Below are 115343 nucleotides of genomic sequence, written 5' to 3'. Positions count from 1 at the left end.
CAAACCGGTGAGTATGGCGACCTGTTTGAAATGGGCGTCCTGGATCCAGCGAAAGTAACCCGTACTGCACTGCAGTCCGCTGGTTCTGTTGCTGGCCTGATGATCACCACTGAGTGCATGATCGCAGAAGACCCTGAAGAGAAAGACTCTGCACCTGATATGGGTGGCATGGGCGGAATGGGTGGTATGGGCGGCATGATGTAATGCACCCCTGAGCCCTTCGCTCTATCGACGGCTAGCATTTAGCTGTCAACAAGAACCCCGCCTTGTGCGGGGTTCTTGCGTTTTGAGGCGCCTACAGGCGCGAGGTTGTCGATAGCGTTTTGTCAGCCATTTCCAGGGCCGAACGTGCTACTATCTGGGCGATTTTTTTAAGCTACATTTTCACTACTGGGCACCAGCGCATGTTGCAGCATATCCGTATCGTACTCGTTCAGACCTTCCATCCCGGCAATATCGGCGCTGCCGCGCGAGCCATGAAAACCATGGGCCTGACCGAGCTGGTGCTGGTTAATCCGCGCCTATTCCCCGATGAAGAAGCGAATCGGCTAGCGGCGGGTGCCACTGATGTCCTGGAGAGTGCGCGGGTGGTTACCTCGCTGGAGGAAGCCGTCAACGACTGCGTGCAGGTCGTGGGTGCCAGTGCACGCTTGCGCAGCCTGCCCCTTCCCCACTTTGACGAACCTGATGAGATGGCAACAGACGTCATCCAGAACGCTCAAACGGCGCCGGTGGCACTGGTGTTTGGGCGTGAACGTTCGGGGCTGACTAACGATGAGATTCGCTGCTGCACGCATCAGGTCAGCATTCCTGCCAACCCTGATTACGGTATTCTGAATCTATCCCAGGCAGTACAGATACTCGCTTATGAAGTACATCGCGCCTGGCGTAAAGGTGATGGGAGCGGTTTTACTTATCAGCGCCCGCTGGAGGCAACGCCACCCAGCCGCGAACAGTTCTTACACTTTCAAGCGCATCTGGGCCGCTTAATGCAGGAAAGTGGCTTTTTAACCCAGCCACATGCCCGCACTGAAGAGCAGCTTCAAGCCCTATTCGCTCGCGCTCAGCCCAGCCGCAAAGAGCTTTCGCTTCTGCGTGGGCTATTAAGCGCGTTTGAAAGTCATCTGCCTAAATAGTGATAGAGTTAAAGCGACTAAAAAGGGACAACCAAGTTGTCCCTTTTTAGTTTGAAGATAAGGCTTTTAGAGCATCATTGCCGCTAGCCAGCCAAAGCCGACTAACGGAATGTTGTAGTGCAGAAACGTTGGCACCACGCTGTCCCACATATGATCGTGCTGACGGTCAACGTTAAGGCCTGAAGTGGGGCCCAGGGTAGAGTCAGAGGCAGGCGAGCCTGCATCACCCAACGCCGCTGCCGTACCCACCAGCACCACCGTGGCCATGGGAGAGAAGCCAAACTGTACCGCCAAGGGCACAAAGATGGCAGCAATAATGGGAATGGTTGAGAACGACGAGCCGATACCCAGGGTAATGAATAGCCCTACCAACAGCATCACCAGCGCCGCTAGCCCACGGTTATCGCCAAAGAGTGAAAAAGCTCCTGACACCAGGGCATCAATCTCTCCCGTGGTTTTCATGACCTCGGCAAAGCCCGCTGCGGAGATCATGATAAAACCAATCAGCGCCATCATGCGCATACCGCTGGTAAATAGATCGTCAGCTTCGCGCCACTTAAAGATGCCCCCCATTGAAAGCAGGCCAATCCCTACCAAGCCCCCCAGTATCATTGAGCCACTGTAAAGCTGGAGGCCGAGCGCTGCGACGATTGCCACCCCCGACATCACAAGCCCCAGCCTATGCGGTTTGGCGGGCGTATGGCCTTCGGTAACGTTGGCGTTAGCGATATCTTCGGCTTGATACTCACGCGGGCGGCGGTAACTCCAAAATAGCGCAACGATTAGCCCCAGTGCCATCCCCCCTACCGGTACTGCCATGGCCAGCGGCACCATGCCACGGGTGATCTCTAAACCCAGCGGTTCCCCAGCGCTATTTAAGTTGGCCAAAAGAATATCGTTTAGAAAGATAGCCCCAAACCCTACCGGCAGCAGCATATAAGGGGCCGTTAAACCAAAGGTGAGCGCACAGGCCACCGCGCGTCGATCCAACTTTAAGCGGTTCATCACGGTTAATAGCGGCGGAATCAGCACCGGTATAAAGGCAATATGTACCGGGATAGCGTTCTGAGAAGAAATAGCCACCAACAACACAGCCGTTAGCAACAGCATTTTGACCCGCGTCTGCTGCGCAACGGTTGCCTCTTTTTTACCCAGCAGCGTAATCAAACGATTAGCCAGCATATCCGGTAGCCCAGAGCGAGAGATCGCCACAGCGAAGGCCCCCAAAGTGGCGTAGGCCAGCGCCACCTGGGCCCCGCCGCCCACGCCTGTATTAAAGGCTTCCAGAGTTTGTTCTAGTGACAACCCGCCCACTAAACCGCCGACTAAAGCGCCCACCACTAACGCAAATACCACCGAGACACGCGCCAGCGATAGCGCCACCATCACCAGCACCGCAAGAATTACTGCATTCATGAAAATCCTTAGAGCTATTGAGAGGTCATTAACGGCGAAGGGGGCGGATTTTAGCAGATTAATAGCATAAAACTAATACTGCCTTACTTACCTATTCCTAGCTTCTAAAAGCGCACAACGCATGCGATAGTGAGCTAACTGTTAGCCTGCCAACAAAGAGAACATCATGGCCTTCGTTCTTCGCCACTCACTGCTGCTGATTATATTGGGAAGCTTGGTTATTTCCACGGCCATGGGCTTACGCCATGGTTTCGGGCTCTTTATGGAGCCCCTCAGCAGCGAGCTCGGCTGGGGGCGTGGTGTATTTGCTTTTGCACTAGCCTTACAAAACCTGGTTTGGGGCTTATCGCAACCCTTTACCGGGGCGCTCGCGGATCGCTTCGGTGCGGCCAGGATTATCGTTGTTGGCGGCTTGCTGTATGCCTTGGGGCTGCTGTTTATGAGCCTCTCTACGTCAGAACTAGGCATGACGGTCAGCGCCGGGCTGTTGATTGGCCTTGGCCTCTCCGGTACCACATTCTCGGTTATTTTAGGTGCTGTGGGGCGCGCAGTGGCGCCTGAAAAACGCAGTATGGCCATGGGGATCGTTAGCGCAGCGGGCTCGTTTGGGCAATTTGCCATGCTGCCTGGCACTCTGGGTTTGCTCGAGTGGCTCGGCTGGGCCGCAGCGCTGATGGCGATGGCAGCTATCGCGACCATCATTCTGCCCCTGGGGGCAATGCTGCGCGACAAGCCCTCCGCCAAAACGGCATCCGATTTAAGCCTCAAAGATGCGCTCAACGAAGCAGCAGGCCAAAAAGGCTTCTGGCTACTCTGTTTAGGCTTTTTTGTCTGTGGCTTTCAGGTGGTGTTCATTGCCGTGCACCTCCCCGGCTACTTATTCGATAACGGCCTGGCGGTAAAGGTGGGTACGACGGTACTGGCCTTAGTGGGACTGTTTAATATTGTTGGCACTTATACCGCGGGTTGGATGGGCGGCATCTGGTCAAAACCCAAGCTGCTAACCTGGCTCTATTTGATTCGCGGCGTAGTGATTACGGCGTTTGTTTATTTGCCGTTAAGCCCAACCAGCGCTTCCCTATTTGGTATCGTCATGGGGCTTCTATGGCTCTCTACCGTACCATTAACCAACGGCATTGTGGCTTCCGTGTTTGGTGTTCGTCACCTCTCCATGCTGGGCGGCATCGTATTTCTGTTTCACCAGTTAGGCTCTTTTATGGGTGTATGGCTGGGTGGCTATTTTTATGACCTTACTGGCAACTACAATACGGTCTGGCAAATTGCTATTGTGCTCTCGGTCGTCGCTGCTGCACTGCATTGGTTTATCAATGAAAAGCCGCTCGAGCGCTCGCAGTCAACAACGGTGATCCCATGACACGCAATAATTTACTCAAGGCCATGGTGGCAACTCTGCTGTTTAGCTGTTTAATACTCGCATGGTGGGGCTGGCAGCATATGGATGCTGCCTTGCTACTGATGGGAACCCGGTTATGCTAACGAGCAAAGGTTGACTACTTGCTAAGATGACTATTCCTTACCCTGAGCATGTCACCGTGGTGGTAACCACTTTTATTACCGTGGTCATTGCGGTGCTGCTTCACTATGAAGCCCTGTGGCTTATCTCGCACCAAATAGAAAAATCTCGAAGACCACATCGGCAACGCATCCTGGCGATGGCGTTTGGAGTATTGATGACCCACGTTGTCGAAATTTGGCTATTTGGCATCACTGGCTGGTGGCTTACCGAGCAATTAAGCATTGGTGCTTTACATGGGTACGACAGCTTCAACATTTTTGATTATATCTTCTTCTCTGCGGTGACCTATACCACCGTGGGCTATGGCGATATATATGCCATTGGGCCGGTACGTTTTCTGTACGGCACGCTGGCTTTAACAGGCTTTGTATTGATCACTTGGTCAGCATCATTCACTTTTATAGAAATGCAAAAGCACTGGCGAGTTGGAAGATAATCAGCTTCGTTACGCGCTCTAGGGATCCGGCATGTTTGAAGTGGTTATTCTATCGGTAGCGTTTATCTTTGGTATCGCAGCACGACAGCTAAGTTTACCGCCACTCGTGGGGTTCTTATCAGCAGGGTTTGCACTCAATGCCTTTGGGCCCAGTATTGGCTTCCCAAGTGATGCGGGCCCAATGCTTGAACACCTTGCCCATCTAGGGGTTCTGCTACTGCTGTTCACCATTGGTCTTAAACTCAATATCCGCAGCCTGGCAGAGCCCGTTGTGCTAGGAAGTTCCTTTATACACTTGGCAATTACCTGCCTGTTGTTTACATCTGGTTTTGTCATTTTTCTATCGCTGCCCCTGGACAAAGCAATTCTGCTGGCCACTGCGCTGTCTTTTTCAAGCACGGTATTAGCGGCCAAAGTCCTTGAAAGCAAACGCGAATTACGCGCCCTACATGGCCGAATTGCGATTGGCATTCTGATTATTCAAGACCTTGTGGCTTTAGCCGTTCTCAGCATCTACAGCGGCAACTCCCCTAGCCCCTGGGCCGTGCTGGTTTTTTTGGTACCGCTATTAAGGCCGGTACTTTATTGGCTTATGAACGCGGCGCAGCACGATGAATTACTGGTGCTACTAGGCGCCGTATTAGCTATTGCCGTTGGCGGCATGGGCTTTGAAGCAGTGGGTTTAAGCTCAGAAGTAGGAGCCCTGGTCATGGGCCTGCTGCTGGCCAAACACCCCCGTGCGCAAGAATTATCCAAGGCGCTCTGGGGGCTGAAAGAAGTATTGTTAATCAGCTTCTTTCTGCAGATAGGCATGGCTGGCTTACCTGATCAAGACGCACTGCTATTTGCGGTTATCCTAGCAGTTCTGCTTCCGCTTAAAGGGATCCTGTTTTTTGCACTACTCATTGCCTTCCGAATCAGGGCACGCAACGCCTTTTTGGGAGGCTTAAGCTTGACGGCTTACAGTGAGTTTGGCCTGATCGTCGCTGCGAGCATTTTGCAAGAGTGGCTTGTTCCTTTGGCAATTACCGTTGCCTTGTCGTTTGTCATCGCCGCACCGCTGAATCGCATTGCCCATCAGCTTTTTGATCGCTGGGAGAAACACCTGCTCTGTTTTGAGCGGCACGCCCGACATCCTGACGAACAGCCTGTGGATTTAGGCAACGCCACCATCTTAGTGCTAGGCATGGGGCGAACCGGTAACGCCGCCTACGACTTTTTTACCGATAAAGGTTTGTCTGCCGTGGGCATCGATTCAGATCCCAATAAAATAAATACCCAACGGCATGTTTTTTATGGTGATATTGAAGATGTGGGATTTTGGCATCACCTGCATATTGCGCAAATAACCGCAGTAACGCTGGCCACCCCAGAACTTGAGAGCAAGCTTATTGCCACCCGCGAACTGCGTAAAGCGGGCTTCACTGGCCACATTATTGCGGGCATCCACTTCCAAGATGAAGCCGAACCGCTGCATACCGCTGGAGTAGATCAAACGTATTTGCTGATGACCGGTGCTGGCATCGGTATTGCCGAGAAAACCTGGGAATGCCTGCAGTCGCCGCCGTTGTAAACGCTTAAGTAAATGGTGCTAACTAATTTGACGATGGCACCAAAAACGCATCAGCCCCCTGCTTGGGCGAGAAAAGCAGCGCCATAAAGAACCAGCAGGTAGCGACGAGCACGATCGCACCGCCCGAGGCAACGCCCAACACCACCGAAAGCCATAGCCCGATGACCGCCGAGCTATCCTACACCCACGGAAATCAGCATTATGGTTTTAAAACGGTCGGTGAGCAGGTGTGCCGTTGCTCCTAGGGTGATCAGCATCGCCACCACTAAAATGATACCCACCGTTACCAAACCCGCCACGATGGTAGGGAAGGAGAAGTCGCATTCTCTTGCGCTTCGGCACTGGGCGCTTCGGTACAGGCTAGTGCAGCGCTCAGCCATAGCGGTAGGCTCAAGGCCATACCCAGATTGCGCTTACTCATTATCTCTCCTTTTTTGTACATGACCGATAAGTATATTGCAGCTCAACAAGAAAGCATTGTGCAAATAGTTTAGCCTAGGCTAACAATATTGCACAAAAATACGTTACTATCCCAGCGACTATCCAATGATTGTTCCCACTGCTTCCGATATAATTTACCAATGACTGATTCTAATCCGAACGCCTCATTGACTGCCCCAAGCATTCCTGGAGATGCCCTGCCCCCTGTGGAGCAGCATGCCCAGCAGTATGCAACGGTGCGAAATGCCCACGAAACCGAACTGATTGAAGACTACGTTGAGCTAATTGGCGACCTGCTGGCCCACCGCGGCGAAGCGCGCGCGGCGGACATTGCCAGCCGTATGGCGGTCAGCCAGGCGACGGTTTCAAAAATGATTCGGCGTTTAAATGAGCTGGAGTTGGTTACTAGCAAGCCATATCGCTCGCTGTTTCTAACCGAAGCGGGTCAAAAAATGGCGGAAACGTCACGCGCTCGCCACGATATCGTGCTGCACTTTTTACGCGCCCTTGGGGTGAGAGATGCGACTGCGCGTATTGACGCAGAAGGCATGGAGCACCATGTGAGCGACGAAACCCTCGCCATTATGCAGCGCTTTACCGAGCAGCAGCAAAACAGCTAACCCCACTACTCCTCATCAGTGGGAAAACGCAATTGATTCACCTGGGTGATGGCGCCGTTCCAAATCATTTCCAAATAAGTGGTTTGGATAATGTCAGCAACGCCGCTTGGTGTCATCAGCGCCCAGTAGTTACTAGTTTAATAAAAAGTATCTGCAAACACAGTTTTTTACTCTTATTGATCAACCTTCTGTTACCTTGACGGGCATCCCCAACCGCCCGATGCCCGGCAATTTCAAAGCGGGTCGCATAACATCGATACCAAAGCTCAAGCCCAGGAGGTTAAGTTCAATGCCCTCCTCAAGCGCCAACATAATGCCAACCACCCCACCCAAAGACAGCTGGTAACCGCTGCCACTGGGCGCAGCAGCAAAAACGCCATTGAAAATATAATCCTTACCAATAGCAGTTACCGGGAGCGTCACCTCAAAGCCTGGCACTTCGCGTATAACCCAGGCAATAAAGCTATTGCTGTTCGGGCCAGGCCACACTCGATAAAGCTCAGCTTGTGGGTAGTCAGCGGCGGCGGCCTCTATCTGCGGTATTATCTGTGCAGCCGCCTCGCCGCGATAGTCAGCCAACAGTGTAGGAGGACTGCCAAACCAGGCTCGATCAGGCGTGTCGATTGAAGACACCACCGTGGGACGCCGCCAGCTCAACACCTGATGCAGTCGGTAACTATCGGCGTTTTCAGTCTTGGTCGCAATCCAGATATGCTCGCCAAACGCTCCGCGCCAGTTATAAGCCCGGGCTGAATATACCTGAACGACGGCTTCAGCATTCACCGCTGGATCAGGCGCTATGCCAGCAGATGACCGATCCAGCGACGACCAATGCCCATCGGTCGCCACCTGATTACTCGCCAATAGCCAAACAGGCCCCGCTAACAGCAACGCTAACAGCAACGCTAACAGCAACGCTAACAGCAACGCTAACAGCGCCACTAGACTATGAAGCCAACGCAGTAGCATTTTCATCGCATTATCCGTAATTGGAGATTATCTGTTTATTACCGCATAGCTCAATGGGTGCAAGTATAGATTCCAACGACGCCATGTGCTCTATAGAGTATGATCAACAGTACAGTAAGCTACTTTTCAGGCACCACTTGAAAAATTAAAGAAAAATTTATACCAAAAAAACCCTCCAATATTTATGGAGGGTTTATATTTTATGAACCTTATACAGAGTCAACAACATTTCATTTTATTGATCAAGACCTCTCGGGCTTTGCAATACCTATTAGCAAGGCTAACTTATAAGTAGTTGAGTAAATCTTAAAGTAATAACACAACAAATATGCCAAAAACTTTCTAGAAAATGAGAGTCCTTTTCTACCAAAAATATTTAACTGTCTTCGTGGAGGAAAATAGCCTTTAAGAAGAATTAAAAAAAAGGTATTTTTAGAAGCATTATTTTTATTGCATACTTCCCCACCGATCACCCTTTTGCGTTTTTTTAGCATAGCTTTCATATCGGCACGAGCAGGATGATTTACAATAACGTCTGGAGCATACTCAATAGATATACCTTTATCTTTTGCTCGCCAGCCCCACTCATTATCGCCTCCTGACATTAATGTATCGTTAAAAAGCCCAACCGTCTCAAAGTGTTTCGCCAATGTAATCATATTGGCAGTTGCTGCTCCTCCAGTCTGAGCATATTTTTCCTGATCAAAGGCAAAAGCTTTCTCATAAATTTCGACTAGGGTGAGCTTATCAGACTTAAAAAAAAGCTCTATTTTTCCTGCTATTCGCTCTACACCTTTATCAAAATGGTTAACAGCAGCTTCCAACCAGTAAGGATCCGGAATACAATCAGAATCAGTAAAAGCAATAATTTCACCTTTCGCCAATTTTAAAGCTGCATTTCTTGCAGCATATGATCCCGGCTTTCCCTCTTTAATGATACAGAAATTGTGAGGCAAAGAGAAATCAACAGGTGGTGTATCTTCTGGTGCATTATTTACAATAATAACTTCAAAATCATCCTGGGGAAATGTTTGGTTTTTCAAAGCATTAACACACAGCTTCAATCGAGCCCAATCATGATAAGTAGGCACAATTACTGAAGCTCTTGGGCTGCGAACCTTCGTAACCCCACCTGCATCCTCTATCGCACTTTTACATTTCACCGCTTTTTCAAATTCATAAATGGACATTTAGTTGCTCTCCCCGTAATTATTAAAAACCTGAAAAATTGACGTCTGATGCTCAAGCGAAGCTTTCAGGCTTGGGGTGATATATTCCAGATAATTTCGAGTCAGGTGGTGGGTATCAGACCACATCAATCTTTCATCAAAATATGCCGGACATAATCCCTCAACACAAATTAATTCGGTAAAGTCTATTGAGATAAACAGAGGTATTTCACCTACATACGCATCTGCAGGATTAACAGATAGCAACACCTCTTCAATGGGTCGAGCACATAGGCTTGCCTCATGACGGTTCTTCCAAACGCAATAGCTTGGATCACTTTCAAACCAAGGGTTATCTCTTATACCCATTACAAAAATACCTAAAGCAGATATTTCCTTCCATTTTTCCACATGTCCAGAAGGAACAAACTCAACAGGATTCCCTACTACTAATCTATTCTCACGGGGACGATTCGACCTCGTCGAGTTTGTTATAACAAGATCAGGGGACAGGTCACTTAAATAATCAACGATATTTTCATTCCATAACTTACAAGTATCATTACCTTCCACAATTTCATAGCCAAGGGAACAAGAATTCTTTATGATACTTACCACTTTAAATCCATATTCATTCCCTAGACTCGAGAAAAAAGGTTCCCACTGACCTATATGCGACCCGCCTACGAGTGCGACTACATTTCCTGAAGAGGTATCTCCAAAATCACAAGATGAAATTTTGGACTCTGTAATGACCGTAGCACAACCATTATCTCTGTCCATGGTCTCGCCTAAGTCATTAGAAATGGCGGTAACATACCAATAGTTCAAATTGGAAGCATCGTCTTGTATAGAAATCTCATCGCCCTCGAATGCAGATCTTTTAAAATCAACTTTTACATCATGCAGATTTTCAATATAGTATTTAGCACCCAACCCAAGCGTAACCGAAGGAATGAAAAATGAAAAACCTGCAATATAGGAGATCCAAACCCTAGACTTGGGTATTTTCCTAAAAGGCTTTTCAATCAACCAGGTCGTAATAATAGCCAGCAAAACTCCTAATACAACAATGGTCATACCTTTTACAACGCCTAAGTTTGTTGTTTCATAATAGTGCTGAAAAAAAACCAATATCGGCCAGTGCCAAAGGTAAATGGTAAAAGACATGGCACCCAACATGACAAGATATCGATTTGACAATAACCTATTCACCAGTGTACGTTTTTCAGATTCGTTTCCTGAAATGATGATAAAAGCAGCTGAAACAACAGGAAATAGCGCGACATATCCAGGGAAATTCCAGTCGCTAGGAAATGCTATACCGATGCTAAAGAGAATAAAAATACCTAGAAAAGAGATGATTGATGCCGTTTTTTTATTCAACTTAACATAAGGGATAAATATAGCAACCAAGGCGCCGGCTAGAAACTCCCAGACTCTTCCCAAAGGATTAAAATAGGCTGTGTTAGGAGTAAAATGCGTAGAGACCAACGAGTAAAAAAAAGAAATAAAAAAAACTATAGAAACTCCCAACATTAAAGGTATCAATGATTTCATTTTGTTTGAAATATACAATAGTGGCCCAATAAGCAAAGGGAGAAAGGCATAGAATTGCACTTGAATTGATAGTGCCCAATACTGTTGAAAAGGGCTTGCTGGGTCTCCAATTTGTAAGTAATCAACCTCTCTTCTTATTAGCAATAAGTTTTCTAAATGCCCTGCGCTAAAAATAAATTCATGTATTGTAGCCACCCAGTAAACAGGTGGTACGAAAAAATAACTGAGAATGAAAGTCGTTAAGAGTACAACATAAGCGGATGGAGCCACCCGTTTAATAATTCCTCCCCAAAAATGAAAGGGCTTTATATTACCATCCCTTGCATACTGACGAAGCAACATTCCGGTCATTAGAAAACCAGATACAACGAAAAATACATCGACACCTCCAGATACCTTCTGAAACCAGATATGGAAAACAAGCACCAGCATCGCGCCGATGGCACGAACTCCTTGAATATCCTTACGATACTTGTTATCGAGAGTATAAACATCAAACGTTTTGTTCACTTCTATCCTCCTTAATAAATAGCAAAAACATTCAATACATCTACCCACAGATACCCTTGAGGGCCTCCAGAGGAGAGTTTAAAGTCTGCGTAAAGGAGTTTCGGCAAAAATAGATAATTTTCTTACTCATCAACGGGTATTTTCTAGAAAAACCAACCTCGAGTTAAATCAATTAGCTCCTAAGTAATCATTCATTAGTATTTTGATAAAACCATCTATGTGTTTCGTATTCGCTTGCTCACCATCTTCAGCATTAACCGTTAATACTGGTACTCCTCTTTTCTCAAATTCCCCGATCATTTTATTTCTTTTTTTTTGAGCTTTTCTACAATATTCAGCAATTTCATATTCATGTTTATTTTTATAATATGGCAACAGGTTACCAGTCTTCCTATAACGCTTAAGAATGCGCTCCGCTATAATTTCTGGCCGAGCGGTCATATGCACAATAACCCTTTTTTCCATCAGCTTACTAAATAAAGTCTTATCTTTTCCCCAATTATCACTAATTTCATATTTGAAGTGGTGAAAAAGGCCTTCGTCTATTAGCAAGACAGTCGGGATTTTTTTATCTTCAACATATTTATCTATTGCTCTTGGAGTAATAGCGCACTGGGAATACTTAAACCTTGATTTTTCATTCTCTAAACTTATTAACTTGTAATCTAAAATTCTTTTATAAGCACTATCGATGTTCGTATTACGTTGTAGTCTGGCAATCCACAATCTTGCACGAATAAAATCTTTAATTAACCTCTTTTCTTCCATATAATCTATCAGAGTACTCTTCCCCCCCCCTGGACACCCTACAACTTCTATAAAAAGTGATTTATTTGCGTTCTCTATCTGATAATCAAAGACACCTTTCACAAAAAAATGTGCCTCATACTCAAAAGTACGCAGTCGACCTAACCAGTTTTTTGCGATGAATTCTAATTGTGTCATGGCTAATCACCTAATAAGGAAGATGTTGCATAGATTTATTATTATTCGCTGAGATATGCTGACGTCAGACAGGGTAGTTAGTGTTAGCGACACAACAGTTCCCGCGAATCATCTGAGAATTGCGCCGTTATTTAGATAGTCAACTTTACTTTATCACTTTAATTTCGAAAAAAATCTCTGCGATAAAAAAGAAGATACGGTTTTTAACCACTTAGCACACGATCCCGTAATCTACAGTAATATGGCTGAGGTATTATTAGAGTCGCCAAGGTCATCCACTGGCGGGGCCGCATACTCAATAGTATTAATGAGCATATATCTTTCTTAACCGACCTTCCAACTATCTTTTTTTCAACCGCCCATGACAATATTTTACGATTAATGGCGGCATTTAGATAATGTTTTTCAAGCCACGTTAGGCCAACTTCACATTCACTCTTTAAGTCTAAGCAAGGATGAATTTGAATCATATTATTTTTGTCGCTTACCACGCCACTATTATGAAGCAACCACATGCTCGTAACGATGGGATCATAGTGAACCATTTTAAGACTGCATATAACTTTTAACCAAAAATAAACATCCCCAGCACGTCGGTATCGATCAACAGGAAAACCACCAAGGGCCATGAATGTATTTTTATGTATGCAAGCGCCGTTCATGTGAATGAAATCAGAACGTGAGAACGCTGCTAAAGCTTCCTGTCGACTCATGACTCCATTTTTTAAAGGTTCACTTCTCGGAATTACTATATTTCCTTCCATCTTCCGAAATGCATTTACAAAAAGATTAACAGATGGGTTTACGGAAATAGCATTAGCAAACCTTGAAAGGTGGTCATACACAAGCAGGTCGTCTGCATCAAAAAAAACCAACCATTCAGCTGTTGCCTGCTGTGCTCCATAATTGCGTGCTGCGTAGCCGCCTGGGCCAGGCTTATCTCGCTGGAACAGTCGCAGCTTACCCTTGCGTTCCTCTTGTAATAAAATCTGGAGAGACCCATCTGTAGAGGCATCATCAACGACAATGATTTCAAAATTCTTAAAGGTCTGATTATAAAGACACGAGAGAGAGTCCAACAAAGTTGAAGCCTTGTTATGAACAGGCACTATGACAGAAAACTTATACATAAACTCACCTCGTCTTAAGCTATTAGCCAACTTTATCCAAAAAACTATAAACTTTCACATTTATAAATTCTCAATGGAAGACATTGACTTTTAACCGGTGAATCAATGTATTCAATTTCAGGTGAAAACAAAAAACCTTCAACCAACCCAGCTGTTACAATACCAGCTTTTTTTAACTGTCTTCTTCGTAATAATTTTAATATCATATATAAATCTAAACACATAATTTTTACTACGACATGAGCTGGACGATATTTTTTTGTGACAAATATTCTATTTCTTATTAAGTGTTTATAATACTTAAGACGCACCTCACTATTTTCAGAAATAATATTTAGCACTCCTTTCTCCTGCCGTAAATGTATCACTTTGCTGGCACCCACAACAAACCCGGGAACATCTTCCGTTATTCTTAATGTATATTCAGTATCCTCGCCCCATATGAACATATCGGAAATAGGCAAACCATACCTGTCAATGGTACCGCGGGGAACAAGAATAGATACAAAAGTTGCTCGATCAACGGAGACAACACCATATTGAGCAAATTTTGGCCAATCTTTATATCCAATATGATTAATTTTTTTGTTGATAGAAGGTGAATTAGTTACATAACCATTTTCTGTAAAAGCAGTAGAGATCAGGTAGGCTCTGTCAATACCATTTTTATCCAAGGTATTATCTGCTTCAATCAATCTTTGCAAGGCAAACGGCTCCGGAATGACATCATCGTCCATCATCCAGATATAATCGGCTCCTTCCTTATATGCGAGACGAAACCCAGCATTGAATCCACCTGCTGCACCTACATTCTGCGACAGCAAATACACTTTTAGATTCGAATAGTCCAATTTACTTAGCATTTCTTGTGTATTATCATCGCTAGCATTATCGACCACAATCACCTGGTCACAAATGCATGTTTGTGAATAAATGGCAGCTAAACATAGCTGTAGCAAATCCTGCCGATTGTAGGTGAGTATCACCGCGATCACCTTGCTCATAGTGTCCCCTGCATAATCATGCCCTTGAAAACTCAATACAGCGTTTAATTATTAGCTAACATATACATGCGATTAATACGGCAGCACCTGACCTTAGTTACCATTTTAATATAATAAACATTTTTGTTTGGTATAAAGAGAAGCCTGGAATTCCGTGCATTCGTAAAATGCAAATGGAGAACATACACACTTTATGTCGCTAATTATTTAGGATTATGCTATTCCAGGTGCGATCCCTAAAGCATATCAAAGATGAGCATCATTATAATTTCCAAAGGCTCACCCTTTTCAAGCGGCGCCGGATGCTTCTTGGAATGTTATTATAAAAAAATTTAACAAAAGCAATTGGAAAATAGTAGAAAGGAGCTTTAAGCTGTCGTAATTTTTTTAGACTAATTTTCAATGAATTAAATGTATAACTCAATCGATTTCCGACTTCAAAGCTCTGTCCTTCATGAAGTCGTTTAACTGTTAGCGGTAAATCCACTTGGTAAAATATAAAACCTTTTCTCAGAGCGCGTACCCACAGGTCTATATCGACCTGTCTAAACAATGCTTCATCGTACCCTCCAACCTCATCAAAAAATCGTCGAGAGAACAATATAGAGCTATGATTTATTGGATTGTTAACATAAAAACTATCACACCCCATTGGTGTGACTGAGAATCCTCTACTAATAACTAACTCCCCTTCCCCTTCTCCATAAACGATCTGGCTAGCTGTTACGACAAGCTCCACATTTGGAAATAGGCTTATAGTAGCGACCTGCTGCGCCAATTTTTCGGGTAGCCATTGGTCGTCTGCGTCGATATTGGCCAGCCACGGATAACGAGTATGGTTGACAGCAAGGTTAAGCGCCCGCGCACGACCAACACCTTGCGTATCCACTAACTGAACCTGGACAGGGGCCATGTGACGTAACTTCTTGAGCACTTCCCAGGTATCATCGTCTGACCCATCGTTGACCACAACAACTTCTTTAGGTAGATAGGTTTGAGAAAAAACGGAAGAAAGACTTGATTCCAGGTATTTGGATCCATTTTTCACAGTCATAATGACAGAAATATCAATCTGATTCATTAGGCCACCTCCATGGCATCAGACAAGCTGATGATGAGAATTTTTTCTATTAATAATAATTAGCATAAATAGACAGTAAAAACTCACTAGCATATTAACTAAAGAACTAACAATTTATTTAGCCAGAAAATAATTTATATCTCTTTTCTATCGGCGAAATTTCATATTGACTACTTTCCATATCAATAATTTTATTTTATTCTTGGCAAAACGAGCCCCAAGCTTATCTTCAGGGTTATATATACGGCTATCACTAAAACAGAAAACAGGCTTACCTGCTTCTCGACAAATTAGTTTTGCTTGATAAGAATTAAACTCGACAAACAAGTCCGCCGTGGATGCAACAAAAGTCTCAACCTTGAATTTCACCTGCGAATCAATAGTCATGACATTATTATTATTTTTCTTCATAACGAGATTACGATACGAAACCCCGTTATCCATCAGTAAAGCTTCTACCTTATGTCGGTTTGACTCACTCTGAGACGTAACGATTGTATCGATATCTCTTGAAGGAAGGTAACGAAAGCGTATAGTACCTGTATCATCACAAAGTTCGTTTTCTGACATCATCCCCTCAAGACAAATACAAGACCTACTCATTACATTATGATGAAATATATTCCATTCAAAAGCTCTTGGATGGGGAAGAAATTCAAGAATAATATCTACATCACTTCTGATTGGCTTGCCTGAGTAAATAGCCAGTGTCGATGCACGTGCTGCTAACCAATCGGGAAGCGCGTTAATTTCGTTTCTTATTGAATTTCCGGTCATTATACTGTCGTCTACAATAAGAACTTTTTGTGCCTCCCAGGGAGAGTTCAAATCTTTTCTCACGCATCGCGTAAGCCCTTTTTTCAATGGATAATTATTAACCCAGGATGAAATATCCGTACAATTTATATTTAGTGCAAGTGCAATCATGTAGGCGGGAACCATACCACTTCTTGGTACCCCTACGACTAAGTCCCAGTCACCAGAAAATTTTTCAAAATTCTTTGTAATATCCCTGCCGAGATCACCATATGACTTGAACTGAATCTGCATTAAGTTTTCTCCGACAACTCGCTCAATATTTTCAGCAACAGCTATCTACCACCCATTTAGCTGATACAGATAGATATATGGTGACCACCAATCGAAATACCTATTGCATCAGAGATGCCGCAGCTATTAAATTAGATAAAATCAGGAAATTAGTATCGAGGCTGTTAGTACTTTTGCAGGGTATAATGTAGATAACACGCAGTACTACGCTACAATTTTATTTAGCAGTAATAGTATCAAATGGTTTTTGCACCCTATTACGAAGCTCTGGTTTTCCTATACCCATTGCTTCAAGCATAACGGCATTGACTTTATGCACATCGTATTTATCTTTAGCAATCTCGTGGGAGCGCTGTCCCATGGTTTTAACTAAAGCTGGTCTGTCAATAAAGTGTTGCATGGCTTTAACAAGCGCATCGACATTTTTTACAGGTATCAAGTAGCCGTTATCGCCATTAGTGACGGTTTCTCGACATCCAGGTGCATCGGTAGTGATGACCGCTCGCCCCATAGACATGGCTTCCAGAATTGAGCGCGGCGTGCCTTCTCGGTAATAACTAGGCAGTACAAAAACGCTACTCTCGGCAAGTGCCGGGCGCACATCATTCAGCCAACCCAAGTGTTCAAGCGATCCCTCCCCCACCCAAGTATCCAGCTCTTGTTGCGAAATCGTATCGGGGTTGCTGTCGATATCACCAGCCAGTTGAAATACTACCTCAGGGCGCTGCTGCTTGATTCGCCTAGCTGCCTCAGCGTACTGGCGGACACCTTTGTCTGCCAACAAGCGAGCAACCAATAAAAAACGTGGCGGCCCATCAGGTAAAGGGGCTGCAGCAAAATGCGCCATATCGACCCCTGACCCATTGAGTACTTGGGAAGGTACGCGATCGCGTAGTATTCCCAAATCACGAAATAAGCTTTCATCATCGGGGTTCTGGAAAAACACCTTATCCACCTTATTCAAAGCTGCCGAATACAGCCTACGCACCAGATGGAAAACCAGAGCGCGCTTACCGCGTGCCTCTCCGGCAAAGGCATATCCCAGGCCAGTGATCAATGCATAACGTTGAGGAACCTTCGCCAGCCAAGCCGCCAACATCCCATACACCACCGGCTTGATGGTATATGCCAGAACGACATCGGGTCGTATATTACGCATCAACAAGTAAAGTGCTTTTAGCGTCAAAAAATCATACCACGGGTTAAGGCCTGTTCGTTGCATGGGGATATCGTGAACAAATACTCCCCAAGCCTCTAACTGGCGGCATGTCCTTGGATCATCATGTAACCCTGGTGATGCCGCATGTACTTCTAATCCTGCACTAATCAGGCTTTGTACGAGCGGCCCTCGAAAATTGACTAAGGAATAGCTAGAGCCCGACACTAGCAAAAAGCGACGTTTTGGTTTATTAAGCTTAGAGTTCATGCTGCCTCCTCAACGAACACCAGATAGTAAAAAAATTACCAGCTAAAAACATATAAATTCTAAAATATAAACGCCTACTTATAATAAAGACCCATGCATAACATAAATGCATCCTTAAAGTAGTGAATATAAACAAAACCATGTAATACATGGAATATTTAATTAGAAGCTAGATATGAAGATTCTAATGGGCTGGGCCTACCTACTGAATAATAAGTAAATCCTTTCGCCCTCATTCGGCGCGGCTCATAAATATTACGCCCATCAAAGATAGTGGGTTCAGTTAATTTCTCTTTAATAAGATCAAAATCAGGTGCACGGAAGTTCTGCCACTCCGTGACGATAATCAAGGCGTCAGTATTCTTTAAAGCTGCTTCTTTGGTTCCACAAAGGATTAAGTGATCATGACTCCCGTAAAGACGCTGAGCTTCTTCCATGGCTTCCGGATCATAAGCCTGCACCTTGGCACCAGCTGCCCAAAGTGCCTCCATTAGTACCCTGCTGGGGGCATCGCGCATATCATCAGTGTTGGGCTTGAATGAAAGCCCCCAAATGGCGAAGGTCTTACCCTTTAATTCAGCATGGAAGTGCTGGCTTATCTTATTGAATAGCGTGTTTTTTTGCTCTTTATTACGCGACTCCACTGCTTTGAGTAATTTGGCGTCAAAATCAATGGTATTCGAGACGTGGATAAGAGCCTGCAGATCTTTAGGAAAGCACGAACCGCCATAGCCCACACCGGGATAAATGAAGTCGTAACCAATGCGTGGATCCGAGCCTATTCCTTTACGCACCGCCTCAATATCGGCACCCAGACGCTCAGCTAGGTTTGCCATTTCGTTCATAAAACTGATTTTGGTAGCCAACATGCAATTAGCTGCATACTTGGTCAGTTCGGCACTTTTTACATCCATCACTATGATCTTGTCGTGATTACGATTGAAGGGGGCGTATAGCTCGCGCATGACTTCAATCGTGGCATCGCACTCTGTGCCGATAATAATACGATCAGGCTTTTGGCAGTCTACGACCGCACTACCTTCTTTTAAAAACTCAGGATTAGACACCACGTCAAACGCGATATCATGGCGTCCGCGCCTTTCCAGCACTTTTTCCACCTCGTCACGCACTTTGTCAGCACTACCTACAGGTACGGTGGATTTGTTAATGATAATTTGGTTCTGCTCCATATGTTCGGCAATGGTGGCAGCCACAGTGAGAACGTACTTGAGATCAGCACTACCGTCTTCGTCCGGTGGAGTTCCCACAGCAATAAACTGTACTTGGCCATGGTTGACTCCCGCGGCCGCATCGGTAGAAAACTCAAGGCGCCCAGCGGCGTAGTTCTCTTTTACTAAAGATTCTAGACCAGGTTCATAAATAGGGATGCTGCCCTGCCTAAGTTGTTCGACCTTATGATCATCTAGATCGATGCAAACAACATGATGGCCAACTTCAGCCAGAATAGTTCCTTGAACCAGGCCTACGTAACCCGTGCCGAAAACTGTAACGTTCATTGGATTTCCTAACTGGAGAGTAAAGTGATGAGAAAAACTAGAGAGAAGTTTTATTTAGGCAAGCTATGAATTTCACTTATGGTGCTGCTCGCCTTATTTGGCGAATAGTAACTTCGATACCATTCGACAAACTTGGCAACGCCATGAAAAACTGATGTGGCGGGCCTATAACCAACCTTTTTTTCTAATTCACCTGAATCCGCATAAGTGTCTGGAACATCGCCAGGCTGCAAAGGCAGTAGATCCTTGATGGCCTTTCTACCTAATGCTTTTTCAATGGCTTCGATATAGATGTTGACCGTCACAGGATCATTATTGCCAATGTTGAAGATACGAAATGGCGCATTGCTGGTAGCAGGGTCAGGGTTATCGCTATTCCACTCAAAAGCAGGAGTGGCTATATCATCACTGGCGCGAATAACGCCCTCAACAATATCATCCACATAGGTGAAGTCGCGGGTATGGCAGCCATAATTGAAAACCTGGATGGGCTCATTGGCCAAAATATTTTTGGTGAATTTAAAAAGCGCCATATCTGGGCGCCCCCAGGGGCCATAGACGGTGAAAAACCTTAGCCCGGTGGTCGGTAATCCAAACAAATGACTATAACTGTGGGCCATCATTTCATTGGCTTTTTTGGTGGCAGCATAAAATTGCAGTGGATGGTTGGCTCCTTCATGCTCGGAAAACGGCATTAAAGTATTAGCGCCATAAACACTACTGGTACTGGCGTACGTCAGGTGCGCAATGCTGGAGTAACGACACGCCTCCAAAACATTAGTAAACCCAATCAAGTTACTTTCCACATAACTAAGTGGGTTTTCCAGCGAATAACGAACCCCTGCTTGGGCAGCTAGATGAATAACTCGGTCAAAGTGGTGTTCATTAAAACACTCGGCCACCGCCTGTTGATCAGCTAGATTAGCGCGAATAGAAAGGTAGTCGTTTCTTGTCTCTTTCGCCGTCTGCTCAAGAATTTTTAGGCGCGCCTCCTTAATGGCAGGGTCATAATAGTCATTGACGCTATCAAAGCCGACGACACTATCACCGCGCTCCAGTAGCCGCTTGGCAGTGTGAAAGCCGATGAATCCGGCATGTCCGGTAACAAGAATCTTCATTTAATAACTCCATGACGTGGGAGGAATAGAGGGCATTGGCAGGAGTAGGGCAAATAACAGCGCTAATCTCAGCTGCGTACAAAGCGCTGAATATGGCGCCAGCTCACTCGCCTCAAGCCATCCAACGTCAAGGGCACCAGAGCCACTGAACGCACCATGGCAAGTAATGGACGCGGAAGCTCACTCAGACATAAGGTTCGCGGCAGGCCGGTATAGGGAAACCAACATTGTCGATAGGAGCTCTGCCGGGCTGAAGGAGGTAAATCGCCGGTAAAAATCGAAGGTACGGCGTACCAGGCATAGTTGCCTTTCAGCGTCTTTATTTCGTCAGAACCGGGCTGTAGAAACTCGAAATCGATAATCTTTAGCCCTTGGCAAGGGTCATAGATAAGGTCATGCGGATTAAGATCGATGCATTCATAGCCAAGACTGCGATAGTGCAAAATAACGGCTCTCACGCGCTCGATGGCCCAGATAGGCAGCAAACCATGATTTGAAAAAGGCGCACGAGGCGATAAAATGCGTTCCATGCAATTGGCATAGCGCTCAAACACTAGATAATGAGTACCGACTTCTAGCAGACGGGATACTTCTGGCAGAGAGGCACCGAGTTCACGCGCCTTTACTTCACGCTCTAGGTAGCGCTCACGCCCAGGCCGAAATGTCTTGCAAATCGCCTCAGTGCCATGAAAATCCACCAGCTCTACTTTGGCTCGGCAAACCTCTTTACTTAGGTCAGCTAATACCGGGTAAGGTGTGCGAAATGCTGCATCGTTGCTTAGGGCTGTTTCACGTATCTTACCGATCTGCTCGGGCACCAAGGTTTTGAGATACTTAAACGCCTGATCCGCATCGCGGGAGCAATGTATCGGACTCTGTTGTTCTGCTTTGCTCTCCTCTGGAGAGAGCGTGGCACTGAAGGTTGCCCTGATGGTAGGTAGTCTTAAATTGGGAGAGTCACTCGACATCCGCTTCACCGGTACTGGATGGACATCCTGTACCACAAGCAGAAAAACTGGCGGCGACCCACTGCTGGCAAAATTTCCTTGCTCTTGTCCATCATCAAGCACCCACTGAGCGAGCGCCTGTTGCTGCCCACTTTCGATTGGCACGCTACACAACACATTAAATCCATAGTGATCAAGCAACTTAAGAAGGGTGTCCAGATACGCCAACTCACACTCTCTAATCAGAAAAACAGTAATCCCGGATAGCCACTCTTGTTGCTCGTCATTAGATTGTTTATTCATCATGACTTGCCTCCTTGTGCTAAAGAGAGCACTTATTTTTAAATAAGCATTGATGACATGCTCAATAATGCTTTTCGCATCACTCAAGCATGAAAAGTGGTGATCAGAGCGAGGGGGAAACGGCTCAGTCGCTATGGCGTAGGCGCCGGAAGTAAACGGGTTGCAGCAAAGTTGGTAAGATTCCGTCGTCTTGTGATAGCCAGCGATTCAATAAGATTCTCAACCTTCTTTGGGTACGGAGCGTAATACAGGGCCTAGTCTGGCGACCGACCTTAAGGCTGTGTTCGTTGCATCAACATGTTGGCGTTGCGTATCTGAGGTCATGGTCTGACGCGCTTTCCATACCAAGTCGGCTATTTCGTCCAAAGGGTTGTAGTCCAGTGGAGCCGACTGCAACAACTGGCGGATACTCAGGTGATCAGTAGCGATAAATGCCTGCTCCAGCTGCTTTAAAAAGGCTTCGAGCCTCGGCCATTCCCAGAAGCGCTCTTTTGAAGTCATGATACGATCATGGCGCGTCTTGCTGACGTCATGACCTATCAACAATTCCTCGTAAAGCTTTTCACCAGGCCGCAAGCCGGAATAGATGATTTCGATATCCCCTTCAGGATGCGCAGCGTCTCTTACCTCCAATCCCGAAAGGCGAATCATATTCATGGCCAGATCATGAATGCGTACCGGCTCGCCCATATCGAGCACGAAAACCTCCCCACCTTCCCCCATGGCGCCAGCCTGGATAACCAGCTGAGCAGCTTCGGGAATTGTCATGAAATAGCGGGTGATATCCGGGTGAGTCACCTTCACGGGGCCGCCCTGCTCAATCTGCTGACGAAACACTGGGACAACGGAGCCACTTGAACCCAGAACATTGCCAAAGCGCACCATGCAGAATCGAGTGTTGGACTGAGAATGTGCGAAGGCCTGACAGATAAGCTCAGTCAAACGCTTGGATGCACCCATGGCATTGGAGGGGCGAACCGCTTTATCAGTGGATACCACCACAAAGGTTTCAACATTGGCCGACATTGCCGCCTTGGCCAGATTCAATGTGCCAAAGACGTTATTACTCACTCCTTGCACGAGATTAAATTCCACCATCGGCACATGCTTGTAAGCAGCAGCGTGGTAGACAGTATGCACCTCGAAACATTCGAACACTGCCTTAAGACTGCCCGAATGCTGCACTGAGATAAGCAATGGTTTTAGCTCGCACCGTGACGCGGTGCTTTCGATATGTTGCTTCAACTCTTGCTCAATGGCGTATAGCGCAAATTCGCAGTTATCGATCAAAAGCAGGCGGACAGGATTCTGATCAAGAATCTGACGACACAGTTCACTGCCTATCGAGCCTCCTGCCCCCGTCACCATGACCGATTTATCGCGGATATTGGCCTCCATCAGTTCGGGGAAGGCAGGCACAGACTCCCTACCCAATAAGTCCTCCAGCGCCACATCGCGAAGTTCACTGATTTTGGCTCTACCGGCAATTACATCGGCGCTACCAGGAATTGTCTTAAGAGGCACGGAAAGGCCCGAAAGCCAGTGCAGTATCTCGCGGCGACGCCAACGTGGGGCGCTGGGGATAGCTAACAAGACCATTGTGGCGCGGTGTTCTTGAACCAGAGCAGCTAATGCTACCGGCTGATGTACCCGCAGCCCTTCTACCATGGCGCCTTCCAATCCCCGCCAGTCATCAACGAAGGCCACCGGCTGGTATTCCTCTCCATTGCGCAGAGCAGCCACCAGCTCGCAACCCGCGGCCCCTGCCCCATAAATCACCACTGGCTTGCGCTGTCGAAGCTGACTGTGGCGATACAACTCTCGCAATAGAAAACGCAGGCTACCGATACCCAACAATAAGAGCAGCGCATAAATGATGATAATAGATAGTCCAATGGGCGAGTTAACCATGTAACTGGCCGGCGCTACTAACAAAGTCGATGCCAGCACAACAACAGCGATAGTGGATACAGTGGCATGGCTCATGTAGCGAATGACGGCGCGATAAAGCCCTAACCAGCGGAAAAGCAAAAGGCTTATCGGAACTAACACGCTGATGGTCATCCACAAGGAAATGCTGCTGAGTGGTTGTAGGCTTTCCAGGTGAATCATTGTGGCAAGTTGCAGGCTACCCACCACAATCAAACCATCAAATACAACAAGTACCCGGCGCTTTATGGAGCGCGGCGCCATTGATAACGACTTTATTAAACTAGCCATAGTTATCTCTATCCGTCCTTGCGGGTTGCCAAGTTACAGCGCTGGCAGCCGCATTATTGAAGTGGGCGATCAAAAACGAGATTTTGACGGGAAGCCGCTATCGAGCCTTCTCGATAGAGATGCCAACAGATCACTAGTAGTACCCAGAATAACGTCGCGCGCAGCCCGTTATGAGTAGTGGAATAAATCAATGGCCCTGCTACTCCAGCCCAGATGTAAAGGGGAGCTCGGCGCAATACGGTGGCTATTATCGATAGGAAAAGCACTAGGCCTGGCAAGCCATAAGCAAACAACATGTTAATAAAGGAGGAGTGGATTTCGGCCCCATCATATGGTGCAAAACGCTGCCGTTCGGCTTCTCCTGCCCCCAATATTGCGTAGGCGGGAAAGTTAGTCAGTCGGTCAAACTTGCGTTCTTCATACACACTATCAATTTTGCTTGGTGCTCGATCCATACGCGCTTCCAGGTTGCGCAACACCTGCCCCTCAGTACTAATATTGGCGAGCACAACACCTCCCAATAATAGTGGCACCAGCAGCAACAGGCGCGCAAAGTACTTGACCTGCTTAGCATTTGCTATGGCCCAGCCGATCCCCACCATAGCCCCACCTCCCATAGCGGCCAACGACGACGCCGATAAGATCCCCAACACGCCGCTAGCTAGCCCGGCCAATGCCAAAGGCCTCATTTTAGGGTGAAAATCATCGAGCATTAACAACACCACTACGCCACATAGCGAAAAGTAGGCCAGCTGATTGGGATTATTAAAGCTGCCAGTGGTGCGGTTGATCCCCAAGGCTAATTGCACTAACACATGGCCACCGGCGATCACTAGCGCAATAGAGATGCTATTTCGAATAAGCCCTATGGCACGTTCACCGTAAACGCTTAGGAAACGCAGCAGCCCCATACCGATTAAAAAATTGAACAGGAAAAACTGGGCTGGTCTAAAAAATTCAGTGGTTTCCATCACTAACGTCCAGCTAAGGCATACCATTACTACCCACAACACCATTAATCCCCAGCACATAGCGAAGGGTGAAACTTTCAGGTGTTTGTCTCCTAATGACATCAAAAGCATCACGCCGGCAAAACCGATCAGCACAAAATCAGCCAGCTGTGGCCCACCGCTGGGAAACAAATAAAGGCTGCTTAGCGAAAGCCCCACAAACAGCAATAGCGCACCGATCAGATTCATGGCGATACCTTTTTTCTACTGTGGCTAGAGGTTAGCCATCATCTGGAAGGTATGATTGCGACTGGCCAGGTCATCATAAGTACCTGCATCACTTACTTGCCCGTCCTCAAGCATATAAATTATGTCGCACTCTTTGACCGTGGCCAGGCGGTGGGCAATAAGCACCACCGTCATTTGGCCTGCGAAGCGCTGGATATCTTCCATCACACGACGTTCGGTGATCCCATCCAGAGCACTGGTGGCTTCATCAAAAACTAATACACTGGCTTGCTGATAAAGAGCACGGGCGATACCCAAACGCTGACGCTGTCCCCCTGATATCTGCACTCCGCGCTCCCCGATTCTAGTTTCGAGCCCTTCGGGAAATCGCATGATCAGTTCATCGAGTTGCGCCATGTGTAGGGCTTCTTTGACTCTCTCAACATCAATATTTTCGCGTTCAATGGCAAAGGCGACGTTTTCGAGAATCGTGGCATCGGACAGAAATATCTGTTGCGGCACAAACCCCACACTGGCATGCCAATTCCGCAAGTTCTCCTGCGTTAAAGCCACACCATCAATGAGTATTTGCCCTTGCTGAGGCTCGATCAGACCCAGCAATAGATCCACAGCAGTACTTTTACCACTGCCAGAAGCACCGACTAAGCCGACCATCTTGTTGACCGGAATTGTCAGAGTCAGGCCATTCAGCGCCCGTGCTCGCGCTCCTGGGTAGTCGAAGGCGACCTCATGAATTTTGATTTCTCGCTGAGGAACCCACGGCATTGACTGAGCAGCAGGCTTAGATTCACTGCCTGTTTTCAGTTTTATGGTTTCCTCACTGCTGGCGATCAAATCTTCACGGATTGCATCATAAGCCGCCAGGTTGCCGCGTATTTTAGTAATGGAGGTATAGATTTTCTGAAAGCCAGGCAGCATCTTGAAACCGGCTAGGGCATAAATTGAAAGCGCCGGCAAAATGGCGCCCAGATTGCCTTGGTAGAGGTTAAGCAGGTAAAGAACCAGCAGGATTACCGAACCAAAGGCCACCAGCTCGATAGCATAACGGGGTGCCTCACTCAGTCCTTGTGTTACACCTTGGCCTCGCGCTATGCGGTTGCTGGCCTTTTCAAACCGCGTGGTAAAACTCGCCTGACGATGCAATAAAAGAAGATCTTTGATGCCTCCAAACCCTTCAGTCATCAGCTTGAAGCGTTTCGATTGAGCCTCAGATATACGCCTTCCATTAATGCTGAGAAAGCGCCGCACCGTCTGATAAAGCAGTAGATAAGTGGCGAGGAATATCACTAAGCCGGATATTGCTACAACAGGGTTATAGATAAAGATAGCCAAGCTCATCAAGGTCACCATGACCGCCTTGGCGTTGAGCTCCATCGCTGGATTGATCACCTTTGTCGTAACGCGCTGGACTTCAACGGAGACCTTGCTGATCAGGACACTGGTATTCTGGTTCGAATGAAATAACCAAGGTTGGTACAGATAATAACGATAGAGGCGGCTAGAGAGTTCCGCTCCCACTTGCTCACTGTAGAGCGACAGCCGCCAGGTGGTATACATGGAAATTAGCGCTGCCATTAACAACACTCCAAGTACCATACCGCCCAATAGACTCAAGAAGGACTTGTGGCTTTGCATTCCGCTATAAGTATAAGCCCAGGCTAACCAACCATTGCCCTGGAGTTTGCTCATATCGCCGACCACCGCCATAAAAGGCCCAATGGCGATGACACTGGCAATTTGAGCTAGCGCCATCACAATGATCAGTGCCTGAAGCCCTAACAATCGGCGGCGCTGTTGTTGCGTTAGTAAAGAATAAAATTCGCGCAATTGATTAAGCATATTGGCTCACCGGTAAGCATAGAGGTAGCTGCCATAGTATCCGTGACGGCTGCTGGTCGGCTTCTTAACACCATTTAGAATTCCACCTTTGAGCCTCACACCAGCACTCTCAAGACGACGCTTAGCGGCTTTGATTTCGCCAGGAGGGTTCGTGTCGAACCGCACCACCATTAGACTGGTACCAACCAACTTGCCGACTACCGAGGCATCGGTTACCGCCAGAATCGGGGGCGTATCCACGATTACCAGGTCATAGTGCTGGCTTATCGTGTCTAGAAAGTCGTGAAAACTCTGCTGCATCAAAAGCTCTGATGGATTAGGCGGTACGCTTCCTCTTGCCACATAATCAAGTCCATCAAGCTCACTATGGCGAATGGCCTCCTCCACACTGATACGCCGTGCCAACAACTCTGAAAGTCCCTTTATTCCCTTACCGTGAAAGGCATGGTGCAAATGGCCGCGGCGCATATCAGCATCGATTAACAACACTTTTTGGCCAGCCTGGGCACATACCGCCGCTAAGTTCGCGGCTATGAAGCTCTTACCTACCCCCGGACTAGCACCAGTAATCATCAACCGATTGTTATCGGATTCGAGCATGGCGAAGTAGAGGCTGGTACGAAGCCCACGCAATGCCTCAACGGCAATTTCAGCGGGTTTCTTGACGGCCAGCAAGCCACGAAAAACTTCTTGGGCTTTCTTGGCACGACGCGGACGAATACGCTCGGTAAGCCCTGCCTGTTCACCGGAATTCGGTAAGGTGGCATAGACAGGCAGACCCAATTCTTCAAGCTGCTCGGGGGTTTTGATAGACCGACTAAGCAACATACGAACGATCACTAATAACATTGCCAACAAGGCGCCAAACAGGCCGCTAACAGCGGTTATTAAAGGGATACGTGGAGCAATGGTACCGGGGGACAGCATGGCCGCATCCAAGATACGCACATTGCCTACTGTGCCAGCCTTCACCAAACGCATCTCTTGAAGCTGGTTGAGTAGCTGGACATACACTTGCTGATTGACCTGAGTATCCCGAGTAAGACGCAGCACTTCCTGTTGGGTTTCGGGTAATTCACTCACCAGAGCGTTAAGTCGGTCACGCTCGGCTTCTAGCTGGCCGCGTTGTCTCAGTAACGTTTGGTAGTTAGGGTGTGAAGGACGGTACCTCTCAGCCAGATCCGCTTCCCGCATAGCCAACTCACCAAGCTGGTTTTCCACATCGACTACCCGAGTAAGCAGGTTCTGTGTCTCGAACGTCAGGTCGACAGAGTCACGCTGAGCTCGGTAATCGTTGAGCATGCCTTCGGCATCTGACAATTGGTTGCTAACCTGAGGAATTTGCTCGTTGAGAAAGGCGATCTGTTTTTCTGCTTCTTCTGAATGACGCTGCACGTTTTGAGTCAAAAAAACGCTGGTCAGCGTATCTAGTGTTGGCTGAATCTGGTTTTGATCCGCCCCGTTCAACGTCAGTTCATAGACGCCCGACTCTAACCCACGCGGAATGATTTCAAAGCGATTCTTCAGCTCACTTATTGCACTAAGAGCAGACGTTCTTACTAATGTGAATTCTGCGCCGGGGTGGGCCTCTGCCTGGCTGACAAAAAGACGATACCCCAATTCATCATTCTGTACCGTTTCCCCAACGCTACCAGTAAGCAGCGTTTCTTCTTCCAGCAGCAGCTCGAATTCACCGCCGTCGAGAAGCCGCAACACATGCTCCCCCCCCACGTTCTCCTCGGGAACATCGAAACGAGCGACTCGCAGTGATTCCCCAGCCCACACATAGGGGTTACTCCAAGCATCATCCACAGAGTCTGCTAACCACTGGCGAATGAATTCAGGCGTGAGGCTCTCGAACCACTGCTGATTAACTCCATGATGAACCAGAAAGTCCCCCACCACCGGCAACCTACGCGGCTCAACCTGAATGGCAAGGTCAAGACGGTCAGCGGTTTCACCCAACACCATACGTGACTGCAGAATTTCGAGCTCAGCAGAGGTAGGGTTGCCTTGTTGCGGCTCTCCCAATGACTCCATAAACGCCAAGTTCGATCCTCGGGTCTCTATCTGAACTAAGGCATCGGCCTGATAAATTCTCGGCTGAGAGCTGGCATTAAAGTAGCCCGCCAGCAGAAAAAATCCCGTCACCGACACAATAAACCAGCGATGATCGGACAGCGTGTCTACCAACTTACGCAGATTAAGCTCATCGCTCTCTCGAGGTGCTGGCGACGGCGCTGGTGAAGGGAAATTAGTCATGGAGATGCCTCATCACTCAGAAAATATATTAAAGCTCACCGGCATCAATAGCAGACGTTGCAAAGTCGCCTGGCAAACTAACTGATGGCAACAGCAGGGAGATCACAGAGTTCCAGCGAGCCAGCGGTGCTGACGTCACGTACACCACATCCTGCGGCTCAAGAGGAAAGCGTGTTCCTAGCAATAAGCGAGTGGCATCCTGAATATCCAACTGATAGACGGTGGCAATTTTCTCGCTACCCGGCGGGTTTCCCCTTACTACGAAAATACCCGACGGCTGGGCGCGATTTTCATTCACACCACCTGCCCTTCCCAATGCATCCGTCAACGTGATGCGTTCATTGCCCAGGGCAATGGCACCTGGACGGCTAACCTGTCCCAGAACGACCACGTTTTGATTTTCCATGGTGGGCACGTGAAGTAGATCGCCATCACGCAGTAACCGGTTTTGTGTCATATCCCCTTGACGCATCATGGCGTAAAGCGATATCACCTCTTCACCACCATTGCGGCTTAGGGTGACATTACGCCAATCCGCATTATCACGTGCCCCGCCTACTTCACTAATGGCATCAAGTACCGTCATCGGCACAATACTCAGAGGCAGAGTGCCGGGGTTTTCCACTGCACCACTGATGTACACTTTTTGGGAGTTAAACGCCGCAATGCCTACCTCTACCTGCGGCTCATTGATTACTGCGGACAATCGCCGTGCGATTAACTCGCGCACCTCGTCAAGCGTCATGCCCTCGACTCTCACACGCCCTACGTAGGGATAGAACATCGTGCCATTGGGCCGTATACGGTTCCCGGTTTCCGCAGCGGAGCGCTCGGCACCGGCAGGAATCGTTAATTCTGGATGGTCATAGACGATCACGCTTAAAATGTCCCCAGGCCCTACCCGATATTCGTAGTCTTGCACTTCTTGATTCAATGCTTGAGACGTGGCTTGCGTGGTAGGCTCTTCTGGGACATACAACCTATCTACAAACTCTGGTGTAATGGGTTGTACGTCCACTCGGCCATCAAGCGATTGGTCGAGCTCGCTTTCATCAATATGCCCGCCTGGGGCCATGGCACAGCCACTTAATATCCCCAGCAGCATGATGAACATTAGATAGCGAACCAGCCGCAATGGGTTTTTTCTGGTTTCTACACCTTCTATTTCTTTGAAATTATTCATTTTTTGTTCCCTTTGCTTTGTGTCTTACCACGCTACCGCCCGGGGATTTTAAATGGCATTTCCCAGAGCCTATTTGGAAACTCGCCTTGGCAGTGCAACCTTCGAGCCGCCATAAGACATGAATGCCATTACGGCAGACAAATATAATGTTACATAAAAAAACAAAAAACATACTTTGATTTACTTCATTGCTGAGGATGAGATAGCTAACGCTATTTAGGCGTTTAGAAATGAGGTTTGGCGTCATGGGTGAGAGGAGAGGAGATCATGCCTAGCGGTATTAAACATTTAATGATAATAAAAAATTTATATTTAAAATTAATAAGTTGTAAAAAGTTACAAAAGAAGAAATTTCAAGTTACAATCGCGGAACAATTGTAATATCGCCTTAATTGAGGGGTTTCTTAGTGACAGTGGTCACATAGAAAAAAGCCACCCTTGGAGGGGCGGCCATAAGTTGGTCTTTGAATCCGCTCACGCCTTTTTGGGTTTCCACCGCTCCCTCAGTGCCGTCTTGAGGGGGCTTGGAAAGCTAGATAAAATCTTTCTTTTGCTGGCGCTGAGAAGGCGTTTCGTATAGCTATGCGATCCCTTTTTGGCGGAGATTTTATCAGACGCTGTATAGACTCTATTATCTTCACAGCAATAAACGGCTTTCCCCGATATTTTTGCAATACTTGCAGCCTGCCTGGTAGCACTCTCAATGAAGAAAGTGTAATCCGAGTTCTTATAGAACAGGCCCTTGTGCGTAGAGTGAATCCCCTGGCGTTGGCGCTCCTCTTTCGAAGGCAGATCCAGCATGACCAAGCGCTCATAGTCAATTCCCTGTTGCTTCAGCCACTGCTCTGTCTGGCTACGGTACTTCTCAAGACGGTTGGTTACCAAGCAGCCGATTCGGCCAGCAGGTAGGAAAAGAAGCTCCGCGTTATTCAAAAACGCAATGTACTGCTCTCCATCATCGTTCTGAAGGTCGGTAGGATCGACGCACAGTACACCATCGATATCGACACATGACTGGGAAAGTATGGCAGGAGTGAAAAGGTTCCACTGGAAAGCACAAGGCGATTCTAGCGTGTAAAAATGAAAATCAACATGTTGCTTACCGTCGGGATCAGCATAGATCGCCAAGGTATCTATTATACAAGGACAGTTTTCGGGGATAGCACTCCGTGCTTCCTGCACAGTCTTCCCTGTAATGACGCTATCATCGACGAAAAGAACTTTTTTCGCGTCCCAGGCGGCTCCCGGCGGCTTTTCTTCCTTTCTACGCAAGCGAGTTTTCAGCGGTTGGTTGTCAATAAAGTCTGGGAGCCCAATCATATCGAGATGCAAACCCAACGCAACCATGCTGGCAGGGATGATGCCGCTACGGGGAATACCGACCACCAGGTCGTAATCCTTCCCGTGAACTTTGAACAAGGACGCAGCGATGTCCTCACTTAAATCACCATAGGATTTGTAATTCATTGTCTATCCCTCCTTATTTATCAGGCTTGACCGCCAAATTAATGGATGGTTAGGTAGAATCGCCTTTCTTGTAAAACCCAGCGGTGATGGCCCTAAACACAAAGACATACTCTCGGTACGTCACGCCTCTACCCAAGATGGAGCATCACGCCAGAGAGTTAAAAAGGCTTTTCCGATAGTTTCTGCAATGAACAAAATCGCTTAGTTACGACTTATAGTGGAACGGTAACTTTATCGAATGACAAAATCGTGTCACTTAAATGATAGGTTATATGATATCTCCAGAAAAAATTATTAAAACTACAATAAAAAAATACAAGCATTTGTTTCTGTTAAATTTATTCACCTTCATAGTCTAAAGACAGAAACCTCAATCTTCTACTTTATTGGCATTTAAATCAGGCATTTTTAACAATTTTACTCCTTCAAAATAAATGAGAAAAACAATACATAAATCCCATCATAAATACAAAGATCAACATATTAAAAACAAGAAATACATAATTAAAAAATAGCAAAAAAAACAGCAAAAAAATCATTACTTAATGATTAGTCAACTAAAAATTTTAAAACGAAAAATGGATCTAATACTGACATGCACATTGGCCATACCGCAGACAGATCAAGCAGTAAAAAAGAAAAAGAAGCGATGGCGATGCCTCTAGCCTGGATTTCTCATAGCACCTCAGCCAGTACCGCACTCAGGCTCTAACACCGCTAAACACCTATTGGCTCGACTTACATCGGCTACTTTTTAACCACTTTTCGTCGTTCAGACACACCTCCCCGCGAGAAGGTCAGCTTTTCAGGTACCATTTTGGAAGCGGCTGTTGGTGCTTGATGGATTGGTTAGGTTCTTGAAATCATAGCACTTTCAGCCGCTTTCCTTTATACCCTGTGAGAAATCCAGGCTAGAGCCTCTCTGCCCACGTAAAGGCAGCGTCCTTTAGCAACATATGGATATGCTCGAAAACTTCCCTGGATTTTCGGTAAGGATCGGGGATATTGCGCCCTTTGCCACTATCTAGCCAACGACCTAGCAATAGCGTCTTACCTAAGGCTTGGGGTACGTGTTGTCCTACGGCACGGCGCTGGCCCTCAGACATCACCAGAATGAGATCGGCTTCCTGTATCATTATCACCGTTAATTGCCGTGCCTGGTGGCTGGTCACATCCAAACCATCGGCCTCGGCCAATTGACGTGCAAACGGGGATACAGGCTCGCCTTCCAAGGCGCCCAAGCCTGCAGAACTGATATGACGCTCGGGTAGCCGCTGTTTAAGAAATGCCTCAGCGACAGGACTACGACAAATATTACCTGTACACACCACTAAAATACGCTCGAACATGTCTTACTTATCTCCTGGGTGAGCAGAGGTAGACGTTTTCAAATGACACCTTCAATGCTCCCACTGAATAGCAAGCAACCCAAGGGTTTCGTAGATTGCCCTCTCAGTCTTGCGTAGCTCACGGGCAGAGGGCAGCCAATAAGCTAGCGCTAATCCCTCCGTTCGATCGGCCAAATAATGGGTAGGTGCAGCAACTGGAGCTAGGCCTGCCGCCTCGAAATGACGCATAGCGCGCGGCATATGCGACGCTGATGTCACAATCAATACTTGCGCACCTTCACCGAGCAGCGCCCGAACTGACTTGGCCTCTTCAGCAGTATCGTTGGGCGACACCAGCGTCACGATACTCTCTGGCGGAACCCCCAATGCTTCGGCAGCTTCGGCGTAACCATGAGCCATGGTCATTTTTGGATCTTGCCCTCCCCCTGACACTACCAGTAGCAAGTCTGGACGCTCATGCCATAGCCGCAGGCCTTCCATCAGACGCAAACCCGAACTTTCGCTGAGCCTGCCGGTTATCGACCAAGGGCGATCCGGCTGCCAACCACCCCCGAGGACTACCACTGCTTCGATGTTCTGCTCTTCAGGCCATTTCTCCCAAGCGACATATTGAGACTCCAACGGCCCTAGCAAATTATCTGCCACTGGTGCCCAGGCCGCCAGCAATAGCAAGAGCATTGCTAACGTCATTATGCTGTGACCCAGGCGGTACCACCCAAGCTTACGAATCAACCATCCGATAGTAAAAGTGAGGGCCATCAGAGACATTGGCATCAGCAATATCGCCGTCAGGCTTTTCATTAGTGTATACATGGCAACCATCTTGCAGAACTTGCTCGGAAACGAGAACCCAAAGGAAAATCAGCCAGCTAGCATACACCGCTACCCCTGCTGGATAAGCAAAAAAAGAATAGCTTAAGCCAAAGCCCATAAAAGTGATTGGCAGCAATATACCAGCCACGGCATAGGAGCGCTGAGTGGCGCTTTCAGCGCGTAAACCTGGGAAAAAAAGCCACAGGGGAATGAGATAGAGGCTCACTACTATAACAAGACCTGGCAGCCCTTTTCGTACCCAGGCATCCAGAAGGTCGTTATGCGCATGCCAGTAATTGCCTAACTCGGGGCTTAGCACGCCTTGAGTCTCTAGTCTTTGCATGGCGGGTAGATAGCCCTGATGCCCGTAGCCCACGAGGGGACGTTCATAAATCAGCCAGAATGCGCCGCGATACATTTCCAAGCGAGCCCCTACGGAGCCATAGTCAGCGCCTTCCATGTAGCGATGCACCTCGGCCACCGCCTTATCCACCCTTTTTTCTACGCCGCTATGGGGCGTCGTATACACCCCTATCATCACAGCTATTGCAGCAGTCAGTGCCAACCATCGCCACAGCGCTCGCCAGCGACGCGCATAACCGTAATAAAATACCCATATCACTAGCGGCAGTGCCAACCACCCGCCCCGGGTGCCAGAAAGAGCCGAGGCTAGTCCGCCCCCCATTGCGCCGCTCAGCAAAAGCGCTACCCAAAAAAAACGTGTTGATCGCTGTTGCCAGGCCCACCCCAATCCGGCCAAACATAACAGCGCCATCAATAGCGCAAGATTGCCGAAAAAGATTGAATGTAACGGTGGGTGGCCTGTAGCACGGGTTAAACCGACTATCCATTTTTGCCACGCCGCCCAACCCCCTGCACCCAATCCACTTAGCGCTAAACCCACCCACCATGCTGAAGGACGTGGTGGAACGGCGCGCACTAACATAAACGCCAATGCCGCGAGCCAAGCTGCACCAGCTAATGGCAAGGCCCGCTCCAAGCTAGAATGCCAAGCGCCAGCCACTACTTCGACAATACCGACTCCTAGTAGCAACGCCAAAAGAAGGCCATCACCACGCCCCATTGGTTTTCTAAAAAAGCTACGCCTTTGTCGCTCATGCCTAGCAAGAAACGACCATATAATAGTGATCGCCAATCCTAGCCAATAGCCCAAGGGGGCCAATAGCGGTAACACGGTGATTGCTAAAGCCTGCATGCAGTATTTACCTTGTAGGCCACAGGAGTGCGCATGCTTTATTGTCTCACCCGGTCTCCGCTTCCTCTACCCATCACAGTGAGGAACAGGTAGCGAAAATACGTCGGCATCGCCATTGTCGCCAACATTTTTTGATCCGTTTCTGCCAGTAATTGAGGCGTAGACATATCAATATCGTTAAGTTGCGCCAGCCCGGTAATTCCTGGGCGAGCATTGTATACACCACGCTCAGTACGCTCTTTGATCAACTCATCTTGCGTATATAAGCAAGGACGAGGCCCCACAAGGCTCATATCCCCTTTCAATACATTCCATAGCTGCGGTAACTCATCCAATTTGGTACGCCGTAAGAAATGACCGAATTTGGTAATTGAAGAAGAATCCGCAAGATGCGAAGCAACCCAAGCGGTATCAGGCTTCATAGTACGAAATTTAATCAATACAAACGGCTGGCCACGGTATCCCACACGCTTTTGCAAAAATAAAGGAGACCCCGTGTCCCAGTAACCGATTAAGGCTAATATAAGCAATAATGGCAGACCAATGAGTAGGCCCGTGGCAGCAAACAGGATATCAAAAAATCGTAATATTTTAGTCATGATGTCAATACCCGCATGGTTAAGTCACTATTATTACCATATAAAAATTAGATCTTGGCAACTTCCACTTCAACAAGAATACGCTTTATCACCCAAACAAAGGCAACCAAAGAGTAACGATCTCGAAGAGAAGTATATAAACAAGCTGTTTATATAGCTATAACTGTTAATCTAACAATTTAGGAATATTTTCTCATTCTATTTCACTAGACCAACTAATTAGCAATTAAGTAAAAAAAGGCTAAAACAAGTCCCGTTAGCGCATATTATTTAATGAGAAATATAACGAATGCAGTTTTGTTAACAGAGGTCAGCCGTAATTTTCATGACATCACAACGATTAACTCAGCAGAAAAAGCCAGTCCAGATAATGATCTAAAACTGAGCGACATTTCTCTGACACGCAATGTCTCTGAGGTGCTGATTAAAAGCCAGTGACAATGCCTCGAAAGGTAATTTTTTCAGTAGGTCTGAGGGTTACTCTAGGTTTAGGGGGCACTACAGGTTTAGGAGGGGAGTACAAGCTAAAGCGGGCAGGATATCAGAAATGTCGTTTCCGTTTCAACTTGACATAGGCAAATCTAAAAATCAGTAACTTACGTAAAAATTCCACCGCAAAATGACATAAATTTTCCATTTTTAGATGACATAAAATAAAACGAACGTTTGCTTCTGTAATAAAATCACGTCATAAATATACATTAAGATTATCTGCTTTTTTGCCGCAGAAACTGAGCGCACCTCCTGTGTATTTATTTAAGATCCATGCCTCATTTCTTGCGTTGAATTAAGTACTGAAGGGCGCCACAGGGGGCGGTAAAAACATTTTTCATTTACTCGGAAAAGCGAGACATGAAGTTGCAAAAAGGTCATAGTAGGCATCAATCCTAGGTGGCGGAAGGTGTCATTGCTGGAGATGTCATGGCGAGCGATGGTTGTAGGAAAAGTTCTTACGACAGCCCTACCATCCGCCCTCAATCCCACAGAGGACACCCTCATGACCCCCTCATTGGGCGCTGCGCGCTATCCCAGGCTCACTATAAAAAAACCTCCAAGTAAAATTGGAGGTTTTAGAACAATTACTGCCATTGCGGCGGTGTGTATCATTACCGTTGCTGGCTTCCAGTCCTAATATCAGCTGCCTATGCGGCGGTTCACGAAACTGGCTGCTGTTTAACAATCGTCTCCAAATTTTCAGCTGCCTATGCGGCGGTTCACCAACCGGATCGATTTATTCACCTCCTCTCGCGATTTTCAGCTGCCTATGCGGCGGTTCACCCGCTATGGGTAAAAGACTCACTGCGTACCATATTTTCAGCTGCCTATGCGGCGGTTCACGCATCGATAAACGTGTCCCACAATTCGCCGCGATTTTCAGCTGCCTATGCGGCGGTTCACCCAGGTGGTCATGCTGCGCACGGGTAGCATTTATTTTCAGCTGCCTATGCGACGGTTCACATACGTTTAACTCCCTAGCCCGCCATCGAGCGATTTTCAGCTGCCTATGCGACGGTTCACGCCTGCTCGGCTTTCGGCTTGAATCTGCACCGATTTTCAGCTGCCTATGCGACGGTTCACTAGACGTAGTTAGTACTTAAAATATAGATATCAACGAGATAAACACAAAATGGTAAAAATACCCTTCTTGGCGTATAAGAGATAAGACATTGATAAGTAATACAATATATATTCTATAAATATTTAGGTAATATGTTTAAGATTTGGAACAGAGCCAGTATGCGAGTGTTGTGTAGCCAAGCCGTAGCTATTGTAGCTATCATGCTTGCTTTCTTCGCTGAGTGCCTCAAGCTGGACATACAGCGGAAAGCGTTGGCCTGACGAGCGGCTATCAATAGGAATTACGTGGCAGTGATCAACCAAACGATCTGATACAACGCTAATAGGCATGAACGTCTCACCACGTTTTTCAGCCCGCTTTTTGCCACGGGCCAATCTTCTCTTAATTTCGCCCGGAAAAGACTTAGCAATATGCTGGTTTCTAATAAACCTCACTTCCTCTAATGTGGATGGAACCATTTTAACACCACTAACTTCAATAAATCCTTCGTCAGCTATATTCTTAAAATAACGCGCTGATGATAAATTAGACAAGGCATTATTATCTTTACTCACGAAAGCTATTGAACCTCCGACTGTATCCGTAGCCCATAATGGAAAAGAAACACCAACACCATGATTTGTTATCTTTGGCCCAGTCATAAAGCTATGTAAGCAAGCAATACACCTACCTGCTAAAAATGCATGATTGGCTGAAGGCATTAAATATCTAATGTGGAAAAAGTATCTCATTTCTCACCCTTCTTAATTCCTTTTTGAAACATCCCACCCTTTACTAACACTGACATTAAGTAGTGAGCACTGTAACTAGGCTGCTTGGATTTATTCATTTCCTCAGTCATACTTATAATTTCGTCTAACAATGAATAAAAATCTCTTTTTGTAGTAGGTTCACGCATAGCTAAAACTCGACTACGATCTGTACCGTACTCACTTACCCTTAAGGGATATTCTGCACCTTCAGTTAACCACCAGTCATCAATTTTTTGAATTGCTGCTCCGACTTTATAAGCGCCAAAGCTAACTGCTTGACGACCATCACTCATTGTGCTCTTCACAAACTGTCTAGCCGCACTTCCGTTGCCTCTATCATCTTTCTCAACAAATAATTGACTGGGAAAGATTTCTTGGCAAAATTCTGTTTTTATTTTGGCAGTTACATCAGCAAAAAGAAATTTTTGTGGGCAAGAAAGTGCTTCTTCAAGCTCGGCTGCTAGTCCTTCTAATGATTTAAGATCATCTCCTCCCCAAGAAGAACCCCATTCTTTGTACTGTACATCTTTAACACAGTAGTTTTTTAAATTAGAGGTAGAAACTTCAACAACTACTCCTCTTGCAACTTTATTTCTCCAAAGCCATTCTGCTGAAAGAATATTTTTAGCATATCGGGTTGCTAACTCATAGTATCCGCCCAAACTTCTATACGTATCAGAAAATTCTCTCAATGCTTTTGTTGCTTCTGCATTATCAGAGATATTTGGTTCTAAGCTGTTTGCAATGATGCGTAAAGAAAAGCGACAATACACCGTATCGACTAACGGTGGTACATAACACGCTTCGAGCATGATAAGATTAGAAAATCCTAAATCACTTGTTTCTTTTGCGCGCGCAGTCCCAGATGCCATATAGCCATCGCTAAACGTTGCCTTGGGGCCACGAAACCGTGTCACTTCAGCTTGCAACGGCTCAAATTCGCTCGAATCTGTCCGGTAATAAAAAACCGCCTTACCCGGATTGAGAGAGCGCTCATAGCTAAGATGCCTGAAAGAGTTCATCATGCTGACCTGCCTATGCTTTTTTCATCAGCATAGTCAGATTCTGGCTTTGCAACCTCCAAAAAGCGTTTTTAAGAAAGTCAGCTTTACCATTGAGCCTCACGCTTGCCGGTGACAACGTCTCTGTTAGACCGACCAAAGGCTCAGCATAAGCATGGTGCTCCCTGTGCGAACCAGACCGATAGCAAGGTTCTTCAAGCAACTGATAGCCACTCGTAGCAGGTAAATGATTGGGATGCTTGGACAACCATGCCACCAAGCTTTCAATGCTTTGCACCTGTTTTTCTGAGTCAACAATCCAACGACCTTCGTCCGGCAGAAGCGATATGGCTGCCAATAAACTGTTCTCATCTGCGTATACTTGGCACCACTGCAACTCTTCATGAAGTGGCGGGGGCTGCATAGTCCCCCCCGCGAACCTTCCGGGGAAAGCAGACTGCAGTATTGGCAGTTCTTCATTTCCCACCGGGGTATCGTCTCTATCCTCTATACGATAGCGAATAACTAAATCCATGCGTAAATCGCAAAAGCGCATATCAATCAGGCCGGGGCGTTTAGGAGCCCCACCTGGCTTCACTGGTGGTTGGTAAGGAGCAGGTATCTTGGCACCCGAAGAAGGCTCATATTGCCGCAAAAACCAAGCAACTTCTTCAAATACGATGCTTCGTTTAAGAATTTTTCGTAAACGTAGCTGGTAGTTATAAACGGTTCCCCATACTGCTAGCAGTGAAGGCAGGCCCACTATGTAGGGACAAGATAGCGCTTGAGCATCAAAGATATGCAAGTTTTTCAAATGAAGATAATGAAAATTATTTTCAACTGTGTCCTCACCTTTTTGTTTTTTTAATTTTGTCAGTAAAAATTTAAGCTGAGACTTGAAAGGAATTAATAAATCTGAGCGGTAAGCAAAGCTTTGTGTCTGGGGATATCTTACCAAAATACTGTGCAATTCTTTATTAACCTCAGGTAGAATTCCAAGTACATCCTCGTCAAGAGCAGAAATCAGAAGGCATGCTGTATTGTTATGCCGCTCTGAAATTACTTCTCTTCCTACACTTCTCCAATAGCTAACTGGAGATAGCCATTCAGATAAAGACTGCCTCAGCAATTTGATGCCAGCACGTCTAGCATCTCGCCTCTCCTTCGCTGTCAAAAAACTTTTACTTTCGATAATATCATTACATGCAAAGATGAACGACTTACTTCTCAAAGAGCTGTGATGAAAATCTAAAAAAGATCCTTCAGAAAAATTCTTATTTTTATAACAGCTATTAGATAGCAAGCGAGGTGGATAATTAAGAGCTGAAATATTGCCTCCAAGTGATGACGATAAATCTCCAACACTTGAGGGGTGCCAATGTTTTATTGTTGAAAAATTCCCAGTTTTATTGCGGCGAGCAATTTGAATATCGGCCAACAATGAATGTGAAGTCACCGGTGTAATGCTTACATCTTTCCCTTGGTAAATAAATGTCACCTGTACAGAACACCTATCCACATAAGAGGGCAATAGATTTTCAGTAAAATATGCCTCGAAAAGCGACTGAAGGTAAATCCACTGACCAGCAGATATACCAAGCTTCTTGAATTCTTCCTTCCATCTTTCTTCATTATCCATAATCACAGTAGCCAAACAGTGTGTCTCACCATTAAATATAAATTGAGCTCCAAAAAGCTTTGCTTTATTTACAGCTGCTGAGTTGTGTGACCAGCCCAAACGACTCACGCTATTAAATGAAGAAAGGACATTCCCCGAGGGCTTCTCAGCTCTTACTAACAATCTCTGATGTGCGACACGTGTATCGGGGAGCTTTAAGTTATGTGAGTGCAGCCATTGCATTTCTTGCGCGCAGCTTTCTATATGCTCCCAATCTTTGAGTGTTTCAACTGCTCTTTTTTTATTCAATAAATCGGGTGCAAACTGACGCTTATGCGATAAGTTGAGCAGTGCCAAAATTGCAGCGCTAATATTTTCAGAAACCTCTAGCAGCGGCGTGTAGGGAGCAAAGGCTTTTCGAATCGCTTCTGAGCGGCTTGGCTCATCGATTTCTAACAAGTTAATAAAAGACATGACGTTACCACGCTGGTAAATAATTGTTGTAGTTGCCTGTCTCAATCGGCATGCGTGATTTACGTAACTCCATGATTTCTCTTAAGTAAAACACCCCTTTACCGTTCACTAGCTTTTCGTGAGACTTCAATCTGACCGCAATTTTTAGATACCCTTCTTCATAAAGTCGGTACACTTGCTCATACGATGTGCCTAGCAGAATAGCTGCCTCTGACATGCTGATAAGAAAGTCTGCGACGTTTGGCACACGCGTTTGCGGATTCTGCTCTACTAATCGGGCTAAAAAACTTTCTAAAGGCGCCAAGACGAAATCACTCTCTGGGGAAGCCTGCAAAAGAAGGCGCGAAATGCCGACAATATTGCCAAAAATATCGCGAAATGAGGTTTTATTATAATCACATATCAACTTATCGCCTGAGAGCGCAGCTTGCTGCTCTAGTTCCTGTGTAAACACTTCAGGCCAATGCGTGAAATACTCTATAGCTTGCTCAATCGTACGAGTGGGAACCTGATCGCTGGCGTCTAGCTTTTTATATGTGTATAGCTGATACCACAGCAAGCACGCAAGTCGCAAACTGATGGGTCGGATGTCTAATAGAGGATGCCTTGAAGGCGAATGCTCACCTACTGCCAAGCGACTCGCTATCAGCTGCCATTCGTCTGCTGGCTCTGTGTCGGCGTTACGAAGATCGAATCCGCAGCGGCAAGTGTGCAAACATTCCGAATGAGTGTAATTTAATTTCTCTTCGCATTTTGGACACTCATGCAGCATCTGTTTGCCGTGATTAATACAAGCTTCGTATGGCATCCAATGCCATTCCTGACGAATGTAGTTAGCTTCAGTAAGGCAATCCGGGCAAACAGGTATCTCCTTTTGGCGTACTAACGCTCTGGGTAGGTGGCTACCGGCATAGAACACGCTAGCGTAGCGTGAACAAAATTTCTCGCTGGAGTGCATTACTGACAAGTGTAGCAGCGGAAGTTTTTCATTATCAGTTAGCGACTCCACTAGCTTGAGCGCTCTGATGCGTCGGCTACTACTCTGCGCAGCATGGTAGACATTTAGCCGACTTAACTCTTCTGGGAACGCCCCTGCTGCTTCGTGATCATGCAACTGCAGCCAGTCTTTTATCGCTCGGCTAAGCTGCTGATAGTATTCGAAGAAATTCTCTTGCGACAAACGGAGCATGTAGCTCTCAAGTGACTCGTTAATGAACGGTCTTGGGCGGACAAGCAATTTCATGGCAACCACCTGCTAAGATATCCTTATCAAACATATAGCAGCTACTCACCATAAAGCATAAATTTTTCTAAAAAATATTGGCTTACAGTACTCAACCACCATGTCCGCCGATCAAAGAACCATCAGTCACTTCAACATCTCTCACTTTAACAACACTGAACTATCATCCGCGGCTAAGCGGCGCAAAAGCCTTTGTGGAAAAGTGCCTGACGCTTCACTCAGAGATTAGATCAACTTAAATGGCTCAATAACACGAAAGATGCCTGTTTTGGTCATGTCACGACGAAGCGAAAACGCTTTTACGGCCGCAACCGTGTCAAGCTGTTCGAAGTTGATACGTATCCGCTGCGCTCTGGTAACTTAGATGCTGAAGAGATACTGGTCGCGAACACCGTCAGTAGCGGGATCAACGACCTGACGATACCCAGAAACTCGCGCTTCTTGAACACGTGGCAAACGAAAAAACACCGCACATAGCACGAGAAAGGCAATGCCCTGTACGTGATCACGATACAATTCCCGCTTTCGAATGGCACTACGCATCTTCGACGAGAGCTTGATGGGTTTTGCTAGCATCGTCCATTATCAGTTGGGCATCTTATCTTTTGGGGGCAAATCAATATTTAGTGCAATCGTGGTGTCACCACTACCAAGATCGAAGTCGATGACTGTCTCACGCGGCCAATCTATCTCATCCAATAGCTCTTCCAGGGTGGGCGCCATAGCTTCATGCTGAATCAACACACCAGATTCTTCCCTATGCTGGCGGGCAAATACTGCCGCATCAAAATTCACTTTTCGCCATTTCCACTCACGATAGGCCTTTTCATAGCTCGCCTGTTGTGTGGCATTTTGTCGTTCGACACGTTGATTCGCGGGTCGACATACTTTCTACCACCAACTCATTGGCATCATCGCTGGTGGTAAGGGTACTGCTTCCATAAATGGCCATGGGGTGTAGAAACCACTATGAGGGCATGTTGTTTCCAAATGCACCTGTTCCAGGTGCTCAAGATCGCTATTTAACTATCCACATAGCAGTGCTGGGCGATCATGGATAGCAGCGCTCGCATGGCGTCGAATACGCAGGGATTCTTTGTCTGTTAAGGTGGAACCATCCTCAAACAGGTAGCTTATCCCCCCTTACTGCTCACATTTAGCGTATCGATTGATGTCACCAGCCCGACAGGTTTAAAGCTTCGTGCAACAAACAGGATATACCTGTAATTCCAAAGGGATCGACAGAGATTAATCATCCAGGCTTGCCGGATATCCATCATGAATAGTAGCTACTTCAAACCACCCCGACCCCACCACACTTCATAGCTTATAGCACACGACGAACCTGCTTTGCCCCAATTTCGGTCTTGCAGAGCATTATAGGTACCTGCCCTCCTAGAGCCCCATTCGAGCGAGTCAGCCAGTTGATTGCGCCAGGCTTGTCCTCGAACACCATCACGGCAAGTTGGCTCATGGTCGCAATCCTATCAAGCCGTTCTGACGCCACGGAGTTCAGGTTCTTCCCCTCACGTTTGCGGCGGTGAAGAGTCGATATAGATGCATTTAACAATGCCAACCTGCTTACCGTTTAGCTGAAAGGTCTCTCGCATTGCTTGGTATAAATTTGGTAGAAGGCCATCGTGGATGCTTATTAGGCGCTCAGATTACGCTGCGTAACGTGTGGCTTTTACTGAACCGCCAAAACTCGGCTACCAGGGTTTCATGCTCATTATCCCTCAGCTGCTGAGACGTCATTGTTTCATTTGGCATGATCAACCTCATCACATGCTGTTTACTACATCTAAAATGACAACATATTTGGGGAAACCCGACGCCCGTGGAGGAATAACTCCATTTAGCAGGAACTGGCAAATCACGGTTATAAGACAGAGCTGATCTGCAGCAGAAAGTTCATATTAATCCTACCAATCCCTTCAGGTGCAGCCGACATTACTTTAATTGGCTTTATCGAAGGAATTCGGTCAGTGTTTAGCTGTTGGGCCTCGTTCTGTCCGCTACCCATGGTTGATCCCTAGAACCTCATCAAAAGCGGCGTCGACAATGAGATTAGGGTCTGTGGCCATCAAGTCCTGAGGTCTTAGCCCGCCAAGATAGCTATTTACTGACTGGAACCAAAAAGCCATTTCCCACCCATCTTTATGGTCTTTGAGGATGTCGATGATTTTCGACATTACCCCGTATGGTCGGTAGCCAGCTTCCTTTTCAAGCCCAAACGCAGGATAGTATTCGGTGCCATGGTCATTAATAGTAAAAATATCACCTTGTTGTTTCCACTGCGCAGGTTGAGCACAGTCACTACGTGAGCTGACGCCATGCAACTGCAATATCTCACCGGCCGTTAACCAATCGCCGCTTTCCATCACGGCTCGACGCGCTTTTGCTTCCATCTCAGTTTCGCGCAAACTATTTGGAATGTTCATATACGTAGGCACCATTTCCTGAGTTAGTGATATAACCTTCTTTAAATGGAGAGTCGTTCACTTGACTTAACACTGCCCAATCATCATCCCCTACCGGCTCAAAGGTGCCCATGTATTTACGCACAGAGCCCCTCAGGCTCGTCATTGGCGGCTTGTGACTGACAAAGGCATCATCATTGACACCGCCGCCATTAAGCCATTTGTCACAGTTACTTTTATCCTTCGGCATGATGGCGTCTTTCGCTAATAAAAGCTGATTTTATGCAAATATGGATTGCGATTGATACGCTGTCAAAATTGATCCGTCCCTTTATGCAATATCTACTGGTGCTATCTGCTGTCGCTGGAAGCTGGGCCAATCAGATAGCTTTCAAGCAGGAAATTGCGTTTAAATAATAAGAACAATTTTCTCGGCAGATACCTGCCACAACCGGATTTTGACGGGCGATCGCAGCAATTTGGGCATGCAGATGAGTAAGTTACGGACAAAGCTGTGGTTCGCTGTTGCTGCATATTTTCGCCTGAGCAATGAGGTCAAGGCGGATACAGATCTTACTCTGCACGCGGGAACCGGCCGGGTTTCTACAACGCGGGCAGAAAACACTCAGTTCTAGGCTTGAAAACCCCGTTGGCTTTCGAAGCTAAGGCTGATGTCGGCCCGTCGGAATAGAGCTCGCCACGGATAAACGATATGCCGCGCGCTCAGGGAATAGTAATACGTTCCGCGTCCAGATCTTTGACCTGCTCAATGAGTTCCTATTTGGCCCAACGCCGTGTCCACCGGAAAATCAGGATCGCAGCAAATAATTTTTCCGAATGCAGCAGCTTGTTATATGCTGGACAATAAATCAAATAAAGCAATGACTTAAGAAGAAAAGGTCTACCATCACAACACTTAATCGGCTGAGTGGATGAAAATAGCTGACGGAGCCTCCTGCCCAAAAAGTCGTTTTTGGCGGTCCTTTGCAAGTTTTTCATAGCGTCTATTCAGTGGGTTTTTTAGGCTCGTACTAAAGGCCGCAATCGAACCGCCGTATTGAATAAAGCTATTTCTCCACATATCAAACCGGCCATCGACACATTGTGTGAAAAGAACTCCGGCCTGCCAAAACGCAACAGGATTATTAGTTTCACACATGATATTGAACCAGTGTTGAGCCCAGCTATTGTGCCGATAGGCAGTGACAGCCGCCTCATACGCTTTGCCGAGCAGGCCCTCGGTATCTTTGAATTCTGCTAATGTCCTTTCAATGTGTGGGCTATTATCGCAAAAGCCAGCAACCATGAGCCCGCGAGCAATTTCGGCTGGCTCAGGCTGTGCAATCTTTTCATCGATATAGGCATCAAGAAAAGACCCTTGATTGCATTGCAATGCGGATAATACTTCGATTGCAATCGCTTGGTCAGTTGCCGCGCTGTCCAATCGCTTTCTACGCAACGCATCAAAAGATGAAGGTTTGCCTCCCTTCCAGGCGCTAATTGACCCAAGATCAACGCCGCTCTTACCGAATGTAAACCTTACCAACGGGCGGCTATGTGCCGTTCTCTTAAATAGCAGCACACTCTTCTCAGGGTTGGTGTCTGCAATCGCACTAGCCACCAGCAGAATGAGATTGTGGACGACTGGGAGCCTAGTGTCGTTGATCTCCATGAAGAGGTCACCCCACTTATTTATAATTTCGGGATCGATAACGGCCAACGCCGCAAAATCCTCATACGTAAGGTGATCAAGAATGATATGCGCTTTTGCTGCTGTTAGCTCTTCCCTGAAAGCAACGAACGAGTCTTTATTATGTTTTTGCCTATCGCGGAATTCATTATCGCTCTCGGATAAACGTCTGAAAAAATCTTCTATATTCTCTGAGGGCGTCTCTCGCTCTGAGACAGAGAAAAGTATTGGATCCTCGGAAAAAATATACTCTGCCTCCAACTCAATTTCAGGAGTAACCAGCTCAATCGGTAGGCCGACTGCACAGTGAATAGAGGCATCAATGCGTTGAGCAATTTGCTGAACCGCTGACCTGTTGAGCACCGTTGCTGCTCGCCCATAGAGTGATGGTGAAATCCGGTCTATAACCATACTCTCATCGGTGAGTCCGGCTTCTGCAGCCTTTAGCAAAGCAATAGAGCCGTACCAGTTCTCAAAATTACCTTTACCCTCGGACAGAACGTATTTCCAGCCACTCTCCGCTACCGCCCTTATTAGGTCGGGATGCCCCGAGTGGGCTGCCAGACCGAGTGCGCTGCTGCGAAGCCGCCCCTCTTTCGAAGTAATGGAAGACCGAGTGAAATCGCATATCTCGGTTGAGAGTTCGGCGCCCGTCGCTGCAGCTATCTCAAGAAGTAGGTGCTGCCTATAACATTCCGTGCCCTCGGCCAGGGTTTCTTTTAAGAAACGGTCGAGGATCTGTGGATCGGGAGTTTTGGTTTCATCGATGAGTTCCAGCAGGAGTGGCTGATCCTCGGTCGTTGCCAGCAGAATTTCAATCTGCTCGGAGCAATCAAGGAATGGAAAAGCGATGAGCAATTCATACTGCAGCAAGATGCTCTCACCTTTTGGCAGTCCTTGATTATCGCCTGCTCCTTGTGCATTTTTCCATTTTTCGACCAGAGCCCGTGCCTGATCCTCCGTGGCGAGCGCGCCATGTTCGCGCAGCTCCAATAACCCTTGTCGAAGCGATATGTCGGTGCGTTTCACAACGTCCTCTGCAAACTCGCGAAGCTTAGCTGCGGCGGCTTTCAGTGCAAAACGAGCAACGACCGGCAGGGAATCAACAAAAACGTGATCCTGAGACGATTGCCCTCTACCCTGTCGGAGCGCGGTGAAATCAAGGCTCTGGTAACGCTGGACTGTTTGATCCATGTTAGCAGGTACCGGTGCTGACGGATCACAGGCCTCTATTTTTTCCTTTGTAGGGAATAGGCGGTGTGGTATCTGACGATCATGGGTTAGTTCCTCATAAAGGATGCTAGCTTCCCGATCGTCACCTGAATCGCCCGTTGCTCGCAAGATTCTAAGCAGAGCCCACTTGCCTGTTTTTGAGATGGTATCAGAGGTCAGATCCTTGCAACTTCGCAACAGTGAACTTCGCGTCTCTGACCAATCACGAAGGTTCAGGCTAATGAGGGCAAGGAAATCCTTGCTTGGCACCTGATAGGAGCCGTTAAGCGCGTTGGCAAAACTCCAGTCAGTAAGCTCGTTTGCGAACGGTGCGAGTCTCTTGCCAGCCAGCAAAATCAAAGCAAGCCCCGATAGCGCATCCAGATCACCCTCCATTTTTATTAGTCGGCTCTGACGAGTCTTTTCGGCGGGTGAGAAGGCAGCAAGCTTGTCATCCATTTCCGCTTGCAGCTTTTCACGCTCCTGCTGAACTTTGTCCTGGGGATCACGGCGGACGTGACGATGCATACGGCGCTCCACCGCCAGAGAGTATGCGCATAGCCAATCCCGAACTTCCTGTGCCACCGAGTCCCAGACGGAACTTGATTTTACAGTTTGAACAAGCGCCGCTTGTATCCAATCGAAGTTTGGCTGTTGACTAGAATCCAAACAGAGATTCCGAGCCGCCTTTGCGATATCCAGCGGTCTTTCCCTTGCTAAACTAACCAAGGCGTCAAGCGAATCCGGCGGTGGGTTCTGAAGCTCGGCGAATCCCTTAACAAGTGCCTGGGCAATCTCAGGCGAATACTCATCATCGTCAGCCGCGCATACTGTAATTGCCGCTTTCACTGCCTCAGCCGTTTTATCTAGCGCTTCGATCGGCTCAAGAACCTCCTTGAGAGCATCATCAAGACTACGGTTGTTGCGCTTGGCTTTGCGCAGATTTTCGATAATAGAGAACCCAAGGGCCAATGTTAGCCCCTCATCCCTGAGTTCGTATTTTTGCGACTCCCCGGGGACGGCGGAATAGAAGCGGCCTTCGGCAACCGCTGGAACTTCGCTGTCAAAGATGCGCAGATCGTCCTTTACTTGGCTCGTAGCGCGCATTATTAGTTCCTGCGCTTGGCCGCGTAGATGCGCTACGAATTCGATAGGATCGTCACCAAAGTCTTCCTTGATTCCTGCCATGATATGCTCGAACAGCAGGCGTTCGATGCTAAGTTCCTCAAATATCGCAACATCATCGCCGAAAACCTCAAGTGCAATCGACAGAATGCGAGGATTCCTTAGGAACTCTGCAACAGTTGGATTGAGCTTGTTAAGGGGAACCAGGTGCTTTCTTAGAATGCTCTCACGTTCTTCAGCACCCCACTTGGGAACAACGACTTCTTTAACAGGGTATGTCAGCGCCTTCCTAACTCGCGTGTTGAAGTAGTGTGTGCGTGCAGTAAGTACGATGCGACCGCCACGCTGGTTAACATAGGTTGCGACGTTGCTGATGATCCTGCCCCACCTGCAGTCGGGGCGCTGATTGACTCCGTCGATTACGAAAACGAAGCGAGGCCGTGACGGTTTGCCGTCAGTCGCCCATGCCTTCAGGCGGCGCCGCCAGCGGATTATGCTCTCATCGCTTTTTACGCTGCCAGTCTGCCCAACGAGTTTTGTAATCAGAAGTGCCTCTATGTCGTCATGTGTAGCGACCTCTGAAAAATCATCAGGCGTTAAAAACACCAGAAGTGGCTTGTCAGGTTGTGCAAGCCATGACTGCAACACGATCCATGATTTGCCACAGCCTTCCTCGCCATGGACGCAGACAATATTGTCATCATCCATATTCGATAAATATGTCCGCAGTTTAATGACTAAGTTGTTGCGGGCTAAAACGGTGACAGCTCGGTCTCTGGGTGCGAGGGGCTGACCGAGTTCGATGCGCGCAATGGCCTTTTGCGATACGGTTTCTTCGAACCATATTACGTTGGCCTTCTCTGCCATCACTGTGGCCATTCCCGACGCGTCGAGGCTTCTGCGAATTGACTCTTCTTGGTGCGGAAACCGAGCATCTGAACGAATAGCATCCAGTGCAGAAAGCGCCACACTTAACACCTGATTGATGAGATTGGCTTTCAGAAAGGCTTCGGTCTTGATACTAGCTATTGCGAGCGCCACAGCCAGACGTGGAAAATCGGAAGGAGTCCAATCTAAAATAAGAACACTGATACCTTGCTGTGTTCCATCGGCACGCAAGTCGTCCGCCAACTGGCTAGGTACCTCACAGGTTGCGCCTAGTACCCAGACTAAGTCTGCGTGATCGTTGTGGCGGACAAGGTCGGGGATTTTTGACAGCACGTCTGCGCGCGGCAGTTTGTTCGTGTAGAGTTTGCCTTCGAAAGCAACAGCGCCTTCAAAAGCAGCCTTGCCGTCGATTCCGCGTTGGTAGCCGCTACTCGCAAGCCGAAAGGGGATGCTCGTTATTCCTTCAAGCGCTTCGCCAATAAGCCCTTCAAAGCCATCTTCTCCCGTTGGCTTCAGAGTCAGCAGAGCGTTCCTCAGGTTTTCAACATGGGTTCTAAATGGTTCGATCATTCGGGATCTCATACCTAACTGTTCAACACCAATGAAAGCACATGCTGCCTTTGCCTGCATGGTCGCTTTGGGTCAATTGCATCTATGCACGAGCATTCCTGTTTCGGCCAGAAGCGGTCTTTTAGATGACTCAGATATAGCGGTCTAACGTCCGCAGCATCCGCGGCTTTTCAATGAAGGCGCAGCCGCAATATAAAAGCCGTCGCTGTGCCTGCGATTGTTAGACTTTTTTGTATAGTTTTCGGAGTGGGTTTTTGGTTGCCTCCCATTCCTCCTTAAGTAAAATCCTTGCCTTCAAAACCACTTTGTCAGATAGCTTCCTCCAGTTTGAATAGGCACTGCTTTCAAGCCCGGTTTTTAAAGGATCTAGCAAATCCAAAAGTTCGGATAGAAGATCGTTCGCAGCGGTATCGTCAGGTTTAAAACGAAGACTAATTCTGCTGTGGATGTGTAAAGCGTCATATTTTAAACGGTCTAACTGAGCAACCATGTTAGATTTCTTTTCTTGGTCAGGTTCTGGGTTAGATAATAAGTACAAATCTATCCATTGATGAGCCTTGCACGTGTATACGGAAATGTCTTCTCTGAGTCCGTCAATCCATGCCTGACGGAACTCAGATATTTTTACCCCTCGCGCTATGAATGCAGCTGTAAAAACACCTGCAGCTACCCAGAGTGTTGCAGTTAACATAGATGTCTCCTGTAATGCCTAACGCCTTGCTCAGCGGAAAAATGCGAGCGAGAGCGAGCAGTTTTTCCGATGCAGCAACTTGTTATGCATTTTATATATGTGGGCTAATTTCAACGGGGCCTGCCCATTGAAAACCGTTGATTAAATGTTGAAATAAATCAGCCACAACGCCAAGTGAATTTTGACTAATTTCAAATTCTTGGTAAGTACCATCGTCTATTGTGTAACCAAGACGATTTCCGTTTAAGTTGCTAAGTGCTAGAACTCCTCCACCTTCAGCTTTAATAAAACCATTATCCATAGGTTTTAAATCCATTTTGACCTTTTTCCTTACATCTGCTGGTTTACCATATCCTCTACTTCTATCTTCAGAATGTTGAGCACTATTACGTATTTTAGCTAACGACGGAAAAGTATCCTCTAACTGTTTTTTTAAGTCTTTTACATGATCAAGCTCTGTTTCATCTGCGAGAACAGATAAATATTTTGAAAATGTATCTACTGAAGATAAAAAGCTGTGTGCATGTATGAATGAAATACGGTGTTTATAGCTTCTTGGTACTTCACCAGAATCTAGCTTTTCCTTTCTGTAAAGCTTTTCAGTTTCAGTTCTATGATAGTCATGGTTATTATAAAAGTCATTTTTATTAGGTAGTGCAGCACGATACTCTTGTTCTATGCGCATTCTTAACTGTCTATCAAGTTCCCACGTGTCCCTCATCGTACCTGAGGTATGTTCTTCCTGATTTTTTTGCTGGCATTCTATAAACATAGTCAGTGTAATTGCCATATCTATTACGGCTGTTTCCATCGATGAAATAAGGTTTTTTATTTCAAATGCTTTATCTTTATCAGGAAACTCTAGCCAAGTTCCTGGATATTCAATATTTACAATGAACATGATCGATCCTTTGATGTATAACGCCCGCATTTGCGGCTTGTTTGGAGCGCAGCGGAAAACAAGTCCGCCAACATGCGCTTGTTAGATTTGCTAATATAGTGATCTTGCCTTCGAGCTAGAGCGTTCAAGATTGATCTCTAGATAAGTTGTGTTAATCAACTGGCAAAATGAACTAATTGAATGAATAAGATTTTTTATTTGTTCACCTATGTTTTCATACATGTCATTCTCTTCTCGGTTTCTACAAAAATCACCCGGCATGTAAAAGCTTAATGTGTTTTGATGTCCGATTAAGTTGTATGGTGCTTGGCGCACAAGAGAACACAAATCACTCCATTCATCTATAAGTTCGTTTACAGCGGCAAGTAAATTTTGGTCATGTAAATTAAAGACTGGAGACTGCTTAACATTATTCATATTCTCCAGCTGCTCTAAAATAGATAGATGAATGTATTTTGCCCCCCATCTTAAGTGTTCGTATGTTGACGGGAAGTCTATTACTTCAATGAATGCACTTATGTTGTCAATATCCTTTTCACGCTTTAATTGTTCAGGTGTTTGAGAGGGCAAACTGAAGTATTGAGGAAAATGCTGCCGAATTGCAGCATCGTCTCTAGACAGGTCATGGACAATATCTGGCCAAAAAACCACATCAACTGGGAATTTACTTTGAGCTCTTCTTTCTTCAGAGAGCTTGCGTGCAAAAGCTTGAATATGCACATCACGATCAGCCGTTGTCGCAATATAAAGTGCAGCCAGCTGAGGAGCAAACTGTTCTGCTTTTACAATCTCGCTTTCTATTAGCTGCTGGCTGATTGTGGAAATAGTATTTTTACATTGAATACCGACAAATTTTTGTAAAGAATCTACCCCGTAGATATCGACCCCGTCTTGTTTCTGTCCTTGCCGTCCATGTCTTGCCAAATTTTGATTAGCCCACCTCAGTGAGAATGAACTTTTACAGACATCTTCAAACTCATCCCAAGAAGTTGGCGGCGGAAGTCTTGATGTTGTTGTGGTAGGCATATGTTTCAGTCTCAAAAATTCAATCTAACGCCTCAATAACCGGCGCAGCTTTGCTGCGTCCGGCGCCGCAGGCGCGAAGTTGATTGATTTGTTATAAACCAAGCACACCAGATAGCCCTTTCTCTTTTGATTTTTTATGAAAGTTTTCCATGGTGTACTTACCATTTACAGCTAGCGACTTCCCTTTCTCCCATTCATCAATCTCATACCCTATTGATTTGAAATGCTCTTTTTGTTCTGAGGTTAGAATGAAGTCATCTTTGCTAACATAGCTGAATAGCATTGTTGATTCTGTATGAATATGTTTGAACGTCATTTTGTTCTTTGATAGAGATAGTATATCCTTCTTATATCTCTCTGAATTTCTGTAATAATTTAGAAGCGTGTCATAAGTCATAATATCTATGCTAGTTTCTTCTCGGAGCCGGTTGAGGATTTTAATCCTTTCAGGTGACCCATTCTTTTCCTCTGATCTTCCAATTACCAGCTGATATTCAAATTCGACAGGGTTTCTTCTCATTGTTATTGGGTAGAATATTGGCTCAAGTCTCCGGAGGACTTCATCTTTGTGATCTTCTACAAAAACTTGCCATGACCTAACTTGAGCTATGGCTTTATTGAAGTCAGATGAGGTATCTACTTGTTTTTTGTTGTTCGTAAAAAGTTTCTTGTCCGGAACTTCTAGCTCGACAAAGGTTACCCTCCATGTGTCAGAGCTTTTTGTAAGGTATACATAGTCAGTTTCTAAAGATGTATCCAAAGGGAATTTTGACACTACCACTTCAAAGTGAAGGTGGTGATTTAGCAAATTTGGTGTAGGGATTAGCTCTGGGTTTTTCTCCATAAAGTCATGTACTACTAACTCTTTCTTTTTTCCCTCAGGAGCCGGAGACTCCAAAATATCAATGAAGGACTTTTCTAGTTGTTCATTGAAATCTAATTTCATAAAAAACCTTCCATTGGGTTATAACAGTTTTATTCATGCGCATGCGCATTTTTCTGGGAAGCCTCAACTTGCCAAAAGATCCCTAAACTACTGATAGAAAAGGGTACATACTATTTTTTCTTGTAAGGGCTCGCTAGAGTAATGCGCATGCGCGTTAACTTTATGACCAGTTTTTCAGGATGGCGCATAAGCATACAACGCCATTTGATAAACCATTGTTTTACCAACACTCACAGCATACTTTTCCAGAAATATGCGCACTTATATTACAACCGTCACCAGAAAAACGCGCATCGCGAGCTAAAGACCCCTGTGAATATTCAATTCCTCCGAACGTCCGCTCAGGGTCGAAACCTGCCTAAAGCAGCCCTCTGTAGCCAGTCCAAAAGCGAAGCAAAACCACTTATCAAGATTATGTATCCCTGTCACCAAAATAGTCATCCTTCGCCACGAGCCCAATGCGGTCATCTGTATTGAAGGCCTGATCTCTGTCGCTATCTTTGCTGAACAAATTTTGCACGCGGCGTTCTTGTTTGAAGTAAGCCAACGTGCTGAAAAAGCAGCTTTCGCACAGGTAAACTTCATAACGCTCGCCGTCGTGTTGAGAGCCATAGCCCCAATGGGCTTTGAGGGTGGCGTACTCAAAATTTCCATCTGCTACACGCGTTGTGGTTAGGCATACATCGCACACCACATCGGTGACGGCCTCGACTTCAACTTTTTCAGTCACTTTCATTGCTATGCTCCTCGCCTACCGACCATGTACTCACTCACATGGCATGTGCAATGCGTGCCTATCTCGGCAAATGCTCATCACTTGTGCGGGTGGCTGGAACAAGCTCTTCCAGCTGCATAGCCTCCCAGTCCTCAATGCCTAAAGGCTCAAATGGCAGTTCATATTTGCCAACCGAGCCCTTAAGCCGCTGCAGAGGACCGCCGTTTGCTTTTACATCACTGAGCTCATTAGATTTTTCCATCTAACTGCCTCCTGTAAAGCGTGCGAGAGCATGAATGTATCATCGCAATAGACTCATCAACCTTAATCCACCCCAAGCGCTTTGACCACTGCATCAATCGGTTCGGCATAGAAATTGGTTTGAAACTTGGTGAACAGCTCACCAGGTATGGTAGAAATATCCATAGCGCTGCTCATGGGCAGGGTGACGCGCTTGCCACAGGCATCAAAAGCAACCTGCAGGCATTCCGCTAGACTTTCGACAAGCTTTAGGCTGCTTCCTAGGCTCATATCGCCCAGCACGACCATTTGGCTCTGAGTAGGTTTACCGACCAGACCTCAAGAGAACGCGACCAAGCTAGCGAGTGAGAGGTCACGCAAAACGCCGCTATTTTGTAGATCGACCACATGGAGGTGAAAATCATGCTCCAACACCTTACGGGCACCGCTGATGCGGCTGGCGTTGGCCTTGAAGTAATCAAACACTAATTTGACTTACTTTGGTAGCGGTGGAACTCCAAAGCCCTGACATGGCCAGCTTGCCGCTGCCTGCGGTTACCTGCATTTCGATGCGGTAAACCCCCGGCATGTCCTTATCACTCAGACCAATGGTATGCACCACGCCTGGCTTGCTCTGGCCTTCTGGAATCAGGCCGCCACCGCCCTGCCCTTTCACCGACACAAAGTGCTCTTCCAAGGTCTCTTTGTCAATGTAGCTGAAGTGGACATCGTAGAACTCCATGCCACCATTCTTTTCAGCCGCTCCTTCACGCGGCGGCGTACTTGCATGGCGTATTCCAGGCACTCCCGTATATCGTCTTTCATGTACTCACCATGAGGGAACATCTGCTTCAGCAGGCCCGACACAGTTTTACGTACCGCGATCACGTCACGTTGATTGAGGCTGTCACACAACGAGAAGTAGCAATCAATGTCATCAGCGAAGCTGCGTTTGCGCCTTTCACGGAAGAATTCAGCCAGTTAGTCGACGATAAACCCATAGCGCTGAGTGAAGAACGAGGGCCGCATCTTGGGGATTTCCAAACCAGGAATATAGGCATGAAAGCGATCAAAGAACGCGGCACCAATCATGGCATCGGTGAATGGCGTCAATAGGTGACTGGTTTTACAAGCGACTCCACGCTTTGGTTGATGTTGCCGACGAACACCATCGAGGCTGAGGCCTCCATCTCTTCGCGCCCACGGGCAAAAGAACCAGAGGCCATGTAGTTCTTCATGATCTGCACCCCGTCCTTATCCTTGAAAGAGATACCGGCCACTTCATCGAACGCCATCAAATCCCACATACCCACCAGGCCAATGCCCCGTGAGCTCATGTTGTAGAACAGGTTAGCCACCGTGGTTTGCCCGCCAGAAACCAAAATACTGTCGGCCCAGTACTACTGAGCTCTGAATACCACAAATGCTACATATTACTTTGTTTCAAGAATAAGGCTTGTCGCTACAGCTGTGCAATCCATTACCCCAAGCAATACTTTGGCATTGTTAAGCAATTGATACCGAACATCTCTTACTGGCATTTCCCAAGCTTTGCTGAGCAGGATGACGGTGATTTCGAAATCCCATGGCATCACGGGTTGGCCATTTAACTGTGCAAAGGGACCATCACTTTCAGGAACAACCTTTTCCTTTGGCAGCTTTTTGGCCAATGCCTTCCCTGCCGCAGAATTGAAAGCTGCTGGACCAATGCTGAACCAACAGCCTTGTGCAGCGGCAGCTTTAAGCTCCGATACCGACCCGGTGAACCAATGCAGAATGGGGATACCGTGATCTGGAAACTCTCTAAGTAACGTCAACACGTCTACAACCGCCTGCCTCGAGTGGATACTGAGCGTACGCCCGCCCAAATCATGGCATCGCTTCACGGCAGTAGAGAAAACTTGCTTCTGCTTTAGGTAGCTAGAGGCATACCTCTTGGAGCCATCCAAACCGATTTCACCGACAGTTTTGGCGCCATCAATCAGCTCTATAAGAAGCTCCAACTCCTGGAAACGATCGCCAGCGATTTCAGGGTGCAGGCCAGGGCTGATCAACATTGTCTCGTGATGACCAAGCACTGAACTCGTTGCTTGAAAGGCCTTCGGACTCGTAGTTACTAGCCACGTGAATACGTTGCGCTGCAGTGCCTCAGCATGCACTTCCCTAGCTTTGGGATAGAGATCTACGTGACAATGAAAGTCAATCAAAGCAATTGATCCTGAACAAGAACAGCTTCCAATTCAGCAAGCCCCTGCTTAAGGACTCGGCGATAGTCTGGACGCTCCTCAATTGATGCAAAAGCCAGTGTGCCCCCCAGGAATCGATCCAGCCCTCTCTGCTTGGCATCAAGCACAGCCAGAGCTACAGCCATAGGGTCATCGGGGCCACCTGACTTATCGCTGCCAACTACTGATGGAAAACGATAGTTGGTGGTATCGGACTCTGGCTCCCAGGCCAAGAATGCAGATCGACGAATCAAGCAAGGTACACAACGACCACAGTGCTGACGATTATAAGTTCTAAAGCGCCCACAGCTTGTAGAGTTTGCCGCCAACGCTCTCAACCTTTCTTGATCGAGGCAACCTCGCATCATCTCGCCTTTAGTTTGCAAGCGATAAGGCAGTACCAGCTCCACAGATATCCCAAGTTCATCAAGCACACTCTGGAGCATACCAATGAAGAGCGGGTGAGTTGTGCGTGTACTTAGGCTCGAGACTCTCCCGGGTACCAATGGAGGGTTAATGCAGATAAAGCCGTTTTCAGGAATGTAGATCTTAGGCTTTGGCAGATTAATCTTCGTGGAGGCAAGTACAGCAAACGCGTAGAAGGCCAAGGATCGGGCACGAGTCGACGATTCCCGTACACCTTTGAAACTTATACCGTGGCTCCACTGATAATGAGAGCCCCTGCCTGCCAACAACTCAGCATAGCGTCGCTGCAGCTCCGAATCTTTATGCGCAAGCTGGGAAACGAACAAAGGCCTCTTTTCTTCAGTCACTAAATCGATACCGCCAATCAGGCTATCGAGGCCGCCTGATAGCAAAGAAACGCAGTCGTTCTGGAGGTATCCGCCATCTCCCTGAGGAGGCTTATACCCTGCATCATTAAAAACCAAGGTCCAATAGTCGCCAGTCAAAACCTTTAGCATTTCCTCAAGGTGATACTTGAAGGGTACCCATCGCAGCGGCTCACAAAGTCCTACAGTGAGTTGGATCGTACGCGTCCATCCGTCTGCACTGGTGCTCCTGGGGCTGGCCAAGTCAGCACTACAGACCGCTAGGCAAAACTGTACAAAGTCCCAAACTGCCGGTGATGGCCGGAATCCGACTCGCTTCAGTGTTCCATGCCAACGGTTGGCAATTGCACCAACATCATTGCGTTTGGCTCCTTTAAAATACGAGAAAACTCTCTCGCCTGTTTGCAACTGCTGCGGGATACGATCCGCGGTGGAGCACAAAATCTTGTTCATCCGGCAAATACCTGCAAAGCAGATTGAAGGACTGATTGAGCCAAGTTCTTAGGATCTGTATGTGAGGCTTTTTTCTCCTCCAGGGTCACCCGTACCTCTGCCCAGACCCACTCCCTTATGTCCGTTCGGCGCTCTTGGATCTGGGCTGGGTCATGCTTCAGTTTTTCGTAGGTCTGCCCGAGCTGCATATCGATGCGCTGACAGATTTGATTAGCGATTGTCAGACCAATCACTTCGGCAATTTGAGCATCTGTTAAATCAAAAATATCGACGTTCGGGTGATTCTCGTAGAGCTTGGCTAGCGCATTAGTACCGGCATCACGTAAAGATTCTTCGTCAATACTTCCAGAACCTGAGATAACCTCTTTTAAAACCTCAAGCGCCAAGTCAGAAGCAGAAAGATTAGCCGCCCTACAGCGCTCTACCCAGTCCGTTACACGCGGATCCTTACCATCTCGAGCTGCTTCGAGGAATTGACCGAGAGCCCCGGCCCCTTTGGCTGTGCTACGCATAGTGGAAGCAGCACGGCTTGCTCCCCCCATTCCTTTTGACACCATGCTTCGGATAGCACCACGAAGATTGTCGCGATTGCCATTTTTTAGGTAAGAACCCATTTGCGATCGCGCAGGACCAAAGCGACGATCTGGAGCAATAACATTCTCGCGTGCCACAGGCGAATCACTGTCAGCCGCCCCCTCGCCATTGTCTTTTTCAGGATCTGACTGTGTTTCACTATCAGGGTTGCTTGGTGCCGTTCCATCTGGAGCGAGCCATTCTGGGTCAAAAGGAGATCCTGCACGGCCACCATTACTAGATGTTGAAGTCCCCATCAGCGCTTCGCCTTCAAGTTCACAATCGCATTCTTAGTTGTCTTAGGCAATTCGTTAAGATCCTTCCAGCGATCTAAGACCTCTTGCGCCCATGGTTGGGCACCTAGGGTTGGAATAATGCCGGGCCCGACTTGCTTTAGAGGAGCTTGTTCTAACAAGCTGGCTGCTTTTTTTCCAATTTCCGGAAAAACCTTGCAGCACTCAATAAGCATCACAATTTCATCATTGCGCTTCCAATTGCGAGTGGTGCTACAGCTCAGCCATGCTTTGGACATCGCCAGTTCGGTCTGATCAGGCCCAATCTTGTTCATAAGCTCTGTGAGGGATTTATGCCCACTAGTGGCAGTCTTTAGAGCATCACGAAGTTTTCTTGAATCAGGCGTCATGTTGTCATCGCCAAAGTCACGCGTGCCTGAGTCACGGCTCAGGTGAAGCAATGGGCGTAAATCTTCAGTACCAAGTGCAGGTGGCAAATCAAGCCACTGACGAGTAAAAGGGTTGTCCTTGAAAGGCTCGGGCAACCGAGCTTGGCTTGCAGCCGCACTCTCTGCTTCAGCAAGAACCTCTACTCGACCATCATTGTCTGAATGCACCTGTCCAGCCAACGCTTCAGCTAGAGCTTCATCACAACGCTCAATAAGGTGCCATTTTGCCAATGCGGCGATATCTAGCTTGATTCCCTGCGGCGCAGAAAGAGCCTCACGTAGATAAACCGTGTTTAGGAAGCGCTTCATAAGCCGAGGGTTAGCATTGACTGCTGATGAGCGATGAAGCATAGACGCCAATCCCTCTGCAAGATCCATCAAGCTCCTCAATGTTTCGTCTGTTCCGACTAGTTCATAGAGAAACTCTTGATTGATCGTATCGCCTCTCCAGCTGTTTCTCAGTCTTTCGGGAATGAGCTTGAGCGCGCTTTCGAACTGCTCTTTAGTGAAAGTACCAGCCTTGGCCTCTCGCTCGAGCAAGAGCAGTGCCAGGTAGGCTTTTGCCTCATTGAGACCAAGCCGTGGAACGTGAAGTGGAACCTGGATGAGCTTGTCAAAGTAATTGGTGGCAACGTCACTCGAGATCCCAGCCCCATCGAAATGAACTTTTACCGCTGCCTTAATAAAGTCGTTATCGGCAGCAACGACGAATGCGCTGCGGGGGATAAATAGCAGCAGGCGAATAGACTCCAGCGTTGAAATAGCAGTTTGCGGAAGGCACCGATCCAAATCATCGACAAAAATGACCAAGGTGACTTTTAGGTCGTCGAGGAGGCTTTCCAGCGTGTCACGGAAGGCTTGGATATGAGCTGGCATGGAAAACGGTTCACTTGGCCTCAATAAACCCGTTGCCGCAGCCGCGATACCTTCAGCATCGACTTCTACAGCTTGTGTTTTTCTTGCATCCGAAGAGACAAGGTTAACGATGGAATTGAACGTTTTGCCAAGGGCTCCGGCCGGAATGCCAGTCGTTAATGTCAGTGCGGCTTCACCGCTCAACTGAGCAATCCTGAGGAGGTTGATACGACGCCATAGTTCATCAACCTTATCTGCTATGGTCTCGTTTTCTTTCGCAAGTCGAACAATCTCGTCACCTACGATTTGAAGCAGAGCACTTCGCGCAGATTCAAAATCCTGATATAGCCACGGATTGAAAGTTAACACGACAAAAGTATTATCTGGTTTTTCGCTTAAATCTGGTTCAGATAATGTGTGTAAACGTACTGCAACCATCTTTATCAAAGATGACTTACCTGCTCCCCATCCCCCAGACACTCCAATGGAAATAGGAGCACCATCGGCGCGCTTCAGCATACTCGCACAAGCATCAGCAACTACGCCGAAATTCAGGTAATCAATAGCCGTCTCATTGTCATGCCACATGGTCTAACATCCGTTATCCAAACTGCGAAGCAGGCAAAAATTCTCGCCACCCAGGAGTCAAACGTAACCGGAAAAGCTGCTAATTTCCATTAGCAGTCTTTGTAATTTTCCGCTGGATGTTCGAATGGATTATTCTTGTCAGTATCCAAGGCTCGTTTAATAAACCGATGCACTAAAATAAGAAGTGGTAGGGCTTGTAGCCATCAAGGGGGCCTTTAATCTTGTTGCCCTATTAACCTCACCCTTTGGGTAAAACTTTTCGGTCTTTCGACATGTCGGCTGCAAAACCATCCGGCACTGGCTTAAAGCCTTCGCCTGGAGAACGGTGGCAGGATTGGAATTGGCGTAGTGCAAGAATGTCGATCTCGCCAGTGATGCAGTAATCGTGGTTGCCACCTTTCACGCGCAGTACATCACGTTTCCAGCGGTCTTTGTAGGGCGCACGTATGCGGCTATCGCCGTAGGTACGGTTGTTGCACTGAATGATATAGGCATGAATATCCAGTGCTGCAGATTCGATCAGCGCGTTGAAAGTGTCTATATCGGTATTCCATTCAGGAACAAACAATGCGTCCACTTTCCCTCTTAGATCGCCTCGGTACCGGATATTGGTTAACTCGCTGCATACCATCAAGGCAAAACGGAAGTTACCGTGCTTGATAATGGGCGGGTTCACCCAAGTAACATAGGGCACCATCTTTACACCAGATAGACGACGTAGTTCGACTTCTTCGTGGAGTGCAGGGAACTGCTTGTCCTGTCGATAAATCATAAGGGACGGAAAGCCCAGACCATCATGGGTCAGTGATGCCCAGACCTGGTTTCTGACCGTTTTCTTCTTAGCATGTAGATACTCTACACCTGTGATCAAAGAAATGCCCCGCCCTTTGAGCTTGTCGGCAATGCGCATGAACCACCGGGTTGGCAAGGCTAGCTCAGGAAATACCAAGTAACCCGCACCATCTGGACGCGAGATTAGCTCATTGATTAAGCGATTAAGTCGCTGATAGCGACGCCGACTATCGGGGTCTGCCTTTCCCATTACTACCGAGATGAAGCTTTTATCGCTCGTTTTCCAGCTTGCGACTGCTATGGTCTGTCTGGGAGTAGGCTTTCCATCGGGGACTCGCAACATACGCCCACTCCCCCCCCAGGTCGGCATTTTCTGTTCTTTAGGTGAAAAGCCTCGCAGGGAGAGAACTACCTTGCCCAGATCATCCTGATTTTCTTGTTTGAAAGGCTCCTTGGCGACCAAGTAAAGCTCTTGAAGACTGAACGGGCGTGTGGAGAAATAGAGCCCCAAGGGGGTGTTGTTTTCCAGCTTAACCCACTGCGAAAGAACCCTAATACCCGAAGTAACCGCCTCAGGCAAAAGCTCATCCACTGATGCTTCGATCAAGCTTCTGCGAGCTGGAATTCCTCTACGGCTGACCATCTCTTTCGGCAACCCGACAAATCGTAGCGGAATGTGCGCGAGGTCATGACTGAAGAGGCGAAGGTGATAATCCTTCAACTCCTTAATAGAGTGTGGGTACATGCTATGCCCGTCCCATAATGCTTCAGTGATTCTTAGCCAGTGCGACCTTACATGCAGTTCCCACTCACGAACCTTTGAGGTACCCAATCGTGGCGGTAATGCCGCGATAATGTTTTCTGCTACAGAATTATGAAGAGCCACCTGCCAACGCCATAGGGCATCGTTGCGGTCTAACTCAATGTCTGAAGTCAATGACTTAATGCTTGGCTGGCAGTCTTCAGAAACCGTTTCTATCAATTTTCTAAGGCTATGTAAGATATTCCCAAGCATCTTGAAATCCTTACACGCTACGGCCATGCGGATTACGCGGGGAAGATACTGCGCCAACTCAAAAAATGTTACCGGAGTAATCAGGTGGTCAATGACAGCCGAAAAAAAGGCGTGACGCTGGGCTCGCCATGCACTTGGAGTGAGATCCCGCTCGTATGCTTCGTAATCTCGAAGGTTGAGTGCGAAGCCTGCCCTGTGCAAAGTCAATGCGTCGGTCTTGCGTAGATTATCGGCATGCTCTCCAGCATGGTTTGTCGCTTTTAATAGATCTGTGGCAATTACATTTGGGTTTTCTGGAAGGTCTGGTAATGATCGCCACTCACTGGCGCGCTGGTTGACCTGCTCGCCGATGGCATTGACCAATGCTTTTCCCGGGCCACCGGACAATACGAAAAGTTTGTTCTTGCTGTTTTCGAACGCGACGTGACTGTTCTCAAGGTACCTCGGTTTGAACAGGATGCTTTTGTCTGTTGATTTTTCTTGTTTATCCCAACCTAGAATTTTAGATCCACCGTCTCGGCTGAATATCCATTCCCAAAACTTCTCCATGGTTTGAATATTACTGGAGTTTTCCATCACCAGTAGTACATCGTCCACGTATCGACCGTAGTAAAGCGGAACTACCTGCCGCTCAATGAACTGGTCAAGGCCGATTAACGCAGCATTAGCGACAACGGCGGAAGCTGGTAAACCCACGGGCAATCCTGTTTTAAGGGGCGTGCCCTTTGCCCAGGCAATCAGTGCGTTGATAAAAAGTTGGTGGAGCTTCCGTTGCTCTTGATCTAACTCAACACCTGCAATCTCCTGAAAGGCTTCGCTGAGCATAAACTTGGGATGAAGCCGATGATAAAAGCTGCTGACATCCGCAGTGAGCGCCAGAACCTTCTTCTTGTCATCAAGCGCCGTGCGCATAGTTTTAATTGCACCGTCACGCCAATCACTGAAAGGCTTTAGGTAAGATTTGAAGGAGCCAAGCGAAAACTCATTTACTTCGTTATCAATTGTTCTACGCAGCCGGCTACCGTAAATGTTTTGACTCAGTTGATCATCGAAGAGGTGCCCGACTTTCAGCATCCAGAGTGCCGAGAGCACATGGAAATCTATGCTGCACTTAGCCATGAGCCGAAACTCAGCAAAAGACTTTTCATCAGCTTTGTTGAAACAGGCCCACTCCTGTTCAGGGGAGGCATGAATCAATCCAGCTTTTTTGTCTTTTCCACACCTGATAGATTTAGGCGCGAGGGACCATGTTCCGAGAAAGTCAGGGTCTTTCACCCAAGTGGTAGACCTGCTATTGATCTTTTTTTGCAGCAGCTGAAGGTTTTCCTGCAAATTTTCCTCATAATCAACTATTGCAAAAAGTGAGCGATTGGTAGAGTAGTAGAGATCCACCTTGGCTTTGCGGAATGCGATACCAAGGGTTTTTAAGGTTACCGTCACTTAATCATCTCCAGTGATAATTGTCTTTATTCTGCATAAAGCTTTAGAATCTATTAAATGATTACACCCATCTTAATCACTCGAGAAAACTGCGTTTTTAAACCCAAGTCTATAGGTCGATATCATTTATCTACTAAGTCAGCATGGGACATGATAACTTATATACGACTTAGCAAAGGCAATGTTTACAACACTAACTGCTCCCGCTGGTTAGAATCTACGCTTAACGCATATAGGTCAGAAATATTCTGCAGCTTGTTTCTGCATATTTATAGCTAATAAAACTGCTAATTATAGGGTAGTAATTACTCTGTGACATGCGGCTGCGTCCCTATGTCTAGCATGTTTAATGCAAGGTTTTGTTAATGCACAAGACTGATTTTATATAAGACTATGCCGCTTGCCACCTGTGTTGCAAGGTCTACTTAGTTTTATTTTGACGTAAGCAATTAGAACGGAGGCTACAACAAGCACTCAAGCGGTCGTGCTGGTAGATTTCCAGCAGGCTTTTTACTTCTGGGCGAAGCAGCAATGGCTGTAATTTGTGTGAGCGGCTGGATTCCAATACGCCGACTTCATCCAGCATACGATTCACCACCTACCACATTTTACGTTTGGAGCTTTCGGCCCAGCCCACTATAGCTTCGTAGCGATGGGCACACTCGGCTAAAAACTCATCCCACTGGGGTAGGCCTGAAGCGCCTCCGACTGAGTTAGGAACGCATCGGCGACGACACTTTCAAGAAACTCCACCAGTAGCAGGTTACGTGCCATGGACGCACAGAAAGTAACCTGTGTTGCGAGCTGGTCGTCTCCATCGCTTAGTGCTTGCCAGAAAGATCGCTCCAACTTCTCTAAGCGTTTACGAATGGCTTGGCTTACAGATTTAACAGCCACGGGACGGTTCTTCTGGAGGCGGTTATCAACAATGATTGCCTACTGCCACTGTTCATCATCTGCTTCAGACCGCAGCACATCGGCGATGGAGCGGCTTTCGCGTACCATCAGCCCACCGCCGATCAGGTCAGAATTGTAGCTGAAAGAAGTTGAAAGGCGCTCATCAAGGTTAATTACATTGGAATTGCGGACAGTTTATCAGTAATGAAATCAGCTTTTACTAGGCTTACTGCCCTTCTTGAGCTGCTCCAGCAAGCTTCGGCGTTCCGCAGGATCGAGCTTATCCAGCTCAAGGATAAGTTCTGCAATCGTATCGTCTTCGCAGAAAAAATAGGGAATGGGCACCTCCAGTGCCTCTGAAAGCCTCTTCAGCAACTGGTAATTGGGCGCATGCTGGCCCTTTTCATACTGCGTCATACGCGCACTCGCCAGATTCGGCTCCATGCCGAGGTATTCACCCAACTGCCTTTGTGTCATACCCGCTGCTTGCCTGGCGGCTCTCAAGCGATCTGGAAGCGGACTATCCATGAAAACACCATCGCTACTTGGAAAGCCGCTAGGCTAGCGCAAGATGACACAAAAATATGCTAAGAGATTCTTAGCAAGAATGCAATGGTGTTTTGAAGGTGTCTTCATTTTGATTTAACAAAAGGAAATCTTTCACGATAATTTACTAATTTTTAGAAAATAATTCTCTAGTCGAAATTTTCCGACCAAACTGAGTTCCTATAAAAGTCTCAGACTCAACCGATGAGTAGCGATTATAAGATGCATATCGAGATACTTCGCTCAGTGGGACATCATCAATAGGCAGCTTGAATGGATTATCTTTATCAAAAAAAACGTTATCCAAAACATCAACAAAATGCTGCCTATGAACAGTATTATCTCCCTGCGACAAGGCTAAAAAAAGAACCTCATCGAGAATGTGTTTAATTTTTCTTACCTCACCTCGCGTTGCAGAAAAAAGTGGAAATAGTATCTCATCGCTATGAAGTGGCGGCGGTTCATGAAAGCCCATCCTTAACGCCAAGCCTTTTAAAAACCTTACATACTCAACACGATCGATTTGTTTAAAAATTTTAAAATACGGCAGTTCTATTGAACACATTAATCGCGAGGCCCATTGAGGCTCGTTAGATATTTCAGAAGCCCAGGGCATACCTACTAAAACGATGGGTATGCAAGCCTGCTCGCTGAGCAACTTAAGTCTATTGGCAACACGTTGACGATCTTCAACCGACTTAAACTCTATTAACTCTTGAAATTCATTGATGATGATTATTTGTGTTTTACATTTTTTTAATACTTTGACTAATGCCTCTGCTAGGCCCGTCTCACGACGACTACCTTTTCTTGCTTCTGAACCAAAACACCCCAAATCGCTCAATAATTGAATCATCATTTTTTCAACATCAGGCTTACTTGGTATGCGCGAAACGAGCACAGGCTTTACTAGAACATCGCCCTCTCTGTAGCTTGGAAATGCCGAATAAAACTCATTGATTAATTTACTTTTACCAGTCCCTGTATCTCCTAACAGCAACATACACTGCTGTTCTCCGCCTAATAGCTGATTATTTTTCAATCGATTCAAAGAACTCATCGCCTGTATTAAGGCTGCATGTTGGACAAAACAGTTTCTAAAATAAATCAATTGACTACATTTAGCTTCAGACAGTATGTTGCTCATTAATAAGGCTCCACATCAACAGCAATATCGTGCCAATCATCAACAAGCTCAAAGTTTTTTGAATCTGTTAAGCCGTCTTCTGAAGAATCACACATAGCGTTATCTCTACTTTTCATGTCACGGTGCACACTTTCAAAAGTCGCATCACTCTCACTATCCACGCCTATGAAAGCAGCAACGCTTTTCATTCCTTTTAGGCTACTTCTCTTCTTGACTAAAGCATTTCCCCTTATATCATCCATTCTCTCGCTGAGCTTCATATTTGCAAGGGCAAGCCCCTCATGATCGGTATTAATTTCAATATGATTATTCAACAACCTTCTCATAACTTGGTACTGGAAAATAGAGACGCCCTCTAAATGAAACTCCTGGCTAGTAGCATTAACTTTGATATACTTCTCCAATCCAGGTAAGAATACATACACAAAAGAAACATCAGACGGGTCTCGCTTAACACAAAGCTTATGCTTTTTCTGACCGGGGGGCGGCGGGTGATTTTTTCTGAACTCTACCAACATTTCGCTGCTATAGCTGATATGATCCACCTCTATCCCAATTGGTCGTAAATCTCGATAGACGGTAGGAAAGCTTTCGATTTTAAATCTTTGTTTTTCAGCCCCTTGGTAAACAACCGGTGGAAAATCTTGACACCCAATCTGCCAAGATAAAGCAGGTATATTGGTTCTACGTTTATTTGGCTGCTGATTATAAATATCTACAACCCATATATGAAGCAGATGTAAAAACTTGGAAAATGGTAATAACGCATCTTTCTCAGGCTCATAACCTTCTAAATCTTTTGCACTTGAGAAAGTTTTTCCCGGTATCTGATGAATAAACTCTGTATTGTAGGTGTTAAATATTCTCTCGACTAAAGGTTTCTTCCACGGTTTTCCAACTGGATTGTACTCAACGCTCATTCCTATTGAGGTAGAAAATCTCTCAAGATCTTTCGACCAAAACTCTGCGCCGTTATCAACAACAAGTGTTTCAATACGCCCTTGACATGGCCAATCTTTTTCGATGTCTGGATACTTTTCCAACAAGTCTTTTTTATCCAAGCACGCATTTAACACTGCACACCTTACAGAATTATAGCTCGGCCCTCTAAAGCTTAAATAAAAACCCACGATACATTTACTAAATGTATCAATCAAGACAGTTATAAATGGCCTTCCAATAGGGGTATTTAAGGTATCATCAAGCAAGATCAAGTCAAGAGCAGTATGATCAATTTCAACACGTTCCATCACTCTAGTAGATTTTGTGAAACTATTGATCAATCGATATTTTTTATCCGCATATCGCTTGCCATAACGCTTCAAGTCACAAATATAAGGTGGAAGCTTTTTAACTCTATCGTAAAAGGCACTTCGCCCAACCGCTTCAAACTGATCATCTGGATTTTCATTATTATGGACTAATATTAAATCCTTATAAAACTGATAAGTGGTCGCAACAGACCCCCTCACTCGTGTAAGATATTTTTTTTCGACAGCGTCCCAAAAGAAAGTGTCTTTTGAAAAAGAACTAAAATCACAAAAATTATTTTTTATAGCTCTTATATCAACCAAGGAAAGCAAATTTTTATCGACACGATACTTTGCATTCCATCTAGCTACGCTTTGCCACCCAGGCTTTTTATCTATAACACCCTCATTATACAATTCATAGATAATTGGCTCTACATTCTTCTTCGTCCAGCCTCCATTAAGCCTTTTATTGACTAACTTTATTACCTTATACTTGAACAAAGCTTTATCGGCGCAATCCTCATTAAGATCATCTATTGTTATGAATGCCACATCCTCAATTTCATCACGGCTTTTTTTACTCGCTGCTTGCGAAAAATCTATGCCTGCTAAAAACTCATCAAAAAAAGGATCTTCCAACATAAGTCACCTCATGCCCAAAGAAGCAAATCGTCACCAATTTGCTTTTCCAATATATTGGCCTTTAATTTCCCAGAGGCTATTAACGAAACTAGTGAGCGAATAACTCTAGGACGGAAGCTAATGTCATATAGAGCACAAATTTCATGCAAGAAAATAGGGGAGTGAATTTTTACAAGGCCATAAACACTATCATACAACTCGCAATGGCTCTGAAAACCAGCGTAACGATGTAGCAGCTTAAAATTATTCAAGACTGGATACTTTCTGATTTGAAGCTCAGTTACTAAGCTCAGCTCAAAACCTAACTGACATGCTGCTTCTTTTTTTGCCTGGAATTTTTGAAAAAATTCTGGATGGAGGGTTTTACTATGGGGCTTGACCTCAATAAAGGCCATTTTTTGATTATTATTTATTATCTTAAAATCAGGAGTGTAGGGGTTAGTTTTCCCATGAATTGAGTAAGTAAAACCCATAGGCTGGGCAATAAAAGACTTAACGTGAGGAGAGTATTCAAAGTGGTAGCAGGCATCAAATTCTAGGGACGACTCTACAGTGTGAGCAGAAGCAGTTTTGAAGCTAGCAAATTTATAGAGGTTTTTGACACGGGAATGACGGAGCTTACGCCTGTACATGACAGCACCCCATTTCGTAGGTTTACTACAAAAATAGGTTATGTCACGAGAAACCGCAAATTATGTCATTTTAACCGGATTTTATGTCAAAACAGACCAGAAACGACAAGAAATGGAGGCGGCCCCAAAAGCCACATCCCGGCACACGCAGCCACCACTACCGTTGCTCCCTTCCGGGCCTGGCGGGGTTCGCAGTTTAGCGTTGCGGGAGGACCTAAGGGACCACCATAACGGCACACTCTGTTATAGAGTAAGTGTGCTGAGGCTGATGTGGTGGCTACGCCCTGATTTGAACAGGGGACCCCATCATTATGAGTGATGTGCTCTAACCAGCTGAGCTACGTAGCCTTTCCCTCATCAACGGGTGCAGATTATGCCTACCTTAATGACGAAAGGCAAGCCGGATTCCGGCTTGCCCTGCTAGTCAACAAAGCGTATCGAAATCGACTTACTGAATAGCGGCGCGCACGGCCTCTGCACCTGGCTCGCCGTCTCGTGTTGTAACGCCGTCTAACCACTCGTCCAGTAGGCTATCATTGGCCTTCAAATAGTCACGCGCCGCATCACGGGGATCTTCGCCATCATCCATGATCGCGCTCATGAGCTGATTTTCCATTTCCAGCGTGAAGGTCATATTGCGCAGCAAGGTACCCACATTCGGGCACTCATCCACGAATCCCGCTCGGGTATTCGTGTGCACAGTCGCGCCGCCTAAATTTAGGCCAAAATAGTCGTCGGCATCAGCAAGATAAGCCATATCGAAGTTAGAGTTCATGGGGTGCGGCTCCCAGCCCAAAAACACCATCCACTGCTCATTGGGCACCCGGGCGCGCAGTTCCGCCAACATTCCCGCTTCGCTGGAATCGATCACCTGCCAATCGCCTAACCCATAAGCATCGTCATCGATCATCTGCTCAATGAGCTCGTTACCGTCGTTACCCGCTTCGATGCCGTGCACGCTACGCTCAAACTGCTCCGCATGCTCGGCCAAATCATTAACCGACGTTACCCCCGCATCGTAAACGTACTGAGGCACTGCCAGAGTATACTTCGCCGCTTCCAGGTTGGTCGCCAAGCGCTCAACTTCACCGCGCTCGATATAGGGGTCACTAATAGAGGCCATCGAGGGCATCCAGTTACCCAGGAAGACATCGAAATCATTGTTGCGCATACCGGCGTAGGCAATCGGAACGGAAACTGTATCGACGCTTGGCTCATAGCCAAGCCCTTCAAGGACTTCGCTGGCGAGCGCCGTGGTGGCGGTAATATCTGTCCAGCCCACTTCAGCAAAGCGCACGCTGCTGCACTCGTTTGCATAGGCTGCCGTTGGCAGACCCGCTGCCAGCAATAAAGCACCTGCATAGCGTGAAGAAGTTCTGCTCATCATCGTAGTCCCCTTTTATAAGCTTATTGCCAATACCTATTGCCAATACGTATTTCCAAAACATAGATACGAACACTCCGTTGCTGCAGTGGTCGCAGTGCGTAACAATCATCGGCGTCTTTTTATTGATTGAACGTTCAATAAAAAAATGCCATCATTGTTAGGTAATCATGTCTACGCTCGGGTTTCAAGCAACGACCCTGTTAGGCATTCAACGAATTAGGAGAACGTCGTGCCAAAGGTGGGAATGGAACCGATACGCCGCCAGCAGTTAATCAACGCGACTATGGCAGCCATTGATGAAGTCGGCTTAGCCGAAACTACCGTGATGCGAATTGCCCGCCATGCGGGCGTGTCAGCGGGCATTATCAGCCACTACTTTGGCGGTAAAGATGGCTTGCTGGAAGCGACGATGCGGCAAATCCTGACCGACCTGTCCGGAGCCGTTGCGGTGCGTCGCCATGCGCTGGAAGACGACTCTCCCCGCGCCCATATCGGTGCCATTATTGAGGGTAACTTTGACCGCACTCAGGTCACCGGCCCCGCCGCCAAGACATGGTTAGCGTTCTGGGCCAGCAGCATGCATAAGCCTATGCTGCAGCGTCTGCAAAACGTCAATGATCGCCGTCTTTACAGCAATTTATGTCACCAGTTCCGACGTGTTATGCCCCGCGTAGAAGCCCGCAACGCAGCACGCGGCTTAGCCGCCATGATTGATGGGCTATGGCTGCGTGGCGCACTAACGCCAGAAGGCCTTGACGCCGAAGAGGCCCGCTACCTTGCCCACACCTATCTCGACCAGCTTTTTGCTCATCATGGATGCACCAACAAAGCATCCAATATTTACCTTTAATTTTCTGATTCTTGGAGATCGACATGGCCGCTCAAGACGTACAGCCACTTTATATTGATGGTCGCCAGGTAAACGCCACTTCAGGCGATACTTTTACCGTTACCAACCCCTTCGATGGCAGCCTGCTGGCCACTATCGGCCAAGCCAGCCAAGCGGATGTTGACACCGCGGTCGCCGCAGCCCAGCGCGGCCAGCGCGAGTGGGCCGCGATGAGCGGCATGGAGCGCTCACGCATCCTGCTGCGCGCCGTCGCGCTGCTGAGGGAGCGCAATGACGAGCTAGCTGAGCTTGAAACCCGCAATACCGGCAAGCCGATCAGCGAAACGGCCAGTGTCGATATCGTTACCGGCGCAGATGCGTTGGAGTACTACGCGGGCCTGGCGCCGGCTATTGAAGGCAGCCAGATCCCCCTTCGCGACAGCTCTTTTGTGTACACTCGCCGCGAGCCCTTGGGTGTCATTGGTGCCATTGGCGCCTGGAACTACCCGATCCAAATCGCCTGCTGGAAAGCCGCCCCGGCGCTGGCGGCAGGCAACGCAGTGGTATTCAAGCCCAGCGAAGTGACCCCGCTGACCGTGATGAAACTAGCGGAAATCTTTACCGAGGCAGGCCTGCCCAACGGCGTCTTTAACGTGGTTCAGGGCGACGGCCGCGTGGGCGCCATGCTCACCGAGCACCCAGGCATCGCCAAAGTCTCGTTCACCGGCGAAGCAGGCACCGGCAAGAAAGTGATGGCCGCCGCTGCTAGCTCAACGCTGAAAGACGTCACCATGGAACTGGGCGGCAAATCGCCGCTGCTGGTGTTTGCAGATGCCGACCTTGATCGCGCTGCAGACGCCGCCATGATGGCCAATTTCTACTCCAGCGGCCAAATCTGTACCAACGGCACGCGGGTATTTGTTGAGCGCAGCGTTAAAGATGCTTTTGAAGCCAAACTGGTGGAGCGCGTTAAGCGCATCAAAGCAGGCGACCCCATGGATCCCAGCGTCAACTTTGGTCCCCTAGTCAGCTTCGAGCATCAGGAGAAAGTGCTCTCCTATATTGCCCTGGGCAAAGAGCAAGGCGCTCGCCTGCTCGTGGGTGGCGACGACTGGAACACTGGTAGCTTTGCCAATGGCGCCTGGGCTGCACCCACCGTGTTTACCGACTGCACTGATGAGATGCGTATCGTGCGCGAAGAGATCTTTGGCCCGGTGATGTCGGTACTCGCCTTTGATGATGAGGCGGAAGTCATTCGCCGCGCCAATGACACCACCTACGGCCTGGCCGCCGGTGTCTTCAGCGAAAGCTTGAACCGCGCCCACCGCGTGATCCACCAGTTGGAAGCGGGTATTTGCTGGATTAACACCTGGGGTGAGTCACCCTCGGAGATGCCGGTAGGCGGCTATAAAGAGTCGGGCATTGGTCGCGAAAATGGTGTTGAGACGCTCAATCACTACACCCAGACCAAGTCGGTACAAATCGAGATGGGGCCATTTGAGTCAGTGTTTTAACTCTAAGCACTAAGCTCCGCCGGTAGGCATAACACGAAGACGCTGTGAACCCATCCATGGGTGCTCGGCTTTTTCATCTGACCGCCAAGGATGGCGGGAATGCTGGAATCGCATGGAGCACTTTCCGGCCCTGAAAAAGACGCTTCGCTTTTATGCCTACCGGCTCACTTCCTCGACTCGCCAGATTTCTTAAGGAGACACTATGTCTCAACCACGCGAATTTGATTACATCATTATCGGTGCAGGCTCGGCGGGCAATGTGCTCGCTACCCGCCTCACCGAAGACAGCAACGTCAGCGTATTGCTGTTAGAAGCGGGCGGGCCCGACTACCGCTTCGATTTCCGCACCCAAATGCCCGCTGCCTTGGCATTCCCACTACAGGGCAAGCGCTACAACTGGGCGTTTGAAACCGACCCCGAGCCACATATGGATGGTCGCCGCATGGAGTGTGGTCGTGGCAAAGGGTTGGGCGGCTCCTCACTGATTAACGGCATGTGCTATATCCGCGGTAATGCACTCGATTACGACAACTGGGCCAAACAGCCCGGCCTCGAAGATTGGGACTACCTAAGCTGCCTGCCCTACTTCAAAAAGTGCGAAGCCCGCGACATTGGACCCAACAGCTACCACGGTGGCGACGGCCCGGTCAGCGTGACCACGCCCAAAGCGGATAACAACCCGCTTTATCGCACCTTTATTGAAGCCGGCAAGCAGGCTGGCTACCCGGAAACCGAAGACGTTAACGGCTACCAGCAAGAAGGCTTCGGCCCTATGGATCGCTTCGTCACGCCCAAAGGCCGCCGCGCATCAACGGCCCGAGGCTACCTGGATACCGCCAAACAGCGCCACAACCTCACCATCGAAACCCATGCCGTTACCGATATTATTGAATTCGAAGGTAAACGTGCGGTGGGGGTACGTTATGAGCAGAAAGGCGAAAAACAGCAGGCCTACGCCCACCGTGAAGTACTCCTGTGCGGTGGCGCCATCGCTTCCCCGCAGATTCTGCAGCGCTCAGGCATCGGCAACCCTGAACTGCTGAAGGAACTGGGTATCGAGACGGTTCACGCCCTGCCCGGCGTAGGTGAAAACCTCCAGGATCACCTGGAGATGTACATCCAGTACGAGTGCAAAGAACCCATCTCGCTCTACCCCGCGCTAAAGTGGTACAACCAGCCCAAAATTGGTGCTGAATGGCTGTTCAATGGCACCGGCGTGGGCGCCAGCAACCAGTTTGAATCCTGTGGTTTTATCCGCAGCCGCGATGAAGAGGAGTGGCCCAATCTGCAATACCACTTCCTGCCCATTGCCATTAGCTATAACGGCAAGAGCGCGGTGCAGGCCCATGGCTTCCAGGCCCACGTTGGCTCCATGCGTTCAGAAAGCCGTGGTCGTATTCGACTTACCTCGAAAGATCCACACGCCGCGCCCAGCATCCTGTTCAACTACATGGCCAAAGAGAAAGATTGGGAAGAGTTCCGCGATGCTATTCGCCTGACTCGCGATATCATCGCTCAGCCAGCCTTTGATAAATACCGTGGTCGCGAGATAGCACCAGGGCCCGACGTGCAGTCGGATGCCGAGCTCGATGCCTTCGTCAAACAGCACGCCGAAACCGCCTACCACCCCTGCGGTAGCTGCCGTATGGGCGAGGGTGAAATGGCCGTCACCGACGGCCAGGGTCGTGTCCATGGTATTGAAGGCCTTCGCGTCGTAGATGCCTCACTGTTCCCGGTGATTCCCACCGGCAACCTGAATGCGCCCACCATTATGTTGGCCGAGAAAATCGCCGACCGTATCAAAGGCCATGAGCCGCTTCCCCGTGCCAGCGTTGACTATTACGTCGCCAACGGAGCACCGGCCAAACGCGCCTGAACATTTAGTCTGTTTTTTACTCCAAACGCCATGGCTTGTCGCCATGGCGTTTTTTTTGGCTACGTTAAAGGAACAAGCTACGCCAAACGTGCCTAAAAACTTGCGTGTGATAGCCCCCATCTGCCAATATTCAAACAAGTGTTCGACTCAATATCTCAACAACGATGTTACTCGCGTTTTATTAACAACAGTCGGCCTGCAACAGTGGCCAGCAAAAAGAGAGATAACCTATGCTCACCCTACTTCTGATCGTGCTCGCCATTGTCGGCTTGCTCGTGGTCATGCGTCGCGAAGCAGGCGCTCCCGCGGCGCTAGCTGTGTTTGGCGTATTAGGCCTTGTTGGCCTACTGTTTGACGCGGAAATCATTGGTGGTCTGCTGCTTCTTGGCGCTGCGGCAGTAGCCGTGGCAGGCCTGCCTGCACTGCGTCGCAAGTGGCTCACACCGCGCTTATTCGCCACCTTTAAAAAAGTCGCCCCCAAAGTTTCCGCCACCGAGCGCACAGCTCTGGAAGCGGGCAGCGTTTCCTGGGACGGAGAGCTATTTTCAGGCAAACCCCAGTGGGAAAAACTGCTCGCCTTTAAAGACGATGGCCTACGCGACGATGAGAAAGCCTTCCTAGCCAATCAGTGTGCGAAAGCCGCTGGCATGTGCAACGCCTGGGACATCGCCCAGGAGCGCGCCGACCTGCCCCAGCAGCTTTGGGACTACCTGAAAAAAGAGGGTTTCTTCGGCATGATTATTCCGAAGGAGTACGGTGGTCTTGGCTTCTCGGCTAAGGCTCAGTCCATGGTACTGCAGAAGCTCTCCGTCAATGAAACCCTGATGGTGACCGTGGGCGTACCCAACTCCCTCGGCCCTGGCGAGCTGCTGCTTAAATACGGTACCCAAGAGCAGAAAGATCATTACCTGCCGCGCTTATCCGATGGCCGCGAGATCCCCTGTTTTGGCCTCACCGGCCCCCGCGCAGGTTCTGACGCTACCTCGCTGCCAGACACTGGCGTTGTATGTAAGCAAACCATTAACGGCGAAGAAGTGATCGGCCTGCGCCTTAACTTCGAAAAACGCTGGATCACTCTGGCGCCCATCGCCACAGTCGTTGGTCTTGCCTTCCGTCTGTTTGACCCGGAAAAATTGCTGGGTGACGAAGAAGATCGCGGTATTACCCTGGCGTTGATTCCCCGCGATACCGACGGCATGGAAATCGGCCGCCGTCACCACCCTATCGGCAGCCCGTTTATGAACGGCCCGATTATCGGCAAAGATGTCTTTGTTCCGCTGGACACCATCATTGGCGGCCCAGACATGATCGGCCAGGGGTGGCGGATGCTGGTGGAGTGTCTGTCTATCGGCCGCTGCATCACGCTGCCGTCAGGCGCCACCGGCACCGCGCGTTACGCCCTGGGCTGGAGCGGCGGTTTCACCCGTGTTCGTCGTCAGTTCAACGTGCCGGTTGCCGAAATGGAAGGTGTGCAAGAGCCCCTCGCCCGCATGACGGCGCTGGCCTATATCTCCCAGGCCACCGTGTATCAAACCGCCAATATGATCGACCACGGCGAAAAACCCGCCGTGCCCTCAGCCATCCTGAAGAGCCAGTTGACCGAGTTCCAGCGCGTATTGCTTAGCGATGCGATGGACGTTCACGGCGGCAAGGCGGTCACTCTTGGCCCGCGCAACTACCTCGGTATCGGTTACAGCGCCAACCCGGTGGCGATCACCGTGGAAGGCGCCAACATCATGACCCGCAACCTGATGATCTTTGGTCAGGGTGCTATTCGCTGCCACCCCTACGTACTAGAAGAACTGGCTGCCAAAGACGCCAACGATATGCAGGCGTTCGATAAAGCCTTCTTCGGTCACGCGGGCTTGATCTTTGGTAACGCTGCGCGCGCCTTTACCCTCGGCTTTGGCATTGGTAAAGCCAGCGTACCCTTCGACGGCCCCGCCGCCGCCTATGCCCAGGATATTGCCCGCCTCTCCGCTGGCTTTGGCCTGTGTGCCGATGCTGCCATGGCAAGCCTGGGTTCAGCGCTGAAGAAACGTGAAATGATCTCTGCACGGCTGGGGGATGTGCTGTCTAACCTCTATCTCACCTCAATGGTACTCAAGCAGTGGCAGGCAGGCAGTAAAGTAGAAGGCGAAGAGGCGCTGTTGCACTACAGCTGCCGCTTCCTGCTCCAGCGTGCCGAGCAGGCGTTTGTGGAGATTTTCGATAATCTACCCAACCGTGCGCTAGGTAAAACGCTCAACGCCGTAGTAATGCCCACCGGTCGCCGCTGGAATAAACCCCACGATGACCTGGCCCGGGATATCGCTAAGCGTGTGTCTACACACAGTGCCCTGCGCACCAAGCTGCTGGAAAACACCTGGGATGCAGACGACGGTGAACAGCGCAACCCGCTGGCGCGCTACAACGCTTTGCTGGTCGATTATGACCGCGCCGAGGCGATCTACCGCACGGTGAACAAGGCGTATGCTAAAGGCGAACTCCCGCAAACGGCGCTGCATCCTGAGGCTCGTGTAGAAGCCGGTCTGGAAAAAGGCCTGATCAATGAAGAGGATGCCGACTTTATGCGTACCTTCGAGGCCGAAGTACTGGAAATGCTCACCGTGGACGATTTTGCCTACGATGCCTTTGCCAAGAATAAGTCCACGCTGATCGAGCACAACGGAAAACCTGCGGTAGCGCCTAAGCCGGAGGAAGAAAACGTTAAGTAATACCTCTCTTGTTCAAAGCGTTACCTGTAAAAAAAGCCGACTTCTGCATGCCAGGAGTCGGCTTTTTTGTGTTCACTTTCTACACCTAAATGCGTAGACCGAGGAACCAAAAACGCGTTGCAAGTTCGCAAACGATCAACTAGCCTTTCGTAAACGAAAACGATCTACCTTATCCAACAACAATGACGCTAGCGAGATCGGCATGTCCTTACATTTGCAAAATATCGATCACATCGTTAACGGTGTGCCCCATATCAGTGGGATAGACTTAGCCCTAGAGCCAGGATCCTTTAATGTGCTGCTTGGGCGAACACTTGCTGGCAAAACCACTTTAATGCGCCTAATGGCGGGGCTTGAACCACCCACCCGCGGCAAAATTATTATGGATGGCAAAGACGTCACGAACGTCTCAGTGCGTAAACGCAATGTCTCCATGGTGTACCAGCAGTTTATCAACTACCCCAGCCTCACCGTTTATGACAACATTGCGTCGCCGCTTAAACTGGCCAAACACCCAAAAAGCGAAATTGATAAGCGGGTTGGCGAAATTGCTGAAATGCTGCATATCGAGCACCTGCTTAACCGCTACCCGCAGGAACTCTCTGGTGGCCAACAGCAGCGTACCGCCATGGGGCGGGCCTTGATCAAAGATGCCGACTTAATTCTGTTTGATGAACCGCTGGTCAATCTGGATTATAAGCTCCGCGAAGAGCTACGCGATGAGTTGCGTGATCTGTTTAAAGCGCGTAACTGCATTGCGGTATATGCCACCACCGAGCCCAATGAAGCGTTAGCGCTGGGCGGTAACACGGCGGTACTGCACGAAGGCAGGCTTCTCCAATACGGCCCTACCGAGCAGGTCTATCGCGAGCCCAATGGCCGCTTTAGCGCAGAAATGTTCTCCGAACCCCCAATCAATATCGTTCCCGGTCAGCTGACCGACAGCGAGATCACCTTCGACCAAACGCTTCACTTTCCCTGCGATGACGAGCTAAAGCGTCTTGAACCGGGTGATTACGACTTTGGCGTGCGAGCTTCGCATCTCACTCTACAACCCCAGCAGGCCGATGACCTGGCCCTGGATGTCCATGTGGATGTAGCGGAAATTAGCGGCTCTGAAACCTTCCTGCATGTTCGCCACGAACGCTTTCCCTTAGTGCTGCACTTAGCGGGTATTCACCAGTTTAGTGTTAATGAACCTCTGAAAGTTTACTTCCCCACCCATCAACTTTACGCCTTCGACAAGCAGGGGCACACGGTACATATTCCTGCACGTCAGGGAGGAGCTGCCCATGGCTGAGATCACACTAAAAGGCTTGGCGCACTCCTACGAAAAAACACCCAAGGGTGCGGCAGATTACGCCATCCGACAGATGGATCATGTATGGCATCAGGGCGGCGCCTATGCCCTATTGGGCCCTTCAGGGTGCGGTAAATCGACCCTTCTGAACATTATTTCGGGCCTGCTTGAACCCTCGGAGGGTGACGTACTTTTCGACGGTCAGCGGGTCAATGAGTTGCCCCCAGAAGAGCGCAATATTGCCCAGGTGTTCCAGTTTCCGGTGATCTACGACACCATGACGGTGTTCGATAATCTTGCCTTTCCCCTGCGCAATATGAATACCCCCGAGTACCGGGTGAAACCCAAGGTACTCGAAGTCGCCGATATTCTTGAGCTGACCCCTTTGCTGGATCGTAAGGCCAAAAACCTGACCGCCGACGAGAAGCAGAAGGTCTCCATGGGCCGTGGGCTGGTACGTGACGACGTAACGGCGATTCTGTTTGATGAGCCGCTCACCGTTATCGACCCGCAGCTAAAGTGGAAGCTGCGTCGCAAGCTCAAAGAGATTCACGAGCGCTTCAATATCACCATGATCTACGTGACCCACGATCAGCTCGAGGCCTCTACTTTCGCGGATAAAATTGCCGTGATGTATGAGGGCCAGGTGGTGCAATTCGGCACCCCACGTGAGCTGTTCGAGCGCCCTGCGCATACCTTTGTGGGTTACTTTATTGGCAGCCCGGGCATGAATTTTATGGCCGTGGAATATCGCGACGATCAGGTAATGTTCGGCACACAGCCACTGCCGGTTAGCGAGCAGATGAAGCACGCTGTCGCCAGCGCTGCCAATGCCAGCGCTAACAATATTAGCCATAACAATATAAAACTAGGCATCCGCCCCGAGTTTATCGCCATTTCCTCAAGTGAAGTGGCCAATAGCGTGCCGATTCAGGTGACCAGCGTGCAAGACCTGGGCACCTACTCCCTGCTGACCTTCAAACTCAACGAGCAAACGTTTAAGGCACGCCTGCCCGAAGGCCATCCGCCGGTCAGTGAAGCGGCGTTTGCGCACTTCGATGCTGCTCACGTAGCGCTGTATATCGATGAATACCTGGTGGAGGCTGGTCATGAATAACAAGGTACCCAATAACAGAGCCTGGCTACTGGTGCTTCCCATGCTGGTGTTGGTGGCCTTCTCCGCCATCATTCCGCTCATGACCGTGGTCAACTACTCGGTGCAGGACGTGCTCGGGCCGAACGCACGCTTTTTTACCGGCACTGAGTGGTTTCAAAGCATGCTCAACGACGACGCACTGCAGGCAGCGTTTCTGCGCCAAATTTCGTTTTCGCTGATTATTCTGGCTATTCAGATCCCGCTAGGGATTGGCATCGCGCTGATTATGCCCAAACGCGGTTGGCAAGCCTCGGCGGTGTTGATCCTGATTACCCTGCCGTTGCTGATTCCCTGGAACGTAGTGGGCAGTATCTGGCAAATCTTTACCCGTGGCGATATCGGCTTAATGGGCTGGGGCCTGCGCGAACTGGGCATGGAATACAATATCACCCGCAATGCAGGCGACGCCTGGGTAACGATCATTTTAATGGACGTGTGGCACTGGACGCCGCTGGTGGCCATGCTGTGCTACAGCGGTCTACGCTCGATTCCCGAAGCCTACTATCAAGCAGCACGTATCGACCGTGCCTCAAAATGGGCGGTATTCCGCTATATTCAGCTCCCCAAGCTAACCAACGTGTTGGTAATCGCTGTACTGCTGCGCTTTATGCACTCCTTTATGATCTACGCCGAACCCTTTGTACTGACGGGCGGCGGGCCGGGCAGCGCCACCACTTTCTTAAGTCAATCACTAACCACTATGGCTGTCGGCCAACAGGATTTAGGCCCTTCTGCAGCTTTCTCGCTGATCTACTTCCTGGTCATTCTGCTGGTGAGCTGGGTGTTCTACACCACCATTATGAATATGCAGAAAGACAAACCGCCGCACGGAGGTGCCTAACATGAGCTATCAACTCGAAAACACCCAGCGCGGTGAAAAGTACAACACGATTTTTAGCAAGGTTTCACCGGCCAAGCGGCGTAACCGCACCGCCCGTGCACACTGGCGCTCGCGTATCCTGCTTGGCCTTTATCTGGCGCTGATGATTCTGCCCATTTACTGGCTGATCAATATGTCGCTACAGACCAATAGCGAAATTCTCGGCTCGATGACGCTGTGGCCCCAGAACCTTACTTTTGATAACTACATCGGCATTTTCACCAACTCAAGCTGGTACATGGGCTACGTCAACTCGATGCTCTACGTAGCGATGAATATGCTCATCACCATCTGCGTCGCGCTACCCGCCGCCTACGCCTTTAGCCGCTACACCTTTATTGGCGACAAGCATCTATTTTTCTGGCTGCTGACCAACCTAATGGCGCCACCTGCGGTATTTCTGCTGCCCTACTTCCAGCTCTACTACTCGGTAGGCCTGTTCGATACCCACATCGCCGTCGCGCTGGCTCACTGCCTGTTCAATATCCCCCTTGCTATCTGGATTTTGGAGGGCTTTATGAGCAGCGTGCCTAAAGAGATCGATGAAACCGCCTATATCGACGGCTATAGCTTTCCGCGCTTTTTCGTCAAGATTTTTATCCCCATGATCCGCTCAGGCATTGGCGTCACGCTGTTCTTCCTGTTCATGTTCTCCTGGGTGGAGCTGTTGCTGGCCCGCACGTTGACAGCCACTGACGCCCAGCCCATTGGCATGATCATGACGCGCACATCGACTGCTTCTGGGATTGACTGGGGCACTTTGGCCGCCGCCGGTGTACTCACCATCATTCCCGGCATTCTGGTGGTCTACTTCGTTCGTAACCATATCGCCAAGGGCTTTGCCCTGGGCCGTACCTGAGGAGATCTCGCTATGTCTTGGATGGTATGGACAGTGCCCACCGCCATATTCTTTTCATCCATTGCGGCCATGCTGGCAGGCATGACGGTATGGGAGATCATGTCGCCCACTGTTGAACGCAAAGGTTTTTTACCCATTGCCACCACTCGCGGGGATCGGCTGTTTATCGGCCTGCTCTCCGCAGCCTTTATCCATTTGGGCGTGATCGGCTTCACGTCACTTTCCATTTGGATAGCACTAGCGGTATCAGCCGTATGGCTGCTGGTTTTAATGCGCTGGGGATAGCCCTTGGGACTAGCCCTTGGGAAATGCCATCAGCGTTTAATCGGTATCAAGGACGGCCAAGCCATCAAGGAAGAACACAACAAAACGAGGTCAACATGCAAAAGCACGACAATAAATCCAAACTGACTAAATTCAAACTGACTAAATTCAAACTGACAACCCTCGCCGCCAGCTTGTTGCTGGCGTCGGGAACGCTGTCAGCGCAAGAGCAGGATACCCGTGCCATCGCTGAACGCTTGGTCGACGAGCACTTCCAGAACTCAACCCTGAGCCGCGAAGAGCAGATCGAAGAGCTGATGTGGTTTGCCAACGCTGCCGAGCCTTTCCGCGGCATGGATATTCAAACCGTGGCTGAAGGCCTCACGACTCACGTTTATGAAAGTGAAGTGCTTGCAGAAGCCTTTAGTGAGCTGACCGGCATTAACCTGACCCACAACATCATCGGTGAAGGTGATGTGGTGGACACCATGCAGAATCAGATGCAGTCGGGTAACAGCATCTACGATGGCTTCGTCAATGACACCGACTCCATCGGCACGCATATTCGTTATGGCACCACCATCAACCTGTCTGAAGCGATGGAGAACGAGTGGGCCGACTATACGTTGCCCACCCTGGATTTAGACGACTTTATTGGACTGCAGTACGGCACCGGGCCAGATGGCAGCCTCTTTCAACTGCCCACCCAACAGTTCGCTAACCTCTACTGGTTCCGCTATGACTGGTTTACCGACCCTGAGCTGATGGCACAGTTCGAAGAGGTCTACGGCTACCCTCTTGGCGTTCCCACTAACTGGACGGCCTATCAAGATATCGCCGAGTTCTTTACCGAGCATGTCGGCGAAATAGATGGCACCAAGGTGTATGGCCATATGGATTACGGCCGCCGCGATCCGTCACTGGGCTGGCGCTTCCACGACTCCTGGCTCTCCATGGCAGGTATGGGCAGCCCCGGCGTCCCTTCCGGCAACCCGGTGGATGACTGGGGTATCCGCGTCAACGAAGATAGCCAGCCAGTAGGCGCAAGCGTAAGCCGCGGCGGTGCTACTAACTCACCGGCCTCGGTATTTGCCATGCAAAAAGCCGTCGATTGGCTGCGTGACTATGCCCCTCCTGAAGCACAGGGCATGACCTTTGGTGAGGCTGGCCCGGTACCTGCGCAGGGACACATTGCCCAGCAGATTTTCTGGTACACCGCCTTTACTGCCGACATGACCGACCCTGCAGTCGCAGTGACCGATGACGAAGGCAACCCGCTATGGCGCATGGCTCCATCCCCCACCGGCCCGTACTGGGAAGAGGGTATGAAGGTCGGCTACCAAGATGTAGGCGCCTGGACGTTCTTCGATTCAACGCCGGAAGATCGTCGCACCGCGGCGTGGCTGTTCGGCCAGTTCACCGTGTCTAAAACGGTGTCTTTGGAAAAACTGATGCACGGTCTAACGCCGATTCGTGAATCTGACATCTTCTCTGAGCAGATGACCGAGATGGCCCCCAAATTAGGCGGCCTGGTGGAGTTCTACCGCAGCCCCAACGAGTCGAACTGGACGCCTACCGGCACCAATGTGCCTGACTACCCACGCATGGCCCCACTGTGGTGGCAAAACCTGGCGCCTGTCATGAGTGGTGAAGTCACGCCTCAGGAAGGCTTGGACAAACTGGCGTCGGATATGGACAGCACCATGCATCGCCTAGCCAGGGCCAACGTCTTCGACAGCTATGCGCCCGTGCTCAATGAAGAGCAGGATCCGCAATACTGGCTGGATCAGGAAGGCGCACCCAAAGCCAAGCTGGACAATGAAATGCCCCAAGGCACCACCGTTCCTTATGACGAAATGATGGAAGCCTGGATGGCAGCCGGTACGCGCCAAGAGTAATCACGCGTAACGCTTGCAGGGTGGGCAACCGCCCTGCAAGGGTTTCATTGGCGGCAGGCCATAGCACAAGAGAAAACACCCAGGGCACCAGGGCTATTTATTTGTTAATTGGATCCGCTATGAAACTGCGAAATCGAAATATAGAAAAATTACCTACCGAGACCTTTGATGCCCTGATTATAGGGGGCGGTATCAATGGCGCGGCCACTGCGGCGGCGCTGGCTGGAAAAGGCGCTAAAGTCGCACTGATTGATCGCGGCGACTTCGCTGGCAGCACCAGCATGCACTCCTCCAACTTAGTTTGGGGAGGCATTAAATACATGGAAAGCAAGGATTTTGCACTGGTTCGAAAATTGTGCAAAAGCCGCAATCACTTGATAAAGAGTTACCCCTCTACCGTGCAGGAGATTCGTTTCCTGACCACTATTTCGAAAGGTTTCCGCCACTCACCACGCTACCTATGGGCGGGCACCTGGCTTTACTGGCTGATGGGCAACGGCTTCACTAAACTGCCACGCCTGCTTTCGCCTAACAAGATTAAGCAGCAAGAACCCATTATCGATATTGAGGACGCCGTTGGCGGCTTCGAGTACTCCGACGCCTACCTCCACGATAATGACGCACGCTTTGTGTTCAACTTTGTGCGCCACGCGCTTAACTATGGAGCAATTGCCGCCAACTACGTCGAGTCACTCGGCGCCGAACGGGTCGGCGACCTATGGGTGACCAAAGCGCACAACGTGATGGATGGCAGCACCTTCGATATTCATGCCAAGGTATTAATCAACGCTGCTGGCCCCTGGGTAGATCAGCATAACGAGCTGACCGGCCAAAAGACTACCCATCATCACCTCTACTCCAAGGGCATTCACCTCATCGTTCCACAGCTAACCGATTCACAGCGGGTGTTGGCATTTTTTGCCGACGATGGAAGGCTGTTCTTCGTCATTCCCATGGGCAATCGCACCTGTATCGGCACTACCGATACCCATATGGAGCATCCAGAGGTGGACGTTACTGCTGACGATATCGCCTTTGTGCTGGAAAATATCAATAAACGCCTAACGCTAGATCAACCGCTCACACAAGACGACATTATCTCGACACGCTGTGGCGTAAGGCCTTTAGCCATCAAAGATGATCAGGGCAGTGACCGAGACTTTTTACAGCTTTCTCGCAAGCATGTGGTCGATACCAACATTGAGAGTGCGCATATCAGCATCTTTGGTGGAAAACTTACCGACTGTTTGAACGTAGGGGATGAGATTGCCGAAGATATAAGCCGCCTGGGCGTTTCACTTTCAGACCCCAACTTTCGGTGGTACGGGGAACCTGCCAAGCCCGTGAAACAGCAGTTTATGGATCAAGCCAAGCGTATGAACCTAGATGCCATGACCGCCTCTACGTCATCGGAGCTGCTCTCCTCTCGGCTGTGGCGGCGCTATGCCGATCAAGCCATACCGATGCTGGAGAAAATTCGTCAGGATCCCGCTCAGGGCGAAATCCTCATTGAAGGCACTGAGTACATCCGTTGTGAAATTGAGCATGCCCGCGACCACGAGATGATCACCCAGCTTGAGGACTTCCTGCGCCGCCGCGCCAAAGTTTCTCTGGTGGTACCTCATGAGCAGTTACGCCATTCCACCGGTTTAAAGGAAGCGTGTCGGGTACTGTTTGGTGACGATGCTGAAAATCGATTTAGCCAGTACTTCGAACAAAATCGCGATACTGCACTTCCGCCGACATCGACAGCGGTTTAGCGTAAAAAAGCCCCCTCACCTAAGTGAGGGGGCTCAAACAATCAATAAGCGATGCCCTACTCTTCGTCTTCAATTCGCATTTGAGAGTCCCCTGAGAGCACTTCATCCCAAGCTTCTTCCAGTGTGCAGCCTGAGCGGCTATCCACTGTGTCGATGACCTCAACGGCATGCTGCAGTGATTCACGGTTGCCCTTCAGTGCCACAACAAGTCTAGCGAGATCTTGTTTGCTGAAAGTGCTGGCGATGCTGTCGGCTTGTTGGCTCAGTTCGATGCAGTTCATTAGTAATACCTCATGGTATGGTCATCCGCTGCTTAACCGACTATCGGTTAAAAAAAGCAGCCATCTTAGTTAACGACGTATGGTGACGTTGCTACTCATGCTGGGCCGGATAAGTGCCCAGTTCGGCAACTGCGAAACGGTCACAAGCTTTGCAAGACCTTCGCCTTTAGCGCTCGGGTAATACTGAAGCGCTATGGTTCTGTAGCAGGGATCGGGTCAGTGACTCGGGATAACGAAGCACCCTCCTGATCCATGGCTTCACTATGGTTCACTGCAACAAAACCCACAATGCATCATTGGCAGCAGGGGTGGTTGTAACTCGACTACATAAACACTCATTAAGTGTTAAGTGTGTTAAAGACTTTCATGAGGGGCGCTAAAAGCGAAGAAAGGCGGCCAATGGTTTAATTGGCCGCCGCATTATAAAGAATCGAAAGAGTTAATAGATAGTGTGCTTAAGTAGTGGGCTAAATCGTTATTACCTAAGGCGTGGAGCGCACGCGCGAAACCGCATCCAACCAGCCTTGATAGAGCTGCTCGCGAGTGGTCTCCTCCATAGCAGGCATAAAGCTCTTCTCACAGCGCCACAGCTGCTCAATCTCTTCGAGGGTTTGATACCAACCTAAACGCAACCCGGCTAAGTAAGCAGCCCCCAGCGCCGTGGTTTCCAAAATCGTAGGGCGATCTACTTGTACACCCAGCATATCGGCAAGAAACTGCATCACCCAGCTGTTCTTCACCATGCCACCGTCGACGCGCAAAGTGCCTGGCGCGGCCTCCATGTCGTCGTTCATACAGTGCTGGAGGTCGCGGGTTTGATAGCACACCGCTTGCAGGCCAGCGGCGACTATTTCAGCGATACCGGTATCGCGAGTTAGCCCAAAAATAGCGCCACGCGCTTTGGGATCCCAGTGTGGAGCGCCCAAGCCGGTAAAGGCGGGCACCAGATAAACGCTGTGACCACTGCGGGTCTCCTGGGCCAAGGCCTCCGTCTCTGACGCATCAGCAAACAGGTTCAAGCCGTCACGTAACCACTGCACCGTCGCCCCCGCCACGAAAATACTGCCCTCCATGGCATAGGTCGGCTTTCCATTAAGCCGGTAGCCAATGGTGGTCAACAGGCGATTGCGCGACAGCGAGGGCGTTTCGCCGGTATTCACAATCATAAAACAGCCTGTGCCATAGGTGCTTTTACCCATCCCCGGTTGAAAGCACGCCTGCCCCACTAAAGCAGCCTGCTGATCCCCCGCTACCCCAGCAATGGGGAGCGCGGCACCCAGCCAGTGCGCTTCGGTGGTGCCAAAATCATCGCTGGAGTCTTTCACTTCGGGCAATAAATTGGCGGGAATATTAAACAGCGCCAGCAGCTCTTCATCCCACTCCTGAGTATGGATATTAAACAACGCCGTGCGTGAAGCATTGGTGGCATCGGTCACGTGCTGCTGACCGCCTGTCAGCCGCCAGATTAAAAAGCTATCTACCGTTCCAAATGCCAACTCGCCCTGCTCGGCGCGCTCCCGAGCACCCTCAACGTTGTCCAGTACCCAACCAAGCTTGGTGGCTGAAAAGTAGGGATCAATCAATAGGCCCGTTTTAGCTTGAACGGTATCGGTATAGCCTTGATCGCGCAGTGACTGGCATAAATCTGAGGTGCGGCGATCCTGCCAAACGATGGCGTTATAGAGTGGCTTACCCGTTTTCCGATCCCACAGAATAGTGGTTTCCCGCTGGTTGGTAATGCCGATCCCGGCTATTTGGTCGGCGGAAACTTCAGCGTTACGCATCACATCTCGGCAAGTCGCCACCACGGTTTCCCAAATGTCTCCGGGGTTGTGCTCAATCCATCCGTCGTGGGGGAAGTGCTGAGTGAATTCTTGCTGGGCAACAGCGGCCACCTGGCCTTGGCGGTCAAACAGAATGGCGCGAGAACTGGTGGTACCTTGATCAATGGCGAGTATAAAAGAGGACATATCGAGTTCGCTTTGTTGTATTATCTTTCGATTTTGTATGATTGAAAACCTCTGATTAACGCGATGAGCGCAGGCCAGACAAGGCAAAAATCAACGAAAAAGCGGAGTTTACGGGGTGTAAATGAGCATTTTGAGGCGATTTTTAACGCTGTATGGCCAAGCGCAATAGTTAATCAGAGGTTTCCACGTTTTCGCTTTATTATCATCCAAGGCTACTCTAGCCGCCCAAAATGCTCAAGGCTGAAACTACCTCATTAAGCAATGTAGAGCGCCACATCGTGTTGCGTCAGCAAGCGCTGAATCGCGTCTGGGGGTTTGCGGTCGGTAAATAGCGCATCCAGCTGTTCCAGGTTACCTTGCCGAACAACCGGGTTACGGTGAAATTTAGAGTAGTCCGCCGCCAGATAGATGCGCCTGGAATTGGCGATAATCGCCTGAGCAACGCGCACTTCCTGGTAATCAAACTCCAGCAGTGAGCCATCCTCATCGATACCGCTGATGCCGATAATGCCGTAGTCCACTTTGAACTGATTGATAAAGTCGATCGTTGCTTCACCGATAATGCCGCCGTCCCGGGAGCGCACCTGACCGCCGGCGATAATCACGGTGAAATCCTCTTTATGTTGCAGGATAGCGGCAACATTTAAATTATTGGTAATGATCTCAAGGCCCTGGTGCTCTAACAGCGCTTGAGCAATCACTTCATTGCTGGTGCCGATATTAATAAACAGAGAGGAGTGATTCGGGATGTGCTGTGCTAAACAGCGGGCAATGCGCTCCTTTTCTTCCAGATGCAGTGTCTTGCGCGTGCTGTAGGCGGTATTGACTGTACTCGACTCGATTCCTACTCCGCCATGCACCCGCCTCACCCGGCCCTCATTGGCCAGGGTATTTAAATCGCGACGGATGGTTTGTGGTGTCACGGCAAAATGATCGGTGAGCTGCTCAATACTCATATAGCCGTGCTGACGAACTAGCTCGACAATGGCATCCTGACGAAATTGTTGATTCATAAGCCCGGCCTGTTCGATTTTTATTGATATCTGAACATAATCTAGCAAAATTTTCGAAACCTAATAGCACTATTCATACAATTCCGCAGGTGCCAAACCGACAGACCAAGCGGCGACCTCGCCTATTAAAGCGGCCACACCCATAGGATCATTGGGATAGCAACCACCAGCACCACCAGTGATAGCGGCAAGCCCAGTTTCCAATAATCACCAAAGCGGTAGCCGCCAGGCCCAAGCACCAGCGTATTGGATTGGTGCCCAATAGGGGTTAAAAACGCACAGGAAGCGCTAACAGCTACGACCATCAAAAACGGATCCAGTGAGACGTCAAAGCCATTGGCTAAGCTCACCGCAATCGGTGCCATCAGTAGCGCAGCCGCCGCATTGTTAACCACATTGGAGAGCAGCATAGAGAGTAAAAACAGCCCTATCATGGTCACCACCACCGGCCAATCGCTGCCAAAACTGAGCAGCGCGTTAGCAATCAAATCTGCACCTCCACTGGTTTCTAATGCTTCGCCCACGGGAATCATCGCCGCGAGCAGCACTATGACGGGGCCATCAATGGCCTGATACCCTTCCCGGAGTGGTAACACGCCAATCAGGAGCGAAATCAGTGCCGCACTACTCATGGCCACCGCTGCGGGGAGTAGATCAAACAGCATGGCGACGATTGCCAAGGCAAAAATAGCAATCGACATAGCAAGTTTGCGTGGCTGCCCCAGATGCAGTTCACGGCTAGCCAGGGGTAGACACCCAAGCGAGGCCAGGCTATCTGACATCTCGTTTTCACTGCCCTGGAGGAGCAAAACATCACCGTTTTTAAAACGAATATCCCGCAACCGCTGCTTCAAGCGCCCGCCATCCCGTGCGACAGCCACCAAGTGCAGGCCAAACTGATGGTTTAAGCGTAGCTGGCGTACGCTGCGGTTAATCATCATTGAGTCGTTACGCACCACGGCCTCGATCAGTTGCAGGCCCTCGGTATCCACGGGCTGTCGATCCTGCGCAGAATCTTTCTTATTCACAGGATCCTTATCACTCTCCGTAGGCTCAGCATCCTCCGCCTCAGGGTCTTCCTCCAACTCTGCAATCGCGCTTAGCCCTACTTTGTCTTCCAGCATTTGAAGCTCATCAGGCCCTGCTTCTAATAGCAGAATATCGCCCTCTTCCAGTGCGCCGTGGAAGTTATAGCCTGCACGGCGGTTGTCATCACGCACCACCGCTAACACGGGAATGGTTTCGTCCAGTTCGTCGCGCAACTGTTGTAGCGTTAGCCCCTTGGCCTTCGACTCTTCGCCTACTTTCAATTCGACTAAATAGTTGGCGGTATCGAACATTTCATCCGTAGAGGCCTGGCCGCTACGCTTGGGCGTCAAGCGCCAGCCCACCAGAACAATAAAGGCCAGCCCCGCCAGCGCAACTACGATGCCTACAGGCGAGAAGCTAAACATACTAAATGCTTCATCTGTCACATCACGGCGATAACTGGAAATAATGATATTGGGTGGGGTACCAATCATCGTGGTCAGGCCGCCGAGCAGAGAGCCAAACGCCAGGGGCATAAGCAGTAAGGAAGGCGAGGTGTTGTGTTCGCGGGCAAGCCGCATAGCTACCGGTAGCAGCAGTGCCAGGGCGCCCACATTATTCATAATACCTGACAGCACAACAATGGTACCCACCAGCACCAGGAGTTGGAGCAGCAGGTTTTCCCCCACTTTAAGCACTTGGTTGGCAATAATATCGACCACGCCCGAGCGCTCAAACCCTCGGCTAAGCACCAGTACAGCGGCCACGGTAATCACCGCCGGATGGCCGAAACCGGCGAAAGCGCTTTCGGCCGGCACAAGCCCCAGCATGACCGAACCCAACAACGCTGCCAGCGCCACTAAGTCATAACGAAAGCGTCCCCATATAAACGCGGCGAGCGTTAGCCCAAGTACGATAAACACCAGTGTGCTAGGTGTAAGCGTTAACCCGCCAAGATCCAATGCTTCAATACTTACGTTTTCAATACCGGAGCCCTCAGCGCTTGAGCCCTCAACACTTATGTCCTCAGCCGACATCCTTTTCCCACTCCCTTGCTGGCGTTTGAAAGTTCACCATGCGATTGATGCAAAACACGCTTTAACATGACTATTTCTTCTGCACATTAGACGTTTACTATACAGAGGTATAGACCCTGCATACGCAAAGCCTATAAACACATAGCCAAAAGGGACAAAAGCTCGGCAAAGCCGAGCTTCATATCGGTAGTGTAATGAAGGGTAAAGCGGGCTAATAAAAGCGCTTACTTTTGGCGCTCAACAATAATGTGAGCATCAACAATCTTATAGCGATGCGTGCAGCCTTTGAGATATAGGAAACTTCACGGGGCCCTGGCCAACCGCTTCAGGCTGCCCCTTCTGCTGCTCTCAAAGCTCTATCGTCGGATAAAACGAATTCGCTACGGCAAAAGAATAGTTGAGCCCGTGGTCTTGCGGCTTTGCAGGGCGTCTTGGGCTTTGCCAGCTTCTGCAAGTGGGTAGCGGTTGGCGATATCAATGTTGACCTTACCGCTTTCAATCATGGCGAAAAACTCTTCGCACATCATCTCCAAACGCTCGCGGGTGTCGGCGTAGCCATTCAGGCTGGGGCGGGTCACGTAAAGTGCGCCCTTCTGATTCAGAATGCCGATATTAACGCCCTCCACCGGGCCAGACGCGTTGCCAAAGCTGACCATCAGACCACGGGGCTTCAGGCAGTCCAGTGACATTTCCCAGGTGTCTTTACCCACCGAGTCATACACCACATCGCACATATCGCCGTTGGTAAGCTCGCGTACGCGCTCTACCACGTTCTCTTCGCTGTAATTAATTGTCGCCCAGGCACCGTTGGCCATGGCTAGATCCGCTTTTTCCTGTGAACTGACTGTGCCGATCAGCTTAACGCCTAACGACTTCGCCCACTGGCAGGCAATCGAACCTACCCCGCCCGCTGCGGCGTGAAATAGAATGGTTTCGCCACCTTTTAGTTCATAGGTTTGGCGAAGCAGATACTGCACGGTAAGGCCCTTGAGCATACTCGCCGCTGCGGTGTCGAAATCAACGAAGTCGGGTAGCTTGACCACTTTAGCCGCTGGCAGCGTATGCAGTTCAGCATAGGCGCCCAACGGGCCTTGGGCATAGGCCACGCGATCGCCAACCTGAAGGTGTGTGACTCCTTCGCCAACCGCATCGACCACGCCTGCACCTTCGGTGCCTAGACCAGAAGGCATGGAAGGGGTTGGATAGAGCCCGGTACGAAAATAGATGTCGATAAAATTAAGGCCAACGGCTTTATTAGCAATACGTACTTCACCCTGGCCAGGTTCAGCAGGGGTAACGTCGACCAGTTCAAGTACCTCAGAACCGCCGGTGCGGGCAAATTGAATACGCTGAGACATTAGGACTCCTTATTGTGTAATTCGGCTATTATTCGAGTTGATACGCCATCTCTGAATAATGCTAAGCATGGCAACAGGTGCTGCTATACAAGCGCGTCATGGCATTTAAATCAAGCTAGCACGCTAGCGTATTTTTACCCACTAGAACGCGAGGCAATGCAATCCTGCTGTCATGCGCCCATGCTAGTATTAGCGCTTCTTTATCGTCTAAGGCTTAGAGATTTGTCATGACGCATCCCGCTATTCAACTCCCCGCGCTGATTGCCCACCGCGGCTACTCCGCCGCTGCCCCTGAAAACACCCTCGCCGCGGTGCGCGCCGCCTATGAAGCGGGAGCCACATGGGTAGAGCTGGATGTGCAGCTACTGGGTGATGGCACCCCGGTGATTTGGCACGACGGCGATGTAGCACGCTGCTCAAACGGACGGGGCGGACTCGCCTCCATGAGCTGGGCGAAGGCGCAAACCCTGGATGCCGGGGCTTGGTTTGACGATCGTTTTGCGGGTGAGAAGATGCCTAGCCTCAGCGAGATGTTGGCACTGCTTAACGAGCTGGAAATGGGCGCCAATATGGAAATCAAGGTCAACAAAGGCCGCGACCCCATCGCGCTGGTGGAACGCGCGCTGCCGGAAATGCTCGACACTCTCCCCCCCGAGCGCTTGATTATCTCCTCCTTCAATGCCGCGGCTCTTGGCCACTGCCGTCAATTTGCCAGCAAAGAACGGCTGGCCCTGGGTGTGCTGTTCGGTAGCGTGCCCAAAAGTTGGCGTGAGCAGTGCGAGGCCATTGAGGCTTTTAGCGTGCACCCCCACTGGCCGCGTTTGAAGCGCGCCCAAGCCGAAGCTATGCAGCGCGATGGCTATCAAATATTGTGCTATACCGCCAATGACCCCAGTGCCTTTCATAGCCGCTGGGAGTGGGGCATCGGCAGTGTCATCACCGATGAACCCGCCGCGTTCAAGCGCTTTTTAGACAGCCATTGATAAACTCTAACAACTTATAAGTTCACACACTGACAAGGAGTCCACCGTGAAGTACCTAGGAGCCCATGTGAGCGCCGCTGGCGGCGCAGACCAAGCCGTGCAGCGAGCAGTGGAAATCGGTGCGGATGCGTTTGCGCTATTCACCAAAAATCAGCGTCAATGGAAAGGTAAACCGCTCACCGATGAGGCGATTCAAGCCTTTCGCGATGCCTGTGCCGAGCACAACTTTTCTGCAGAGCAGATTTTGCCCCACGACAGCTATCTGATTAATCTGGGTCACCCCGAGCAGGAAGGGCTGCGCAAATCCCGCGATGCGTTTCTGGATGAGATGCAGCGCTGCGAGCAGTTGGGGCTGACGCTGCTTAATTTTCACCCTGGCAGCCATTTGAACAAAATCAGCGAAAGCGACTGCTTAAAGCGTATTGCAGAATCCGTTAACGAAGCGCTAACGCATACCCAAGGCGTTACCGCAGTCATTGAAAATACCGCTGGCCAAGGCACTAACCTAGGTTGGCGCTTCGAGCATTTGGCCGAGATCATTGCCCACGTGGACGATAAAACTCGCGTGGGGGTGTGTATTGACACCTGCCACGCCTTTGCGGCGGGCTATGATCTACGCACGACAGAGGCCACCCAAGCAACGCTTGATGAGCTAGACAGCGTGGTCGGCTTTGAGTATCTGCGCGGTATGCATTTAAACGATGCCAAAAGCAACCTTGCCAGCCGCGTGGATCGCCACCATAGCCTGGGCAAAGGCAATATTGGCCTACCTGCCTTTACCACCATCATGCAGGAACCACGGATTAACGGCATTCCAATGATACTGGAGACCATCGAACCCGAGATATGGGCCGATGAAATAGCTTGGCTACGCGCTCAAGCCTCCTGAAGTGGATACAAAGAGTCAGCCTACGATTCAGCGGTTTTTGCACGCCCGGTAATGCTTGCCTACGCTTAAACTCCTTTACCCAAGCCCCAGCCTACGTAAGGAGTGTGCAATGAGCGATACCGATCTTGGCAGTTTAGATGCCCAGACCCTAGCTCACTTGTTTGCAAGCCGAGAGGCCTCCCCGCTAGAAGCGACTCGTGTCGCTCTTGATCGAATCGAGCGCTTCAACCCAGACGTTAACGCCTATGTGTATGTAGATGCTGAAGGTGCGGAATCGGCGGCCAAAGCCTCGGCGCGGCGCTGGGGGCAAGGCAAGCCGCTAAGCCCCATCGACGGGGTGCCGGTATCGCTTAAAGACCTGACCCAAGTGGCAGGCATGCCCTGCCGAGAAGGCTCGTTAACCTCTTCTGAAGCGCTATGTGACACCGATGCGCCACCCGCACGCATGCTGCGTGAAGCAGGCGCCGTCATTTTAGGTAAAACCAACACGCCCGAATTTGGCTGGAAAGCCGTGACCGATAACCGTGTCTTCGGTGCCACGGCTAACCCCTGGGATACTCGGTTAACCCCCGGCGGTTCTTCCGGCGGGGCCGCCGCTGCTGCGGCACTCAATATGGGGGTACTGCACCAGGGCGGCGACTCCGGCGGATCCATACGTATCCCCGCGGCGTTCACCGGTGTTTTTGGCTTCAAACCCACATTTGGCTGGACGCCCCAATGGCCTCCAGCTAAAGAACCCAGCCTATCGCACCTGGGGCCGTTAACGCGCACCGTGCGGGATGCGGTTAGCATGCTCAATGTGATGGGCCGTTACGACTACCGTGACCCTTACGCCACCCGCGGGCAGCCCGAGTGCTGGGGGATGGATTTGGATAAAGGTTTAACCGGACTACGGATTGGCTACTCGGCTGATCTTGGCTACGCCAAGGTAGATCCACAGGTTGCCGAACGCGTGCGAGAAGCAGCCGGCAGACTGGAGGCGTTGGGCGCTGAAATCGTCGAAGTGCATCCCGGCTTTTCGTCACCGCTGGATACCTTCCGTAAGCTGTGGTTTACCGCCTCTTTAGAGCAGTGGTCACAAATGGATGATCACCAGCGTACGCTGCTAGATTCAGGCATGGTGGCCAATGCCCGTGAGGCCGAACCCTGGAAAGCCGTTGAACTGTTTCGTGCCTTGGCAGATCGTGCGGAGTTAACCCAGCTCCTGGAGCACTTTAACCAAGAGTATCATCTACTGATGACCCCCTCGGTGGCGATACCGCCGTTTGAAATTAACCAGGAAGTTCCCCTCAGCAGCGATATGCGGGACTGGGAAGAGTGGGCGCCCTTTAGCTATCCTTTTAACCTTAGCCAGCAGCCCGCCGCGTCAGTGCCCTGTGGTTTTACCGATAACGGTTTACCGGTGGGTTTTCAGCTTGCGGGTGGCAAGTATGATGATGTGCGGGTACTGCGTGCCTGCCACGCCTACATGGAAGCGCACCCGCCGCGCTTTCCCAGCGTACCCAACCCTCCCCAGTATGCTTAACACTTGCACGACATGAAAAAAACCAGCCAAGCGTGACACATGGCTGGGTTTTAGCGATCAATAGCGAACGTTACATAGCTGAGAGTTTCTCTTGGTCTAACACGCCCGACATACGCACCATGGCCAACGCTTCATCCAAGCTGCTCACCTCCTCGATCATGACCAACTCGCTCTCTAAGCTCACCGGCTGACCAGCTGTTTCAGAGAGCAATTTTTCCAGGGAAGCCACATCCATAGCGTCGTCTAAGTGGTGAACATCTACTGAGGCGCTGTTGCGGCCCGGCAGATAGATGGTGCCATTAGAGAAATCCACGGCGTAGGCAATCACTCCGGGTACAATAAAAAACAGCAAACCGACCCCATTGGCGACAGCAATAACCGGATCAATATCACCGCTCAATTGCCCTTTACGTTCAGGGTGAAAAAGCGTACCACAACCACTCAATGACACGATGGAAACGCCAACCACGGCGCCAGTCAACCAGCGACGAACTGCTTGATGCATGAAGGTTCCCTCAAATACAAAAGTAACGATAGTCGATATAGCGTATTGCGCTTGCGTTTTTGCCGACTATCGCGCCACAAAACTCGATCAGTTTAGCACAGCCATCCAAAAGCATAGATCATTTGAACATAAGCACTATTTTGCCGCTTTAACCGCTAGACCGTACAATGTCCCCATTCAACGCTTCCAAGCACTTTTTCAAGAACCCAGCTTTCAAGAACCAGGTTTTCAACAACCCTGTTTTCAAAAACCTAAGGAATGCTCACGCCCATGCGCGCCAGCCAATTACTGATTGCCACTCTCAAAGAAACCCCGGCTGACGCCGAAGTCATTAGCCACCAGCTAATGCTCCGTGCCGGGATGATTCGCCGTTTAACCTCAGGGCTATACACCTGGCTGCCACTTGGCCTGCGCACCCTGCGTAAAGTGGAAGCCATTGTGCGCGAAGAGATGAACCGTGCCGGTGCTCAAGAGGTACTGATGCCCGCCGTGCAGCCCGCTGAGCTTTGGCAGGAGTCTGGCCGTTGGGAGCAGTATGGCCCCGAGCTGTTACGCCTGAAAGATCGCCACGACCGCGACTACTGCGTCGGCCCGACCCACGAAGAAGTGATCACCGACCTGGTGCGCAAAGAGATTGCCAGCTATAAACAGCTGCCGGTCAATTTCTATCAGATTCAGACCAAGTTCCGTGACGAGATTCGCCCACGCTTTGGGGTAATGCGCTCCCGCGAGTTCATCATGAAGGATGCTTACTCCTTCCATCTGGATGAAGCCTCGCTGAAGCAGACCTACCAGGATATGTATGATGCTTACACACGCATTTTCACGCGGCTGGGCCTCGACTTTCGCCCGGTAATTGCCGACAACGGCTCTATCGGCGGCACCGGCTCCCATGAATTCCACGTACTGGCCGACTCGGGCGAAGACGATATCGTATTCTCCAACGCCTCCGAGTACGCCGCAAACATGGAAAAGGCCGAAGCCTTGCCTGCCCCGGTGGGCAGCGATATACAGCGCGAAGCACCTACCCAAGAGATGCATCTGGTAGACACACCTAATGCCAAGACCATCGCCGCCCTGGTTGAGCAGTTTGATCTGCCGATCGAGAAAACGGTCAAGACCCTGATCGTACATGCCGCTGAAGGTGGCCTGATTGCCCTATTGGTGCGCGGTGATCATGAGCTGAACGAGGTAAAAGCAGAGAACCTTCCGCAAGTGGCGGCCCCGCTGACCATGGGCAGCGAAGAGGAAATTCGCGCAGCAGTTGGTGCAGGCTTTGGCTCGCTTGGCCCGGTTAACCTTGATATGCCCATTATTGCCGACCGCAGCGTTGCCCTGATGAGCGACTTTGGCGCGGGTGCCAATATTGAAGGCAAACACTATTTCGGCATTAACTGGGAGCGTGATGCTGCCCTTCCCGAGGTGGCCGACCTACGCAATGTGGTGGAAGGCGACCCTTCTCCCGACGGTCAAGGCACGCTCTCTATCAAGCGCGGCATCGAGGTTGGCCACGTCTTCCAGCTTGGCCAAAAGTACTCCCAGGCCATGAACGCCAACGTACTGGGCGACAACGGCAAAACCAGCCATCCTTGGATGGGTTGCTATGGCATCGGCGTGACCCGAGTGGTCGCCGCGGCCATTGAGCAGAACCACGATGAATCCGGCATTATCTGGCCTAACGCTATTGCGCCCTTCCAGGTGGCACTGGTGCCGATGAATGCACACAAAGCCCAGCGTGTTCGCGAAGAGTCTGAACGTCTTTACCAAGCGCTCACCGCCGCTGGCTTAGACGTCTTGCTGGATGACCGAGACACCCGGCCCGGCGTTAAATTTGCCGACTTGGAGCTGATGGGCGTTCCTCACCGCCTGGTAATCGGCGACCGCGGCCTGGACAACGGCGAACTGGAATATAAAGGACGTCGGGATAGCGAAGCCACCATGGTGCCTGCGGATCAAATCATCGACTTTTTGCGTGAGAAAGCTAGCTAAGACAGTAACGCTGAGCGCCGCTGGGCTTGTAGAGACAAGCCCAGCGGCGTGAACGTATGGGCACGCCGCTAGCGCGTTTTATTGGTGATAACGTGCAGCGCCAGACGCAGCCTGGGAGAAACCTGGTACCCAGAGCGCGTCATGTATGCCTGGCGGGACACTTGGCGCCAGCCAGCATTGCGTTAAGCACTATCCTGCCAATCTAATCGGTAAAAGCTAACGTGGTCACTGGTGCGAGTGCCACAGCACCTCATAAAACAAAAGCAAAGTTAAGGATAAATCCACAAGAGTTGGCTTACCGTTAAGCCAAAGGCATGACTTTCTTGCATAATCCATCCACTATTAGGCTTAACACTTTGCCAGCTTAATGCGGGATGCCAATCTGAATGCCAACACAACAACGTAGCCCTTTTAGTGGCTTTTTCAGCGTATTTACTGCCCCGTTTTTTGTAGTGGCAATCACATCCCTACTTGTCTCCACCGCTAATGCTGCCCAGGTAACGGTGCGTAGTGTTGAAGGTCAACTGCTTGAGGACGCAGTGGTTGAGGTCTATTACGACACCTCAGCAGGAAATCCACCCCAACAAGAGAGTATCTACCAGCGCGATGCCGCCTTTCATCCCAAGGTGCTAACCGTACCGACCGGCAGCTATGTGGCATTTCCTAACCAAGATACGACTCGCCATCACGTCTACTCTTTTTCACCGGCCAAAACCTTTGATTTAAATCTCTACCTGCAAGAAACCCCACCACCAGTTCAATTCGACCGAGCGGGCATTGTCGTCTTGGGGTGCAATATTCACGACCATATGCAGGCCTTTATTGTCGTTAGCGACGCTCCCTATATGGCCACAACGGCTGCCGAAGGCACGCTTTTGCTGCCTACTCTGCCGCCAGGTGAGCATCGTGTGCGGATTTGGCACCCTCAACTTGATGACAGCCAACAAGTCTGGTGGGAAGGCGTCATCACCGATACCGACCAATTAAACGTCAGCTTGAAACTCAATGCGCTGCCACCCCCAGCGCCAACACTCTCCCCACTTCAGCAGCGATTTAAAGATGCCACCTAAGCCCCTATCAGTGTTCAGGAGATCGCGATCCGCCACTTAGTGAGGTTGCTATGCGCTTTAGAACGCGCCTGATGCTCGTGCTACTGACAGTGGTGATTGTCTCGCAACTCGCCACCGGGGTGGCGTTTCTTCGTGCGACCCAAAACGACGTCATTGCAAAAGGCTCCCAACGTTTAGAAGTGGGTGCCAATGTATTGGAACAACTGCTGGACGCACGCGGTGAGCAGTTAGCTAATAACGTCGCCATTCTTGCCGATGACTTCGGTTTTAAAAGCGCCGTTTCCACCCAGGACACCGATACGCTCTACTCCGTATTGGCCAACCATGGTGATCGAGCCAAGGCGGATATCGTGTTACTCAGCGGCCTGGATGGGCGTATTTTGGCAAGCAGCCATCACGCGCAAAATAGCCCAATGCCTTTCCCGCAGTTGTTCGATCGAGCCAGCCAAGAAGGCGAAGCTGTTAGCGTCGTCATCGCCGAAGGGCAGCCGTACGAGTTTGCCCTGCTGCCAGTGCGTGCCCCCAACCTGATTGGCTGGGTGGGTATGGGCTTTTTAATCAATGAAGCGGTCACGGAAGAGATTAATGTATTAACCGGGTTGGACATCAGCGTAGTCAACTATCGCGACAACGGCGAGATCAGCTACCTTGCCAGTTCTCATCCCGAGCAGCTGGCCCTGGAATTAATGAGCGGGCGTGACGATGAGCTAATCGAAGGTGAATATGCCTTACACAGCCAGATGACGCCGGATGCCGAGTACCTGACCTACGCGTCTCAGCTCTATTCCGATGACGTCAACCAGACCTATGCGTTGTTACAACTCTCACGCAACGAGCTGCTTGGCGCTTACCGCTCGCTGCAGTGGCAACTGCTGGGAATCATTGCTTTGATCCTGCTGTTTACCGTGCTGATTGCGATGTGGAGCGCCCGGAGTATGAGCAAACCGTTAATGGAGTTGGCGAAGGCGGCACAGCGCATTGGGCGCGGAGAGCGTTTCACTGAGTTACCGATCGGTACTGAGCGCAGCGAAACCGGGCTTTTAGCGTCGATGCTACTGGCCATGCAGGAGGGTATCGCTCAGCGTGAGTCCACTCTTCATCATCAGTCCCGTCACGACTTACTTACCGACCTGCCCAATCGCATCAGCGCCCAGGAAGATATCAGCCTTTTGATCAAACGCGGCGAGCCGTTTACCCTTCTGCGCCTGGCGATTAACAACTTTCGCGACATTAATGACACCTTCGGCTACGCGCTGGGGGATCACGTGCTGGTCACCCTGGCCAAACGCTTGCAGCACTTTGATGGCTCGGAGAGCACAGCCTACCGGATTGATGGTGATGAGCTGCTACTACTCGTCAAGCAGTCAAGAAGCGACTTTGCCTGGCGTACCCGACTGTTCACTACGCTGCATCACCCTATCGATCTTGATAAATCACCCATCACACCCTCACTTTCAGCAGGGGAAACCAACTACCCCGACCATGGCGACAGCCCACAATTGTTGCTGCGGCGATCCGATATAGCGCTGGATATGGCACGCCGTCACCGGCACCACCACCAACGCTACCTGGAGGGTCAGGATGAGCACCATTTGCGCCAGCTCACCCTGATTCGCGATCTACAGGATGCGGTGGGCAACGGTGAACTGTGGATGGCCTACCAGCCCAAAGTAGACACCCGTAACGGCCGTGTCGATCAGTGCGAAGCGTTGATGCGCTGGCGTCACCCGTCGTTAGGTTTTGTGCCACCCGATGAGTTTATTAGCTTGGCCGAGCGTTCGGGAAGCATCAGCATGCTTAGCCACTGGATGTTAGCCAATGTCTGCGCTCAACTGCATGCTTGGCAGCAGCATGGTTACCACTTATCGGTAGCAGTTAATCTCTCCGCCAGTGATGTGGTGGATCGCCAATTAGCTGCTTATTTGGCTAGCCTGCTTGAGCGCTATCGTCTTGCCCCTGCCCGCCTGAGTATCGAAGTCACTGAAAGTGCCGTTATGCAGGACGTTGATGCCGCCATGGCCACGTTGATGGAGCTCAACCAACTAGGGCTGCGTATCGCGATTGACGATTACGGCACCGGCTACTCTTCCCTAGCGCAAATCAAACGCTTGCCCGTGGATGAACTCAAGATCGATAAATCGTTCGTGTTGGCCATTGATTCCCAAAAAGATGACTTGACGATTGTCAGCTCGACCATCGAAATGGGCCACAGCTTAGGACTGCGCTTAGTGGCCGAAGGCGTCGAGAATCGCGCCAGCGCCGAGCTGTTAAGCAAGCTTGGCTGTGACTTTTTACAGGGCTATTGGATTGCTAAACCAATGCCAGCTGATGAACTCCCCGCCTGGTTGGATAATTTTACGCCGCTCTCCTTGCCCCACCCGATGTCTTCCTTACTAAAGGCGTTCCAGAGAAAGCCATGATGTTATTTCAATCTATATTTTCACCATCCAGTTCACCCTTTCGGCACTTTTTTTTCAGCTGCCTTGCGGTCTGTTTAGCGCTTGCGGCCATGCCCTCCTATGCCGGTAGCCGTATTGTAAGTACGGGCGGAGTGAGTGCTATTGAAGGGGCCGCGGGGGGTGGCTTATCGCCTTGGGCAGTGCTGGCCAGCACCGCCAGCGAACAGGAAATCGGCGTCACTGCCGCCGCTACCCGTGCCTGGGTGGACGATTATCGGCTAACAGTGACCGGCGCAAGCCTGAATGTTTATGACCGTATTGAAGTCTCAGTGGCGCGTCAAACGCTTGATCTAGACACCCTGGGTGGCGAGCTAGGCCAGGATATTTACGGTGCTAAGGTGCGCTTGCTCGGTGATGTGCTCTATCACCCTTGGGGCATTTGGAGTGTTGGGATGCAACATAAACGACTGGTTGATGGCACCATTCCCACCGCCCTCGGTGCCGATAAAACAAGCGGTACCGATATGTATCTTAGCGCCAGCAAGTTGCTGTTTAGCGCTGTTGCCGGGCGCAATATGCTATTCAACGCCACCCTGCGCAATACCAATGCCAACCAGGGCGGTCTGCTTGGCTTTGGCGGCGATCAGAGTAGCCGCTCGTGGATGGCCGAGGGGAGCGTGGGCGTTTTTATTACCCCGCAATGGGTTGTCGGTGCAGAGTATCGCCAGAAACCCGATAACCTAAGCGTAGTTAAAGAGGATGATTGGCAAAGTCTCTACAGTGCCTACTTCTTCAATAAGCACTTATCACTCACGGGCGCGTGGTTGAACTTAGGCGACATTGCCGGCCTACCTTCCCAACGCGGCGGCTATCTTTCACTTCAGGCAGCTTTCTAAGCGGGGCGCTATGAGCTTTCCACACAAATACAAGCGGACACACCGTGGTTTAATAACGGTTATTTTTGCAACAATCGCAATTACGCTCGCAGGCTGCACTCATCAGTCAGCCACTCAATCAACAACGCTTTACGAACGGCTTGGCGGTCAGGGCACTATCGACACGGTGGTCGAGAATCTCTTATACCGAATTGCGGATGATCCCGAAGTAGTGGTGTTTTTTGCTAACACCAATATCGATTTATTTGCTGAATCCCTGGCCAGCCAGCTATGCGATGTAAGCGATGGCCCCTGCCACTATGAAGGCCCGCCGATGGATCGTGCTCATCAACATATGGGGCTAACAGATGCACATTTTAATCGCTTGGTGGAACATCTCGATGCGGCTATGCAGGCGGAGGGTATTGCCCTTGGCGCACGTAATGAACTGCTGGGCAGACTCGCCCCTATGTACACAGACGTTATGCGTCTTCAGTAACCTGCCAACCGTCACGGCCCATCGCTTTTACCCGGTAGAGTGCTTTGTCGGCGGCTTCGTAAGCGTAGGGAAACGTTGCTTCATCGGCTACAAAACAGCTCCCGCCAACGCTTAACGTCACGCCTTTTTTATCCGGATGGGCAGAGTGGGCAAAACCAGCTTCCCGCAGCCCTTCAATTAGCTGACGGCAGTAACGCTTCAGCGTGTCGGTGTTCGGGCAGTGAAGTAGTGCCGCGAACTCATCGCCTCCCAAGCGGTAGAGCTGCGCTTCATCATTCAGCGTTTCACCAATCAATGTGGCCAATTGGCGCAAAAGGGTATCGCCTTGCGGATGCCCGTAGGCATCGTTGTACTGTTTAAAAAAGTCTATATCGACCAGAATCAGCCCCAGCGACTGGTGCTGCTGCACCAACACATCCTGATGCAAAGCGCTGCGATTACCGATCCCGGTGAGCGGGTCGCGCATGGCGCGTTTCATCCACTCGAAGGTCTCTTGAGTGGCGCGATCAGTGCGTCTTAGCTGGCGCTCATGGAGCCACCAAAACGCCAAGCCCATCACAAAGATCAATAAACTGGAGTAGGTCAGCACCTGACTATGCTGACGGGTGCTTTCGGAAAAATCGTTAATCGCTGCGCCCCGACGATCAAGCTGATCCATCTCAATATGGGTTAAGCATTGAATCGGTGCGAACAACGCCATCGCCGCAGCGATACGGTCAATGCCCCGCGCCGCGAGCAGCGCCACCAGCCGATCCAACTCCTTCAAACTAGGCTCAACGCAGGTATATTCACGCCGATAAATGTGCACATCGGCTAAGCCGTAGGCCAGGTCAATATCCAAGGCTGCGGCATCCAGCGCATCTTGCTCTGCCTGGTCACTCAATAGCTCGGATTGGGCATTTTGTAGGTAGACCCGTGCCCGAGTAGAAAGCTGCTGACCTGTAAGGCTCCCCGTCTGGCTGAAATAAGCCTGTATTTCGGGGTATACCCAGCGCGATTCATAAACAATCAACACCATAAGTGCCAAAAAGCTCATCAAGCTCAATGATAACCACGTAAAATAGCGGTGCTGGCGAGCTAAAGGCCGGGGACGAACTGTGGGCTGCGCGACGGGCCTAGTTTTGGATGTCACCACTTCGCCTCTATGCTACGAATCATCCAGATCCAGTCATTGAACTCACGCAGGTTTTCTACGTCGCGATCACCCTTGCCCTGATTATTGTAGTCACGCTCTACCAGCCGCACAGGGCCTCGCGTACGGATGGTGAGCGGATCGCCATCCTCAGAGCTAATCAGGTACCAGTTAGGGTCGTCCCACCCTTCTAAGGTAACCTCGTAGTCGTCCCAAGCGGTAAAGTGAAGCGCCGGGGGCACTTCGCCAAACTGTTCAATCAGAAAGGTGCGAAACTCGACGCCCTGCATCTCCACATCGCGCCCTTGATAGGGGTCATAGAGTGTAAACGTCGTATCAGACATGTCGTGCAAGTCACTTAAAGCGACCTTTTGAGTGACATCGCCGTTGATCATATTTACTGCCTGGGCAAAGGCAGTCGCGGGAAGTATTATGCCCACGACAATTAACGCGCACGCTAACCGATCACGTACACGACCCCACGGGCTGTGGTGTAAGGCAACTGCGTTCATGACAAAGCATCCTAGTGTAGTCATTGCTTCAATGGACTTTACCAGAGCACGCCTTGCATTGCTCATTAACGCACGCTATGCGATTGCAACTTTTCAGCACATTTCAGGCAAAAAAAAGCCAGCCCATGGTGGGCTGGCAACAGGAGGTTTACTGCGATAGCAAACCCCCTCCCCTGACAAGGTTTACACGAGGTGGGAAAGCTACTTTTTACGCTCATCTTTACGTAGATGATCACGAATCACGAAGCCCACCCACCCCAGCATAAAAACGATCACTAACGCGACGGTCACTAAGCCGAAAATAACTGTGTCATCCCAATACATGGTGAATCCCCCCGCCGTGATGTATGCGTTCATACTAGCCACTCAACGGCAGAAGAATGCTGACCTAGATCAAGTTACGGCAGGCGGGGGTAAGCGGTTAAACAGGAAATTGATACTGGTCAATTTTTGGGTGCTATTAACCTACAGCACCTTGCGGTCTTCGACTTTACTGTGTTCGGTACCTGGTGGTAACGGATGGCCTTTAGCTAATTCTGCACGGGTAGCTTCGCGTACGTCTAAAATGGTGACTTTATAGTTCAGCGTGCGCCCGGCCAGGGGGTGATTGGTATCGACGGTGACGCGGTCGCCATCGACTTTGAGTACCGTAACAATTTGCGGCCCGGCTTCGCCCTCAGTTTGAAAGCGGCTGCCCGGTTCCAACTCAGCGTTACCAAAAGAGCCACGGCTGACTTCTTGCACCAAATCTTCGTTACGCACACCGTAGGCATCCGCGGGCATTAGTTGAACGCTGAGCTCGGCACCAACGGTTTGACCTGCTAGTGCACTCTCCAACCCTGGCACGATATTGTCGTGGCCATGCAAATACTCTAGCGGCTTATTGCGCGCCTGGGAGTCATCCAATACCTGCTTGCTGCCATCGTTGAGCACGTCGCTGAGGACATAGTGCAAGGTAACTACCTGATGCGCCGTAATCGACATGGAAAACTCCTCTCCGGTAAGCTGTCGGTTTTGTGATAGAACTTCGCGATAGAACTTTGTGATAGCACTTTGCGATAAATACACTGCCTCAGTTTATCACTTGGCCGTTGCCAGCGTCTTTCCACCAGGAGTAGCGTTTAATGTTAAACCCCACCCCCCAGCGCACTTGGCTTGCTGCGCTGGCTATTTATTGTCGTGCCCCCGTTATTACCATGCTGTTTTTGGGGTTTTCTGCAGGCCTACCCTTTTTATTAGTGTTTTCAACACTCTCCGCCTGGCTGCGTAGCGACGGCGTGGAGGTAGCGGCAATTGGCTTTTTTGCCTGGATTGGCATGCTCTACTCGATCAAGTTTTTCTGGGCGCCGGTGGTAGACCGGTTAGCGCTCCCGATTTTGACCCGCGCCTTCGGCCAACGCCGCGGCTGGATGCTGTTAGCCCAGGGGTTGATCGTTGCGGGGTTAGTGGGGCTGGCCGGTTTGAGCCCGGTGGGTAATCTCGGCTGGGTGGCCCTCTTTGCACTGCTGGTGGCGTTTGGCTCAGCGACGCAGGATATCGCTATCGATGCCTATCGCATTGAGTCCGCCGATGACGATGTTCAGGCCGCCATGGCCTCGACCTATATTATTGGCTATCGCGGTGGCTTACTTGCCGCCGGTGCCGGCGCACTGTATATCGCGGCCTCTGCCTCTTGGGATGTGGCCTACATGAGCATGGCGGCGCTAATGGGCATTGGCGTTCTCACCGTGCTGCTGCGCCCTGAACCGAAGCGCGCTTCGCTTTCTATTCAACTTATCCATGAGCCTAAGGTACGGGCGTTTATTCGCGCCAGCCGCGGTAAGCCCAAACTGTTACGCCGCCTGGGTGCCTGGAGCATTGGTGCACTGGTCTGTCCGTTTACCGACTTTTTTCGCCGCTATGGAGTGAAAGCGCTGTGGATTTTGGTGTTTATTGCCGTATTTAGAATCAGCGATTTGGCCATGGCCTCCATGGCCAACCCGCTGTATATCGACCTGGGCTTCTCGCTGGCAGAGATTGCTAACGTGACCAATATATTCGGCATTGCGATGAGCATTACCGGTGGAATTCTAGGCGGGCTATGCGTGGCGCGCTACGGCATTGGCCCGCTGCTGATCTTCGGCGCGGGGTTGGTGATGGTAACTAACCTGCTGTTTGCCGTGCTTGCCGTGGTGGGTAATCAGTTGCCCATGCTGGTGGTGACGATTATCGGCGATAACCTTGCCAATGGCTTAGCCAGTGCGGTGTTTATCGCCTTTCTTTCCAGTCTCACATCACGCGCCTATACTGCAACGCAGTACGCGCTGTTCTCATCACTAATGACGCTGCCAGGAAAGTTTTTGAGCGGTTTTGGTGGGCTGGTCGTAACCTCTCAGGGCTACCCAAGCTTCTTTGTCATCGCAACGTTATTGGGCCTTCCCGCCATTATCTTGGCAATTTGGATCAGCCGAGACAAGCAGTTAGTACCTACCCCCAAGCCTGCTTAAGCAGGCTTGAAGGTTTAGGCTAGCGGTGTGCTTCGAGCCAGTCCAAGGCCCCTGGCGTAGTCCGCCACTGATCGCGCATCAAGGTGCGGTACTGCCACGCTTCCGCCCGGGAGCCGGGGTCAACTTGACCATCGGGGTGAGGCATGGAAGGCCGCGGGCTCTCTGCACAAATTAGCTCTAACGCGTAACGGTTATGGCCAAGCACATCGCCTAGCGCCGCTTCTGCCGCCTCACGCTGCTCTAACCGATAGAGTGCCAGGGCTTTACCCATCAAAAGCCCCAGTACCAGCGAGCCGTCGTCGTCACTCTCTTCCGCAAGTGCCAACGCTTCCTCGTTGCGATCATCGCGCAGCAGCTGGTCAAGTACCAGCTCGCGCAGGCCCAAGCTATCCTCCTGGTCGATCAGCAGTAGCTCCTCGGCGAGCTCCCTGGAGTGCTGTCGCGCCCCGCGCTCCATGCCAACCACCAACGCTAACCCCGTGCGTAGCAGCATGGCGTTGTTGGCATCGTCCCAGCAAAGGTTGCCGTCGCCTTCGGCGCGGGCTTGTTCCAACCACCTTGAGAGGCGCAGCGCCAATGGTTCCAGCAGGCTTGGGGCCATCCACGGCAGGCTGCCAAAGCGGCTGGTGAGCGCCAACGTTAAGTCTTGCACTACCTGTGGGGCGTCCAGCCACTCGGGATGTGCACAGAGTGCCGACATCCACTCAATGGCGTTGCCCCAGGGGTCATCTCGGAAGCCCAACGCTACGTCTTCATCCACCAACACCTGAAACTGCTCATGCCAAGCGGCAAACAGAGTCTCTTCACGAGCACTGGTGTTATATAGCAATCGCCCACTTTCAGGGTCGGCGCTTACATCGATTTTGGGGGCAGTGGGCAGCGCGGCCAGCAATGCCTGAAGCGCTACCAGCGGCGTTGCCAGATCCTCTTCCGCACTCAGCAACTGATCGGCAAGCGTCGCACCGGGGTTATCCGCCAACGCGGCTAAAAAATCCAGCTGATCTTCATCCAGGTCACCCTGGCGAACCAGGCGACGATACCAGAAATTGGCGCGCTCTTTGGCTTCCTGTTCGTGCCCTTCATGCAGCAACAGCATGGCTTCGATGTAGGCCAAGGTAGGCGAATCGGGCAGCGCCTGCTGAGCCTTCACAAAGGCACCGCGGGCACTATCCAGGTCATCGTTATCCAAGTGCATCAGGCATAAACGCTCAAGAGCCACGCCGCGCAAAAACAGCGGCCCCCGCTCCATCACATCATCAAGTAGGTCAGCACGTTTACGGCTAAAACCGCGCTCTTGATAAATATCCAGCAGGATTTCAAAGGCAGGCTCGGCCTGCTCAGGCAGCCGTGACCAGTCACTACCATCGAAGAGTGATTCAAGGATTTGCATAGCGCGGCCCGTCTGACCGCTTTCAGCAGCAATCAACCCGGCTTCCAGTAGCGCTTGAGCCGGAGCCTGTCGGCTATCCAACGCGGCTTTCAGGGTCGCGCCCTTCCATTCGCGCAGCGAGAGCATCCACATCATCTGATCGGGGATCTCAGTGGGAAACTCGATCTGATAGCAACACTGCTTGAATTTGCGCCCTGAGTCACACCAGCACGGTTCATTACGCCCCGGCGTGGCGAGGGGCTCACAGGCAAAGTCGAGCCGCTCTAGCGGTGTTTGCGACCACAGCACTGGTGCCAGCGCTTGGGCCATGGACACATCGCCTTCAAATGAATCCGCGCCTTTGGCACGCACCCAGGTCATAAAATCCGGATAGTGTTCTTGTTGCCTGATTGCCGAGAGTGCCCCGGAGGCGAATCCCAGCAGCTGATCGACCCATACCGCCAGCATTGCCGTCTCCATGTTGTGACAGGATAGCTTGTTAAACGATGTCGTGTTCAACGATATCGAATTAAACAATGACCTGTTTAAAAGCGGCATAGTTTAGCATGAAGGCCGACATGGTCGCAGTGGCAATCGGTTGATCATTAATAGGCTCGATGTAATAGCGGAAGCGTGCGCTCGTGCATATTCAGTCGCGCGCCCAAACGCACTAAATTCCAATAGTGACCGTTCAGCGCCCGGGAAAGCAGCAGCGTTTCTGCGGGAGGCTGTAGGCGATCCATCGCCGCCCACACTTTAGGAGTTAGCTCGCGCAGGCGACGGTGCACCCGCACATCGCTGAAATCCTGCTCGCCCGGCTCAAACAGTGGCGCGATACATTCAGCGGATTCACGATAGAGCGCCAGCGGCGCGCCCTGCCCCTGGCGGCCACCCATTTGCATCAAGGCTTCGTCCATCCCCATGGGGTCATGCTTCAAGGTGGCATCCAACAGTTGCATCATCGCCTTTATGCGCGCATCGGGGACCGCAATTACCGCGCCCAAATCGTAAATCACCAGCCGCCCTTGGGCATCGGCTGCGAAATTACCCGCATGGGGGTCGGCATGTAGTTCGCCGTAGGTAAACAGCTCTTGGGTAATCCAGTCTGCTAATGTCTCGGCAATGCCCTGGCGCGTCTCGTCATCTGCCTCGGCTAATTCGCGCAATGGCGCTCCTTCCACGTAGCGCATCGCCAGCACATGAGGGCCGGAGAGCGCTGGCAAAGGCTCGGGAATCACTAGCCGTGGATCATCCTTATAGCGCTCACGGTAACGGGCCAACGCAGCAGCTTCGGCGTGATAATCCAGTTCCCCACGCAGGCTTTCAGCAAGCTCTTCAAATAGGGCATCCAAACGCGCCTGGGGTACTTTGAACCAGCGGCCTAAACGCATAATGCGTCGCACCTGGATTAAATCGCTCTCCAAAACATCAGCAAGGCCGGGGTACTGCACCTTAAGCACGACCGTTTCGCCCTCATGAGTGGTCGCGCGGTGAACCTGCCCCATGGAGGCGCTGGCAAAGGGGCGCTCCTCGACTTCGCTGAAATAGTGGTCAATGTCGCCGTACTGCTGAACCAGCGCTTCATGAATACGTGGCCAGGGCATCGGTTCGGCCTGGCGCTGCAGGCGGGCAAGCTCCTCGGCAAGATCGGGCGGTAGCAGATCGTCCCACTGGGACATAATTTGGGCAAGCTTCATGGCCGGGCCTTTAAGCTCTGAAAGCCCCTCAAACAGCGCTTCGCCCAGGGCTCGCCAATCCGCTTGGCCACCTAAACGGGTTTTCAGCAGCGCTCCACCAGTGCGTGCACCCAACCCCATTAAACGTCGTGTTCTACCTCGATCACGCATTGATGATGCCCCTTAAATACCAGCCCTGACCATCAAATAGATTGCTATCAAACAGATTGCTAGCCAACAAAACTATTTGTACATAATTTATACAACTTAACAGTATCAGCAATTTATCGCATCACTACATTGACCTGCCCCCTCTGGCGCCAATGCTGGCCAGCGTCTGCTACCATAGGCGCCATCAAAGGATACGATGAAGGCTTCGCTGCTATGCGCCTGATAATTGCCGAAAAACCCAGCCTCGCCCAAGCCATTGCCGAGGCGTTACCGGGCACTAGCAAACGCCAGGAGGGCGCGGTGCTATGTGGCGACACCACGGTCACTTGGTGCCTAGGGCACTTATTAGAGCAAGCGCCACCGGAAGCCTATGACCCCGCTGACAAGCAGTGGCGGCTGGATCGGCTCCCTATCGTGCCGCAGCAGTGGAAGCTGATGCCACGCCCCAAGGCGCGTGGGCAGCTCGCGGTGATTCGCAAGCTGATCAAACAAGCCACCGATGTGGTTCACGCGGGTGACCCTGACCGCGAAGGTCAGCTGCTGGTGCAGGAAGTGATCGAGTACATGAAGTACCGTGGCCCGGTACAACGGCTGCTGATCAGCGACCTTAATAAACCTGCAGTGAGCCGGGCGCTTGCCAAGCTACGCTCCAACGCCGATTACCAGCCGCTGTTTCAGGCAGCCCAGGCCCGCTCTCGCGCCGACTGGCTGTATGGCATTAACCTAACCCGTGCCTGGACACTCACCGGCCGACAAGCGGGGCACGACGGTGTGCTTTCTGTCGGCCGTGTGCAAACCCCGGTACTGGGATTAATCGTGCGCCGCGATAACGCCATCCGTGATTTTGTGCCTCATCCGTTTTATCCACTATGGGTGGATCTCAAGGTTGCCCAAGGTCAACTGCGCGCCTGGTGGGCGCCCAAAGAGCACCAACCCCTTGACGATCAAGGCCGTTTGATTGACCGCAGGCCCGCCGATGCCCTGGCGGCTCAGTTACCCGGCGCATCAGGGCAACTCACCAAGCTCGACCAGCAGGAGAAACGCCAGGCACCGCCACTGCCCTACTCGCTCTCTGCTCTTCAGGTAGACGCCGCCCGCCGCCACGGGCTCTCTGCGCAGATGGTGCTGGATATTTGCCAGCGGCTCTACGAGCGCCACAAGTTGATCACCTACCCCCGTTCAGACTGCCGCTACCTACCCGAGGAGCATCTTCAGCTTGCTCAGCGCAGCCTCACCAGTGCCTGCCAGAACGATGAAGCGCTTCAGCAGTGGCTGAATGGAGCAGACTTTACCCTGCGCTCCAAGGCGTGGAACGATAAGCAGGTCGGTGCCCACCACGCAATCGCACCGACCGGAAAACCCGCTGATTTCAGCCAGCTCTCCGCTACCGAAGGCCATGTGTTTCGGTTGATCGTGCGCAACGTGATGGCGCAGTTCTACCGTCCTCTGCGCACCTTCGAAGTCAAAGCCGAATTTACGCTGCTTAATGAAGCCTTCCGCGCCCGCGGGCAAAGCATTCTCGACCCCGGCTGGAAACCGCTATTCACTACTCGGGATGAAACACCACCGCTGCCGCCGCTGACCCAAGGCGAGCCCTGCCAGGCGCTGGGAGCAGGCGTAGAGGAGAAGGAAACCCGCCCACCGGAACCATTCACTGATGCCAGCCTGATCAAGGCCATGATGAACATTGGCCGCTACGTGGACGACCCGGAAGTGCGCCGTACGCTTCGCGACACCGATGGCCTGGGCACCGAAGCCACCCGGGCGGGCATTATCGAAACCCTGGTACAGCGCGGCTACCTGGTACGCCAGCAAAAAGCCCTGCGTGCCACCAAACTGGGTAGCGCCCTAATCGCCGCCCTGCCCAGCGCGGTAAGCACGCCGGAGCGCACCGCATTATGGGAGCAGCGCCTGCGCGCAATTTCCGAACAGCAGGACGACCCTGGCGCGTTTCAGCAAGCGCTGTTGGATGATTTACGCGGCCTGCTCACCCACAGTGACGCTGCCAAGCTCAGGCAGAGCCTGCAAACCGCCCAGGGTGAGGCCGGTGGCCCGCCGAAACGCACGGGTAAGCCGAGAAAGAGCTATGCAAGAAGGAAAAGCCCCAGTGGGAGAAAGAAGGCTTCCAACAAATAACAATTATACCGTCTGGATGTAGTTCCCTGATTATAAAAAGGCGAGGCCTTACCAGAGGATTTAACTCTCTGTTCATTCACGCCCTCTAGTTTTTGCATTCGGCTCCCATCAAATATCGGTATTGTCTTCGTCATCGCCCAAGGACGAAGACTTTTTGTTGCTGATTGAACCGGAAAAGAAAGGCACTACGTAGAGGACTACCCAGGCCAGCAGCGTACACAGAACCGCCGTCTGCTCGCGTCCCAGGCCGACGGCTATGCCAATTGCCGCCGTCAACCAAACCCCTGCCGCCGTGGTAAGCCCTGACGTGCCTTTTTCATCTTTTCGGGTGATGATGGTGCCAGCACAAAGAAAACCGATGCCAGCAATAACGCCTTGGATGACCCGGCTCATTTCCGCATCAGAGATACCCGTTTGCTGAGGTATAAATATAAACAAAGCCGCCCCCATACAGACCAGCATATGGGTGCGTATTCCAGCGGCCTTGCCTCTCTGCTCTCGCTCGAGCCCCAATAGACCGCCTAGTACAGCCGCCAACAGCAAGCGAATCACAACAATGATGAATTCACTCAGGTCATTAAAATCCGAAAACTCGGATATTATAGTATTAATAATTACTTCCATCGTTTCGTTCCTTGATTGCCAGAGCGACGGCTCTTAAATACTATGAGTTGAATTCAGGGGAAACAGCATTTCTCACCTGCAGTAGGACGAGCATCAGCTCGGAGATACACTTTAGAAGCTCCTTGAACAACAGCGAAGCTTCGAAGGTCATCCAGCAGCGTGGCCTGTTAACCAAGTCAGTAAGGTGGATGGGTAGCTTGCCTATAAGATAACGGTATAAAAGTCCTCCACTATCAATTCATCAACGTACACAACCCACCCGGCACCGCCAAAACCCAATCACTGATCGCTTGAATGGTTGGGTCATGCCGTCGGCTTTCTGGGTAGACCAGAAAGAACGGTTTGCCCTCGAATTCTGGGCCAAAGGGCTGTACCAAGCGTCCTTCTTCCAACTCATCCTGAATCAACTGGCGGCTCATCAGCGCTACCCCCTGCTCCCCAACGGCAGCCGAGATAGCGTGGGTCTCATCAGAAAAGACCAGCCCGGCACTCACGTCCAGCCCAGGTACCTTTGCCTCTTTCTGCCACGTCGCCCAATCCAGTGGTGATGATATGGCCCCCTGGCTGCTGAAGTGAATCAATGGGTGCAACGGTAGCTGTTCTACCTCGTGTAGACCAAGGCGTGGGCTACAAGTCGGGATAAAGGTGTTATCAAACAGCTTTTCCGCGACCAACCCTGGCCAACGGCCATCGCCATAGCGAATGGCAATGTCTGCCGTTACCCCATCCAGAGGAACCGACTCATGCGAAGCATGAATACGCAGATCTATATCTGGATGGGAGTCGCGCAACATACACACCCAGGGCAGCAACCAGCGCACCGCAACCGCTGGCGTTGTAGAGAGCGTAACGGTTTGGCGAACAGGTACAGCACTCAACCGCTCGACAACATGACTAATGCTATCAAACGCAGTCTCCAGAACCTGCAGTAGCTCACGGCCCTGAGGTGTCAGCGCCAACTGTCGGGGTTTACGTAAAAATAGGGTAACGCCTAGCGCCTCTTCAAGACCCCGAACCTGATGGCTAATGGCAGTGGCAGTCACCGACAGCTCCTGCGCGGCCTGCTTGGCGCTTTCATGGCGGGCAGCGGCTTCGAAAGCTCGGAGTGCTGAAAGCGAAGGTAATCGGCGATGGTTCATGAATGAGCTTCACTCATCTATAGCTGCAAGAAAAGATCGTTTGTTCAGGCTGAAAGGCACAGCCTAAGCTAAGCCTGTTGTTAATCATAGATGAGTTTAACTCAGATTAGGAGGCCACCATGACACACATCCTGCATATAGACGCTAGCGCCCGCCCCGGCATTGCTGGCACAGATAACCACGGTTCGCATAGCCGCCATTTGACTTATCAGTTTGTCAGCCAGTGGCAATCAGGCCGGCCGCAAGACACGGTTACCTATCGCGATATAGGTCAAAACCCGCCGTCGATTATTAGCCACGACTGGATTGCGTCTGCCTTCGCTCCCGAAGAGCACCGAGAATCCTGGATGAAGAACGCACTAACAGAGAGTGACCAGCTGATTGATGAGTTAATTGCTGCTGATATTGTGGTAATCGGAACGCCGCTTTACAACTTCGGGATGCCTGCCGCCCTCAAGGCGTGGGTCGACCAAGTAGTACGGCCCGGTCGAACGGTAGAGTTCGATGACACCAACCCGATAGACCCTTACATACCCAAGCTCACAGACCGAAAAAGGCATGCCGTTGTGCTCACCGCTA

The 115343-nt window shown here is 49.9% G+C and carries 96 protein-coding genes, 1 tRNA gene, 1 other RNA gene, 3 pseudogenes and 1 CRISPR repeat array (2 of these 102 only partly in view); of the genes and pseudogenes, 30 read left to right on the top strand and 71 right to left on the bottom strand.

Features of this window, described 5'->3' with window-relative positions:
• Window positions 1-204, top strand: the final stretch of a protein-coding gene (gene groL / locus YERSI8AC_RS10920) for a chaperonin GroEL (RefSeq protein WP_133730648.1). Its footprint begins 1440 nt before the window's first position; only the last 204 of its 1644 coding nucleotides appear in the window; its start codon lies off the left edge, out of view; its stop codon occupies window positions 202-204.
• Window positions 205-404: 200 nt separating this feature from the next.
• The gene (locus YERSI8AC_RS10915; RefSeq protein WP_027959272.1) at window positions 405-1136 is read left to right on the top strand and encodes an RNA methyltransferase; all 732 of its coding nucleotides are present in this window, start codon (window positions 405-407) and stop codon (window positions 1134-1136) included.
• Between the two features lie 66 nt (window positions 1137-1202).
• On the opposite strand, the gene YERSI8AC_RS10910 is transcribed toward YERSI8AC_RS10915, so the two are convergent.
• Window positions 1203-2552, bottom strand: a complete 1350-nt coding sequence (locus YERSI8AC_RS10910; RefSeq protein WP_159176743.1) for a Na+/H+ antiporter family protein — start codon at window positions 2550-2552, stop codon at window positions 1203-1205.
• A gap of 166 nt (window positions 2553-2718) precedes the next feature.
• On the opposite strand from YERSI8AC_RS10910, the gene YERSI8AC_RS10905 reads away from it, so the two are divergent.
• The 5 genes and pseudogenes from YERSI8AC_RS10905 to YERSI8AC_RS10885 all read left to right on the top strand — a co-directional run bounded on the left by YERSI8AC_RS10905 (window position 2719) and on the right by YERSI8AC_RS10885 (window position 6098).
• Window positions 2719-3927, top strand: coding sequence for an MFS transporter (locus YERSI8AC_RS10905; protein ID WP_159176742.1), 1209 nt, complete (start codon window positions 2719-2721; stop codon window positions 3925-3927).
• Window positions 3924-4049, top strand: a complete 126-nt coding sequence (locus YERSI8AC_RS10900; RefSeq protein WP_268747805.1) for a hypothetical protein — start codon at window positions 3924-3926, stop codon at window positions 4047-4049. Before YERSI8AC_RS10905 ends, YERSI8AC_RS10900 begins: the two co-directional genes overlap by 4 nt.
• A gap of 26 nt (window positions 4050-4075) precedes the next feature.
• Window positions 4076-4525 carry a potassium channel family protein gene (locus YERSI8AC_RS10895; protein WP_041158426.1) on the top strand — a complete coding sequence of 150 codons (450 nt, stop codon included), beginning with the start codon at window positions 4076-4078 and terminating at the stop codon, window positions 4523-4525.
• Window positions 4526-4556: 31 nt separating this feature from the next.
• Window positions 4557-5564, top strand: a pseudogene (locus YERSI8AC_RS10890) (cation:proton antiporter domain-containing protein); the annotation flags it as partial.
• Window positions 5565-5675: 111 nt separating this feature from the next.
• Window positions 5676-6098 (top strand): NAD-binding protein, encoded by a 423-nt coding sequence (locus YERSI8AC_RS10885; protein WP_411906434.1) that lies wholly within the window; start codon window positions 5676-5678, stop codon window positions 6096-6098.
• 18 nt (window positions 6099-6116) lie between these two features.
• Here YERSI8AC_RS10885 and YERSI8AC_RS10880 read toward each other — a convergent pair.
• A pseudogene (locus tag YERSI8AC_RS10880) lies at window positions 6117-6403 on the bottom strand (metal ABC transporter permease); the annotation flags it as partial.
• Window positions 6382-6519: a hypothetical protein gene (locus tag YERSI8AC_RS10875; protein ID WP_155705819.1), complete on the bottom strand. Its 138-nt coding sequence runs from the start codon at window positions 6517-6519 to the stop codon at window positions 6382-6384. The gene YERSI8AC_RS10875 and the pseudogene YERSI8AC_RS10880, both read right to left, overlap by 22 nt.
• Before the next feature lie 160 nt (window positions 6520-6679).
• Between YERSI8AC_RS10875 and mntR the strand changes: the two genes are divergently transcribed.
• Window positions 6680-7159 (top strand): manganese-binding transcriptional regulator MntR, encoded by a 480-nt coding sequence (mntR, locus tag YERSI8AC_RS10870; protein WP_022523680.1) that lies wholly within the window; start codon window positions 6680-6682, stop codon window positions 7157-7159.
• A gap of 180 nt (window positions 7160-7339) precedes the next feature.
• Here the strand turns inward: mntR and YERSI8AC_RS10865 are convergent, their stop codons facing one another.
• The 54 genes and pseudogenes from YERSI8AC_RS10865 to YERSI8AC_RS10600 form a co-directional block, all read right to left on the bottom strand.
• Entirely contained in the window at window positions 7340-8134 is a 795-nt protein-coding gene (locus YERSI8AC_RS10865; RefSeq protein ID WP_159176740.1) for a DUF3750 domain-containing protein, read from the bottom strand.
• A gap of 236 nt (window positions 8135-8370) precedes the next feature.
• Complete coding sequence (locus YERSI8AC_RS10860) at window positions 8371-9318, bottom strand: glycosyltransferase (protein WP_009286559.1); 948 nt, start codon at window positions 9316-9318, stop codon at window positions 8371-8373.
• Window positions 9319-11367 carry an acyltransferase family protein gene (locus tag YERSI8AC_RS10855; RefSeq protein WP_159176739.1) on the bottom strand — a complete coding sequence of 683 codons (2049 nt, stop codon included), beginning with the start codon at window positions 11365-11367 and terminating at the stop codon, window positions 9319-9321.
• A gap of 168 nt (window positions 11368-11535) precedes the next feature.
• Window positions 11536-12312 carry an AAA family ATPase gene (locus tag YERSI8AC_RS10850; RefSeq protein WP_159176738.1) on the bottom strand — a complete coding sequence of 259 codons (777 nt, stop codon included), beginning with the start codon at window positions 12310-12312 and terminating at the stop codon, window positions 11536-11538.
• 203 nt (window positions 12313-12515) lie between these two features.
• Entirely contained in the window at window positions 12516-13442 is a 927-nt protein-coding gene (locus tag YERSI8AC_RS10845; RefSeq protein ID WP_138800310.1) for a glycosyltransferase family A protein, read from the bottom strand.
• A 44-nt stretch (window positions 13443-13486) separates the two neighbouring features.
• Window positions 13487-14446 (bottom strand): glycosyltransferase family 2 protein, encoded by a 960-nt coding sequence (locus YERSI8AC_RS10840; protein WP_236561336.1) that lies wholly within the window; start codon window positions 14444-14446, stop codon window positions 13487-13489.
• Between the two features lie 262 nt (window positions 14447-14708).
• Window positions 14709-15527 (bottom strand): glycosyltransferase family 2 protein, encoded by an 819-nt coding sequence (locus YERSI8AC_RS10835; RefSeq protein WP_138800308.1) that lies wholly within the window; start codon window positions 15525-15527, stop codon window positions 14709-14711.
• A gap of 147 nt (window positions 15528-15674) precedes the next feature.
• Entirely contained in the window at window positions 15675-16577 is a 903-nt protein-coding gene (locus YERSI8AC_RS10830; RefSeq protein ID WP_159176736.1) for a phosphoribosyltransferase, read from the bottom strand.
• A 217-nt stretch (window positions 16578-16794) separates the two neighbouring features.
• Window positions 16795-18003, bottom strand: coding sequence for a glycosyltransferase family 4 protein (locus tag YERSI8AC_RS10825; protein ID WP_138800306.1), 1209 nt, complete (start codon window positions 18001-18003; stop codon window positions 16795-16797).
• Between the two features lie 158 nt (window positions 18004-18161).
• The gene (locus YERSI8AC_RS10820; RefSeq protein WP_138800305.1) at window positions 18162-19520 is read right to left on the bottom strand and encodes a UDP-glucose dehydrogenase family protein; all 1359 of its coding nucleotides are present in this window, start codon (window positions 19518-19520) and stop codon (window positions 18162-18164) included.
• A gap of 50 nt (window positions 19521-19570) precedes the next feature.
• Window positions 19571-20638: an NAD-dependent epimerase gene (locus YERSI8AC_RS10815; RefSeq protein ID WP_138800304.1), complete on the bottom strand. Its 1068-nt coding sequence runs from the start codon at window positions 20636-20638 to the stop codon at window positions 19571-19573.
• Between the two features lie 68 nt (window positions 20639-20706).
• The gene (locus tag YERSI8AC_RS10810; RefSeq protein ID WP_138800303.1) at window positions 20707-21891 is read right to left on the bottom strand and encodes a hypothetical protein; all 1185 of its coding nucleotides are present in this window, start codon (window positions 21889-21891) and stop codon (window positions 20707-20709) included.
• A gap of 216 nt (window positions 21892-22107) precedes the next feature.
• Complete coding sequence (locus YERSI8AC_RS10805; protein WP_138800302.1) at window positions 22108-24108, bottom strand: polysaccharide biosynthesis protein; 2001 nt, start codon at window positions 24106-24108, stop codon at window positions 22108-22110.
• Between the two features lie 53 nt (window positions 24109-24161).
• On the bottom strand, window positions 24162-25307 hold the full coding sequence (locus YERSI8AC_RS10800; protein ID WP_022523694.1) for a hypothetical protein: 1146 nt from the start codon (window positions 25305-25307) through the stop codon (window positions 24162-24164).
• A gap of 24 nt (window positions 25308-25331) precedes the next feature.
• Window positions 25332-27146, bottom strand: coding sequence for an ABC transporter ATP-binding protein (locus tag YERSI8AC_RS10795; RefSeq protein WP_138800301.1), 1815 nt, complete (start codon window positions 27144-27146; stop codon window positions 25332-25334).
• 6 nt (window positions 27147-27152) lie between these two features.
• Window positions 27153-29408, bottom strand: a complete 2256-nt coding sequence (locus YERSI8AC_RS10790; protein WP_022523695.1) for a polysaccharide biosynthesis tyrosine autokinase — start codon at window positions 29406-29408, stop codon at window positions 27153-27155.
• Window positions 29409-29436: 28 nt separating this feature from the next.
• Window positions 29437-30591 carry a polysaccharide export protein gene (locus tag YERSI8AC_RS10785; protein WP_009286547.1) on the bottom strand — a complete coding sequence of 385 codons (1155 nt, stop codon included), beginning with the start codon at window positions 30589-30591 and terminating at the stop codon, window positions 29437-29439.
• Window positions 30592-31065: 474 nt separating this feature from the next.
• Window positions 31066-32058, bottom strand: a complete 993-nt coding sequence (locus YERSI8AC_RS10780; protein ID WP_159176735.1) for a phosphoribosyltransferase — start codon at window positions 32056-32058, stop codon at window positions 31066-31068.
• A gap of 911 nt (window positions 32059-32969) precedes the next feature.
• Window positions 32970-33407: a low molecular weight protein-tyrosine-phosphatase gene (locus tag YERSI8AC_RS10775; RefSeq protein ID WP_009286545.1), complete on the bottom strand. Its 438-nt coding sequence runs from the start codon at window positions 33405-33407 to the stop codon at window positions 32970-32972.
• Between the two features lie 51 nt (window positions 33408-33458).
• Window positions 33459-34085 carry an ElyC/SanA/YdcF family protein gene (locus YERSI8AC_RS10770; protein ID WP_230805089.1) on the bottom strand — a complete coding sequence of 209 codons (627 nt, stop codon included), beginning with the start codon at window positions 34083-34085 and terminating at the stop codon, window positions 33459-33461.
• A gap of 43 nt (window positions 34086-34128) precedes the next feature.
• Window positions 34129-35436, bottom strand: coding sequence for an O-antigen ligase family protein (locus YERSI8AC_RS10765; protein ID WP_051430440.1), 1308 nt, complete (start codon window positions 35434-35436; stop codon window positions 34129-34131).
• Between the two features lie 38 nt (window positions 35437-35474).
• On the bottom strand, window positions 35475-36035 hold the full coding sequence (locus YERSI8AC_RS10760) for a sugar transferase (RefSeq protein ID WP_035537425.1): 561 nt from the start codon (window positions 36033-36035) through the stop codon (window positions 35475-35477).
• Between the two features lie 1130 nt (window positions 36036-37165).
• Window positions 37166-37613: a CRISPR direct-repeat array (repeat unit 28 nt; unit sequence ATTTTCAGCTGCCTATGCGGCGGTTCAC).
• A gap of 123 nt (window positions 37614-37736) precedes the next feature.
• Window positions 37737-38345 (bottom strand): type I-F CRISPR-associated endoribonuclease Cas6/Csy4, encoded by a 609-nt coding sequence (gene cas6f, locus YERSI8AC_RS10755; protein WP_009286533.1) that lies wholly within the window; start codon window positions 38343-38345, stop codon window positions 37737-37739.
• Window positions 38342-39391, bottom strand: a complete 1050-nt coding sequence (gene csy3 / locus YERSI8AC_RS10750) for a type I-F CRISPR-associated protein Csy3 (protein ID WP_159176734.1) — start codon at window positions 39389-39391, stop codon at window positions 38342-38344. The genes cas6f and csy3 overlap by 4 nt, the downstream gene beginning before the upstream one ends.
• Before the next feature lie 10 nt (window positions 39392-39401).
• A complete protein-coding gene (locus tag YERSI8AC_RS10745; RefSeq protein ID WP_039858311.1) occupies window positions 39402-41459 on the bottom strand; it encodes a hypothetical protein in 2058 nt (685 codons plus the stop codon).
• 4 nt (window positions 41460-41463) lie between these two features.
• Window positions 41464-42702 carry a TniQ family protein gene (locus YERSI8AC_RS10740; RefSeq protein ID WP_051051893.1) on the bottom strand — a complete coding sequence of 413 codons (1239 nt, stop codon included), beginning with the start codon at window positions 42700-42702 and terminating at the stop codon, window positions 41464-41466.
• A 360-nt stretch (window positions 42703-43062) separates the two neighbouring features.
• Window positions 43063-43278 (bottom strand): hypothetical protein, encoded by a 216-nt coding sequence (locus YERSI8AC_RS10735; protein WP_152419230.1) that lies wholly within the window; start codon window positions 43276-43278, stop codon window positions 43063-43065.
• A 9-nt stretch (window positions 43279-43287) separates the two neighbouring features.
• Window positions 43288-43497: a hypothetical protein gene (locus YERSI8AC_RS10730; RefSeq protein ID WP_159176733.1), complete on the bottom strand. Its 210-nt coding sequence runs from the start codon at window positions 43495-43497 to the stop codon at window positions 43288-43290.
• A 532-nt stretch (window positions 43498-44029) separates the two neighbouring features.
• Window positions 44030-44158 (bottom strand): MbcA/ParS/Xre antitoxin family protein, encoded by a 129-nt coding sequence (locus YERSI8AC_RS10725; RefSeq protein ID WP_425543008.1) that lies wholly within the window; start codon window positions 44156-44158, stop codon window positions 44030-44032.
• 559 nt (window positions 44159-44717) lie between these two features.
• Complete coding sequence (locus YERSI8AC_RS10720) at window positions 44718-45143, bottom strand: hypothetical protein (RefSeq protein WP_152419229.1); 426 nt, start codon at window positions 45141-45143, stop codon at window positions 44718-44720.
• Window positions 45127-45372 carry a hypothetical protein gene (locus YERSI8AC_RS10715; protein ID WP_152419228.1) on the bottom strand — a complete coding sequence of 82 codons (246 nt, stop codon included), beginning with the start codon at window positions 45370-45372 and terminating at the stop codon, window positions 45127-45129. The genes YERSI8AC_RS10720 and YERSI8AC_RS10715 overlap by 17 nt, the downstream gene beginning before the upstream one ends.
• 666 nt (window positions 45373-46038) lie before the next feature.
• Window positions 46039-50607 (bottom strand): hypothetical protein, encoded by a 4569-nt coding sequence (locus tag YERSI8AC_RS10710; RefSeq protein ID WP_159176732.1) that lies wholly within the window; start codon window positions 50605-50607, stop codon window positions 46039-46041.
• A gap of 220 nt (window positions 50608-50827) precedes the next feature.
• Entirely contained in the window at window positions 50828-51298 is a 471-nt protein-coding gene (locus tag YERSI8AC_RS10705) for a hypothetical protein (protein WP_159176731.1), read from the bottom strand.
• 91 nt (window positions 51299-51389) lie between these two features.
• Entirely contained in the window at window positions 51390-52199 is an 810-nt protein-coding gene (locus tag YERSI8AC_RS10700; RefSeq protein ID WP_159176730.1) for a hypothetical protein, read from the bottom strand.
• Between the two features lie 90 nt (window positions 52200-52289).
• Complete coding sequence (locus tag YERSI8AC_RS10695) at window positions 52290-53225, bottom strand: hypothetical protein (RefSeq protein WP_159176729.1); 936 nt, start codon at window positions 53223-53225, stop codon at window positions 52290-52292.
• A gap of 91 nt (window positions 53226-53316) precedes the next feature.
• A complete protein-coding gene (locus YERSI8AC_RS10690; RefSeq protein WP_159176728.1) occupies window positions 53317-54171 on the bottom strand; it encodes a Shedu immune nuclease family protein in 855 nt (284 codons plus the stop codon).
• Window positions 54172-54583: 412 nt separating this feature from the next.
• Complete coding sequence (locus YERSI8AC_RS10685; protein ID WP_039858299.1) at window positions 54584-54907, bottom strand: hypothetical protein; 324 nt, start codon at window positions 54905-54907, stop codon at window positions 54584-54586.
• Window positions 54908-54965: 58 nt separating this feature from the next.
• A complete protein-coding gene (locus YERSI8AC_RS10680; RefSeq protein ID WP_039858298.1) occupies window positions 54966-55148 on the bottom strand; it encodes a hypothetical protein in 183 nt (60 codons plus the stop codon).
• A 62-nt stretch (window positions 55149-55210) separates the two neighbouring features.
• Window positions 55211-55417, bottom strand: coding sequence for a hypothetical protein (locus YERSI8AC_RS10675; RefSeq protein WP_236557286.1), 207 nt, complete (start codon window positions 55415-55417; stop codon window positions 55211-55213).
• Between the two features lie 187 nt (window positions 55418-55604).
• On the bottom strand, window positions 55605-55931 hold the full coding sequence (locus tag YERSI8AC_RS10670; protein ID WP_236557480.1) for a hypothetical protein: 327 nt from the start codon (window positions 55929-55931) through the stop codon (window positions 55605-55607).
• A pseudogene (locus tag YERSI8AC_RS10665) lies at window positions 55928-56463 on the bottom strand (BREX system Lon protease-like protein BrxL); the annotation flags it as partial. The pseudogene YERSI8AC_RS10665 and the gene YERSI8AC_RS10670, both read right to left, overlap by 4 nt.
• A 96-nt stretch (window positions 56464-56559) precedes the next feature.
• Entirely contained in the window at window positions 56560-57333 is a 774-nt protein-coding gene (gene qatD / locus YERSI8AC_RS10660; RefSeq protein ID WP_009286523.1) for a Qat anti-phage system TatD family nuclease QatD, read from the bottom strand.
• Complete coding sequence (gene qatC, locus YERSI8AC_RS10655) at window positions 57330-58595, bottom strand: Qat anti-phage system QueC-like protein QatC (RefSeq protein ID WP_159176727.1); 1266 nt, start codon at window positions 58593-58595, stop codon at window positions 57330-57332. The genes qatD and qatC overlap by 4 nt, the downstream gene beginning before the upstream one ends.
• Window positions 58592-59425 carry a Qat anti-phage system associated protein QatB gene (gene qatB, locus YERSI8AC_RS10650; protein WP_159176726.1) on the bottom strand — a complete coding sequence of 278 codons (834 nt, stop codon included), beginning with the start codon at window positions 59423-59425 and terminating at the stop codon, window positions 58592-58594. The genes qatC and qatB overlap by 4 nt, the downstream gene beginning before the upstream one ends.
• Window positions 59425-61293, bottom strand: a complete 1869-nt coding sequence (locus YERSI8AC_RS10645; protein ID WP_009286520.1) for a KAP family P-loop NTPase fold protein — start codon at window positions 61291-61293, stop codon at window positions 59425-59427. Before YERSI8AC_RS10645 ends, qatB begins: the two co-directional genes overlap by 1 nt.
• A 238-nt stretch (window positions 61294-61531) precedes the next feature.
• The gene (locus YERSI8AC_RS10640; RefSeq protein WP_159176725.1) at window positions 61532-64540 is read right to left on the bottom strand and encodes a reverse transcriptase domain-containing protein; all 3009 of its coding nucleotides are present in this window, start codon (window positions 64538-64540) and stop codon (window positions 61532-61534) included.
• 666 nt (window positions 64541-65206) lie between these two features.
• On the bottom strand, window positions 65207-65437 hold the full coding sequence (locus YERSI8AC_RS10635) for a BrxA family protein (RefSeq protein WP_236557285.1): 231 nt from the start codon (window positions 65435-65437) through the stop codon (window positions 65207-65209).
• 210 nt (window positions 65438-65647) lie between these two features.
• Entirely contained in the window at window positions 65648-65965 is a 318-nt protein-coding gene (locus YERSI8AC_RS10630; RefSeq protein ID WP_039858296.1) for a helix-turn-helix domain-containing protein, read from the bottom strand.
• 145 nt (window positions 65966-66110) lie between these two features.
• The gene (locus YERSI8AC_RS10625; protein ID WP_159176724.1) at window positions 66111-67130 is read right to left on the bottom strand and encodes a TniB family NTP-binding protein; all 1020 of its coding nucleotides are present in this window, start codon (window positions 67128-67130) and stop codon (window positions 66111-66113) included.
• Complete coding sequence (locus YERSI8AC_RS10620; protein WP_159176723.1) at window positions 67130-69025, bottom strand: integrase catalytic domain-containing protein; 1896 nt, start codon at window positions 69023-69025, stop codon at window positions 67130-67132. Before YERSI8AC_RS10620 ends, YERSI8AC_RS10625 begins: the two co-directional genes overlap by 1 nt.
• Before the next feature lie 8 nt (window positions 69026-69033).
• Window positions 69034-69657: a TnsA endonuclease N-terminal domain-containing protein gene (locus YERSI8AC_RS10615; RefSeq protein WP_039858295.1), complete on the bottom strand. Its 624-nt coding sequence runs from the start codon at window positions 69655-69657 to the stop codon at window positions 69034-69036.
• 122 nt (window positions 69658-69779) lie between these two features.
• Window positions 69780-69876, bottom strand: an RNA gene (gene ffs, locus YERSI8AC_RS10610) — signal recognition particle sRNA small type.
• A 52-nt stretch (window positions 69877-69928) separates the two neighbouring features.
• Window positions 69929-70005 (bottom strand) — tRNA-Met (locus tag YERSI8AC_RS10605).
• A gap of 100 nt (window positions 70006-70105) precedes the next feature.
• Entirely contained in the window at window positions 70106-71044 is a 939-nt protein-coding gene (locus YERSI8AC_RS10600) for a choline ABC transporter substrate-binding protein (RefSeq protein ID WP_159176722.1), read from the bottom strand.
• Between the two features lie 229 nt (window positions 71045-71273).
• Here YERSI8AC_RS10600 and betI point away from each other — a divergent pair, with 229 nt between their 5' ends.
• The 11 genes from betI to YERSI8AC_RS10545 all read left to right on the top strand — a co-directional run bounded on the left by betI (window position 71274) and on the right by YERSI8AC_RS10545 (window position 86097).
• Complete coding sequence (gene betI / locus YERSI8AC_RS10595; protein WP_009286516.1) at window positions 71274-71894, top strand: transcriptional regulator BetI; 621 nt, start codon at window positions 71274-71276, stop codon at window positions 71892-71894.
• 23 nt (window positions 71895-71917) lie between these two features.
• Entirely contained in the window at window positions 71918-73387 is a 1470-nt protein-coding gene (gene betB / locus YERSI8AC_RS10590; protein WP_027959237.1) for a betaine-aldehyde dehydrogenase, read from the top strand.
• Between the two features lie 202 nt (window positions 73388-73589).
• Window positions 73590-75263 (top strand): choline dehydrogenase, encoded by a 1674-nt coding sequence (gene betA, locus YERSI8AC_RS10585; RefSeq protein ID WP_159176721.1) that lies wholly within the window; start codon window positions 73590-73592, stop codon window positions 75261-75263.
• Window positions 75264-75493: 230 nt separating this feature from the next.
• Window positions 75494-77980, top strand: a complete 2487-nt coding sequence (locus YERSI8AC_RS10580) for an acyl-CoA dehydrogenase (RefSeq protein WP_022523705.1) — start codon at window positions 75494-75496, stop codon at window positions 77978-77980.
• A 202-nt stretch (window positions 77981-78182) separates the two neighbouring features.
• Complete coding sequence (locus YERSI8AC_RS10575) at window positions 78183-79280, top strand: ABC transporter ATP-binding protein (protein ID WP_022523706.1); 1098 nt, start codon at window positions 78183-78185, stop codon at window positions 79278-79280.
• A complete protein-coding gene (locus YERSI8AC_RS10570; RefSeq protein ID WP_022523707.1) occupies window positions 79273-80397 on the top strand; it encodes an ABC transporter ATP-binding protein in 1125 nt (374 codons plus the stop codon). The genes YERSI8AC_RS10575 and YERSI8AC_RS10570 overlap by 8 nt, the downstream gene beginning before the upstream one ends.
• Window positions 80390-81277, top strand: a complete 888-nt coding sequence (locus tag YERSI8AC_RS10565; RefSeq protein WP_159176720.1) for a carbohydrate ABC transporter permease — start codon at window positions 80390-80392, stop codon at window positions 81275-81277. The genes YERSI8AC_RS10570 and YERSI8AC_RS10565 overlap by 8 nt, the downstream gene beginning before the upstream one ends.
• Before the next feature lies 1 nt (window position 81278).
• Window positions 81279-82175: a carbohydrate ABC transporter permease gene (locus YERSI8AC_RS10560; RefSeq protein WP_008956663.1), complete on the top strand. Its 897-nt coding sequence runs from the start codon at window positions 81279-81281 to the stop codon at window positions 82173-82175.
• A gap of 12 nt (window positions 82176-82187) precedes the next feature.
• Window positions 82188-82460, top strand: coding sequence for a DUF2160 domain-containing protein (locus YERSI8AC_RS10555; protein ID WP_022523709.1), 273 nt, complete (start codon window positions 82188-82190; stop codon window positions 82458-82460).
• Between the two features lie 95 nt (window positions 82461-82555).
• A complete protein-coding gene (locus YERSI8AC_RS10550) occupies window positions 82556-84337 on the top strand; it encodes an ABC transporter substrate-binding protein (protein WP_159176719.1) in 1782 nt (593 codons plus the stop codon).
• Window positions 84338-84456: 119 nt separating this feature from the next.
• Complete coding sequence (locus tag YERSI8AC_RS10545; RefSeq protein WP_022523711.1) at window positions 84457-86097, top strand: glycerol-3-phosphate dehydrogenase/oxidase; 1641 nt, start codon at window positions 84457-84459, stop codon at window positions 86095-86097.
• 56 nt (window positions 86098-86153) lie between these two features.
• Here the strand turns inward: YERSI8AC_RS10545 and YERSI8AC_RS10540 are convergent, their stop codons facing one another.
• From YERSI8AC_RS10540 to YERSI8AC_RS10520, 5 genes are all read right to left on the bottom strand, one after another.
• The gene (locus YERSI8AC_RS10540; RefSeq protein WP_022523712.1) at window positions 86154-86378 is read right to left on the bottom strand and encodes a hypothetical protein; all 225 of its coding nucleotides are present in this window, start codon (window positions 86376-86378) and stop codon (window positions 86154-86156) included.
• Window positions 86379-86860: 482 nt separating this feature from the next.
• Window positions 86861-88348 carry a glycerol kinase GlpK gene (gene glpK, locus YERSI8AC_RS10535; protein ID WP_159176718.1) on the bottom strand — a complete coding sequence of 496 codons (1488 nt, stop codon included), beginning with the start codon at window positions 88346-88348 and terminating at the stop codon, window positions 86861-86863.
• 254 nt (window positions 88349-88602) lie between these two features.
• The gene (locus YERSI8AC_RS10530; RefSeq protein WP_022523714.1) at window positions 88603-89361 is read right to left on the bottom strand and encodes a DeoR/GlpR family transcriptional regulator; all 759 of its coding nucleotides are present in this window, start codon (window positions 89359-89361) and stop codon (window positions 88603-88605) included.
• Between the two features lie 125 nt (window positions 89362-89486).
• The gene (locus tag YERSI8AC_RS10525; protein WP_022523715.1) at window positions 89487-91427 is read right to left on the bottom strand and encodes an SLC13 family permease; all 1941 of its coding nucleotides are present in this window, start codon (window positions 91425-91427) and stop codon (window positions 89487-89489) included.
• A 380-nt stretch (window positions 91428-91807) separates the two neighbouring features.
• Window positions 91808-92785, bottom strand: coding sequence for an NADPH:quinone reductase (locus YERSI8AC_RS10520; protein ID WP_009286508.1), 978 nt, complete (start codon window positions 92783-92785; stop codon window positions 91808-91810).
• A gap of 227 nt (window positions 92786-93012) precedes the next feature.
• On the opposite strand from YERSI8AC_RS10520, the gene YERSI8AC_RS10515 reads away from it, so the two are divergent.
• From YERSI8AC_RS10515 to YERSI8AC_RS10505, 3 genes are all read left to right on the top strand, one after another.
• Complete coding sequence (locus YERSI8AC_RS10515) at window positions 93013-93768, top strand: glycerophosphodiester phosphodiesterase family protein (RefSeq protein WP_027959228.1); 756 nt, start codon at window positions 93013-93015, stop codon at window positions 93766-93768.
• Between the two features lie 46 nt (window positions 93769-93814).
• Window positions 93815-94657, top strand: a complete 843-nt coding sequence (gene nfo / locus YERSI8AC_RS10510) for a deoxyribonuclease IV (protein WP_009286506.1) — start codon at window positions 93815-93817, stop codon at window positions 94655-94657.
• Window positions 94658-94766: 109 nt separating this feature from the next.
• Window positions 94767-96182, top strand: a complete 1416-nt coding sequence (locus tag YERSI8AC_RS10505; protein WP_159176717.1) for an amidase — start codon at window positions 94767-94769, stop codon at window positions 96180-96182.
• Between the two features lie 70 nt (window positions 96183-96252).
• On the opposite strand, the gene YERSI8AC_RS10500 is transcribed toward YERSI8AC_RS10505, so the two are convergent.
• Window positions 96253-96687, bottom strand: a complete 435-nt coding sequence (locus YERSI8AC_RS10500; protein WP_009286505.1) for a hypothetical protein — start codon at window positions 96685-96687, stop codon at window positions 96253-96255.
• 270 nt (window positions 96688-96957) lie between these two features.
• Between YERSI8AC_RS10500 and YERSI8AC_RS10495 the strand changes: the two genes are divergently transcribed.
• From YERSI8AC_RS10495 to YERSI8AC_RS10475, 5 genes are all read left to right on the top strand, one after another.
• Window positions 96958-98676 (top strand): proline--tRNA ligase, encoded by a 1719-nt coding sequence (locus YERSI8AC_RS10495; protein ID WP_159176716.1) that lies wholly within the window; start codon window positions 96958-96960, stop codon window positions 98674-98676.
• Between the two features lie 386 nt (window positions 98677-99062).
• On the top strand, window positions 99063-99746 hold the full coding sequence (locus YERSI8AC_RS10490) for a Cupredoxin (RefSeq protein ID WP_138800290.1): 684 nt from the start codon (window positions 99063-99065) through the stop codon (window positions 99744-99746).
• Window positions 99747-99796: 50 nt separating this feature from the next.
• The gene (locus YERSI8AC_RS10485) at window positions 99797-102166 is read left to right on the top strand and encodes a bifunctional diguanylate cyclase/phosphodiesterase (RefSeq protein WP_159176715.1); all 2370 of its coding nucleotides are present in this window, start codon (window positions 99797-99799) and stop codon (window positions 102164-102166) included.
• A gap of 89 nt (window positions 102167-102255) precedes the next feature.
• A complete protein-coding gene (locus tag YERSI8AC_RS10480) occupies window positions 102256-103041 on the top strand; it encodes a DUF3034 family protein (RefSeq protein WP_230805234.1) in 786 nt (261 codons plus the stop codon).
• 10 nt (window positions 103042-103051) lie between these two features.
• Window positions 103052-103519, top strand: a complete 468-nt coding sequence (locus tag YERSI8AC_RS10475) for a group I truncated hemoglobin (protein WP_022523725.1) — start codon at window positions 103052-103054, stop codon at window positions 103517-103519.
• On the opposite strand, the gene YERSI8AC_RS10470 is transcribed toward YERSI8AC_RS10475, so the two are convergent.
• The 4 genes from YERSI8AC_RS10470 to YERSI8AC_RS10455 form a co-directional block, all read right to left on the bottom strand.
• Window positions 103503-104555 (bottom strand): GGDEF domain-containing protein, encoded by a 1053-nt coding sequence (locus YERSI8AC_RS10470; protein ID WP_171051138.1) that lies wholly within the window; start codon window positions 104553-104555, stop codon window positions 103503-103505. The two genes, YERSI8AC_RS10475 and YERSI8AC_RS10470, sit on opposite strands and share 17 nt — an antisense overlap.
• A gap of 92 nt (window positions 104556-104647) precedes the next feature.
• Entirely contained in the window at window positions 104648-105163 is a 516-nt protein-coding gene (locus tag YERSI8AC_RS10465) for a hypothetical protein (protein WP_022523727.1), read from the bottom strand.
• Between the two features lie 201 nt (window positions 105164-105364).
• Window positions 105365-105520 carry a cytochrome c oxidase subunit CcoM gene (gene ccoM / locus YERSI8AC_RS10460; RefSeq protein ID WP_022523728.1) on the bottom strand — a complete coding sequence of 52 codons (156 nt, stop codon included), beginning with the start codon at window positions 105518-105520 and terminating at the stop codon, window positions 105365-105367.
• Window positions 105521-105628: 108 nt separating this feature from the next.
• The gene (locus YERSI8AC_RS10455) at window positions 105629-106147 is read right to left on the bottom strand and encodes an FKBP-type peptidyl-prolyl cis-trans isomerase (RefSeq protein ID WP_022523729.1); all 519 of its coding nucleotides are present in this window, start codon (window positions 106145-106147) and stop codon (window positions 105629-105631) included.
• Between the two features lie 140 nt (window positions 106148-106287).
• On the opposite strand from YERSI8AC_RS10455, the gene YERSI8AC_RS10450 reads away from it, so the two are divergent.
• On the top strand, window positions 106288-107649 hold the full coding sequence (locus YERSI8AC_RS10450; protein WP_009286498.1) for an AmpG family muropeptide MFS transporter: 1362 nt from the start codon (window positions 106288-106290) through the stop codon (window positions 107647-107649).
• Between the two features lie 19 nt (window positions 107650-107668).
• On the opposite strand, the gene YERSI8AC_RS10445 is transcribed toward YERSI8AC_RS10450, so the two are convergent.
• Together YERSI8AC_RS10445 and YERSI8AC_RS10440 are read right to left on the bottom strand one after the other, a co-directional pair.
• The gene (locus YERSI8AC_RS10445) at window positions 107669-109486 is read right to left on the bottom strand and encodes an SEC-C domain-containing protein (RefSeq protein WP_022523731.1); all 1818 of its coding nucleotides are present in this window, start codon (window positions 109484-109486) and stop codon (window positions 107669-107671) included.
• 137 nt (window positions 109487-109623) lie between these two features.
• Window positions 109624-110865 (bottom strand): ABC1 kinase family protein, encoded by a 1242-nt coding sequence (locus tag YERSI8AC_RS10440; RefSeq protein ID WP_159176714.1) that lies wholly within the window; start codon window positions 110863-110865, stop codon window positions 109624-109626.
• A 213-nt stretch (window positions 110866-111078) separates the two neighbouring features.
• Between YERSI8AC_RS10440 and YERSI8AC_RS10435 the strand changes: the two genes are divergently transcribed.
• Entirely contained in the window at window positions 111079-113001 is a 1923-nt protein-coding gene (locus tag YERSI8AC_RS10435; RefSeq protein ID WP_022523733.1) for a DNA topoisomerase III, read from the top strand.
• A 108-nt stretch (window positions 113002-113109) separates the two neighbouring features.
• Here the strand turns inward: YERSI8AC_RS10435 and YERSI8AC_RS10430 are convergent, their stop codons facing one another.
• Together YERSI8AC_RS10430 and YERSI8AC_RS10425 are read right to left on the bottom strand one after the other, a co-directional pair.
• Window positions 113110-113625 (bottom strand): MgtC/SapB family protein, encoded by a 516-nt coding sequence (locus YERSI8AC_RS10430; RefSeq protein ID WP_022523734.1) that lies wholly within the window; start codon window positions 113623-113625, stop codon window positions 113110-113112.
• 233 nt (window positions 113626-113858) lie between these two features.
• Entirely contained in the window at window positions 113859-114764 is a 906-nt protein-coding gene (locus YERSI8AC_RS10425) for a LysR substrate-binding domain-containing protein (protein ID WP_027959213.1), read from the bottom strand.
• A 119-nt stretch (window positions 114765-114883) separates the two neighbouring features.
• Between YERSI8AC_RS10425 and YERSI8AC_RS10420 the strand changes: the two genes are divergently transcribed.
• Window positions 114884-115343, top strand: the 5' portion of a protein-coding gene (locus YERSI8AC_RS10420) for an FMN-dependent NADH-azoreductase (RefSeq protein WP_159176713.1). 242 nt of this gene lie beyond the right edge of the window; the window shows 460 of its 702 coding nt (coding positions 1-460); its start codon is at window positions 114884-114886; its stop codon lies beyond the right edge, outside the window.

This window comes from Halomonas sp. 113, assembly GCF_904067645.1.
Taxonomy (GTDB): domain Bacteria; phylum Pseudomonadota; class Gammaproteobacteria; order Pseudomonadales; family Halomonadaceae; genus Vreelandella; species Vreelandella titanicae.
This window is presented reverse-complemented; position numbering and strand designations above follow the sequence as displayed.

Bases quoted from the DNA above. Each gene is read 5' to 3' on its own strand.
- cas6f (WP_009286533.1), bottom strand. From the start codon at position 38,345: ATGAGATACTTTTTCCACATTAGATATTTAATGCCTTCAGCCAATCAT.
- ccoM (WP_022523728.1), bottom strand. From the start codon at position 105,520: ATGAACGCATACATCACGGCGGGGGGATTCACCATGTATTGGGATGAC.
- YERSI8AC_RS10805 (WP_138800302.1), bottom strand. From the start codon at position 24,108: ATGGCTAGTTTAATAAAGTCGTTATCAATGGCGCCGCGCTCCATAAAG.
- YERSI8AC_RS10780 (WP_159176735.1), bottom strand. From the start codon at position 32,058: ATGAATTACAAATCCTATGGTGATTTAAGTGAGGACATCGCTGCGTCC.
- YERSI8AC_RS10680 (WP_039858298.1), bottom strand. From the start codon at position 55,148: ATGGAAAAATCTAATGAGCTCAGTGATGTAAAAGCAAACGGCGGTCCT.
- YERSI8AC_RS10625 (WP_159176724.1), bottom strand. From the start codon at position 67,130: ATGAGCAACATACTGTCTGAAGCTAAATGTAGTCAATTGATTTATTTT.
- YERSI8AC_RS10445 (WP_022523731.1), bottom strand. From the start codon at position 109,486: ATGCTGGCGGTATGGGTCGATCAGCTGCTGGGATTCGCCTCCGGGGCA.
- YERSI8AC_RS10555 (WP_022523709.1), top strand. From the start codon at position 82,188: ATGTCTTGGATGGTATGGACAGTGCCCACCGCCATATTCTTTTCATCC.
- YERSI8AC_RS10540 (WP_022523712.1), bottom strand. From the start codon at position 86,378: ATGAACTGCATCGAACTGAGCCAACAAGCCGACAGCATCGCCAGCACT.
- YERSI8AC_RS10455 (WP_022523729.1), bottom strand. From the start codon at position 106,147: ATGTCGATTACGGCGCATCAGGTAGTTACCTTGCACTATGTCCTCAGC.
- YERSI8AC_RS10835 (WP_138800308.1), bottom strand. From the start codon at position 15,527: ATGAATCAGATTGATATTTCTGTCATTATGACTGTGAAAAATGGATCC.
- YERSI8AC_RS10435 (WP_022523733.1), top strand. From the start codon at position 111,079: ATGCGCCTGATAATTGCCGAAAAACCCAGCCTCGCCCAAGCCATTGCC.
- YERSI8AC_RS10810 (WP_138800303.1), bottom strand. From the start codon at position 21,891: ATGATGAATAAACAATCTAATGACGAGCAACAAGAGTGGCTATCCGGG.
- YERSI8AC_RS10645 (WP_009286520.1), bottom strand. From the start codon at position 61,293: ATGTGGCATGACAATGAGACGGCTATTGATTACCTGAATTTCGGCGTA.
- YERSI8AC_RS10675 (WP_236557286.1), bottom strand. From the start codon at position 55,417: ATGAGCCTAGGAAGCAGCCTAAAGCTTGTCGAAAGTCTAGCGGAATGC.
- YERSI8AC_RS10500 (WP_009286505.1), bottom strand. From the start codon at position 96,687: ATGCATCAAGCAGTTCGTCGCTGGTTGACTGGCGCCGTGGTTGGCGTT.
- YERSI8AC_RS10715 (WP_152419228.1), bottom strand. From the start codon at position 45,372: ATGCCGAAGGATAAAAGTAACTGTGACAAATGGCTTAATGGCGGCGGT.
- YERSI8AC_RS10560 (WP_008956663.1), top strand. From the start codon at position 81,279: ATGAGCTATCAACTCGAAAACACCCAGCGCGGTGAAAAGTACAACACG.
- YERSI8AC_RS10690 (WP_159176728.1), bottom strand. From the start codon at position 54,171: ATGAAATTAGATTTCAATGAACAACTAGAAAAGTCCTTCATTGATATT.
- YERSI8AC_RS10915 (WP_027959272.1), top strand. From the start codon at position 405: ATGTTGCAGCATATCCGTATCGTACTCGTTCAGACCTTCCATCCCGGC.
- YERSI8AC_RS10430 (WP_022523734.1), bottom strand. From the start codon at position 113,625: ATGGAAGTAATTATTAATACTATAATATCCGAGTTTTCGGATTTTAAT.
- YERSI8AC_RS10905 (WP_159176742.1), top strand. From the start codon at position 2,719: ATGGCCTTCGTTCTTCGCCACTCACTGCTGCTGATTATATTGGGAAGC.
- YERSI8AC_RS10765 (WP_051430440.1), bottom strand. From the start codon at position 35,436: ATGCAGGCTTTAGCAATCACCGTGTTACCGCTATTGGCCCCCTTGGGC.
- YERSI8AC_RS10425 (WP_027959213.1), bottom strand. From the start codon at position 114,764: ATGAACCATCGCCGATTACCTTCGCTTTCAGCACTCCGAGCTTTCGAA.
- YERSI8AC_RS10840 (WP_236561336.1), bottom strand. From the start codon at position 14,446: ATGAGCAAGGTGATCGCGGTGATACTCACCTACAATCGGCAGGATTTG.
- YERSI8AC_RS10820 (WP_138800305.1), bottom strand. From the start codon at position 19,520: ATGAACGTTACAGTTTTCGGCACGGGTTACGTAGGCCTGGTTCAAGGA.
- glpK (WP_159176718.1), bottom strand. From the start codon at position 88,348: ATGTCCTCTTTTATACTCGCCATTGATCAAGGTACCACCAGTTCTCGC.
- YERSI8AC_RS10565 (WP_159176720.1), top strand. From the start codon at position 80,390: ATGAATAACAAGGTACCCAATAACAGAGCCTGGCTACTGGTGCTTCCC.
- YERSI8AC_RS10760 (WP_035537425.1), bottom strand. From the start codon at position 36,035: ATGACTAAAATATTACGATTTTTTGATATCCTGTTTGCTGCCACGGGC.
- YERSI8AC_RS10850 (WP_159176738.1), bottom strand. From the start codon at position 12,312: ATGACACAATTAGAATTCATCGCAAAAAACTGGTTAGGTCGACTGCGT.
- YERSI8AC_RS10710 (WP_159176732.1), bottom strand. From the start codon at position 50,607: ATGATCGAACCATTTAGAACCCATGTTGAAAACCTGAGGAACGCTCTG.
- YERSI8AC_RS10895 (WP_041158426.1), top strand. From the start codon at position 4,076: ATGACTATTCCTTACCCTGAGCATGTCACCGTGGTGGTAACCACTTTT.
- YERSI8AC_RS10745 (WP_039858311.1), bottom strand. From the start codon at position 41,459: ATGTCTTTTATTAACTTGTTAGAAATCGATGAGCCAAGCCGCTCAGAA.
- YERSI8AC_RS10735 (WP_152419230.1), bottom strand. From the start codon at position 43,278: ATGCTAGCAAAACCCATCAAGCTCTCGTCGAAGATGCGTAGTGCCATT.
- YERSI8AC_RS10630 (WP_039858296.1), bottom strand. From the start codon at position 65,965: ATGGATAGTCCGCTTCCAGATCGCTTGAGAGCCGCCAGGCAAGCAGCG.
- YERSI8AC_RS10720 (WP_152419229.1), bottom strand. From the start codon at position 45,143: ATGAACATTCCAAATAGTTTGCGCGAAACTGAGATGGAAGCAAAAGCG.
- YERSI8AC_RS10515 (WP_027959228.1), top strand. From the start codon at position 93,013: ATGACGCATCCCGCTATTCAACTCCCCGCGCTGATTGCCCACCGCGGC.
- YERSI8AC_RS10505 (WP_159176717.1), top strand. From the start codon at position 94,767: ATGAGCGATACCGATCTTGGCAGTTTAGATGCCCAGACCCTAGCTCAC.
- YERSI8AC_RS10490 (WP_138800290.1), top strand. From the start codon at position 99,063: ATGCCAACACAACAACGTAGCCCTTTTAGTGGCTTTTTCAGCGTATTT.
- YERSI8AC_RS10575 (WP_022523706.1), top strand. From the start codon at position 78,183: ATGTCCTTACATTTGCAAAATATCGATCACATCGTTAACGGTGTGCCC.
- YERSI8AC_RS10725 (WP_425543008.1), bottom strand. From the start codon at position 44,158: ATGGTGTTCGAGGACAAGCCTGGCGCAATCAACTGGCTGACTCGCTCG.
- csy3 (WP_159176734.1), bottom strand. From the start codon at position 39,391: ATGATGAACTCTTTCAGGCATCTTAGCTATGAGCGCTCTCTCAATCCG.
- mntR (WP_022523680.1), top strand. From the start codon at position 6,680: ATGACTGATTCTAATCCGAACGCCTCATTGACTGCCCCAAGCATTCCT.
- YERSI8AC_RS10775 (WP_009286545.1), bottom strand. From the start codon at position 33,407: ATGTTCGAGCGTATTTTAGTGGTGTGTACAGGTAATATTTGTCGTAGT.
- betB (WP_027959237.1), top strand. From the start codon at position 71,918: ATGGCCGCTCAAGACGTACAGCCACTTTATATTGATGGTCGCCAGGTA.
- YERSI8AC_RS10800 (WP_022523694.1), bottom strand. From the start codon at position 25,307: ATGAATCTGATCGGTGCGCTATTGCTGTTTGTGGGGCTTTCGCTAAGC.
- YERSI8AC_RS10550 (WP_159176719.1), top strand. From the start codon at position 82,556: ATGCAAAAGCACGACAATAAATCCAAACTGACTAAATTCAAACTGACT.
- YERSI8AC_RS10865 (WP_159176740.1), bottom strand. From the start codon at position 8,134: ATGAAAATGCTACTGCGTTGGCTTCATAGTCTAGTGGCGCTGTTAGCG.
- YERSI8AC_RS10795 (WP_138800301.1), bottom strand. From the start codon at position 27,146: ATGCTTAATCAATTGCGCGAATTTTATTCTTTACTAACGCAACAACAG.
- YERSI8AC_RS10790 (WP_022523695.1), bottom strand. From the start codon at position 29,408: ATGACTAATTTCCCTTCACCAGCGCCGTCGCCAGCACCTCGAGAGAGC.
- YERSI8AC_RS10770 (WP_230805089.1), bottom strand. From the start codon at position 34,085: ATGCTCTTGCTATTGCTGGCGGCCTGGGCACCAGTGGCAGATAATTTG.
- YERSI8AC_RS10900 (WP_268747805.1), top strand. From the start codon at position 3,924: ATGACACGCAATAATTTACTCAAGGCCATGGTGGCAACTCTGCTGTTT.
- qatC (WP_159176727.1), bottom strand. From the start codon at position 58,595: ATGAACAAGATTTTGTGCTCCACCGCGGATCGTATCCCGCAGCAGTTG.
- YERSI8AC_RS10525 (WP_022523715.1), bottom strand. From the start codon at position 91,427: ATGTCGGCTGAGGACATAAGTGTTGAGGGCTCAAGCGCTGAGGGCTCC.
- YERSI8AC_RS10685 (WP_039858299.1), bottom strand. From the start codon at position 54,907: ATGAAAGTGACTGAAAAAGTTGAAGTCGAGGCCGTCACCGATGTGGTG.
- YERSI8AC_RS10740 (WP_051051893.1), bottom strand. From the start codon at position 42,702: ATGAAATTGCTTGTCCGCCCAAGACCGTTCATTAACGAGTCACTTGAG.
- YERSI8AC_RS10695 (WP_159176729.1), bottom strand. From the start codon at position 53,225: ATGCCTACCACAACAACATCAAGACTTCCGCCGCCAACTTCTTGGGAT.
- YERSI8AC_RS10485 (WP_159176715.1), top strand. From the start codon at position 99,797: ATGCGCTTTAGAACGCGCCTGATGCTCGTGCTACTGACAGTGGTGATT.
- YERSI8AC_RS10480 (WP_230805234.1), top strand. From the start codon at position 102,256: ATGCCCTCCTATGCCGGTAGCCGTATTGTAAGTACGGGCGGAGTGAGT.
- YERSI8AC_RS10450 (WP_009286498.1), top strand. From the start codon at position 106,288: ATGTTAAACCCCACCCCCCAGCGCACTTGGCTTGCTGCGCTGGCTATT.
- YERSI8AC_RS10475 (WP_022523725.1), top strand. From the start codon at position 103,052: ATGAGCTTTCCACACAAATACAAGCGGACACACCGTGGTTTAATAACG.
- YERSI8AC_RS10470 (WP_171051138.1), bottom strand. From the start codon at position 104,555: ATGAGCTTTTTGGCACTTATGGTGTTGATTGTTTATGAATCGCGCTGG.
- YERSI8AC_RS10600 (WP_159176722.1), bottom strand. From the start codon at position 71,044: ATGATGAGCAGAACTTCTTCACGCTATGCAGGTGCTTTATTGCTGGCA.
- YERSI8AC_RS10440 (WP_159176714.1), bottom strand. From the start codon at position 110,865: ATGCGTGATCGAGGTAGAACACGACGTTTAATGGGGTTGGGTGCACGC.
- YERSI8AC_RS10620 (WP_159176723.1), bottom strand. From the start codon at position 69,025: ATGTTGGAAGATCCTTTTTTTGATGAGTTTTTAGCAGGCATAGATTTT.
- YERSI8AC_RS10465 (WP_022523727.1), bottom strand. From the start codon at position 105,163: ATGAACGCAGTTGCCTTACACCACAGCCCGTGGGGTCGTGTACGTGAT.
- YERSI8AC_RS10570 (WP_022523707.1), top strand. From the start codon at position 79,273: ATGGCTGAGATCACACTAAAAGGCTTGGCGCACTCCTACGAAAAAACA.
- YERSI8AC_RS10520 (WP_009286508.1), bottom strand. From the start codon at position 92,785: ATGTCTCAGCGTATTCAATTTGCCCGCACCGGCGGTTCTGAGGTACTT.
- YERSI8AC_RS10860 (WP_009286559.1), bottom strand. From the start codon at position 9,318: ATGTCCATTTATGAATTTGAAAAAGCGGTGAAATGTAAAAGTGCGATA.
- YERSI8AC_RS10845 (WP_138800310.1), bottom strand. From the start codon at position 13,442: ATGTATAAGTTTTCTGTCATAGTGCCTGTTCATAACAAGGCTTCAACT.
- YERSI8AC_RS10705 (WP_159176731.1), bottom strand. From the start codon at position 51,298: ATGTTAACTGCAACACTCTGGGTAGCTGCAGGTGTTTTTACAGCTGCA.
- YERSI8AC_RS10495 (WP_159176716.1), top strand. From the start codon at position 96,958: ATGCGCGCCAGCCAATTACTGATTGCCACTCTCAAAGAAACCCCGGCT.
- YERSI8AC_RS10785 (WP_009286547.1), bottom strand. From the start codon at position 30,591: ATGAATAATTTCAAAGAAATAGAAGGTGTAGAAACCAGAAAAAACCCA.
- YERSI8AC_RS10530 (WP_022523714.1), bottom strand. From the start codon at position 89,361: ATGAATCAACAATTTCGTCAGGATGCCATTGTCGAGCTAGTTCGTCAG.
- YERSI8AC_RS10700 (WP_159176730.1), bottom strand. From the start codon at position 52,199: ATGTTCATTGTAAATATTGAATATCCAGGAACTTGGCTAGAGTTTCCT.
- YERSI8AC_RS10615 (WP_039858295.1), bottom strand. From the start codon at position 69,657: ATGTACAGGCGTAAGCTCCGTCATTCCCGTGTCAAAAACCTCTATAAA.
- qatB (WP_159176726.1), bottom strand. From the start codon at position 59,425: ATGGGGACTTCAACATCTAGTAATGGTGGCCGTGCAGGATCTCCTTTT.
- YERSI8AC_RS10825 (WP_138800306.1), bottom strand. From the start codon at position 18,003: ATGAACTCTAAGCTTAATAAACCAAAACGTCGCTTTTTGCTAGTGTCG.
- YERSI8AC_RS10830 (WP_159176736.1), bottom strand. From the start codon at position 16,577: ATGCAGATTCAGTTCAAGTCATATGGTGATCTCGGCAGGGATATTACA.
- betA (WP_159176721.1), top strand. From the start codon at position 73,590: ATGTCTCAACCACGCGAATTTGATTACATCATTATCGGTGCAGGCTCG.
- YERSI8AC_RS10580 (WP_022523705.1), top strand. From the start codon at position 75,494: ATGCTCACCCTACTTCTGATCGTGCTCGCCATTGTCGGCTTGCTCGTG.
- YERSI8AC_RS10545 (WP_022523711.1), top strand. From the start codon at position 84,457: ATGAAACTGCGAAATCGAAATATAGAAAAATTACCTACCGAGACCTTT.
- YERSI8AC_RS10875 (WP_155705819.1), bottom strand. From the start codon at position 6,519: ATGAGTAAGCGCAATCTGGGTATGGCCTTGAGCCTACCGCTATGGCTG.
- YERSI8AC_RS10910 (WP_159176743.1), bottom strand. From the start codon at position 2,552: ATGAATGCAGTAATTCTTGCGGTGCTGGTGATGGTGGCGCTATCGCTG.
- YERSI8AC_RS10815 (WP_138800304.1), bottom strand. From the start codon at position 20,638: ATGAAGATTCTTGTTACCGGACATGCCGGATTCATCGGCTTTCACACT.